81 protein-coding genes, 2 tRNA genes, 1 pseudogene and 1 riboswitch (1 of these 85 cut by a window edge) are annotated in these 92,892 nt (G+C 69.3%); of the genes and pseudogenes, 39 read left to right on the top strand and 45 right to left on the bottom strand.

What is annotated here, in order from left to right:
* Positions 1-416: 416 nt before the first annotated feature.
* The 6 genes from Psi02_RS28930 to Psi02_RS28905 all read right to left on the bottom strand — a co-directional run bounded on the left by Psi02_RS28930 (position 417) and on the right by Psi02_RS28905 (position 8,630).
* Positions 417-2,996 (bottom strand): valine--tRNA ligase, encoded by a 2,580-nt coding sequence (locus Psi02_RS28930; protein WP_203979000.1) that lies wholly within the window; start codon positions 2,994-2,996, stop codon positions 417-419.
* 74 nt (positions 2,997-3,070) lie between these two features.
* A complete protein-coding gene (gene clpX, locus Psi02_RS28925) occupies positions 3,071-4,354 on the bottom strand; it encodes an ATP-dependent Clp protease ATP-binding subunit ClpX (protein ID WP_203957527.1) in 1,284 nt (427 codons plus the stop codon).
* 194 nt (positions 4,355-4,548) lie between these two features.
* Complete coding sequence (locus tag Psi02_RS28920) at positions 4,549-5,211, bottom strand: ATP-dependent Clp protease proteolytic subunit (protein WP_203957526.1); 663 nt, start codon at positions 5,209-5,211, stop codon at positions 4,549-4,551.
* Complete coding sequence (locus tag Psi02_RS28915) at positions 5,208-5,852, bottom strand: ClpP family protease (protein ID WP_275409636.1); 645 nt, start codon at positions 5,850-5,852, stop codon at positions 5,208-5,210. The genes Psi02_RS28920 and Psi02_RS28915 overlap by 4 nt, the downstream gene beginning before the upstream one ends.
* Before the next feature lie 336 nt (positions 5,853-6,188).
* Positions 6,189-7,565, bottom strand: a complete 1,377-nt coding sequence (tig, locus tag Psi02_RS28910; protein ID WP_203978999.1) for a trigger factor — start codon at positions 7,563-7,565, stop codon at positions 6,189-6,191.
* Positions 7,566-7,763: 198 nt separating this feature from the next.
* Positions 7,764-8,630, bottom strand: a complete 867-nt coding sequence (locus tag Psi02_RS28905) for a Sco1979 family transcriptional regulator (RefSeq protein WP_203978998.1) — start codon at positions 8,628-8,630, stop codon at positions 7,764-7,766.
* 271 nt (positions 8,631-8,901) lie between these two features.
* On the opposite strand from Psi02_RS28905, the gene Psi02_RS28900 reads away from it, so the two are divergent.
* Together Psi02_RS28900 and Psi02_RS28895 are read left to right on the top strand one after the other, a co-directional pair.
* A complete protein-coding gene (locus Psi02_RS28900; RefSeq protein WP_203978997.1) occupies positions 8,902-9,381 on the top strand; it encodes an ATP-binding protein in 480 nt (159 codons plus the stop codon).
* A gap of 192 nt (positions 9,382-9,573) precedes the next feature.
* Positions 9,574-10,791, top strand: coding sequence for a threonine synthase (locus Psi02_RS28895; RefSeq protein ID WP_203978996.1), 1,218 nt, complete (start codon positions 9,574-9,576; stop codon positions 10,789-10,791).
* Positions 10,792-10,915: 124 nt separating this feature from the next.
* On the opposite strand, the gene Psi02_RS40835 is transcribed toward Psi02_RS28895, so the two are convergent.
* From Psi02_RS40835 to Psi02_RS28890, 3 genes and pseudogenes are all read right to left on the bottom strand, one after another.
* Positions 10,916-11,041 carry a hypothetical protein gene (locus Psi02_RS40835; protein WP_275415287.1) on the bottom strand — a complete coding sequence of 42 codons (126 nt, stop codon included), beginning with the start codon at positions 11,039-11,041 and terminating at the stop codon, positions 10,916-10,918.
* A gap of 235 nt (positions 11,042-11,276) precedes the next feature.
* A pseudogene (locus tag Psi02_RS41165) lies at positions 11,277-11,393 on the bottom strand (DUF6924 domain-containing protein); the annotation flags it as partial.
* A gap of 86 nt (positions 11,394-11,479) precedes the next feature.
* Entirely contained in the window at positions 11,480-11,914 is a 435-nt protein-coding gene (locus Psi02_RS28890; RefSeq protein WP_203978995.1) for a hypothetical protein, read from the bottom strand.
* 381 nt (positions 11,915-12,295) lie between these two features.
* Here Psi02_RS28890 and Psi02_RS28885 point away from each other — a divergent pair, with 381 nt between their 5' ends.
* Both Psi02_RS28885 and Psi02_RS28880 read left to right on the top strand, forming a co-directional pair.
* On the top strand, positions 12,296-12,781 hold the full coding sequence (locus tag Psi02_RS28885; RefSeq protein WP_203978994.1) for a nuclear transport factor 2 family protein: 486 nt from the start codon (positions 12,296-12,298) through the stop codon (positions 12,779-12,781).
* Between the two features lie 110 nt (positions 12,782-12,891).
* The gene (locus tag Psi02_RS28880) at positions 12,892-13,218 is read left to right on the top strand and encodes a tyrosine-type recombinase/integrase (RefSeq protein ID WP_203978993.1); all 327 of its coding nucleotides are present in this window, start codon (positions 12,892-12,894) and stop codon (positions 13,216-13,218) included.
* A 65-nt stretch (positions 13,219-13,283) separates the two neighbouring features.
* Here the strand turns inward: Psi02_RS28880 and Psi02_RS28875 are convergent.
* Positions 13,284-13,354, bottom strand: a tRNA-Gly gene (locus Psi02_RS28875).
* Between the two features lie 89 nt (positions 13,355-13,443).
* Between Psi02_RS28875 and Psi02_RS28870 the strand changes: the two genes are divergently transcribed.
* Positions 13,444-13,517: transfer RNA gene (locus Psi02_RS28870), tRNA-Pro, on the top strand.
* 153 nt (positions 13,518-13,670) lie between these two features.
* Here Psi02_RS28870 and Psi02_RS28865 read toward each other — a convergent pair.
* Complete coding sequence (locus Psi02_RS28865; protein WP_203978992.1) at positions 13,671-14,567, bottom strand: helix-turn-helix domain-containing GNAT family N-acetyltransferase; 897 nt, start codon at positions 14,565-14,567, stop codon at positions 13,671-13,673.
* Positions 14,568-14,733: 166 nt separating this feature from the next.
* Here Psi02_RS28865 and Psi02_RS28860 point away from each other — a divergent pair, with 166 nt between their 5' ends.
* On the top strand, positions 14,734-15,081 hold the full coding sequence (locus Psi02_RS28860) for a VOC family protein (protein ID WP_203978991.1): 348 nt from the start codon (positions 14,734-14,736) through the stop codon (positions 15,079-15,081).
* A gap of 92 nt (positions 15,082-15,173) precedes the next feature.
* Here the strand turns inward: Psi02_RS28860 and Psi02_RS28855 are convergent, their stop codons facing one another.
* A complete protein-coding gene (locus tag Psi02_RS28855; protein WP_203978990.1) occupies positions 15,174-15,866 on the bottom strand; it encodes a TetR/AcrR family transcriptional regulator in 693 nt (230 codons plus the stop codon).
* 53 nt (positions 15,867-15,919) lie between these two features.
* Here Psi02_RS28855 and Psi02_RS28850 point away from each other — a divergent pair, with 53 nt between their 5' ends.
* Positions 15,920-17,083 (top strand): FAD-dependent oxidoreductase, encoded by a 1,164-nt coding sequence (locus tag Psi02_RS28850; RefSeq protein ID WP_203978989.1) that lies wholly within the window; start codon positions 15,920-15,922, stop codon positions 17,081-17,083.
* 192 nt (positions 17,084-17,275) lie between these two features.
* Here Psi02_RS28850 and Psi02_RS28845 read toward each other — a convergent pair whose 3' ends face one another.
* Entirely contained in the window at positions 17,276-18,094 is an 819-nt protein-coding gene (locus Psi02_RS28845; RefSeq protein WP_203978988.1) for a helix-turn-helix transcriptional regulator, read from the bottom strand.
* A 194-nt stretch (positions 18,095-18,288) separates the two neighbouring features.
* Positions 18,289-18,681: a VOC family protein gene (locus Psi02_RS28840; protein WP_203978987.1), complete on the bottom strand. Its 393-nt coding sequence runs from the start codon at positions 18,679-18,681 to the stop codon at positions 18,289-18,291.
* A gap of 100 nt (positions 18,682-18,781) precedes the next feature.
* Between Psi02_RS28840 and Psi02_RS28835 the strand changes: the two genes are divergently transcribed.
* From Psi02_RS28835 to Psi02_RS28825, 3 genes are all read left to right on the top strand, one after another.
* The gene (locus Psi02_RS28835; RefSeq protein WP_203978986.1) at positions 18,782-19,279 is read left to right on the top strand and encodes a DUF2087 domain-containing protein; all 498 of its coding nucleotides are present in this window, start codon (positions 18,782-18,784) and stop codon (positions 19,277-19,279) included.
* 184 nt (positions 19,280-19,463) lie between these two features.
* Positions 19,464-21,197, top strand: a complete 1,734-nt coding sequence (locus tag Psi02_RS28830; protein WP_239095240.1) for an ATP-binding SpoIIE family protein phosphatase — start codon at positions 19,464-19,466, stop codon at positions 21,195-21,197.
* 91 nt (positions 21,198-21,288) lie between these two features.
* Positions 21,289-21,855, top strand: a complete 567-nt coding sequence (locus Psi02_RS28825; protein WP_239095239.1) for a TIGR03086 family metal-binding protein — start codon at positions 21,289-21,291, stop codon at positions 21,853-21,855.
* A gap of 18 nt (positions 21,856-21,873) precedes the next feature.
* Here Psi02_RS28825 and Psi02_RS41160 read toward each other — a convergent pair whose 3' ends face one another.
* Positions 21,874-21,951 (bottom strand): 50S ribosomal protein bL37, encoded by a 78-nt coding sequence (locus Psi02_RS41160; protein ID WP_373315687.1) that lies wholly within the window; start codon positions 21,949-21,951, stop codon positions 21,874-21,876.
* A 156-nt stretch (positions 21,952-22,107) separates the two neighbouring features.
* Here Psi02_RS41160 and Psi02_RS28820 point away from each other — a divergent pair, with 156 nt between their 5' ends.
* The 5 genes from Psi02_RS28820 to Psi02_RS28800 all read left to right on the top strand — a co-directional run bounded on the left by Psi02_RS28820 (position 22,108) and on the right by Psi02_RS28800 (position 26,855).
* A complete protein-coding gene (locus tag Psi02_RS28820; RefSeq protein WP_203978985.1) occupies positions 22,108-22,911 on the top strand; it encodes a DeoR/GlpR family DNA-binding transcription regulator in 804 nt (267 codons plus the stop codon).
* A complete protein-coding gene (galT, locus tag Psi02_RS28815) occupies positions 22,908-23,969 on the top strand; it encodes a galactose-1-phosphate uridylyltransferase (protein WP_203978984.1) in 1,062 nt (353 codons plus the stop codon). Before Psi02_RS28820 ends, galT begins: the two co-directional genes overlap by 4 nt.
* Positions 23,970-24,040: 71 nt before the next feature.
* Positions 24,041-24,178, top strand: a riboswitch (cyclic di-AMP (ydaO/yuaA leader).
* Positions 24,179-24,227: 49 nt separating this feature from the next.
* A complete protein-coding gene (locus tag Psi02_RS28810; protein ID WP_239095238.1) occupies positions 24,228-25,124 on the top strand; it encodes a coiled-coil domain-containing protein in 897 nt (298 codons plus the stop codon).
* A gap of 213 nt (positions 25,125-25,337) precedes the next feature.
* The gene (locus Psi02_RS28805; protein WP_203978983.1) at positions 25,338-26,276 is read left to right on the top strand and encodes a rhomboid family intramembrane serine protease; all 939 of its coding nucleotides are present in this window, start codon (positions 25,338-25,340) and stop codon (positions 26,274-26,276) included.
* A gap of 69 nt (positions 26,277-26,345) precedes the next feature.
* Positions 26,346-26,855, top strand: a complete 510-nt coding sequence (locus tag Psi02_RS28800) for a DinB family protein (protein ID WP_203978982.1) — start codon at positions 26,346-26,348, stop codon at positions 26,853-26,855.
* Between the two features lie 37 nt (positions 26,856-26,892).
* Here Psi02_RS28800 and Psi02_RS28795 read toward each other — a convergent pair whose 3' ends face one another.
* Positions 26,893-28,197, bottom strand: coding sequence for a M50 family metallopeptidase (locus Psi02_RS28795; protein WP_203978981.1), 1,305 nt, complete (start codon positions 28,195-28,197; stop codon positions 26,893-26,895).
* Between the two features lie 190 nt (positions 28,198-28,387).
* Here Psi02_RS28795 and Psi02_RS28790 point away from each other — a divergent pair, with 190 nt between their 5' ends.
* Positions 28,388-28,993, top strand: a complete 606-nt coding sequence (locus Psi02_RS28790) for a response regulator transcription factor (protein WP_203978980.1) — start codon at positions 28,388-28,390, stop codon at positions 28,991-28,993.
* 7 nt (positions 28,994-29,000) lie between these two features.
* Here Psi02_RS28790 and lanKC read toward each other — a convergent pair whose 3' ends face one another.
* Both lanKC and Psi02_RS28780 read right to left on the bottom strand, forming a co-directional pair.
* Positions 29,001-31,589 (bottom strand): class III lanthionine synthetase LanKC, encoded by a 2,589-nt coding sequence (gene lanKC / locus Psi02_RS28785; RefSeq protein ID WP_203978979.1) that lies wholly within the window; start codon positions 31,587-31,589, stop codon positions 29,001-29,003.
* Positions 31,590-31,645: 56 nt separating this feature from the next.
* The gene (locus Psi02_RS28780) at positions 31,646-32,758 is read right to left on the bottom strand and encodes a PP2C family protein-serine/threonine phosphatase (RefSeq protein WP_203978978.1); all 1,113 of its coding nucleotides are present in this window, start codon (positions 32,756-32,758) and stop codon (positions 31,646-31,648) included.
* Between the two features lie 117 nt (positions 32,759-32,875).
* Here Psi02_RS28780 and Psi02_RS28775 point away from each other — a divergent pair, with 117 nt between their 5' ends.
* The gene (locus Psi02_RS28775) at positions 32,876-34,102 is read left to right on the top strand and encodes a GNAT family N-acetyltransferase (RefSeq protein WP_203978977.1); all 1,227 of its coding nucleotides are present in this window, start codon (positions 32,876-32,878) and stop codon (positions 34,100-34,102) included.
* 9 nt (positions 34,103-34,111) lie between these two features.
* Positions 34,112-34,318, top strand: a complete 207-nt coding sequence (locus Psi02_RS28770; RefSeq protein ID WP_203978976.1) for a hypothetical protein — start codon at positions 34,112-34,114, stop codon at positions 34,316-34,318.
* Here the strand turns inward: Psi02_RS28770 and Psi02_RS28765 are convergent.
* A complete protein-coding gene (locus Psi02_RS28765; RefSeq protein WP_203978975.1) occupies positions 34,315-34,782 on the bottom strand; it encodes a ribose-5-phosphate isomerase in 468 nt (155 codons plus the stop codon). The genes Psi02_RS28770 and Psi02_RS28765 overlap by 4 nt on opposite strands.
* 131 nt (positions 34,783-34,913) lie before the next feature.
* Here Psi02_RS28765 and def point away from each other — a divergent pair, with 131 nt between their 5' ends.
* Positions 34,914-35,402 (top strand): peptide deformylase, encoded by a 489-nt coding sequence (def, locus tag Psi02_RS28760; protein WP_203957496.1) that lies wholly within the window; start codon positions 34,914-34,916, stop codon positions 35,400-35,402.
* 10 nt (positions 35,403-35,412) lie between these two features.
* Here the strand turns inward: def and Psi02_RS28755 are convergent, their stop codons facing one another.
* Positions 35,413-36,819, bottom strand: coding sequence for an aldehyde dehydrogenase family protein (locus Psi02_RS28755; RefSeq protein WP_203978974.1), 1,407 nt, complete (start codon positions 36,817-36,819; stop codon positions 35,413-35,415).
* A 126-nt stretch (positions 36,820-36,945) separates the two neighbouring features.
* A complete protein-coding gene (locus tag Psi02_RS28750) occupies positions 36,946-37,560 on the bottom strand; it encodes a DsbA family oxidoreductase (protein ID WP_203978973.1) in 615 nt (204 codons plus the stop codon).
* Between the two features lie 179 nt (positions 37,561-37,739).
* Between Psi02_RS28750 and pepN the strand changes: the two genes are divergently transcribed.
* From pepN to Psi02_RS28730, 4 genes are all read left to right on the top strand, one after another.
* A complete protein-coding gene (gene pepN / locus Psi02_RS28745; protein WP_203978972.1) occupies positions 37,740-40,304 on the top strand; it encodes an aminopeptidase N in 2,565 nt (854 codons plus the stop codon).
* 160 nt (positions 40,305-40,464) lie between these two features.
* Positions 40,465-41,016: a LemA family protein gene (locus Psi02_RS28740; protein WP_203978971.1), complete on the top strand. Its 552-nt coding sequence runs from the start codon at positions 40,465-40,467 to the stop codon at positions 41,014-41,016.
* 2 nt (positions 41,017-41,018) lie between these two features.
* Positions 41,019-42,875, top strand: a complete 1,857-nt coding sequence (locus tag Psi02_RS28735) for a DUF2207 family protein (protein ID WP_203978970.1) — start codon at positions 41,019-41,021, stop codon at positions 42,873-42,875.
* A gap of 10 nt (positions 42,876-42,885) precedes the next feature.
* On the top strand, positions 42,886-43,854 hold the full coding sequence (locus Psi02_RS28730; protein ID WP_203978969.1) for a hypothetical protein: 969 nt from the start codon (positions 42,886-42,888) through the stop codon (positions 43,852-43,854).
* Positions 43,855-43,867: 13 nt separating this feature from the next.
* Here the strand turns inward: Psi02_RS28730 and Psi02_RS28725 are convergent, their stop codons facing one another.
* A complete protein-coding gene (locus Psi02_RS28725; RefSeq protein WP_203978968.1) occupies positions 43,868-45,295 on the bottom strand; it encodes an amidase in 1,428 nt (475 codons plus the stop codon).
* A 323-nt stretch (positions 45,296-45,618) separates the two neighbouring features.
* On the opposite strand from Psi02_RS28725, the gene Psi02_RS28720 reads away from it, so the two are divergent.
* The 3 genes from Psi02_RS28720 to Psi02_RS28710 all read left to right on the top strand — a co-directional run bounded on the left by Psi02_RS28720 (position 45,619) and on the right by Psi02_RS28710 (position 48,709).
* The gene (locus Psi02_RS28720) at positions 45,619-46,257 is read left to right on the top strand and encodes a nuclease-related domain-containing protein (RefSeq protein WP_239095237.1); all 639 of its coding nucleotides are present in this window, start codon (positions 45,619-45,621) and stop codon (positions 46,255-46,257) included.
* Between the two features lie 74 nt (positions 46,258-46,331).
* Positions 46,332-48,170 (top strand): dihydroxy-acid dehydratase, encoded by a 1,839-nt coding sequence (gene ilvD / locus Psi02_RS28715; RefSeq protein WP_203978966.1) that lies wholly within the window; start codon positions 46,332-46,334, stop codon positions 48,168-48,170.
* 56 nt (positions 48,171-48,226) lie between these two features.
* On the top strand, positions 48,227-48,709 hold the full coding sequence (locus Psi02_RS28710) for a helix-turn-helix transcriptional regulator (protein WP_203978965.1): 483 nt from the start codon (positions 48,227-48,229) through the stop codon (positions 48,707-48,709).
* Between the two features lie 43 nt (positions 48,710-48,752).
* On the opposite strand, the gene Psi02_RS28705 is transcribed toward Psi02_RS28710, so the two are convergent.
* Genes Psi02_RS28705 through Psi02_RS28695 form a run of 3 tightly spaced genes read right to left on the bottom strand, consistent with a single transcriptional unit; the run spans position 48,753 to position 50,324 of the window.
* Complete coding sequence (locus Psi02_RS28705; protein ID WP_203957485.1) at positions 48,753-48,962, bottom strand: FmdB family zinc ribbon protein; 210 nt, start codon at positions 48,960-48,962, stop codon at positions 48,753-48,755.
* Between the two features lie 26 nt (positions 48,963-48,988).
* Complete coding sequence (locus Psi02_RS28700) at positions 48,989-49,804, bottom strand: GNAT family N-acetyltransferase (RefSeq protein ID WP_203978964.1); 816 nt, start codon at positions 49,802-49,804, stop codon at positions 48,989-48,991.
* A gap of 10 nt (positions 49,805-49,814) precedes the next feature.
* Positions 49,815-50,324 (bottom strand): HNH endonuclease, encoded by a 510-nt coding sequence (locus Psi02_RS28695; protein ID WP_203978963.1) that lies wholly within the window; start codon positions 50,322-50,324, stop codon positions 49,815-49,817.
* 376 nt (positions 50,325-50,700) lie between these two features.
* Between Psi02_RS28695 and Psi02_RS28690 the strand changes: the two genes are divergently transcribed.
* Positions 50,701-52,773: a prolyl oligopeptidase family serine peptidase gene (locus Psi02_RS28690; RefSeq protein ID WP_203978962.1), complete on the top strand. Its 2,073-nt coding sequence runs from the start codon at positions 50,701-50,703 to the stop codon at positions 52,771-52,773.
* Here the strand turns inward: Psi02_RS28690 and purU are convergent.
* From purU to Psi02_RS28670, 4 genes are all read right to left on the bottom strand, one after another.
* The gene (gene purU, locus Psi02_RS28685; protein WP_203978961.1) at positions 52,757-53,605 is read right to left on the bottom strand and encodes a formyltetrahydrofolate deformylase; all 849 of its coding nucleotides are present in this window, start codon (positions 53,603-53,605) and stop codon (positions 52,757-52,759) included. The two genes, Psi02_RS28690 and purU, sit on opposite strands and share 17 nt — an antisense overlap.
* 92 nt (positions 53,606-53,697) lie before the next feature.
* A complete protein-coding gene (locus Psi02_RS28680) occupies positions 53,698-55,704 on the bottom strand; it encodes a tetratricopeptide repeat protein (protein ID WP_239095236.1) in 2,007 nt (668 codons plus the stop codon).
* A gap of 151 nt (positions 55,705-55,855) precedes the next feature.
* Complete coding sequence (locus Psi02_RS28675) at positions 55,856-56,359, bottom strand: GNAT family N-acetyltransferase (protein ID WP_203978960.1); 504 nt, start codon at positions 56,357-56,359, stop codon at positions 55,856-55,858.
* Between the two features lie 22 nt (positions 56,360-56,381).
* Positions 56,382-57,971, bottom strand: coding sequence for an NsdA family TPR-like regulatory protein (locus tag Psi02_RS28670; protein ID WP_203978959.1), 1,590 nt, complete (start codon positions 57,969-57,971; stop codon positions 56,382-56,384).
* A gap of 339 nt (positions 57,972-58,310) precedes the next feature.
* Here Psi02_RS28670 and Psi02_RS28665 point away from each other — a divergent pair, with 339 nt between their 5' ends.
* The 4 genes from Psi02_RS28665 (at position 58,311) to Psi02_RS28650 (ending at position 62,067) form a co-directional block, all read left to right on the top strand.
* Positions 58,311-58,571: a hypothetical protein gene (locus tag Psi02_RS28665; protein WP_203978958.1), complete on the top strand. Its 261-nt coding sequence runs from the start codon at positions 58,311-58,313 to the stop codon at positions 58,569-58,571.
* Positions 58,572-59,047: 476 nt separating this feature from the next.
* The gene (locus Psi02_RS28660) at positions 59,048-60,064 is read left to right on the top strand and encodes a mechanosensitive ion channel family protein (RefSeq protein WP_239095235.1); all 1,017 of its coding nucleotides are present in this window, start codon (positions 59,048-59,050) and stop codon (positions 60,062-60,064) included.
* Positions 60,065-60,099: 35 nt separating this feature from the next.
* Complete coding sequence (locus tag Psi02_RS28655; protein ID WP_203978957.1) at positions 60,100-60,483, top strand: globin; 384 nt, start codon at positions 60,100-60,102, stop codon at positions 60,481-60,483.
* A gap of 30 nt (positions 60,484-60,513) precedes the next feature.
* The gene (locus Psi02_RS28650; protein ID WP_203978956.1) at positions 60,514-62,067 is read left to right on the top strand and encodes a glycoside hydrolase family 13 protein; all 1,554 of its coding nucleotides are present in this window, start codon (positions 60,514-60,516) and stop codon (positions 62,065-62,067) included.
* 110 nt (positions 62,068-62,177) lie between these two features.
* On the opposite strand, the gene ettA is transcribed toward Psi02_RS28650, so the two are convergent.
* The 3 genes from ettA to Psi02_RS28635 form a co-directional block, all read right to left on the bottom strand.
* Positions 62,178-63,842 carry an energy-dependent translational throttle protein EttA gene (gene ettA / locus Psi02_RS28645; protein WP_203957474.1) on the bottom strand — a complete coding sequence of 555 codons (1,665 nt, stop codon included), beginning with the start codon at positions 63,840-63,842 and terminating at the stop codon, positions 62,178-62,180.
* A 10-nt stretch (positions 63,843-63,852) separates the two neighbouring features.
* Positions 63,853-65,154 carry a GGDEF domain-containing protein gene (locus tag Psi02_RS28640; protein WP_203978955.1) on the bottom strand — a complete coding sequence of 434 codons (1,302 nt, stop codon included), beginning with the start codon at positions 65,152-65,154 and terminating at the stop codon, positions 63,853-63,855.
* A gap of 352 nt (positions 65,155-65,506) precedes the next feature.
* Entirely contained in the window at positions 65,507-66,118 is a 612-nt protein-coding gene (locus Psi02_RS28635; RefSeq protein ID WP_203978954.1) for a single-stranded DNA-binding protein, read from the bottom strand.
* Between the two features lie 201 nt (positions 66,119-66,319).
* On the opposite strand from Psi02_RS28635, the gene Psi02_RS28630 reads away from it, so the two are divergent.
* Together Psi02_RS28630 and Psi02_RS28625 are read left to right on the top strand one after the other, a co-directional pair.
* A complete protein-coding gene (locus Psi02_RS28630; protein ID WP_203978953.1) occupies positions 66,320-66,901 on the top strand; it encodes an RNA polymerase sigma factor in 582 nt (193 codons plus the stop codon).
* 1 nt (position 66,902) lies between these two features.
* Complete coding sequence (locus tag Psi02_RS28625; RefSeq protein ID WP_203978952.1) at positions 66,903-67,973, top strand: LCP family protein; 1,071 nt, start codon at positions 66,903-66,905, stop codon at positions 67,971-67,973.
* A gap of 386 nt (positions 67,974-68,359) precedes the next feature.
* Here Psi02_RS28625 and Psi02_RS28620 read toward each other — a convergent pair whose 3' ends face one another.
* The 6 genes from Psi02_RS28620 to Psi02_RS28595 all read right to left on the bottom strand — a co-directional run bounded on the left by Psi02_RS28620 (position 68,360) and on the right by Psi02_RS28595 (position 76,944).
* Positions 68,360-69,991 (bottom strand): P-loop NTPase family protein, encoded by a 1,632-nt coding sequence (locus Psi02_RS28620; RefSeq protein WP_203978951.1) that lies wholly within the window; start codon positions 69,989-69,991, stop codon positions 68,360-68,362.
* A gap of 37 nt (positions 69,992-70,028) precedes the next feature.
* Entirely contained in the window at positions 70,029-72,287 is a 2,259-nt protein-coding gene (locus Psi02_RS28615) for a dynamin family protein (RefSeq protein ID WP_239095234.1), read from the bottom strand.
* Positions 72,284-73,516, bottom strand: coding sequence for a uroporphyrinogen-III C-methyltransferase (cobA, locus tag Psi02_RS28610; RefSeq protein ID WP_203978950.1), 1,233 nt, complete (start codon positions 73,514-73,516; stop codon positions 72,284-72,286). The genes Psi02_RS28615 and cobA overlap by 4 nt, the downstream gene beginning before the upstream one ends.
* 125 nt (positions 73,517-73,641) lie before the next feature.
* A complete protein-coding gene (gene cobT / locus Psi02_RS28605; RefSeq protein WP_203978949.1) occupies positions 73,642-74,727 on the bottom strand; it encodes a nicotinate-nucleotide--dimethylbenzimidazole phosphoribosyltransferase in 1,086 nt (361 codons plus the stop codon).
* Positions 74,728-74,737: 10 nt separating this feature from the next.
* Complete coding sequence (locus Psi02_RS28600; RefSeq protein ID WP_203978948.1) at positions 74,738-75,742, bottom strand: sirohydrochlorin chelatase; 1,005 nt, start codon at positions 75,740-75,742, stop codon at positions 74,738-74,740.
* 125 nt (positions 75,743-75,867) lie between these two features.
* The gene (locus Psi02_RS28595) at positions 75,868-76,944 is read right to left on the bottom strand and encodes a GNAT family N-acetyltransferase (protein ID WP_203978947.1); all 1,077 of its coding nucleotides are present in this window, start codon (positions 76,942-76,944) and stop codon (positions 75,868-75,870) included.
* Positions 76,945-77,088: 144 nt separating this feature from the next.
* Here Psi02_RS28595 and Psi02_RS28590 point away from each other — a divergent pair, with 144 nt between their 5' ends.
* Positions 77,089-77,502: a DUF2795 domain-containing protein gene (locus Psi02_RS28590; protein WP_203978946.1), complete on the top strand. Its 414-nt coding sequence runs from the start codon at positions 77,089-77,091 to the stop codon at positions 77,500-77,502.
* Between the two features lie 9 nt (positions 77,503-77,511).
* Here Psi02_RS28590 and Psi02_RS28585 read toward each other — a convergent pair whose 3' ends face one another.
* From Psi02_RS28585 to Psi02_RS28575, 3 genes are read right to left on the bottom strand one after another with little or no spacing between them, the layout of a single operon-like run.
* Positions 77,512-78,138 (bottom strand): LutC/YkgG family protein, encoded by a 627-nt coding sequence (locus Psi02_RS28585; protein WP_203978945.1) that lies wholly within the window; start codon positions 78,136-78,138, stop codon positions 77,512-77,514.
* Positions 78,135-79,577 (bottom strand): lactate utilization protein B, encoded by a 1,443-nt coding sequence (locus Psi02_RS28580; protein ID WP_373317696.1) that lies wholly within the window; start codon positions 79,575-79,577, stop codon positions 78,135-78,137. Before Psi02_RS28580 ends, Psi02_RS28585 begins: the two co-directional genes overlap by 4 nt.
* Positions 79,574-80,326 carry a (Fe-S)-binding protein gene (locus tag Psi02_RS28575; protein WP_203978944.1) on the bottom strand — a complete coding sequence of 251 codons (753 nt, stop codon included), beginning with the start codon at positions 80,324-80,326 and terminating at the stop codon, positions 79,574-79,576. Before Psi02_RS28575 ends, Psi02_RS28580 begins: the two co-directional genes overlap by 4 nt.
* 88 nt (positions 80,327-80,414) lie before the next feature.
* Between Psi02_RS28575 and Psi02_RS28570 the strand changes: the two genes are divergently transcribed.
* Genes Psi02_RS28570 through Psi02_RS28560 form a run of 3 tightly spaced genes read left to right on the top strand, consistent with a single transcriptional unit; the run spans position 80,415 to position 82,674 of the window.
* Positions 80,415-81,128 (top strand): FadR/GntR family transcriptional regulator, encoded by a 714-nt coding sequence (locus Psi02_RS28570; RefSeq protein WP_239095233.1) that lies wholly within the window; start codon positions 80,415-80,417, stop codon positions 81,126-81,128.
* 19 nt (positions 81,129-81,147) lie between these two features.
* Positions 81,148-82,161: an LLM class F420-dependent oxidoreductase gene (locus Psi02_RS28565; protein WP_203978942.1), complete on the top strand. Its 1,014-nt coding sequence runs from the start codon at positions 81,148-81,150 to the stop codon at positions 82,159-82,161.
* Positions 82,162-82,221: 60 nt separating this feature from the next.
* Positions 82,222-82,674 carry a DUF5990 family protein gene (locus tag Psi02_RS28560; RefSeq protein ID WP_203978941.1) on the top strand — a complete coding sequence of 151 codons (453 nt, stop codon included), beginning with the start codon at positions 82,222-82,224 and terminating at the stop codon, positions 82,672-82,674.
* A gap of 10 nt (positions 82,675-82,684) precedes the next feature.
* Here Psi02_RS28560 and Psi02_RS28555 read toward each other — a convergent pair whose 3' ends face one another.
* The 4 genes from Psi02_RS28555 to Psi02_RS28540 all read right to left on the bottom strand — a co-directional run bounded on the left by Psi02_RS28555 (position 82,685) and on the right by Psi02_RS28540 (position 90,787).
* Positions 82,685-84,895, bottom strand: a complete 2,211-nt coding sequence (locus tag Psi02_RS28555) for an acyltransferase family protein (RefSeq protein ID WP_203978940.1) — start codon at positions 84,893-84,895, stop codon at positions 82,685-82,687.
* Between the two features lie 1,097 nt (positions 84,896-85,992).
* Complete coding sequence (locus Psi02_RS28550) at positions 85,993-89,490, bottom strand: DNA polymerase III subunit alpha (RefSeq protein ID WP_203978939.1); 3,498 nt, start codon at positions 89,488-89,490, stop codon at positions 85,993-85,995.
* A 37-nt stretch (positions 89,491-89,527) separates the two neighbouring features.
* Entirely contained in the window at positions 89,528-89,794 is a 267-nt protein-coding gene (locus Psi02_RS28545) for a DUF6504 family protein (RefSeq protein ID WP_203885581.1), read from the bottom strand.
* Positions 89,795-90,049: 255 nt separating this feature from the next.
* Positions 90,050-90,787 carry a GntR family transcriptional regulator gene (locus tag Psi02_RS28540; protein ID WP_203978938.1) on the bottom strand — a complete coding sequence of 246 codons (738 nt, stop codon included), beginning with the start codon at positions 90,785-90,787 and terminating at the stop codon, positions 90,050-90,052.
* Between the two features lie 137 nt (positions 90,788-90,924).
* Here Psi02_RS28540 and Psi02_RS28535 point away from each other — a divergent pair, with 137 nt between their 5' ends.
* A complete protein-coding gene (locus tag Psi02_RS28535) occupies positions 90,925-92,055 on the top strand; it encodes an ABC transporter substrate-binding protein (RefSeq protein ID WP_203978937.1) in 1,131 nt (376 codons plus the stop codon).
* Positions 92,055-92,892: the 5' portion of an ABC transporter permease gene (locus Psi02_RS28530; RefSeq protein ID WP_203978936.1), read on the top strand. It continues 44 nt past the right edge of the window; 838 of the gene's 882 nt are visible here — the first part of the coding sequence; it begins with the start codon at positions 92,055-92,057; the stop codon falls past the right edge of the window. The genes Psi02_RS28535 and Psi02_RS28530 overlap by 1 nt, the downstream gene beginning before the upstream one ends.

The following is a 92,892-nucleotide window of genomic DNA, read 5'->3' as shown; positions in this document are numbered from 1 at the left end:
GAATCCAACGACCCGCCGCTTGCTTTTTGTGTCCGGCGCCGTTATTCGCGGCTCCGTTATGTCAGTAATTCTCCCGGACTACTTAATCCGTGTCAAATTGTCCCTTTCGGAACCACTTGACCCGAACCCCGTAATCCAACAGGAATTCCGACCACCCCGTCTCCGGGGCAACCCCTCCAGCCTACCCGATATCCGAATTGCCATCGAACGCTCGACGACATCCCGAAACCGGGTTGAATGAGAGGAGTTAGCGGGAAGCCTAGCGTGCGATTCTCTGAGAAGAGGTGAGGCGCGCCGTGTTTTCCGCGTACATGAAGATTAGCACCCCCGCAGGGGTGCTGATGACAACTTCCGCAACTTACGGAACCTTCCCCGCCCTGTGTCGCCCAAACCTCAGGCGTTCGGGCGGGGATCGCCTAGGCCGGCAACGCAGCCAGGTGGGCCTCAAGACGCGCGATGTCCTCTTCCGCCTGCGCGGCACGGCCTCGGACCTTGGCGACGACGTCGTCGGGCGCCTTCGCCATGAACTGCTCGTTGCCCAGTTTCCCGGTGACCTGCGCATGCTCCTTGCGAGCCGCGGCCAGGTCCTTCTCCAGCCTCTTCCGCTCGGCCGCGACGTCGATGGCTCCCGCCGTGTCGATCTCCACGGCCACGGCGCCCACCGTGAGGCGAGCCGTCGGGGCGAAGGTCTCCGAGGCGGCATCGAGCTTCAGCAGCGTCCTGATCGCCCCTTCGTGCCCGGCGAGAGCCGTACCCGCGAGGGACAATCGTGCGGCGACCCGCTGGCCCGGCTTGAGGCCCTGATCGGACCGGAACCGGCGGACCTCTGTCACCAAGTCCTGCAGGGAGGCCAGCTCCCGCTCGGCACCCGGGTCGATCAGGTCCGGCGACACGACCGGCCATGGGGCCACCGCGAGAGACTCTCCCCCCGTGAGAGCACGCCACAGCTCCTCGGTCACGAATGGCACGAGCGGATGCAACAGGCGCAGCACGGAATCGAAGACGTGCCCGAGAACCCGTTTGGTGTTCTCGGCGACCTCACCGCCCTGGGCGATCTGAACCTTGGCGAGCTCGACGTACCAGTCGCAGACCTCGTCCCACGCGAAGTGGTAGAGCGAGTCGGAGATCTTCGCGAACTCGAAGTCCTCGTAAGCGGCGTCCACGGACATGACGACCGACTGCAGCCGGGACAGGATCCACCGGTCGGCGGCCGTCAGCTCTGAGGGCAGCCCCTCGGAGACTGCGCCGTTCATGAGCGCGAAGCGCGTGGCGTTCCAGATCTTGTTGCAGAAGTTGCGCGAGCCGCCCGCCCAGTCCTCGCTGATCGCCACGTCGGAACCGGGGTTGGCGCCGCGGAGCAGCGTGAACCGTGTCGCGTCGGCGCCGTACCGGGCGATCCAGTCCAGCGGGTCGACGACGTTGCCGAACGACTTGGACATCTTCTTGCCGAACTGGTCGCGGACCATGCCGTGCAGCGCCACCGTACGGAACGGCGGTTCCCCGTCCATCGCGTACAGACCGAACATCATCATCCGGGCGACCCAGAAGAAGAGGATGTCGTACCCCGTGACCAGGACGCTCGTCGGGTAGAAGCGCGCCAGTTCCGGAGTCGCCTCCGGCCAGCCGAGCGTCGAGAAGGGCCACAGGCCGGAGGAGAACCAGGTGTCCAGGACATCCGGGTCCTGCTCCCAGCCCACGGGTGGCTCCTCGTCGGGGCCGACGCACACGATCTCGCCGTCCGGGCCGTACCAGACCGGGATCCGGTGGCCCCACCACAGCTGCCGCGAGATGCACCAGTCGTGCATGTCGTCGACCCAGTCGAAGTAGCGCTTGGCCAGCTCCGGCGGGTGGATGCGGGTACGTCCGTCACGGACGGCGTCGCCGGCCGCCTTGGCGAGCGGTGAGACGTTGACGAACCACTGCAGCGACAGCCTCGGCTCCACCACGGTCTTGCACCGGGAGCAGTGGCCGACGGAGTGCGTGTAGGGCCGCTTCTCGGCGACGATCCGGCCCTGCTGCCGCAGCGCCGCCACGACGGCGGGCCGCGCCTCGAACCGGTCGAGGCCCAGGAACGGGCCGTGCGCCGTGATCACGCCACGCTCGTCCATGACCGCGAGGGACTGCAGCGAATGCCGGCGCCCGATCTCGAAGTCGTTCGGGTCGTGAGCGGGCGTCACCTTCACCGCGCCGGTGCCGAAGGACGGGTCGACGTGCTCGTCGGCCACGATCGGGATCCGCCGCCCGGTGAGCGGGACCTCCACGAACTGGCCGACCAGGTGGGCGTACCGCTCGTCGGCGGGGTGGACCGCCACGGCCGTGTCGCCGAGCATGGTCTCCGCCCGGGTGGTGGCCACGACGATCTCCACGTCGCCCTCGCCGTACCGGATCGAGACGAGCTCGCCGTCGTCCTCGCTGTGCTCCACCTCGATGTCGGACAGCGCGGTCAGGCATCGCGGGCACCAGTTGATGATCCGCTCGGCACGATAGATCAAGCCGTCGTCGAAGAGGCGCTTGAAGATCGTTTGAACGGCCCGGGAGAGCCCCTCGTCCATCGTGAACCGCTCACGCGACCAGTCCACACCGTCGCCGAGCTTCGTCATCTGGCCGAGGATCCGCCCGCCCGACTCTTCCTTCCACTGCCAGACGCGCTCGACGAACGCCTCTCGCCCGAAGTCGTGGCGGGACAGGCCTTCCTTGGCGATCTCCCGCTCCACGACGTTCTGCGTCGCGATGCCGGCGTGGTCCATGCCGGGGAGCCACAACGTCTCCAGGCCCCGCATGCGGGCCCTGCGGGTCAGCGCGTCCTGGATGGAGTGGTCGAGTGCGTGCCCGACGTGCAAGGACCCCGTCACGTTCGGCGGAGGCAGCACGATGCTGTACGGCTCACGCCCGCTGCCCGGGTCAGGGGTGAAGTAGCCCTCCGATACCCAGCGCTCGTAATTGCGGGTCTCGACATCGGCGGGCGCGTACTGGGTAGGCAGCTCAGGCGTCGTCATGATGGCCAATTCTAGGGACGTCGGCACGCCTCATGTGCCGACCGATCGGGTGAAGCGCCAGAGGCCGCCTGGTGTCAGGCCGACTTCTCGCGCGGTGTGCGCTGCTGCTTGACCTGGAGTTGGTCTCGCGGTACCAGAGTCGGGTTGACGTGCTCGAGCACGGCCTCCCGGGTGATCACGACTCGGGCCACGTCTTGCCGCGAAGGTACCTCGTACATCACCGAGAGGAGGACCTCCTCCAGGATGGCGCGAAGGCCGCGCGCACCGGTGCCGCGGAGGATGGCCTGGTCGGCGATCGCCTCCAGCGCGTCGTCGGTGAACTCCAGCTCGACGTTGTCCAGCTCGAACAGCCGCCGGTACTGCTTCACGAGCGCGTTGCGCGGCTCGGTCAGGATCTGGATCAGCGCTTCCCTGTCGAGGTTGTGCACCGACGTGATCACGGGAAGCCGGCCGACGAACTCCGGGATCATGCCGAACTTCAGCAGGTCCTCGGGCATGACGTCCGAGAAGATGTCCGAGGTGTCGGCCTCTTCCTTGGAGTGGATGATGGCGTTGAAGCCGATCCCCTTCTTGCCGATCCGCGACTCGATGATCTTCTCGAGGCCCGCGAACGCACCACCGCAGATGAACAGCACGTTGGTGGTGTCGATCTGGATGAACTCCTGGTGCGGGTGCTTGCGGCCGCCCTGCGGGGGCACACTCGCCGTCGTCCCCTCGAGGATCTTCAGCAGGGCCTGCTGGACACCCTCACCGGAGACGTCCCGGGTGATCGACGGGTTCTCGCTCTTGCGAGCGATCTTGTCGACCTCGTCGATGTAGATGATCCCGGTCTCGGCCTTCTTGACGTCGTAGTCGGCGGCCTGGATCAGCTTGAGCAGGATGTTCTCGACGTCCTCGCCGACGTATCCCGCCTCGGTGAGAGCCGTGGCGTCGGCGATGGCGAACGGCACGTTCAGCATCTTCGCCAAGGTCTGCGCCAGGAGGGTCTTGCCGGAGCCGGTGGGGCCGAGGAGGAGGATGTTGGACTTCGCCAACTCCAGACCGTCGTCGCGGCCGCGCTCACCGGACTGCACGCGCTTGTAGTGGTTGTACACCGCCACCGAGAGCGCCTTCTTCGCCTGGTCCTGACCGATGACGTAGGCGTCGAGGAACTCGTAGATCTCACGGGGCTTGGGAAGGTTGTCCCACTTGAGCTCGGAGGACTCGGAGAGCTCCTCCTCGATGATCTCGTTGCAGAGATCGATGCACTCATCGCAGATATAGACGCCTGGTCCGGCGATGAGCTTCTTGACCTGCTTCTGGCTCTTGCCACAGAACGAGCACTTCAGCAGGTCTCCCCCGTCGCCGATGCGTGCCACCCCAGATACTCCTTTGCGTGGGACCGCCCTGCCGCCGCGGTCGCTTCCGTCCGCGCCTCGATTCGTGCTCCGGCGCGAAAACGTCATGCCGCTCAGGTTTCGACGTTACCGTCTTCTGAGCCCTCAGTGAGCCCCCTAGCGGTGAGTCGCACCGGAAGGTGCCGAATTGGGCACCATCCGGTGCGGCAACCTTCTCAGGAAGCGATCGCCGCTGCGCGCTTCTTACGCGACGGGATGATGTCGTCCACCAGCCCGTACGCCTTCGCCTCGTCGGCGCTGAGAATCTTGTCTCGCTCGATGTCCCTGCGGACCTCCTCGGGCGCCTTGCCCGAGTGCTTGGCCACGATCTCCTCGAGCAGGGATCGCATACGCAGGATCTCACGTGCCTGGATCTCGATGTCGCTTCCCTGGCCGCCGCCCTCGGTCGAGGGCTGGTGGATCAGGACGCGTGCGTTCGGCAGCGCGAACCGCTTGCCCGGGGTTCCGCCGGCCAGCAGGACCGCGGCGGCGGAGGCCGCCTGGCCGAGGCAGACCGTCTGGATCTCCGGACGGACGAACTGCATCGTGTCGTAGATCGCCGTCATCGCGGTGAACGACCCGCCGGGCGAGTTGATGTAGATGTTGATGTCGCGATCGGGGTCGAGCGACTCCAGCGTCAGCAACTGCGCCATGACGTCGTTGGCGGAGGCGTCGTCGATCTGCACGCCGAGGAAGATGATGCGATCCTCGAACAGCTTGTTGTACGGATTCATCTCCTTCACGCCGTACGAGGTGCGCTCGACGAAGGAAGGGAGGACGTAGCGGCCGTTGATGTCTCCCGGCCGGATCAGCTCACTCACTTGGGAAGCTCCACTCATGAGACGGCGCCCTCAGAGGGCACCTGCCGGGCGCTGCGCACGACCTGATCGATGAAGCCGTAGTCCTTGGCCTCCTCGGCCGTGAACCAGCGGTCACGATCGGAGTCGCGCTCGATCTGGTCGAGCGGCTGGCCCGTGTGGAACGCGATGCGCTCCGCAAGGGTCTTCTTCACGTAAAGCATCTGCTCGGCCTGGATCGCGATGTCCGCCGCGGTACCACCGATACCGCCCGACGGCTGGTGCATCATGATCCGCGCGTTCGGCAGCGCGTAGCGCTTGCCCGGAGCACCGGCGCAGAGCAGGAACTGCCCCATCGACGCGGCCAGGCCCATCGCGACCGTGCACACGTCGTTCGGTACGTACTCCATCATGTCGTAAATCGCCATGCCGGACGTCACGGAGCCGCCCGGGGAGTTGATGTAGAGCCAGATGTCCCGGTTGGGGTCATCGGCGGCCAGAAGGAGCAACTCGGCACAGAGGCGGTTGGCCACCTCATCGGAGACCTGGGTACCGAGGACCACGATGCGCTCTCGCAGCAACCGCTGGTAGAGCTGGTCCTCAAGGCGGAACGAGCCGTCCTCACGGCCACGCGCCTCGAAGCCGGAGGTGGCGTGCGGGAAGAAGGTCGGCGGGCTGGTCACAGCGTCACCTTCCGATGCGTCGTAATCGATTGGCTTTGCTTGTGACCTTAACGCGCGCCGCAGACAGCTCATGCCTCCTCGCCCGACTGTTCGCTGACGGCGCATGCTCACGGCGCGGATCACCATGTCACCGCTCCGTCCGCGACGGCCCCGGGATCGGGCGGAACCGGGGCATCGGTGACGCCCCTCCCGTCGCTCGTGCGGCGGCGTCGGCGACGCCCGCACCCTCGAGGAATTTGCGCGGATTTTCCCCCGGCAAGGGAAAACCCCCGGCACACCGAAGTGCGCCGGGGGTCGTGCCCGTTCTCGGACGGGACGCCGTGGAAGGCCTGACGATCAGGCTTCCGCCGGCTCCTCCTGCTCGGTGGCCTGGTCGGCGGCCTGCTCCGCGTCCAGCTCGGCGTAGATGGCCTTGAGGTCGACCGCGTTGCCCTCGCCGTCGGTCACCTTGGCGGCGTCCCCGACCACGGTCTTGGCCTTGTCCCTGACGATCTCCATCATGGCCAGCGTGAGCTGGTCGTTGTCGGCCAGGTGCTGGGCCAGCGTGTTCGGCGCGACGCCGAGCTGCATGGCGCGGCGCACGACGAAGTCGGTGAGCTCCTGCTCGTTGACGTTGATGTCCTCGGCCTTGACGATCTTGTCAAGGACGAAGCCGGTCTTCAGCGCCTTCGCGGACGTCTCCTCGAACTCCGCGAACTGGTCGTCCTCGGTGGTCTGGTAGAGCCGGAAGTACGCCTCGCGGCTGAGACCGCTGTCGGAGATCTGGTGCTCGAGGTTGTGCTTGCGAGCGTCGATCTCCGCCTTGAGCGCGCTGTCGGGCAGCGGAATGTCGATCTGTCCGAGCAACGCCTCCAGGGCCTTGTCCCGGGTCTGCACGACCTGCTCGATGAGCTTGTTGCGGCGGGCCTGCTCGCGGATGCTGTCCTTCAGCTCGTCCAGCGTGTCGAACTCGCTGGCCAGCTGGGCGAACTCGTCGTCGAGCTCGGGCAGGACCTTCTCCTTGACCGACTTGACGTTGATGATCACGTCGGCCTCCTCGCCGGCGTTCTCACCGCCGACCAGGGTGGTGCGGAAGGTCTTCTCCTCGTCGGCGGACATGCCGTCGAGGGCGTCGTCGAGGCCCTGGAGCACAGAGCCGGCGCCGACCTCGTAGGAGACGTCAGCGGCCTGCTGCTCCTCGAGGTTGTTGCCGTCGATCTCGGCGCGCAGATCCATCACGACGTAGTCGCCGCTGGTCGCCGCCCGCTCCACGCCGGTCAGCGTGGCGAAACGCTGGCGCAGCGCGTCGATCTGGGTGTCGATGTCCTCGTCGGTCACCTCGACGGCGTCGACCACGACCTCGAGGCCGTCGTAGTCGGGTACGTCGAAGGTCGGGCGGACGTCGACTTCGGCCGTGAATTCGACCTGCTCGCCGTCCTCGATCTTGGTGACCTCGATCTCGGGCTGGCTCACCGGGAAGACGTCGCTTTCATCGACGGCTTGGCCGTACAGCTTGGGCAGGGCGTCGTTCAGGGTCTCCTCGAGAACCACCGCGCGGCCGAAGCGCTGCTCGATGATCCGGGCCGGCACCTTGCCGGGGCGGAATCCGGGCACGCGGACCTGCTGCGCGACCTTCTTGTAGGCGGCCTGCAGGCTCGGCTCGAGCTCCTTGAACGGCACCTCGACGGTGAGCCTGACCCGGGTAGGGCTGAGCTCCTCGACAGCGGTCTTCACGGGGTGGTCTCCTTGATCCAGCATCTGGTGATCGCGGGCGCGTCGTGCACGGCAACCGCGGCACTTAACGCGCGCCGCGCCCACGTGAGCGGCACAGGAAGCACCGTCGCCATCGCGCACGCCTTGGGCATGCTGCAGTGTGGCGGCTGTCCAGCGCCAAGGGCAGTCTAGAACAGACAGGTGCCCGGCAGCGACTGATCAGAGATCCGTCATGATCTGCCGGAGCAGGTCCACCGTCTCCATGGGCGTCGTGCTGACCGCGCACAAGCGCTCCATGACCTCGCTGTAGCGGTCTACCTCATCGCGTTTGTCGAGATAGAGCGCGCTCGCGAGTTGCTCCACATAGACGATGTCGGGGAGCTCCGGGTCGCCGAACCTCAGAATGCTGAAGGCGCCGCCCTCGGCGGCGTGGCCTCCGTAGCTGAACGGCATGACCTGGATCGTGATGTTGGGCTGGTTCATCAGGTCGATGAGGTGCTGGATCTGACCGCGCATGACCTCGACGCCACCGATCGGCCGGCGAAGGGCCGCCTCGTCGATCACCGCCCAGAACCGGGGGCTGCTGTCCCCGTCGAGGACGCGCTGGCGCTCCAGCCGCAGGTCGACCCGCCGTGAGATCTCCTCCGGCGCCGCGCCCACGGCGCCGGCCGTGATGACCGCCCGCGCGTATTCCTTGGTCTGGAGCAGGCCTGGGACGAACTGGACCTCATACGTGCGGATGCGCTGGGCCGCCTCCTCCAGGCCGACGTAGGCCTGGAACCAGGAGGGCAGCAGGTCGCTGAAGCGGTGCCACCAGCCGGGCTCGTTGGCCTTCTCCACGAGGTCCATGACGACCGTCCGCGTCTCCTCGTCCTCCACTCCGTAGAGGCTGAGGAGGTCCGACACATCACGACCCTTGAAACCGACCCTGCCGAGTTCCATCCGGCTGATCTTGGACTCGGAGCAGCGGATCGTCTGACCCGCCTCGTCACGCGTGATGCCCTTGTTCTCCCGGAGCCGGCGAAGTTGTGACCCCAAGAGGATGCGGAGCGCCGTCGGCCCTGATCCAGGCTGGATCTGTATCACGGCGCCTCCCTCTCGACTCGGCCCTCTGTGCCCAAAGGGAATCCCGCACGACACCCCCAGCCCACACAGTGTCACCACTTCTGGCCACGATGACAAGGTCTGATCTCCGTGTCCTATTTACTCGCCAGTACCTCCGCGCGCACGTGCACGCGCCAGCTGCACGTGCATTTGGGTCTTGCAGCGAGGCTTGCCGGTGATCCATGATGACTTGGTGCATATTGGGCCAAACATGCACCATCCTCGGAACTGACCAGCGGGAGGTACGGGCAGCATGTCGGAAACGCCCGAATCTGCCGGCCAGTTAACCCGCGAAGTGGGCTTCGGTCGGTTCGTACAGTCCGCAGAGGACTCCGAGACCACCACCTGTCTTCTCCGGCCCCAGGCCGACTCCGTCAAGACCGCTCGCGATGTCACGCGGTCGACCCTCAGGCAATGGGGTTTCGCGGAATTGAGCGACGACGCCGCTCTGGTCGTCTCCGAGCTCGTGACCAACGCCGTTCGTTACTCTCTGTATCCGGCGGGCCGGTCGGGCGATCATCCGATAACCCTGATGCTGGTGCGCATCTCCCCACACGTGCTGCTGGCCGTGTCGGACCCGAGCGACGAGGTCCCCTGCCCCAAAGAGCCCGACTACATCTCGGAGAACGGCCGCGGCCTCTACATCGTCGAGACCTACAGCCAGGCATGGGGCTGGGACGCTCTCGACCACGGCGGCAAGGCCGTCTGGGCGCTCTTCCGCGCCGCTGACTGAACCCGCCCCCATTCCCGGCCACGCGGCGATCCGCTGGACGTGCAGCCGGCTCATCCTCGCCCCGCATGTGACGACGCACGGTCCGGGCGGCCCAAATATCGACGGTTATGTCACAGTATCGACGAATATGCAGTCGAATGTGCCAGCCAGTCGTGCGAACGTCGGCACCCAGAAGTGCAGTAGGGAGCGCATGTGAGTTTCAGCCAGCTGTCCCATCTGGAGTGTGGCCGGTGCGGAGCCCATCACGACAGTGAGCGTCCGCAGAACCTGTGCACCACATGCGGGTCGCCGTTGCTCGCCCGCTACGACCTGGCGGCGGTTCGTGCGGCGGTGGACCCCGGGGAGCTCGCGGGGCGTTCCCCCGACCTCTGGCGCTACCACGAGCTGCTGCCGGTCAGGAACAGGCGGGCGGTGACCACCCTCGGCGAAGGGATGACGCCGTTGCTGCCGATGAGTCGGTACGGCGAGCGGATCGGCCTGCCGCGGCTGCTGATGAAGGACGAGGGGCTGATCCCCACCGGGTCGTTCAAAGCACGCGGCGCGGCTGTCGGAGTGTCCCGCGCGGCCGAGTTGGGGATCGAGCGCCTGGCCATGCCGACCAACGGCAACGCCGGCGCCGCCTGGGCGCTCTACGGCGCCCGGGCCGGGCTGGCGACCACGATCGTCATGCCCGTGGACGCCCCGGAGATCACCCGGCGAGAGTGCACGGCCTCGGGGGCGGACCTGCATCTGGTCGACGGACTGATCAGCGATGCCGGGCGGATCGTCGGCGAGTTGGTCGCCGCCTCAGACGGCCGGGTCTTCGACTCCTCGACGCTCAAGGAGCCGTACCGCATCGAGGGCAAGAAGACCATGGGCATCGAGATCGTCGAGCAGCTCGGCTGGCGGATGCCCGACGTGATCCTCTACCCGACCGGCGGCGGCGTGGGTCTGATCGGCATCCACAAGGCCCTGAACGAGCTGCGGGAGCTGGGCTGGATCTCTGGTCCGCCGCCACGGCTGGTCGCCGTACAGGCAGAGGGGTGCGCGCCGATCGTCCGCGCGTTCGAGCGCGGGGAGCGGGAGAGCCGGTACTGGGATGGAGCCCACACCGTGGCGTTCGGCATCAACGTGCCCAAGCCCCTCGGCGACTTCCTCATTCTGGAAGCGCTCGAGGAGACGTCGGGGACCGCGGTGACAGTCACCGACGGCGAGTTGCTGGCCGAACTACGCCAGGTCGCGGCGTTGGAGGGGGCCTTCGTCTGTCCCGAGGGGGCGGCGGCATTCGCGGCGGCCCGCAAGTTGCGCGCGTCGGGCTGGATCGAAGCGGACGAACAGGTCGTCGTGCTGAACACGGGCGCCGGCCTGAAGTATCCGGGGACGGTCCAGGTGGAAGCGCCGGTCCTGCCGGTGGACGGGCACCTCATCTGACGATCCTGATCATCTTCGCGGCAGGGCGCCCGAGTGGCACTTCGGGGCGGGACATGGCGATCCAGTTATGCGACGAGGGATGCCGGGGCGGAGCCCATGTGAATACGCGCTTTGCCCATGCGAATTACTCGGCGAACGCTATGAAGACGAACAGAACACCCGGCGGGACCAGGACGACCAGAGCCACGATCCTGACGAAGCGCGGGAGTCGCGTCTGCCAGATCTTCCGCGCCGCCATCAACAACCCCATGCCAACCGTAAACGGCCACGAGATGACAGCCTCGATGGCCTCGGCGACAGGATGCGGCCGGGCGGTTCGCGGCACCGGTGGACGCGACAAATCAACGCGGTCGTATCGGTGAAGGGGGTCCACAACATCAGCGTATGTCTCTATGAATAGCCCCCGGCTTCGATAGAGGCCTTTGAAATATCAGCATCTCGTGGGACTGAACGGCTACGTGGGCCACGGCCGACGAACCGACCAGTCAAAAGCCGCGGAGGACATCGTCGCCGTCCACCGAGTCGGCGAACTCGAAGAAGTCCATATCGCTGATCGAGAGGTTGTTCTCGATTCTCCAGAAACTCGGTGGCGGCCATCGGGACGTCGATCGCGGCGATGCGGACCCGACGGCCCGCTAGAGCGGTTCGGCGGCCGGACCCTGGCCCGACTGCTCGATCGTGGATCGCATCATTCCTGGGGCAGGGCCGGGTCGTCTCTGGGACGCGGGTCGGGGCCGACCAGCAGCGAGGATGCGACGGGGAAGTCGTCGCCGGGGGCTGAGGATGGGCGAAGCGTCACAGTGAACCCGGCGACCCAGAGGATCTCGGTCATCGCGCGTTTCATGATCTCTTCGGTCCGGTCGGCCCAGGCGGAGGATGGGCGATCTTGCGGATCGCGATCCGCGACGGAGGCGGAGTGGATCGCGTCGAAAAGATCGCCGTGGTACCTCCAGGTCACGCGCACGGACGTTTCGCCCTCCGGGTGCAGGCCGAATCCGCCGAGATCACGTGCGGGACCGCGGTCCATCTGGTCACGGTCGGGGTGGGGGGACAGGCCTGCCAGGACAAGCGCCTCACGGATGTTGATCATCAGGGCTTCCTGCCCCCGGGGAAGATCGGTCATGGCTCGTACCGTAGAAGCCGCAGTACCGGGGTGACCAGCCCCGGCGTGGCCGTTGGTTTCGCCGGCGCACGTGCTCGACACGAAAGACCTTCAAGAACCACTGGAGATGACGAAGGCCAGGCGCCCCGTACGGACTGACCTGGCCTTTTACAAGTGGAGCGGACGACGGGAATCGAACCCGCGTAGCCAGTTTGGAAGATTTCGGTACGCGATCGTCCAGCCCGCTGCGACGCCGGTCACGCGCCCAATCGTTTCGCTCATGGCTTTCCGTGGCTTTCCATGGCTTGCCGTGAGTCACCGTGCTGACGGGCACGCGACGGGCACGGGCAATAAGCGCCGGGGCGGGTAGCTGTCGAAGTGGAAATCGATAAGGTGAGGTCCATGGATTCCCGAGCCGATCCGGACGGCGGCGATGGTCACAGTAGCCCGCGTGACGTGTTTCTCCGCCTGGTGAATGGGGTCTGCGAAGGGCCGTACGAAAATTTGGCCGACCTCTATGCCGAACAGACCCATGTCACCCACCCGTTTCACCCGCTCAACCCGCCGCCGCTGCTGAGCCGTAGCGAACTGCACGAGCACTTCACCGCACCGCCGCCGTTTGCCCGGACGCTGAACCGTAAGCCGGTCAACATCGTCATCCACGACACCGCTGATCCGGAGGTGATCGTCGCCGAGTTCGCTTACCAGGGGCACGTGGACGAGACAGGAGAGGCGTTCACCGTGCCCTGTGTCTTCGTTCTCCGTATTCGCGACGGGCTCATCGTCGAGTCTCGCGATTACATCGATCACATTGCCAGCGCGCGGGCATGGGGCCAGCTCGAAAACCTCCTGACCGCGCTGCGCCCATCGAGCGACGGCGACCGCTGAAAGGCGGTTGCTGGTGGTCGCGGGATCGCGCGCCTGGTCTCCGGCCGAACCAGACGCCGGCCGAGGTCGTGCCTCGCTCGGCGCAGCCGTTCACCGCAACCTTGGTCTACGTGTTCATCGGTCCGAAGGGCGCTCTCCTGCGGCGCTCGGGCTTCCGACGGATCTGGAACAAGGTCCGTGAGGACGTGGGGCTTCCCTCGCTCCACCTTCATGATCTCCGGCATGTGGGCAACACCCTCGCGGCAGCAAACGCAGCAAGCCTCAAGGAGCTGATGACCCGGATGGGACATGCCTCCACACGGGCGGCGCTGATCTATCAGCACGAGGCCCAGGACCGAGATAGGGCCATCGCTCAGGCGCTCGGGAAAGCCTTCAAGGTTGCGCGGGACGGGCACAAAGACGAGGCACCGGGCACGCAACGGGCACGGAAGATTTAAAAGAATCTGCGAAGATCACAAAGGCCAGGCTTCCCGTACGGGATGACCTGGCCTTTTGCACTGAGAGCGGACGACGGGAATCGAACCCGCGTAGCCAGTTTGGAAGACTGGGGCTCTACCATTGAGCTACGTCCGCGCGCGCCGGTCTTCATCTGGTTTAGACTTCATCCGGTCGTCAGGGCGTAAGCGTACCGGAGTATCCGAGCGCACGCGTAACCGACGAGACGGGGCGTGGCGCAGCTTGGTAGCGCGCTTGCTTTGGGAGCAAGAAGTCGCAGGTTCAAATCCTGTCGCCCCGACTCTCTGATCAGTAGGAAGGCCATCCCCAAGATCGGGGGTGGCCTTCTGCGTGACTATGGTTCCGGGTCTTCCCCTGAAGATGCGGTCCATGACCATCACTCCCCTTGCAGGACCGGCCGGATCCGCTTCCGGCCACCCCGCCAGGCGCGCCGTCACGGTGCGAGGTGCTTCTCGAACCAGTGGTGGGCGTAGTGCTCGGTGTTGTACGGCTCGATCTCGCGGTAGCCGGCCGAGCGGTACATCGCGATCGCCTCGGTGAGGTTGCCATTGGTGTCCAGCCGGATGGCGGCCCAGCCACGCTCGGCGGCATATCGTTCCAACTCGTTCAGCATCCGCCGCCCGATCCCGAGCCCGCGGACGGAGTCCGCCACCCAGACGCGCTTGATCTCGGCGGGTGCGTCGCGGTGGAGCTTTACCGCGCCGCAGCCGACGGGCTCGGCGTTGAGAGTGGCGAGCAGGAACACGCCGGCGGGTGGGACGAGTTCCTCGTCGTGGACCGGGTTGCTCAGTGCCGGGTCGAACCCGTCGTCGAAGCGTCGCGCGATGTCCCGGGCGTAGGCCCGCACGCACGCCCGGGCCCGCGGGTCGCCCGGGGGGCACGGCTCGATGACCACCATCGACGCGATGAGCAGCCGCTCGACCTCGGCCATCGCCGCGACGAGCCGTTCGCGGCGTTGCTCGGAGAGCGGCTCGAGGATCGACCAGGCGAGCTCGTCGGAACGCTTGTCGAGTTCGGTCCACTCGGCCCGGCCCGCGTCGGTGAGCACGGCGGCCCGTACTCGCGCGTCGCCACCGACCTGGTCGGCCGGCCCGACGGTGACGAGCCCGTCACTTTCGAGGGTGCGCAGGAGCCGGCTCAGGTACCCCGAGTCCAGCCCGAGCCGGGCCCGTAGCGCGGCGACCTCGGCGCCGCCGGGGCCGATTTCCCACAGCAGACGTGCCTGCGCGAGGGGTCTTCCGCGGGCCATGTACTCGTCGTCGAGCGCCCCGATCCGCTGAGTGACCGTCCGGTTGAACCGCCGCGCTGCGGCGATGAGGTCCGAGTTCATATGCCTGACTTTAGTCAGGCATATGACACTGCCGCAAACGTGCTCCCATGGCGCCGAGCGGGTGTCGTTCCCCACGTGGAGGACATCCGACTCTGCCGAGATGAGGATGTTCGAAACGGGTGACAACTCGGGGCCACGCGGCGCATCGAGGCCATAAACTCCTGCCATGGGTGTCAAGCGGATCAAGCCGAACATCCAATCCGACCGCTTTGACGAGAGTCGGGTTTTCTACAGGGACGTGGTCGGGCTGGAGGAGCATGGCGGCCTCGACTGGATCTTGTTCTTCGGGACAGACCGTCGTGAGGTGCAGCTCAGTGTCATGAGCCTGGACATCAAGGCCGGAGTCCACCCCGACGTCTCCATCGAGGTCGACGACGTCAACGCGGTTTTCGGCCGAGCTGTCGAGGCCGGGGCAGAGATCGTCTACCCGCTCACGGACGAGGACTGGGGCCTTCGGCGATTCTTCGTCCGAGACCCGAACGGCACGGTCATCAACGTGACCCAGCACGGGTGACATCACAACGGAGGCTCTGAACCAGTCGAGCAGGTAGGTGCGCGGTCTGGCGGCGTCATGGTGCCACAGATGTCACCTGGAAATCCTGAGCGTCACGCCGGCGGCCGGGCGAGTTTGGCGGCCACGGCGTCGAGGACCCAGTCCAGGCCGGTCGCGAAGGACGCCTCGGCGTCCACCTCCGTGCCGTCGTGCACTGCCTTGGCCAGCGCCGGGAAGCGGCCCGTGGCCAGCATCCTCCTCACATGCGGGCCGGAGGCGCGCTGCCAGTCGCGCTTGGACAGGCCCGTGGCGCGCTCGGCCCGCAGGTTCGCGATCTCGCGCCTGATCGCGCCAGTGAAATAGGCGCTGACAGTCTCCACGGCACGCATGACGGTGTCGAGGTCGGCGAGGCCGTCGAGGGCGGCCAGCTTGGCCTCGGTCACGGCGAGGCCGTTCGGGCCCAGGGTCGGGCGGCCACCGAGCAGGTCGGCCAGCCATTCGTGACGGAGAGCTGCCTGCCTGGTGCGCTGGGCGAGGATGCGCAGCACCTCCCGCCAGTCGCCGAGCTGCTCCTCGGGGAGGATCTCGGCGTGGACCTCGTCCACCATGAGGTCGAACAGCTCCTCCTTGGTGGAGATGTATCCGTACAGCCGCATCGGGCCGGCGTCCAGCCGGGCGGCGACCTTGCGCAAGGACACCGCCTCCAGTCCGCCCTCGTCGGCCAGCGCGATGGCGGCGGCGACGATTCGCTCCCGGTCGAGCGGCACGGGGCGAGTCGGCGGCTCCGGCCGGTCCCACACAGTCATGGTTACATCGTACTGTTGCAATACGTTGTAATGATTAAATACAGTGTATCGCCATGAGCCACCGTATCGCGGTTGTCGGGGGCGGCCCCGCCGGCCTGACCTTCGCCCGCGTCCTGCACCGCCATGGTCACCCCGTCACCGTCCTCGAACGCGATCCCGCCCCCGACGCCCGTCCCCCGGGCGGCACGCTGGACCTGCACGAAGGGATGGGCCAGCTCGCACTGGAGAAGGCGGGGCTACTGGCGGAGTTCCAAGGGCTGTCCCGTCCCGAGGGGCAGGCCATGCGCATCCTGGACACGAACGGGACCGTCCTTCGCGACTGGAAACCCCGTCCGGGTGAACGGGCCAATCCCGAGATCGACCGCGGGCAACTCCGCGACCTGCTGCTCGGCCCCCTCGACGTCCAATGGGGGCGGCGCGTGACGGAGGTATTGCCGCAGACCCATGCAGGCGTGCTGGTCCGTTTCGCGGACGGGCGACGGGAGACGTTCGACCTCGTGATCGGCGCGGACGGCGCCTGGTCCAGAGTCCGCCCGGCGATCTCGTCCGCGACGCCGCACTACACCGGCGTCACCGGGGTCGAGACCTCCCTGGACGACGTCGACACCCGCCACCCCGACCTCGCCCGGTTGATCGGCGACGGTTCCATGGCTGTGTACGGCGTGAACCGCGCCCTCGTCGCCCAGCGCAACAGCGGCGGCCACGTCAAGGTGTACGCCCAGTTCCGCGCACCGCTGGACTGGCACACGAATCCGGACCGGCATATGGGCCTGGACACAGGCATGGACGCGGCCCTGGACCTGGCCGACGTCGAAGCCGTGCGATCAAGCCTGCTGGCTCTGTTCGACGGCTGGGCCGCTCCCGTCCTCGACCTCCTCCGCCACGGCACCGCTTTCGTCCACCGCCCCCTCTACGTCCTGCCCGTCTCCCACACCTGGGCCCACGTCCCCGGGGTGACGCTCCTGGGCGACGCCGCCCACCTGATGCCCCCATTGGGGGTGGGCGCGAACCTCGCGATGCTGGAAGGCGCCGAACTCGCCGAATCCGTCGCCGCCGCCCCCGGCCCCGGCGATCTGGACGAGGCCGTCCGTGCCTTCGAGGAACAGATGTGGGCACGGGCCGGCAGGTGGGCGGAGATCACGACGGCCGGTCTGGCACGCCTCGTGAGCCCGGACCCCACCGAAGCCCTCGCCCTCTTCGACGAAGTTCAATCCTGACTGCCAAGCGCGAGAGCACCAGCAGCTCGGCCCTCTGGTTCGAGCCTGCGCCTGTGACCGAAGGCAGGCTCACCCAGCACGAGCGCCGGCAGATCGCGGTGGGCCGGCCGACTGGTTCGGCCGAACCAGTCGAGAGTCGTGGAGTTCCGGAGGATGCGCCGGTCCCGTCTGCCGCTGGGGACGCTAAAAACGCTAGGGATGGGTACGGCGCAGCTCGGCCAGAGCGCGCTCGGACGGGGTGCCGGGCTCGGCCTCGAATATGAGGATCTGCTGCGTAGGGGCACTCTCGATGGTGAACATATGGGTATTGAAGGCGAGGTCGCCGACGTCGCGGTGGCGAAAGCGGACCGACGTGGCGGTCACGGCCCGTACGTCGTGACGAGCCCACATCCGGCGAAAATCGTCACTTGCGAGCGAGAGCTCCTCGATCAGCTCGACCATGGCCGGGTCCTGGAGGTCTGATCCCGCCGCGGCGCGCAGATGCGCCACCTTGACCCAGGACTGCTGTTCCCAATCCAGGTAGAACGCGCGTGCAGCAGGGTTGAGGAAGGCCAGGCGGACCAGATTGCCGGCGTGTTCCAACCCCTCGTAGATGGCGTTCGCCAGCGGATTCCTGGCCAGCACGTCGAGCCGGCCGTTCACCACGAGCGCCGAGACGTGGTCGCAGCCCTCCACGAACCGCAGCACGCTCGGGTTGACGGCGTCGACCCGGCCGGTGGGCCTCCGCTTGTGCGGTCGGCCACGCGCGAGCTCGTACAGATGCTCGGTGGCGTCGGCGTCGAGTCGGAGGGCCCGTGCCAGCGCTTGGAGTACTTGATCGGATGGCTTGTGTTCCCTGCCCTGTTCCAGTCGGGTGTAGTAGTCGACGCTGACTCCGGCCAGTATCGCCACCTCGTCGCGGCGTAACCCCGGCGTACGGCGGCGGCCGACTCGAGGCAGCCCGACCTGGTCAGGGGTCGTGACCGAACGCCGAGCCCGGAGGAACTCGCCGAGAAGATTCCCGTCGAACATATTGACAAGCTACAGAGAATCTTGTCAGGAGCCAGGGTGGGATACACCTATCAAATGATTGCGCTTTTCCAGCCGACCGGCCCGGTCGGCTGGAAAAGCACTCCCACCCGCATCATCACAGGGCCTGTCGGAGCTCCCGGGACGACGGAGACGGCACGGCAGGCGACTCGACGTCTCCAGACCGCTGACGAGAGTCAGCCGTCCAGGACGTGGGTGCGGGTGAGGAACTCGATGGCGTGCCCGTCGGGGTCGTCGACGTACACGCCTCTCCCCTGGTCCCGGTGGTTGATCTGGCCTGGGCCGTGGTGCGCGGGTTCGGCCCAGTGGGGCAGGCCCCGCTCGACGATCCGGCCGAAGATCTCGTCGAACTCGTCCTCCGAGACGAGAAGGGCGAGGTGCTGCATGATGATCCGGTCTCCGGCGACGAGCGAGTCGGCGTAGTCCACCGTCACCCCGTTGGCGAGCGGGACCGCGGCGAACGGCCCGAACGCCCTGGGTTCCGTGGCGCCGATCAGTTCCGTCAGGAACCGCGCGGAGGCGAAACGGTCTCTGCTGTGGACGATCGTGTGGTCGAGTTGCGCTGGCACGGGGACCTCCTGTGGTCCGAACTGGCCTTTCATCCGACTGTACAAAGGGCCTCGCCGACTCCGGGCAGCGCGGTCGCGCGGGAGAAAGTACGGTGGACCCGTGATCGAAAGAGACATCTCGCGCGTGCTCGGTCTCCTCGGGCAGGACGACACATTGCGGGTCTTCGCCGGTCTCGTGTTACGACCCGAGGATCCGCCCGGCAAGGTGACCGGGCTCGCTCCCGAGGTGGCCGAGCGGGCGCTGACACGGCTGGCCCGCGGCGGCCTCGCCGTACAGGATGAAGACGGCTGGCGAGCCGACCCGGAGGTGTTCCGGAACCTGCTCCGTGCGACGCCCAAGGAACCCGCGAGCCTGCTCGACACGTTCCTCGTCGATGGACGGCTGACCTCGCTCCCGACGAAGCGCGCGAAGAGACTGATCGTGCTGGACTACGTGGCGCGCGTCTTCGAGCCTGGTATCCGCTACTCGGAGAAAGAGGTCGACGTCGCGCTCCGCGCGTTCCACGACGATTACGCCGCCCTGCGGCGCTACCTGGTCGACGAGGCGTTCCTCAGCCGCGAGAACAACGTCTACTGGCGCAGCGGCGGCACCGTCTGAGGCCTGCGGCAGGCATGTGGCGGCGATCCCCCACCGCAATATCGGGCATATTGCCCATTAGTCATGAATCTAGGAAATCGCCGCATATCCGAGTCAATCTCCTGCCGACTTCGGAGATTGCTGAAATGTGATGTATCACCTCCATACGATTTGGGACACCCACCGTTTCCCGCCGGAGTAGCGATTGAACCGGAACTGCGTCATCAAGGCCCCCGCCCAGGACACCCGGGCCGAGTGGCGCCGCAGCAGCGCCGCGTCCGCGCACGAACGGCTCGCCTTCCTCAACGAGGCCAGCCGCCGGATCGGCAGCACGCTCGATCTCGCGGAGACGAGCCGCGAGCTCATGGACGTGGCCGTCCCGCGCTTCGCCGACACGGCGGCCATCATGGTGCAGGAACGGCTCATGATCGACGGCGAACTGCCCTCCCGGCCGATCGACGGGACCACGCTCTTCCGCCGGATCGCGCTCGGGGTGGCCAGCGACAACCCGGAGGCGTGGCTGCGCGCCTTCCCGATCGACGAGATCACGTCGTATCCCCCGGCGCTCCCCCACGCCCAGTGCATGGCGACCGGGCAGCCCCTGATGTATCCCGTCCTCGACAAGGACAGCGCCCGGCTGATCGGCGCCGGCATCGAACGAGAGGAGTCGGTCGCCGGCCTTCTCACCGAATCCTCGTTCCTCGCCGTCCCGCTGAAGGCCCGCGGCAGGGTGCTCGGGTGCGTGGTGTTCAGCCGCAGGCCGGGCAGCCGCCCCTTCGAGGAGCAGGACGTCTCAGTGGCGGAGGAGCTCGCGGCGCGGACGGCCGTGTGCGTCGACAACGCGCGGCTGTACACCCGGGAGCGGCGTACGGCGCTGACCCTGCAGAGCAGCCTGCTGCCCGCCGACCTCCCCCAGCCGCTCGGCATGGAGATCGCCTCGCGCTACCTGCCGGCCAGCGACCTGATGGGAGTGGGCGGCGACTGGTACGACGTGATCCCGCTGCCGGGCTGCCGTTCCGCGCTGGTCGTGGGCGACGTCATGGGGCACGGCACCCGGGCGGCGGCCACCATGGGCCAGCTCCGCACGGCCGCCCGGACGCTGGCGAGCCTCGACCTTCCGCCGGACGAGGTGCTCTTCCGGCTCAACCTGATGAGCCAGGACCTCGACCCCACGCAGATCGCCACCTGCGTCTACGCCGTCTACGACCCGGTCACGCGGAACTGCGCCTTCTCCCGGGCCGGCCACGTCCCGCCCGTGCTCATCCACCCCGACAGGTCGACCGAGATCATCGAGCTGCCCTCTGGGCTCCCTCTCGGCATCGGGAGCGATCCCCTGGAGATGCGCGAGCTCGTCCTGCCCGCCGGCAGCGTCCTCGCCCTCTACACCGACGGCCTGGTGGAGAGCAGGGATCGTGACATCGACGCCGGGATCATGGCCCTGCGCCGCCTCCTGGCGGGACCGGTCGAGGATCTCGAGGACATGTGCGACCTGACGATCAGCAGCCAGCGTCCCGGCCACGAGCGCGACGACATCGCCCTGCTGCTGGCCCGGGTGCGCGAGCTCGACCCCGACGAGGTGGCGACCTGCCCGCTGCCGGCCGACCCCCGGTTCGTGGCGCACGCCCGCCGATTCGTCCGGGCCACGTTGTCGTCCTGGCATCTGAGCGGTCTGATCGACAGCAGCGAGCTCATCGTCAGCGAACTGGTCACCAACGCGCTCAAACACGGCTGGCCGCCGATCGAGCTGCGTCTGCTGCGCGGCAGGACGCTGGTGTGCGAGGTCGCCGACGGCTCCCCGACGAGCCCCGCCCCGCGTGCGTCCACCCCCGATGACGACACGGGCCGGGGGCTTCAGCTCGTCAAGCGGTTCGCCTACCGCTGGGGCACACGCCCCACGCAGTACGGAAAGATCGTCTGGGTGGAGCAGCGCATCCACTGATCTGATGCTTCGTCCATATAAGACCGTGTACGACCTGATCGTCCAGAAGAGTTACGGTCGAAGGAGAGCTCCTGGGCGAGGAGGGGACATCATGATCGACATCCGGGACGCGTACCGCCGGGCGTTGGACGGCTTCGGGAACCGGCTCCAACTCGTCGAGGACGACCAGTGGGAGCTGTCGACCCCCTGCGTGGACTGGGATGTCCGGGCGCTGGTCAACCACATGGTCAACGAGAATCTCTGGGCGCCCGACCTCCTCGCCGGCCGTACGATCCCCGAAGTGAGCGACACCTACGAACGTGACGTCCTCGGCGACGACGCGATCAAGGCGTTCGAGGTGTCGGCGCAGGGCGCCGTCCAAGCGGTGTACGTCGAGGGCGCCCTGACCGCGGTGACCCATCTGTCCTTTGGTGACGTGCCCGGTGAGGAGTACATCACCGAACTGTTCGCGGACGCGTTGATCCACACCTGGGATCTGTCCCGTGCCATCGGCGCGCAGGAGCGGCTCGATCCCGAACTGGTCGCCACCTGCTCCGAATGGTTCGCCCAGGCGAAGGAGGGTTACCGCCAGACGGGAGTCATCGGGGACCACCGGGACGTGCCGGAAGAAGCGGATCCGCAGACCAGACTGCTGGCCGCGTGGGGCAGAACAGGCTGAACCGGCACGACCAGGTGCTCAACGCCCCGTGGGGCGCTTACCGTGGTTGGCCTTCTTCTTCTTGCGTGCCTTGGACTTGCGCTGCCGCTTTCCCATGACGCGTCGCCTTCCTGTCGGGACGGCTTCCGCCCTCCACCATCCTCCGTGCACGCGTGCCGGACAAGCACGTGATTCCCCTCGTCTCCCCATGACTCAACATGCGTGCCGTGGATATATGGCACAATTTGTTGGAATCTGTTGATTGGAGAGGTGATGCTGGCCCAGCAGCGGCAACAGACCATCCTGGAGAGGATCCGCAGGACGGGCGGCGTGCGCGTCGCGGAGCTGGTGCAGGATCTCGGCGTCTCCGACATGACGATCCGGCGCGACCTCGAGGTGCTCGCGGATCGCGGGCTCATCGAGAAGGTCCACGGCGGGGCCACGGCGACCGGCACGGGATCCACCGAGGAGCCCGGTTTCGCGGCCAAGTCCGTACGGCAGCGCTCCGAGAAGGAGGCCATCGCCCGGCGGGCGGCGCAGTTCGTCCGGCCCGGCAGCGCGGTGGCGCTCTCCGCCGGGACCACCACCTGGACCCTCGCCCACCACCTGGTCGACGTGCCCGATCTGACCGTCATCACCAATTCCGTCCAGATCGCCGACGTCTTCCACCGGGCGGCCCGAGGCGACCAGACCATAGTGCTGACCGGCGGCGTCCGCACTCCCTCCGACGCTCTGGTCGGCCCGGTGGCCGTCGCGGCCATCCGGTCCCTGAACGTCGACACACTCATGCTCGGCGTCCATGGGATGGGCGCCAGGGCGGGGTTCACCACCCCCAACCTGCTCGAAGCGGAGACCGACCGGGCGCTGGTCGACGCCGCGCACCAGCTCATCGTGCTGGCCGACCACACCAAGTGGGGCACCGTCGGCATCAGCACGATCGCCGAGCTCTCCCGCGCCCATGTGGTGATCAGCGACACCGGTCTGCCGGAGGACGCCATGGAGCAGCTGTCGGAACACGCCGGCGAGCTGGTCCTGGTGGACGCGGCGGCCCACGACGATTTGGGAGCAGTTCTGTGAAGCGCACCATCAGCCATCTCGCGGACGGCCGGGAGCTGATCTACTTCGATCGGCGGGACGACGCCGACCGCAGCGCGATCGACCCGCGTGATCTTCCCCCTCGGCCCTTCGCGTCCGAGCTGCGCTACGACCCGCTGATGGACGAGTGGGTCGCGATCGCGCGGCACCGGCAGACCCGGACCCACCTGCCCTCGGCCGACGAGTGCCCGTTGTGCCCGGCCAAGCCGTGGTCGGAGATCCCCTCCCCCTACGACGTGGCGGTCTTCGAGAACCGCTTCCCCTCGTTCAGCTTCGACCTCGGCGAATACGAGCAGGTGGGCGGGCTCAGCCAGGTACGGCCAGGCGTCGGACGCTGCGAGGTGGTGTGCTTCACCTCCGACCACAACGCGTCCTTCGGCTCGCTGAGCGACGAGCAGGTCGAGCTGGTCATGGAGGCGTGGGCGGACCGCACGGCCGAGCTGTCCTCGCTTCCGGGGGTCGAGCAGGTCTTCTGCTTCGAGAACCGGGGTCCCGAGATCGGCATCACGCTCCCGCATCCTCACGGCCAGATCTACGCCTACCCGTACGTGACGCCCCGGACGAAGCAGATGCTCGGCGCCGCCGCCCGGCACACGGGAGGGAACCTGTTCGCCGACGTGCTGAGCGCCGAGCGGACCGGTCCCCGGGTGGTCGCGGCCAACGAGCACTGGACGGCCTTCGTTCCCGCCGCCGCGCGGTACCCCTTCGAGGTCCACGTCTATCCGCACCGGCAGGTTCCGGACATCCCCGCGCTGACCTCCGAGGAGCGCTCGGCGTTCGCACCGCTCTACACCAGCGTGCTGCGCCGCCTGGACGGCCTGTTCGGCGTGGCCATGCCGTACATCTCGGCCTGGCACCAGGCGCCGGTCTCCTTCGGGCGCGACCTGGCCTACCTGCATCTTCAGCTGTTCAGCATCCGGCGGGCCCCGAACAAGCTGAAGTTCCTCGCGGGCTCGGAGTCGGCGATGGGCGGCTTCGTCAACGACATCCTCCCGGAGGAAGCGGCTCGGATGCTGCGCAATGTGCAGATAACAAGTTGATCTCTGATTTGTTCCAACTTTAGCTAGCAAAGACGCTTTCTTTACCACTACTATCCATCGCACCGGCTGAACCAGCCGGTGCGCCTAATCCCGGGCGCCTCGCCCGGGAACCGGGGACCCAACTCGCAACTGGGGTGAAGGCACTCGCGTGCCCGGGCAGCTCCAGCCCGAACCCGTCAGCTAACCCGGTCGGCAGATGGAGAGGAGTGGGCGCTGCCCCGCGTATTTCCCCTGGTCTCCGGGGTCCTCGTATCCGGCGTGCTCGTGTTCGCCACGTCGACCGCGAGCCAGGCCGCACCCAAACCCAGTGAGGGTCAGCTCAAGAAGCAGCTGTCCACACTGGAGAAGCAGGTCAACGACCTGATCGCCGACTACAACGCCACCCGGGTCGAGCTGGCCGAGGCCAAGAAGGCCGAGAAGAGCGCACGTGACCGGCTCGCGGGCACTCAGGGCGACTTCCAGGCCGCGCAAAGAGAGGTCGGGCAGCTCGCCGGGGTCCGCTACCAGACCAGCGGTGCGATCATGGTTCCCGACCCCTCAGGCTCCGCGGTACTGGCTCAGCTGCAGGCGGAGCAGGTCGCCGTGATCAACCGGTTCTCGCAGATCGAGGCGGACCGCCGGCAGGCCTCCGACGCCGCCGAGGCGTTGACGGAGCGGCTCACCGCGCAGTCCGCCAAGGTGACCGAACAGCGCAAGGACGCCCAGAAACTCATCGGCCAGATCAAGGACAAGCTCGACGAGCTGATCCCCCTCGCCCCCGGCAGGCTCGCCAACGGCTCCTGGGCTCCGGAACTGCCCAGCGGCGCCGACAACATCACTCCCCGGATGCGGTTGATGAAGAGCGAGGTCGAAAAGAACTTCGACCTGCGCTACACCGTCGGCTGCTACCGCAACGAGAGCAGCGGCGAGCACCCGCTCGGCCGCGCGTGCGACTTCATGATGAGCTCGGGCGGCTCGATGCCGAGCGCCGACATGAAGGCCCTCGGCGACGACCTCGCCGCGTGGGCCATCAAGAACGGCCCCAAGCTGGGCGTCATGTACGTGATCTGGCAGCAGCGCATCTACAACCTCGGCAGCCCCGGCTGGCGGAGCATGGCCGACCGCGGCGGGATCACCGCCAACCACTACGACCACGTTCACATCTCGATGCACTGAGCTTGATTCAGTGAGCTCGATGCGACCACAGACCATCTGTCCCACCCCCACGATCACGCGGGTGTGCGAGCCAAGCCCCCGCGGCCCGCACACCCGCGTGATCACCCCCTTGTTCACGTCTTGTGATCTTCCGTAGCCCCTTTCCCCGGCTCCGGCCCGATACCCTCGCTGCGCCCGCCACGCCCCCCGGCCCCGCATGAGGTGAGAACGCACATGGAAGATCAGGTTTCGGCGCCCGCGCAGGCCGAGGCCCCCACCTGTTACCGGCATCCCAAGAAGGAGACCTACCTCCGGTGCACCAGGTGTGACCGCTACATCTGCCCCGACTGCATGCGGGACGCGGCGGTGGGCCACCAGTGCGTCGAGTGCGTCCGCGAGGGCAACAAGTCCGTACGGCAGGCACGCACGGTGTTCGGCGGCAAGGTGTCCGCGGTGCCCGCCGTGACCTACGCCCTGATCACGGTCAACGTGCTGGCCTACATCGCGGAGCTGGCTTTCCCCGGGATCGTCGACCGGTTCGGCAACCTGGGCATCGGCCTTCTGGGCCCGGACGGCCGGCAATACCTCTACCAGCAGGAGTTCGCCCGCCTGTACGGGGACGGCTCCGGTCTCCAGCCCGTCGGCGTCGCCTTCGGGGAGTGGTACCGCCTCATCACCTCGACCTTCCTGCACCTGCAGCCGACCCAGGGACCGCTCGCGATCCTGCATGTCGTCTTCAACATGTACTGGCTCTGGACCCTGGGCCGGGTGGTCGAGGAGGTGCTCGGCAGGCTGCGATTCATCGCCCTCTACCTGGTGTCCGGGCTGGGCGGGTCGGCGCTCGCGTACCTGATCTCGCCGGACCAGGCCGCGGTCGGCGCCTCCGGTGCGGTCTTCGGGCTCGCCGTCGCCTACTTCGTCTTCAGCAGGCGGCTCAACCATGATCCGGCCGGTGCGACCCGGCTCATCGTGACGTTCCTCATCTGGATGGTCATCTCCGCGGGATTCTCCTCCTGGGAGGGGCATCTGGGCGGCCTGCTCGCGGGCGGCGCGGTCGCGCTCTGCCTGGCCCACCTGCCGCGCAACCGGCATCTCGCCGGCGTCGGCGCCGTGCTCGCCCTGCTGGTCGTCCTGGTGGTGCTGAAGACCTCGCAGCTCACCGGCGTCGTGTGACGGCTGCCCGCCCGCTCACCGGCGGGAAAACGACATGACACCGCCGCGCCGTCCCGGCAGGATCCAGGCATGACGGAAAAGCGAATCGATCCACCCCCGGTCGCGAACGAGCGGGAGATGCTGATCTCCTGGCTCAACTGGCACCGCGAGACCCTCGCGGTGAAGTGCGACGGCCTGACCGAGGAACAGTTGCGCCTGCGCCCGGTGCCCCCGTCGACGTTGTCGCTGCTCGGCCTGGTCCGCCACATGGCCGACGTCGAGCGCACCTGGTTCCGCAGGCGGCTGAACGGCGAGGACGTCGAGCCCATCCACTTCAGCCTCGAGGACCCCGACGGGGAATTCGACAACGTCGACACCGCGTCCGCCGACGAGGCGTTCGCCGCCTGGAGGGCCGAGGTGGACGCCGCACGGGCGGTCACCGCCGCCCACCCCGACCTCGACACGCTCGCCAGGCGTCAGGCGCGCGGTGTCACCGTCTCCCATCGCTGGATCCTCGTCCACATGATCGAGGAGTACGCACGGCACAACGGCCACGCGGACCTCATCCGTGAGCAGATCGACGGGGTCACCGGAGAGTGACCCCGCCCAGCGGCGACGCGACGGGCTGACGCGTGGGTCAGCCCGAGATGCGAATCGGGTTGACCAGGTCGGCGTAGATGAGCAGGCCGCCCATGACGAGCAGCACCGCCGCCATCGCGTAGGTCAGCGGCAGGGCCTTGGCCACGTCGACGTATCCGGGGATGGGCCGCCGCCGTACCCGGGCGATCCCCCGCTTGAGGCCCTCCCACAACCCGCCGAGGATGTGCCCTCCGTCGAGCGGCAGCAGCGGGATGAGGTTGAACATCCCGACGGCGAGGTTGAGCCCCGCGAGCAGGTTGACGAAGATAATGATCTTGTTTTCCGCGGACAGGTCCGATGTGGCGATCTCCCCGCCGATGCGGCCGGCCCCCACGATGCCGATCGGCCCGTTGGGGTCGCGCTTCTCACCGGAGAAGGCCGCCTGCCAGACGCCCACCATCTTCTTCGGGATGTTGACCATCGCCGCCGCCGTGGTCTCGGTGAAGTCCCACATCCGGCCGAGCACATAGCCGGGACCGGGCCTCTCGAGGACGCTGACGGGCGCCACACCGAGGAAGCCCACATTCTTCTGGATCTTCGAGGGCTCGTCGGGCACCGGCATGTCCTGCGCGATGAGGTTCACGCCGACCGTCAGCGTCTTGCCGGCCCGGTCGATGCCCAGCGTGGTCGCCCCGGCGCCGAGGTCGCGGATCCGGCGCGTGGTCTCGTCCCAGGACTTCACCGCGACTCCCCCGACCGACACGATGCGGTCACCGGGGCGCAGCCCCGCCTGGGCCGCGGGGGTGGCCGGATCGCCCGGCCGGCAGTCCCGCTTGTCCACTTCCGTCGTCGGCATCACGCACCTCGACACCGTCGCCACGACGGGCTGGGGCATCTGCACGCCGAAACCGATGAACACGACCGCGAACAGCAGGAAGGCGAGAACGAAGTTCATCGCCGGGCCGCCGAACATGATGATCGTCTTCTGCCACCACGGCTTGCGGTAGAAGACCCGGTCCTCGTCACCGGGGCGGATCTCCTCCGACGCCACGGCCCGCGCGTTCTCGATGAGGCCCTGCCACGGACCGGTCGAGATGCTGCGCAGCTTGGTCGGATCGTCGTTCGGGCGCGGCGGCAACATGCCGACCATCCGGATGTAGCCCCCGATGGGAAGCCACTTCACGCCGTACTCGGTCTCCCCGCGCCTGCGCGACCACATCGTCGGCCCGAAACCGACCATGTACTGGGTGACCCGCACCTTGAAGATCTTGGCGGGCACGAGATGACCGATCTCATGCAGCCCGATCGAGAGCAGCAAACCGACGAAGACGATCACGAACCCGGCCAACGAGAGCAGGATCATCAGCGCGTCCCCTCAAGTCGGAGATAGTGCCCTGCCAGACATCGCACCATTCGAGGGTAGCCCACGACATCGCCTCCCGAGCCGAGCCCGCGACGGTTCGGGTTGCGGGAGGCTGACCGGAACGGGACACTTCGTTGACAGTATGCATCCACTCGATCACCCTGTGAGAGACCGCGCAGAGGGGAGCGTCTTGATCCGGATCCTGGTTGCCGAACACCTTCCATTGGTACGGCGAGGCCTGGTGGCATCGCTCGACGGCGAAAGTGATCTCGAGGTGGTGGCGGACGTCGGCTCGGCCGAGGACATCGTCCCGACGGCCCTCGACCTCCAGCCCGACGCCGCGGTCATCGATGTCGACCTGCCCGGGGTCGACGGGCTCAGCGCGGCCGCCCGGCTGGGTGAGAAGGTGCCCCGCTGCCGGGTCATGATCCTGTCGGGCCAGCCCAATCCCGGACACGTGAAACGGGCCTTCGCGGCGGGCGTCCTCGGTTACATGAGCATTCAGGTGGCGCCGGAACAGCTCGCCCACGGGATCCGCCGGATCAACTCGGGACACCGCGTGGTCGATCCCGACCTCGCGGTCGCCGCGATCGAGGCGGCGGACAATCCGCTGACCCCTCGCGAGCTCCACGTCCTGCGTCTTGCCGCGGGCGGTGCCCGGTCGAAGGAGATGGCCGACCAGCTCGGCCTGTCGGTCGGCACGGTCCGCAACCACCTGTCGCGGATCATCTGCAAGACCGGGGCCCGCAACCGCGTCGACGCCGTCCGGATCGCCGCCGACGCGGGCTGGTTGTAGCCGGGGTTCACCCGCGATCGGCTCGCGACGTCTCCACCGCGGCGGCGTCCTGCCTGCTCGCCGGCATCGCGCCGCTCAGGAAGGGCAGGCCGACGGGTTCACCGTGGAGCGCGCCGCCGACCGCGAGCAACACCCCCGCCGTTCCTGTGGCCAGGTCCATGGACAGGCGCAGCAGTCGTTCACCGGGGAAGGCCAGGTGCCCCTGGTACGTCATCGAGTGCCATGACAGCGCGGCGAGCTGGCGGCCGGCCTCGGGGTCCTCGAGCCCCCAGCCGCCCGCGCGTTCCCTGCACAGGTAGGCGAGGGCTCCGGCCCGCCCGGTGAACAGCCCCGGCTGGCGGTGGAAGAGCGACCGCGCCGCGCGGTCGAGCCGCTGCCGCGCGGCCGAGAGCCCGGGGTCGGCTCGGTAGCGCAGGAGCTCGCCCAGCACCCAGGAGATGCCCACGCTGCCCCGGTCGAGGCCGGCCAGGACCCGCCTGCCCTCGGTCACCCGTAGCGACCCGTCGGCCTGGACGGCGCAGCGGCCCAGGTCGAGCCGGAGCGCGGCCTCGGCCTGGTCGAGCCACTGCACGTCGCCCGTCTTCTCATACAGCCGGAGGAACAGCAACGCCGGCCCTGATGCCCCGTACATCAGGCCGGTGCCGCCGGGGGCCTGCCCGGGGAGACGCTCGGCCAGCGTGCTCGCCGTGCCGAGCGCCTTGTCCAGCTCGCCGAGGTAGATCTGGTTGAGTCCGATGCCGGCGAGCCCGCCGTACAGGTCGGTCGCCTGCACCGGCGGGCGGTCGCGCCCGGCGGCCTCGAGGACCTCCAGCGCGGCCTGGTGATGGCCGAGGTTCGCCAGGGTGTGCGCCACCCCGTGCATGCCGTCGTAGAAGCCGGGCCTGCCGCCGCGCGCGCCGTTCAGCGCCCGGCTCAGCAGCCACTCCTCGTGATCGGGATAGCGGCCGGCGCCCGTCACGTGCAGGGCGTACAGCACGCCCGCCGCGCCGTGGGCGAATCCGAGGCCGCCGGACTCGAACTGGGCGATGTCGCCGGGGAAGAGCCGATCGGTGCGCTCCGGCGTGGCGGACGCCAGGATCGCCCGCGCCATCGACGACCGCATCTGGCGCCAGCCGTCCAGCGACGGAGCGAGCCTTGTCTCGCCGCCGCTCACGATGCGGACCGCGGGCCGCAGGAACCCCTCCTTGAGGGGGAAACTCCGGCGGATCGCCTCGGCCAGCTCGGCGGCCTTCCCCCGGTCGAGGAGGAACAGCTCGGTGAGCGGGAGGAAGAGGGCGAAGCGCAGACAGGCCAGGGCGAACCGGTCGACGTCAAAGCCGACGGTTCCCAGCGGGGCCCCGAAACCGGAGCCCGCGAAACCGGTTCCGGTCGCCTCGAGCACCGGCTGGGCCGCCTCGAGGCCGACCACCGTGACGCCGCCGTCCGGCCGGACGATGAACGACGACATGTCGAGGTCGCGCAGGACGAGCCCGTTCATGTGGAGCTTCATGACGGCGTCCTCGACCGTGGCGCAGATCTCCGTGGCCCACTCCACGTAGCCCTCGAGGTCGGCCTCCCCCGCGCCGCCGAGCGGGTGACGGGAGGCGAACACCTCGCTCAACGGCTCCCCGGTGACCCGGTTCGTCGCCAGATAGTGACGTGATCCCTGCGTGAAGTACGCCCTGAGCTCGGGGGCCACGCCGAGGCCGGCGAGCCGTTCGAGCACCTGCCGCTCGTGGGACAGACGGGCGACGGCGTCGGTGCCGGCCTCGTCCAGACCCGCGTCGGGGTGCGCCTCCTTGAGCACCACCCGCTCGCCCGTGCGAGCGTCGGTCGCGAGGTAGACCGCGCCGCCGTTGGTCCGGCGCAGCACGCTTTCCACGCGGTACGGCACGTCGGCGGCCGGATCGTCATGACCGGCCATGTACGGAAGAAGGAACGCGGGCGGCGTCACGTGGGACGGCAAGGTGAAGCTCGGCTCAGAGCGGTCCGCGGCCCCTGCCCCGTCCTGCGGCGAGAGGCCCGCGCCACCCTCCTCCCCGTCGTATCGCACGTAGACGGGGCCCTTGCCGTACCTCAGCCCGCCGGGGACGGCGGGACCACGATGACCGCCGAGAATGCCGTCGAGCTCGGCCAGCGCCGTCTCCAGCTCCGCCTCACCGGCCGGATGGACGGTGATGAACGTCCCGCTCGATCCGCGGTCGGCGTGCTCGGCGTTGTTCAGATGCAGGATCGGCCGTGTCCGGACGAAGCCGAAGGCGAGCTCCCGTTCGAGGCAGTGCTCCCCCACCTTCGCCAGGACCTCGGGCGCCTCCTCGATGCGTGCCGAAATGAGGATCTTCCAGCCCTGGCCGGGCGGCGTCGCGGTCAGGGGCCGGTAGGCCACCGCACCGGGTTTGCGCGTCCGCGCCCATCCACCCGGCACCGTGCGATGGGCCAGCTCGAAGCCGGGGTCGTCGGGACCGGCGAGCGGCGAGTCGTAGAAGGTCGGATCGGCGAGACAGTAAAGCTCGTAGTGCTTCTCCACGATCCGCCCCATTTCAGGCCGTTCGGCGCCGGCCGTACCGAGACACAGGGCCGCGAGCGCGGCCGATGACCTGGCACACGATACGCGCATGGGAGATTACATGGAGTGATGATTGTCGCCCTGTCGCGGCCTCTCCGGCCCGGCGCTCAGGGACGCCAGATGAGGACCAGGGCGCAGTCGTCGTTGTGCCCGGACGTCATCGACTGGACGAGCTGGCGGGCGCGGTCACGGAACCCCGAGGGCAGGAGCCGCTCGGCCTCCCCCAGCAGCCGGTCGAGCCCGGCGTCGATGTCGCGCCCCGGCTGCTCGATGAGCCCGTCGGTGAAGAGCATGAGCGCGTCGCCCTTGCGGAGCACCCCACTGTCGGGCTCGCAGTGCAGATCGGGAACCACTCCGAGGACGACGCCCTTGGCCGTCGAGACCCGCCACGTGCCGGTGCCCGCGTCGAACTTCACCACGGGCGGATGACCGGCAGAGGTGATCTTGTACTCGCCGGTCGACAGGTCGAGGGTCAGGTGAACCGCGGTGACGAACCCCTCGTCACCGAGTTGCCGGTGGAGATAGGTGTTGCAGGCGGCCAGGAAGTCCCGGACCGACCCGAGCAGGCCGCCGAACGTCCCGGACAACATGAGCGCCCGCGTCCCCGCGTCCACGCCCTTGCCGGAGACGTCCACGACCGCGATCTCGACGTGGTCCCCCTCGCGCATGGACACCACGAAGTCGCCGCCGAAGGACGAGCCGCCCGCCTGCTTGAGGACCACCTTGCTGCCCCATTCCTTGGGGAGCGGCGGCAGTTCGCTCTGCCGCTTCAGCCGGTCGCGCAACTCCAGGAGCATCGCGTCGCCGCGGAGGCCCTGCACACCGAGCTTGCCGCGGGTGCGGGCCATCAGCCACGCGAGCACGGCCGTGAAGCCCATCGTTATCAGCAGGCCCGCACCGACGCTCTCGATCCCCCTGATCGCACCCGTGTACGACAGGGAGAGCGCGACGGCGCACAGCAATACGGCCAGGCTGCGCAACCGCAGCTGGAGGCCGCCCATGAGGGTGACCAGGATGAGCAGCGAGGGCGAGAACCAGTAGGCGGAGACCTCCGCGTCGAGGATCCCGATGAGCAGGGAGACGACGACCAGCGCGATCAGCAGGCTGCGGTCGTTGGACGAGAGTTTCCGCACAGAACGGACAAGCGGCACCAACAGCGGTACGCGTCCCAGGAACGCGCGCAGCCGTGGAGGAATCAGCGGCGCCGGACGGGAACTCATGATGAGCTCGACTGTATCCGCCCAACCCGCATGAAGGCACCCACTTGACCAAGACCTTGATCATCAAGCACGTATATTGGGTGGCTGTCGATCACAGGGCGCTCCTAGTGTGAATGGGTGACTGTCCAGGTTCGCCCCATTACCGAGTCCGAATGGCCGGCGTTCGCCGCCATCGACTACGAAGCGTTCAACTCCTCGTATCCGCCGGCGGCGGCCGACCGCTGGCGGGAAGTGGCCGAGATCGACCGATCGCTGGCCGCCTTCGACGGCGATCTCATGGTCGGCTGCGCCGCCGCGATCACCTTCACGATGACGGTCCCCGGAGGGCCGATCCCGGTGGCCGGAGTCACCGCCGTCGGAGTGCTGGCCTCCCATCGCCGCCGCGGCGTGCTCTCCGCCCTGATGACCCGTCAGCTTCACGACCTGCACGACAACGGCGAGGCCGTCGCCGCGCTCTACGCGTCGGAGGCCGCGATCTACGGCCGGTTCGGGTACGGCAGGGCGGCGGACGCCATCTTCGTGCGCATCCCGAAGCGCGGGTCGGAGTTCGTCAAGAGCGCCCCCGCCGACCCGGCGCTGCGCCTCCGCGTGGCCAAGCCCGCGGACGAGCTTCCCCAGCTCCGGAAGGTCTTCGAGTCCGTGTGGACTCAACGTCCCGGCATGTACGCGAGGTCGGACGCGCGGTGGCGCGTCGAGGTCCTGCCCGACGAGGATCACGACCGCGGCGGCGCCGGCCCGCTCCGCTGCGTGATCGCGGAGGACGACGACGGGCCCCGGGGTTACGCCCTCTTCCGGGTGAAGTCCGGCCACACCGACCACGACGTGCCTGACGGCGAAGTCCGGCTGAAGGAATTGTTCGCCTCGGACCCCGCGGCGTACGCCATGCTCTGGCGCAGCGTCCTGGATCGGGACCTGTGCTCCAGGGTCTTCGCCTGGAGCCGGCCCGTGGACGACCCGATCATCCATCTGCTCGCCGAGCCCCGCAATCTCAACGCGGGCTGGCTGGACGAGCTGTGGGTCCGCATCGTGGACGTCGACCGCGCCCTCGCCTCCCGGTCCTACGCGGCGCCCGCCGACCTGGTCATCGAGGTCGAGGACGACGTCTGCCCCTGGAACGCCGGCCGGTGGCGGCTCACCACCGCCAAGGCGTCGTGCGAGCGGACCGACGACCCCGCCGACCTGACCCTGCCCGTGACCGTGCTCGGCGCGGCCTACCTCGGCGGACGGCCGCTCACCGCACTCGCGGGAGCGGGGATCGTCCGGGAACACCGCGAAGGCGCGCTGCGTGAGCTGTCCACCGCGATGTCCTGGGACCCGAAGCCGTGGACGGGTCTCGTCTTCTAGGCTCGGAGCATGGCACTGCAAAGCTTGCAGATCACGGCGATGACGGCGATGCGGGCACGGGACGTGTCACGCCCGACGGAGGAGCAGCAGGACGCCGCCGACCGGCAGCCCCTCCGCGACGAGACGCCCCGGCGGGAGACTCGCCGGGGCAGGGAGACGAACGGCGCGACCGTTCCCGGGCCGGGGAACGGCCCGAACCGGCGGGACACTCCCTAGGGCAGAGGCGGCAGCACGCCTGTCGCCTCGAACCGGGCGAGTTCCTCGATCCGGCGGGAGTGCCGCTCCTGTCCCGAGAACGGCGTCGCGAGGAACAGCTCCACGAACCGCACGGCGTCCTCGAGCGGGTGCATCCGCGCGCCCACGCTGATCACGTTGGCGTCGTTGTGCTCCCGGCTGAGCCGCGCGGTGTCGTCGCTCCAGACGAGGGCCGACCGGATGCCGGGCACCTTGTTGGCGGCGATCTGCTCGCCGTTGCCCGAACCGCCGATCACGATGCCCAGGCTGCCGGGCTCGTCGGCGACCCCGCGCGCGGTGCGCAGGATGAAGGGCGGGTAGTCGTCCTCCGCGTCGTAGACGGAGGGCCCGCAGTCCTCCACCTCGTGGCCCCGCTCCTTGAGCCAGGCGACCAGGTGGTTCTTGAGTTCGAAGCCGGCATGATCGGAGCCGATGTAGACACGCACAGGCCAAGTTTCGCAGGTTCGTCCGGGCGACACGACCGGGGGCTGCATTACAGTAAGAGACGTGACCCTATCTGGGTCCTTACATGTACCCGCGCGGACGAGGACGGGGCCGCGGAGCAGGCAGGAGCGTCATGCACGAGATCCGTTACGTCGGCGACCCGGTCCTGCGCACGCCCGCGGAACCGGTGACGGATTTCGACCGCGAACTGCGGCGCCTGATCGACGAGATGTTCTCGGTGATGTACGCGGCCGACGGCGTGGGCCTGGCCGGCCCCCAGGTCGGCGTCGCCAGGCGGCTGTTCGTCTACGACATCAGCAACCGCAAGGGCCACGTGATCAACCCGGAGCTGACCATCGACGACCCCGAAGAGGTCGTCGAGGAGGAGGGCTGCCTGTCGGTCCCCGGCAAGCAGACCGGTAAGCCGCTCTACGCGCCGACCGGCCGGGCCGCGGGGGCGACGATCCGCGGCCTCGACAGACTCGGCCGCCCGGTCGAGGTCAAGGCCCGCGGGATGCTGGCGCGCTGTTTCCAGCACGAGTTCGACCACCTCGAGGGCACCCTCTACGTCGACAGGCTGGCCAAGGACGAGCGCAGGAAGATCCTCCTGCAGGCCCCCTAGGCCCCGGCGGTCACAGGTGGAGGGCCTTGACCTCCAGGTACTCCTCCAGGCCGAACTGCCCGAGTTCCCTGCCGACGCCTGACTGCTTGTAGCCGCCGAAGGGCGCCAGCGGGTTGAAGCGGCCGCCGTTGACGTGCACCTGGCCCGTCCGCAGCCGCCGCGCCACCGACATGGCCTTGTCCTCGGTGCCCGCCCACACCGCGCCCGCCAGGCCGTACGGCGTGCCGTTGGCGATCGTGACGGCCTCGTCCTCCGTGGCGAACGGCACGACGGCCAGGACCGGCCCGAAGATCTCCTCCTGCTCGATCGACATGCCGGGCGAGACGCCGGCGAAGATCGTCGGCTCGACGAAGTAGCCCCGGTCGAGAGGGTTGTCCGTGCCGCCGAGCACGAGACGGGCGCCCTCCTCCTGGCCCAGGTTGATGTAGCGGATCACCCGGTCGCGCTGGGCGGCGGACACGACCGGCCCGAGACGCGTGCCCTCGGCGAGGGGATCACCCGTCGTGTACCCGCGGGCGATGTCCACGGCGAGCCGGACCGCGTCGTCGTACTGGTCCCAGTGGACGAGCATGCGACTCCACGCGGAACACGTCTGCCCGGAGTTGATGAAGGCGTTGGCGACGCCCGCCTTGACGGCGGTCTCCATGTCGGCGTCGGGCAGGATCACGTTCGCCGACTTCCCGCCGAGTTCGAGGGCGACCCGTTTGACCGTCTGGGCCGCGAGCGCGGCCACGCGCCTGCCCGCGCGGGTCGAACCGGTGAACGAGACCATGTCGATGCCGGGATGGGAGGCGATCGCCTCGCCGACCACCGGCCCGTACCCGCTCACCATGTTGAAGACGCCCGGCGGCAGGCCGACCTCGTGGAAGATGTCGGCCAGCGCGTAGGCGGCGAGGGGGGCCACCTCACTCGGCTTGAGCACCACCGTGCAGCCGGCGGCGAGCGCCGGGGCGACCTTGCAGATCACCTGGTGGAGCGGGTAGTTCCATGGCGTGATCGCACCGACCACGCCCACGGGTTCCCTGACGACCTGGGAGTTTCCCACCCGGCCCGCGTCGAAGTCGTAGCTCTCGGCGAGGTCGCCGTAGGAGGCGAGCACTCCGGCGGGCATCAGCGTCTGCACCTTCAACGCGAAGCCGAGCGGCGAGCCCATGTCCGCGGCGATCGTCGCGGCGACGTCCTTGGCCCGTTCCTCGAGCAGGCCCGCGGCGGCGGCCAGGAACTTGGCGCGCTCGGCGGGAGCCGTACCGGACCAGGAGGGGAAGGCCGCGCGGGCCGCGGTCACCGCCGTGTCGACGTCTCCCGGCCATCCGGCGGGGACCGTCTCGATGACCTCTTCCGTCGCCGGATTGACGACGTCGACGCCCTCGCCGGAGGCCGAAGGAATCCAGGCTCCATTCACGTAAAGGTGACGCATGAACCTCATCCTTGCGCGGCGGCTGTCATATCGCGACGGTTCGGGCCACGCATGCCGGAAAAGACGTTCACCGGAGGCGCGGACCCCTCGAGCCAAGTGTTACTCCACAAGGTCCACTTCCGCCAGTCAGGAGAAGACGGGCTTTCTTGTCCGGGAACGCTTCAGCTCGAAGAAGCCGTCGGTGCCGGAGACGAGGAGGACGCCGTCCCACAGCCGGGCGGCCGCCTCGCCGCGCGGGATGGGCGAGACCACGGGGCCGAAGAACGCGGCTCCCTCCACGGCGATCACCGGAGTGCCGACCTCCTGGCCGACCAGCCCGATGCCCTCCGCGTGGGAGGCGCGGATCGCCTCGTCGTACTCGTCGCTGTCCAGGGCGCCGGCGAGGTCGCGTTCGAGCCCGGCGGCGGCGAGCGCCTCCTCGATCGTCTCGCGGTCGCGTGTCCTGCCCTCGTCGTGGAAGCGGGTGCCGAGTTCGGTGTAGAGATCGCCGAGGACCTGGTCACCGTGTTTCCGCGCGGCCGCCGCGATCACGCGGACCGGGCCGAGGGTCTTCTTGGAGCGCTCGCGGTATTCCGCGGAGACGTCCTTGTCCTCGTCCTCGTTGAGGACGGCCAGGCTCATGATGTGCCAGTGCACCTCGACGGGGCGGACCTTCTCCACCTCGAGGATCCACCGTGAAGTGATCCACGCCCAGGGGCACGAGGGGTCGAACCAGAAATCGGCGCGCGTTCGATCGGACATTGTGCCACCCTCTCCACCAGAATGTCCTTCCATTATCGTCAACCGGGCTTCGGCTTCCTGATATTCCAGGTAGGGGACATCTTGAATCCCGGGTTGTCAGCGAGGCATGGCAGGATTCAGGCAACCCTCTCGCGACGGGGCGTAGGGGATCGGGGCGATGTGGTTCACAAGGAGCAGGTGTGGCAGGCAATCTGACGCGTGAAGAGGCTCGGGAGCGAGCCCGGTTGCTGACGGTCCAGTCGTATGAGGTCGAGCTCGACCTCACCGAGGGGGAGGACCGGTTCGAGAGCATCACGACCGTCCACTTCACCTCCAGCCGGCCGGGAGCCGACACCTTCATCGACCTGCACGGGGCGCACGTCCGCAAGGTCGTGCTGAACGGCGCGGACCTCGACCCGGCGACCTACGACGCGGACAAGGGACGGATCCCGCTGCCCGGCCTCGCCGAGCACAACGAGCTGCGCATCGACGCCGACGCGTCCTACATGCGCACCGGTGAGGGTCTCCACCGTTTCGTCGACCCGGTCGACCAGCAGGTCTACCTGCACAGCCAGTTCGAGACGGCCGACGCCCACCGGATGTACGCCTGCTTCGACCAGCCGGACCTCAAGGCCACCTTCGAGCTGACCGTCCTCGCGCCGGCCGCCTGGGAGGTCGTCTCCAACGCCGCCCCCGACTCGGTGTCGGGGCTCGACGAGCACCACGGCCGGCACGGCACCCTCCAGGCCGCGCGGCGGTGGCACTTCCCGCCCACGCCGGTGATGTCGACCTACATCACCGCCCTGATCGCGGGGCCGTACGCCGTGGTGCGCGACGAGCACGACGGCATCCCGCTCGGCGTCTACGTGCGGCGCTCCCTCGCCCAGCACCTCGACGCGGACAACATCTTCGAGATCACCAAGCAGGGTTTCGACTTCTTCCACCGGGTCTTCGGGCTGCGCTACCCGTTCGGGAAGTACGACCAGCTCTTCGTGCCGGAGTTCAACGCCGGCGCGATGGAGAACGCCGGCGCCGTGACGTTCCTCGAGGACTACGTCTTCCGCTCGCGGGTGACCGACGCCGTCGTGGAGCGCCGCGCGGAGACGATCCTGCACGAGATGGCGCACATGTGGTTCGGTGACCTGGTCACCATGCGCTGGTGGGACGACCTGTGGCTGAACGAGTCGTTCGCCACCTACATGTCGGTGCTCTGCCAGGCCGAGGCCACGCGCTGGGGCCAGGGCGCGTGGACCACGTTCGCCAACGTCGAGAAGTCGTGGGCGTACCGGCAGGACCAGCTGCCCTCCACCCACCCGATCGCGGCGGACATACCCGACATGCAGGCCGTCGAGGTCAACTTCGACGGCATCACGTACGCCAAGGGCGCCTCCGTCCTCAAGCAGCTCGTCGCCTACGTGGGCCTGGAGAACTTCCTCGCCGGCGTCCGCGACTACTTCAACGAGCACGCCTGGGGCAACACCACCCTGCAGGACCTGCTCTCCGCTCTGGAGCGCACGTCGGGCCGCGACCTGTCGTCCTGGTCGAAGGAATGGCTGGAGACCTCCTGGGTCAACACGCTGCGCCCGTCTTTCACCACCGACGACGAGGGCCGCTTCCTGACCTTCGACGTGCTCCAGGAGGCGCCGCAGGAGCACCCGACGCTCCGCTCGCACCGGGTCGCGATCGGCCTCTACTCGCTGGACGGCGGCGTCCTGACCCGCACCCGCCGGGTCGAGCTCGACATCGTCGGCGCCCGCACGGCCGTCACCGAGCTGGTCGGCGAGGCACAGCCCGACCTCGTGCTCGTCAACGACGACGACCTCACCTACGCCAAGGTCCGGCTCGACCCGCGGTCGCTGTCGACCCTGGTGAACGGCGGCATCGCCGCGTTCCAGGAGTCCCTGCCCCGCGCGCTGTGCTGGTCGGCGGCCTGGGACATGACTCGCGACGCCGAGATGGCCACCCGTGACTACGTCGCGCTCGTGGTCTCGGGCATCGACTCCGTGCGTGACATCACCGTCGTGCAGGCCGTGCTCCGGCAGGCGCGCCTCGCGATCCAGCAGTACGGCGACCCGGCATGGCGGGCCACCGGCCTCGCCCAGCTCGCCACCGCGCTGCGGAACCTGATCGGCGCGGCGGAGCCGGGGTCGGACCACCAGCTCGCCTACGTCAACGCCTTCACCGGGGTCGCGACGTCGGCGGACGACCTGGCCTTCGTGCGCGGCATCCTCGACGGCACCGGCGTGCCCGAGGGGCTGGCCGTCGACACCGACCTGCGCTGGACGCTGACCCACGCGCTGACCTCCGGCGGAGTGCTCGGCACGGCCGACATCGACGCCGAACTGGCGCGGGACGCCACGGCCACCGGCGAGCGCTCCGCCGCGCTCAGCAAGGCCGCCATCCCCACCCCCGAGGCCAAGGCCGAGACATGGGCCGCCATCACCGGGGGCCGGCTGAGCGGCGCGGTGCTCCGCTCGACGATCCTCGGCTTCATGGACCCCCACCACGTCGAGCTGCTCGAGCCGTACGGCGACAAGTACCTGGACGAGGTCGAGCGGATCTGGGCCGAGTGGACCTTCGACTCCGCGCAGAACTTCGTCGTCGGGTGCTACCCGGCCCTGCTGATCAGCGCCGACACGGTGGCGAAGACCCAGGACCACATCGCCGGCGCGCAGCCTCCGAACGCGTTGCGCCGGCTGCTGCTGGAGGGCGCCGACGGCGTCGGCCGGGCTCTGCGGGCCAGGGAGAGGGACGCCGCCGAATAGCGCACTCCACTCACCCAGGAAGTCCCCGAAGGCCACGGTTTCGCACCGTGGCCTTCGGCGTGAAAGCCTCGCGCAAGCCGGATGCAAGCTCCACACGATGACATAGCGATCGTTTACAGCACAGAACTTCCCGGTCTACCGTCCCTCCAGGAGGCCTCCCATGATCCCCTTGATCGTCGTCATCGCCATCGTGGCCGTGCTGGCCGTGATGATCGTCTCCCATTACAACCGCCTCGTACGCACCCGTAACGCCGTGGACAACGCCTGGGCGCAGATCGATGTGCAGCTCAAGCGCCGCTACGACCTGATCCCCAACCTGGTCGAGACCGTGAAGGGCTACGCCGCCCATGAGCGGCAGACCATCGAGGCCGTGACCGCCGCCCGGTCGGCGGCCATCAACGCGCAGGGCCCCACCGATCGGGCCGTGGCCGAGAACGCGCTCTCCGGGGCCCTCAAGAGCCTTTTCGCCGTCGCGGAGGCCTACCCCGACCTCAAGGCCAGCCACAACTTCGCGGAGCTCCAGGATGAGCTGGCGACCACGGAGAACCGGATCGCCTACTCGCGCCAGTACTACAACGACGCCGTCCTGACCTACAACAACGCGATCCAGACCGTTCCCGCCAACATCGTCGCGGGCATGACGGGCTTCTCCGAGAGGGTCTACTTCCAGGTCCCCGGCGAGGAGCTCGGCTCGGTCCAGGTGCGGTTCTAGCCATGATCATGTGGATCGCCGCAGCCCTGGCCGTCGGCCTGTGGCTGCTGGTTCTGCTCGCCCTCGCCATGGCGACGCGGACCCCTGAGGTCAAGGCCGGGCCGGCCACCGGAGCGCTGAGCGAGGAGTCCCCCGCCATCGTCGACCTGGTCACCGGAGACTGGCGGCTGACCAGTGAGGCCGCTTCGGCCACCGTGCTCGACCTCGCCGCGAAGGGCGCGCTCGCCATCGAGGAGATCGGCCCGGAGCTCTCGCTCGTACGGCTCCGCCGCGACCCCGGCGACCTCAACGCCTACGAGAGGCTCGTCTACGAACACGTCCGCTCGCTCGCCGTGGACGGCGTCGTCGCGACCGGCGCCCTCGCCGAGGGCTCACGCGACATCTCCCGCTGGTGGAAGAGCTTCCGCAAGAAGGTGATCGTCGAAGCCCGCGCGCAGGGCCTGTCCCGTCCCCGCTGGAGCAGGGCGCAGGCCGCGTTCCTCACCACGACGGCGGTCGCCGTCGCCGTGCTGGTCGGGATCACGGCGGAGGTCTCCCACGCCGCGGCGAACGCCTCCGACGAGGAGGGCAGTCCCGGCGTCGCAGCGGGGTTCTTCTGCTTCCTCCTGCTCGCCGGCCTGATGAGCAAGCTCAACGGCGAGCGCGGCACCAAGCGCGGCGCCGAGATCGCGGGCCGGTGGCTCGGCGTGCGGGATCACCTCTCCGCCACCGGGCGCTTCGGCGAGCAGCCCGCCGCGTCCGTGACGATCTGGGGCCGGCACCTAGCCTACGCCGCGGCTCTCGGCCTCGCGCCCCGCGCCGTGACGAGCCTGCCTATCACCACTCCCGCCGACGACAGCCGGGCCTGGTCCGACTACGGCGGCATGTGGCACCCCGTCCACGTGCGCTACCGCTCACGCAGGTTCTGGGGCCGCAAACCGCTGGCGATCATCGGTTACGGCCTGCTCGCGGGGATGATGATCGGGGTCTGGGTGTTCATCCTGCTGGGCGTCGCCACGGCTTACGGGTTCTGGCCGGACGCGCTCCTCGCGCCCACGCCGATGCTGGTCGCCGGGACCATCGCCGCGATCCCGATCATCTACGCGATCATCGACTACTCCGGGAACACCGTCATCCAGGGGCAGATCGTCCGGCTGCGGAAGTTCGGGGAGTCGAGCGGCGACAGCCCCTCGAACCCCCAGTACTTCTGCGCCATCGACGAGGGCCACGCGCGGGAGGTGCTCGCCTACGGTCTCCCCTCGGAGCTGTACGGGCCTCTCAACGAGGGTGACCTCGTGAGAGTCGTCGCCGGCAAGAAGCTGGGCTGGATCAGGAAGGTCGAGGTCCTCGAACCCGCCCGGCCCCGCGACACCGCCTACAACGACACCGGAGAGCACAAGGTCAACGCGCCCGAGCACCTCGGCGAGGTCAAGATCTTCGAACGGCCGGCCCGGCCCGACGCGCCCGCCCGCGAAGGCGACGTGCGCCCGGCCGATCTCGTGACGCCCGCCGATCTCAAGAACGCGCTGGGCATCGACGTCGGCTCAGCCGGGCCGTACAGCGGCACGCCGCTCGCCCCCGCCTGGTTCCACGTCAACTCGTGCCGGTACACGACGGGCTCGGGTTGGACGGTCGACGTGCACGCCGCGGCCGGCAAGCGCTCCCGCTACCTGATGGTCCTCGGGCATATGCTGACCCGCGTCGAGGGCAAGCCGGTCCAGGGGGTGGGCAGGCAGGCGATGCTCTACCCCGGCGTCGTGTCGGCCACGACGGACCAGGGCACCTTCGCCATCAACGTGTCGACGCCCGACGGGCCGCCGCCGCCCGATCCGCTGATCGCCCTGGCCCGCGCGGCGGTCACCCGGCTCGGCCCGTCCTGATAGGCCGCCGGTGGACTCGGCGCGGGACCTGCTGATCGCCCTGGCACGGCGGTACTCCTTCGGCGACGTCGGGGCCCTCGCCCCGGCGGTGCTGAAGGACCGCGAAACGGCGGCCATGGTGAGCTCGGTCTGCGAGTTCGGCCGGCTGCTGCTGACCCTCGACGCCGAGGACTTCGCCGCCGACGTCGACGCGCAGGCCGTCCCGGCCGATCTGCGCCGGCGCGCGAGCGACTGTCACCTGCCGCAGACGCCGAGGGAGCAGCCGCGCGGGGCGCTGGAGTCGATGCGCCCGGCGTACGCGCTGCTCCTCGAGGTGATCGGGATCCGCTGGGCCCGCCGCGAGCTCAGCTCCATGATCGCGGCCGTCCACATCGCCAGCGAGTACCTGCCGCTGCTGGCCATCGAGCCCGCGCTCGGTCACGCGGGCGACCCGGCCCGATGGCCGGAGGCGTTGACCGGACCGGGGAGCCGGTTCGGGACGATCGGCGACCGGATGTGCCAGCACACCAGGGCCGAGCAGTCGGCGGCCGAGCGGACGCTACGCGTCGCGGCCGAGCCGGGAACCGGCTGGCGGGCGTATCTCGACCGGCAGCACAGCCAGGTCGCCGGCGCCCTCGCCACCTGCGCGGCCCGGTGCAGGAACCCGTGCACCGCGCTGTCCTGGGTCCCCGACCTCGACGACCTGACCCTCCGCTGCCGGGTGGCGCTCGCCTTCGCGCAGAGCCCGCTCGTACGGCTGCGCCACGCCGCGCCCGTCGGTCACGGGTTCGGCGTCCCCTCGGCCGAGGAGGTCCTCGACGCGTGGGGGCGCAGCCGTACGGCCCTGGACAAGAATCCCGTCGGGCATCAGGCGACGAGCGACGACGGCTTCCCGCTGCCCGGGCTGCCCAGCCTCATGTCGGCCGTCGCCGCCTCCCCCGTGGTCCCGGGCAGCCTGCTGGCCGACGTGTCGTCCCACCTCGTGAGCCTGCTCGGGTGACGGCGGCCTCTCGTCACCAGACCGGCGGCCGCCGGTCACCCCAGAAGCCGCCCACGGACGCCTCGACCTGGGCGGACAGCGAGATGAGCGTGCCCTCGTCGCCGAAACGCCCCCCGAGCATGACGCCGACGGGCAGTCCGTCCGGCGTCCAGTAGAGCGGGAGGTTGACGGCCGGCTGGCCGCTGACGTTGTACATCGCGGCGAAGGGGGCGAAGCCCTTCATCCGCTCGAAGGTCTCCTCCGGGGAGTCGACGTCCTCGAACCAGCCCACCGGCACGGGCAGCCGGGTGACCGTGGGAGTCAGCACGGCGTCGTACTGATCGGTGACCAGCGACGCGAACCTGGTGGCCAGTTGCAGCGCCGACTGCGCCTGGAGGAAGGCGGGCGCGGGGACGGCCTGACCGCGCTCGCGCAGCCACGCGGTGAGCGGGCGCAGCTTCGGTTCCATCTCCTTGGAGACGGGGTGCATGCAGGCGAAGCTGAACCACAACTTCTCGAACTCCGGGACCATGTCCTCCCCGAACGGCGGCGCGATCTCCTCGACGTCGTGGCCGAGCGACTCGAGGACGGCCGACGCGCTCTCGTAGGCCGCGAGCACGTCGGGGTCGACCTGCGCGCCGGGAACCGCGGGAGTGGCGTAGCGCGCGATCCGCAGCCGGCCGGGTTCCCTGCCCACGTAGGCGGAGAACGATCCCAGCGCCGGCGGCGGCGCCCAGTAGAGGTCCCCGGGGTTGTTGTGCGCCATCACGTCGAGCAGGGCCGCGGCGTCGGCGACGTTCCTGGTGATCGGCCCGTTGGTCGACAGCCCCGCGAGGTCGGGGACGATCGGCGCGTACGAGATCCGGCCCCTCGTCGGCTTGATGCCGTACAGGCCGCAGAGTGACGCGGGGATCCGGATCGAGCCGGCGCCGTCGCTGCCCTGAGCCGCGGGGGCGAGTCCGGCCGCGACGGCGGCCGCCGCTCCCCCGCTCGACCCGCCCGCGGATCTGGACAGGTCCCAGGGCGTGCGCGCCGGCTCGCTCACGTAGGTCTCGGTGTAGCACGGCAACCCGAACTCCGGCGTGCTGGTCTTGCCCAGCATGATCGTGCCCGCGTCCCTGAGACGCTCGACCACGCTGTCGTCCACCGGCGCGACGAACCCCTCGTAGGTCGCCGAGCCGAAGTGGATCGGCACGTCCTTCACGAAGTTGAGGTCCTTGATGGGCACCGGGACCCCGAGCAGGGGCGGCAGGTCGCCGGCCTCCTCGCCCACGATCCGTGCCTCCTGTTCACGCGCCTGCTCGAGTGCCCGATCGGCGGTGAGGGTGACGAATGCGCCTACGGCGCGGTCGAGCCGTCCGGCACGTTCCAGGTAGTGCTCGGTGATCTCCACCGGGGACAGTTCCCGCGTTCGTACGGCTGCCGCCTGCTCGAGGGCGGTAAGATCATGAATGTGCGCCACGCTACTGAACGGTAGGCCGAAGAGGCCAAGATATCTAGAGAAGATACCCGGCTTGGACGACGGCGAATCAGCTCAAGCAGGCCACAAAAGTATGAACCATCCAACACTAGGCACCTGCCGACACCTCAACTACCGTGAGTGATGTGGATACCGGTCTAGCGCCAGAAGACGGTCACGATACGTCACCCATCTGGGTCAGTGACCACACGTCGGAGCGAGCACCGACAGCACCTGACGCTCCAGCGTCTACCTATGCGCCTGTCGAGCGTGCGTCCGTCAAGAGCCTGCTCCAGCATCCCCGTTACCGCCATCTGCGTCTACGTGTGCTGATCGCGCTGGGCGTCGGCGTCGTCACGGGCGTTCTGCTGGCGAGCTGGCGGATCGGCGTCACCTTCGCGATCCTCGCGGCGGTGGCCGACACGGTCTACCGGGCGCGGACGGTCTCCTCGATCCCCGCGTGGCGACGTGCCTCCGCAGCGGAGCGGCGCACGGAGGGCCAGCTCAAGAAGCTGGAGCGGAGCGGCTACCGGACCCTGCACGCGCGCGCGATCCCCGGGAGCGAGGCCCAGATCGACCACCTGGTCGTCGGCCCCACCGGCGTGTACGCGGTGGACTCCGAGAAGTGGGACCGGAGGCTTCCGGTCCGGGTGCAGTCGCATCGCAAGCTCTTCCACGGGCCGTTCAACCGCAAGCCCAGGCTCGACGAGGCCCGGTGGGAGGCCTCGCAGGCCAGCGACCTGATCAGCAAGGCCCTCGGCCGCGAGGTCACGGTCGTCCCCTCGCTCGCGATCTACGGCCCGGCGATCCCGTGGCGGATCCTCAACATCCGCGAGGTGGACGTCTTCTCCGGCAGCATGGTCCGCAAGTGGATCACCAAGCGGGAGAGGTCGCTCACGACCGCGGAGGTCGAGTCGATCTACCGGGCGGCCGACCGGGTCCTTCCTCCGCGATATCCCGAGTAGTGGACCGGGGTCTCAGCAGTCGGGCGAGCGCCGTACCATTTGAAGACTCATAGTCTTCTGATGGGAGTCAGGCCATGCCCGCCCTCAGGTCTCGTACGGTCACACACGGCAGGAACATGGCCGGTGCCCGGGCGCTGCTCCGGGCGACGGGTGTAGCGGGCGCCGACTTCGGCAAACCGATCATCGCGGTGGCCAACAGCTTCACCCAGTTCGTCCCCGGCCACGTGCACCTGCGCGAGGTGGGCGACGTGGTGGCCGCGGCGGTCCGCGAGGCCGGCGCGATCCCCCGCGAGTTCAACACGATCGCGGTCGACGACGGCATCGCGATGGGCCACGGCGGCATGCTCTACTCGCTGCCGTCCCGCGAGCTGATCGCGGACGCGGTCGAGTACATGGTCAACGCGCACTGCGCGGACGCGCTGATCTGCATCTCCAACTGCGACAAGATCACGCCCGGCATGCTGCTGGCCGCCTTCCGGCTGAACATCCCGACGGTCTTCGTCTCCGGCGGCCCCATGGAGGCCGGCAAGACGCCCGGCCGCAAGCTCGACCTGATCGACCCGATGATCGCCGCGGCAGACGACAGCGTCTCCGACGCCGACCTCCTGGAGATGGAGGAGAACGCCTGCCCGACCTGCGGGTCCTGCAGCGGGATGTTCACCGCCAACTCGATGAACTGCCTCACCGAGGCGATCGGACTGGCCCTGCCGGGAAACGGGACCGTCCTGGCCACCCACACCGCCCGAAAGGCGCTCTTCGAAGAGGCCGGCCGCACGGTGGTCGAGATCACCAAGCGCTACTACGAGCAGGACGACGAGTCGGTCCTGCCGAAGAACATCGCCACCCGCGACGCCTTCGAGAACGCCATGGCCCTCGACGTCGCGATGGGCGGCTCGACCAACACGATCCTCCACCTGCTCGCGGCCGCCAGGGAGGCGGGGGTCGACTTCGGGCTCAAGGAGATCAACGAGGTCTCGCTGCGCGTGCCGTGCCTGTGCAAGGTCGCGCCGGCCACCGCGAAGTACCACGTCGAGGACGTGCACCGCGCGGGCGGCATCCCCGCGATCCTGGGCGAGCTCGACCGGGCGGGGCTCCTGCAGCGCGGCGTCCACAGCATCCACTCCGCCTCTCTCGGCGACCACCTCTCGCAGTGGGACCCCAAGTCCCCGACGGTCACCGACGAGGCGATGGAGTTGTGGCACGCGGCTCCGGGGAACGTCCGGACCGTGAAGGCCTACTCGCAGAGCGCCCGGTGGGACTCGCTCGACCTCGACCGGGCCGACGGCTGCATCCGCGACTCGGAGCACGCCTACACCCGTGACGGCGGCCTGGCCGTGCTGTACGGCAACATCGCCCCCGACGGCTGCATCGTGAAGACGGCCGGGGTCGACGAGTCGGTCTGGCGGTTCTCCGGCCCCGCGGTCGTGTTCGAGTCCCAGGAGGACGCGGTCGACGGCATCCTCGGCGGCAAGGTCAAGGCCGGTGACGTGGTCGTCATCCGCTACGAGGGCCCCAAGGGCGGCCCCGGCATGCAGGAGATGCTCTACCCGACGAGCTTCCTCAAGGGCAAGGGCCTGGGCAAGGCATGTGCCCTGGTCACCGACGGCCGGTTCTCCGGCGGGACGTCCGGCCTGTCCATCGGCCACGCCTCACCCGAGGCGGCCGAAGGCGGCCTGATCGCCCTGGTGGAGGACGGCGACACCGTCGAGATCGACATCCCGGGCCGTTCCATCGAGCTGAAGGTGGCCGACGACGAGCTCGCCGGCCGGCGGGAGCGGCTGCTCGCCGACCTCGGCGGCTTCCGCCCGCGCGACCGGCACCGTCCGGTCTCCGTGGCCCTGCAGGCGTACGCGGCCATGACGACCTCGGCCTCCACCGGGGCGTCCCGCGACCTCACGCAGCTGTCCCGGTAGCCGGATTACGATAATTCGTTCGGAAAAATGTCGGTGGTGCAGGTTATCGTCAAGGTATGGCCAACGTCACAAGGCACCCGGCACCGCTGACGACCGCTGAACTCGCCGCTCTGGCCCTGTCCCTCGCTCATCTGGGGGCAGGGCCACAGTCCGTGACCGCCCGTCGCGGGCTCCGTCACGCGTTCGAGCACCTCGACCTGGACGACGACGTCATCGCCACCACCCTGTCGACCCTCACCACGCCGCTGCCCCCCGACGTCGCCCGGCGCGCCAGGGCCGTGGCGAACGCCATCAGCGCACGGCTGGTGATCCGCCTGCAGTACCTCGATGCCGGCGGCCGGCTCACCGTCCGCGACGTCGAGCCGGTGACCTGCCTGGTCCACCGCGATTACTGGTATCTGGTGGGCTGGTGCCGGATGCGCCGGGGAATCCGGGCCTTCCGGTTCGACCGGATCGTCTCGGTCGAACCGACGGACGTGCCGGCCCGGCCGCATCTGGCCGAGCGCTACCTGCCCTTCCAGCGCCGCGCCGCGGCCTGAGCCCGCGCAGGGCCGGCCGCAGCAACCGCCGCCGGACGCGGGGCTAGCCGCAGCAACCGCCGCCGCAACAACCTCCGCCGGACGCGGGGCGAGGCGCGGCGGCGGCCTTGCCCGTGACCGCGACCGTGGACAGCAGCTTCACGGTGTCGTCGTGTCCCGACGGGCAGGCCGCCGGGGCGTTGGACTCGGCCATGGGCCGGTTGAGCTCGAACGTCGATCCGCAGGCGCGGCAGCGGTAGTCGTAACGCGGCATGCCCTCAGGGTACGGCTCGCCCGCTTCTAGCCGAAACGGATCGAGGCGTAGTCCTCGACCGGCCGGTAGCCGAGGCTCTGGTAGATCGAGTTCGAGGTGGGGTTGTCCAGGTCGGTGAACAGCAGGACCTCGGCGGCGCCGTCATCGAGGGCCTTGTGCGTGACCGCATGCGTCACCGCCGAGCCGTACCCCCGTCGTCGCAGCTCAGGCGGTGTGTAGACGGGCCCGACCCGGGACATCCCCGCGATGGGTGAGGACACCGCGGCGAGCGCGACCGGCCGGTCTCCGTCCTCCCACCAGATCAGCTCCTCACGGTTGATCCGGGCCGAGACCACCGGCGTGGGGTCGGCCTCGACATCCACCTCGGCCTCGTTCTGGAAGGCGACGAACCACCGCGTGGCCTCCGGGAGGTCGGACGCGACAGCCGTACGGGGCTTGCCCGGGACGGTGCAGGGCGCGAGGGAGCCGAGCCGGTAGAGACGCTCGGAACGGCGTCCCGCCTCGGGCCGCCACCACTCCCGGGCGAAGGCCTCCACCAGGACGAGCGGTCCGCTGACCCCGGGAATCGCCCGGTCGAGCTCGATGAGACCAGCAGCCAGCGACGGCAGGCTTCCAAGCGGGACGCCACCGAGGAGCAGGGGGTAGGGCGGGGTGTGGCTCACCGCTCCGGCGACGGAATCGTCGTCGGACAGCCAGCCCATCAGCGGGTCCTCCGCGAACTGGCCGCTCCGCAACCCGCGCAGGACGGTCAGCGGGACCGTGTTGCGCACCGGGTCACGGAGCAGCCATGGCTCCGCCGCCGCCGCGTACTCCTCTGCGTCGGCGGTGAACGTCCAGTTCATCCGGCCATCGTCATGCCGCGGACTCCGTCAGGTAGGGCGCCCACTGGGGGTCTCCATCGAACTGCGCGCCGATGAGCCGCCAGTGGACGCCGTGTGGCACCACCGGGGCGACGCGAAGCGTCCACCCCAGGTCCTCCAGCAGTCTGTCGGCCTTGCTGTGATTGCACGGCATGCAGGAAGCGACGCAGTTCTCCCAGGTGTGGGGGCCTCCCTTGGATCGAGGAATGACATGGTCGATGGTCTCGGCCCGCTGCCCGCAGTAGGCGCAGCGGAAATCGTCACGGCGCATCAGCGCGGCGCGCGTGAGCGGGATCCTGGACCGGTAGGGGATTCGAACATATCGGCGTAGCCGGATCACCGAGGGCACGTCGAGCGTGCGGGTGGCCGAGCGAAGCACCGCGCCTCGCCCGTCACGATGCACGACCTCCGCTTTCTCCCTCAGCACCAGGATGACTGCCCGGTGCAGGGCGAGCGTGGTGAGCGGCTCGTAGGTGGCATTGAGAAGTAGGACTTGGCGCATCAGCCGGCCTCCACAGCTATCTCAGAAGTCGGCGTGGAACAGCCTGGAGTGACCGTCACACACGTCGGCACCGGATAGCCGGGGACTCCAGTCACCGGCACGGCTGTGCGCCCTGGTTGTGGGCCCGTCGGTTGGGACCCGGATGCATCCGTCACAAGGACCTCCGCCGGACGGTCCAGCGGATGGTCACCACGGCCCGCCCTTCACCAAAGTGTGGCCTTAAGAGCGGCCACTCCGCCACCCCATAACCTGGCCGGGAGTCGACGATTGGGACGCCTGATGCCCGTTATGCCCAGACTGACGTCCCTTTACTCCCGTCTTGGCCGAGTGAGGACGTGTGTACGCTCCCAGCCGCCAACTGCTTTAAAGTGCGAGCATGACCCGACAGCCCCATCCGCTCGCGCACCGTGACGAGATCGTCGACGACCTGCACGGGACTCCGGTCCCGGATCCGTACCGGTGGCTGGAGGACCCGGACGACCCGGCGACCAAGGAATGGCTGGACGCGCAGGACGCGCTGTTCAGGAGCACCGACCTTCCCGGCCGCGACCATCTGCGCGACCGCGTCGCCGCGTTGCTGAAGTCGGGTTCGATCGGGACGCCCGTGTGGCGCGGTGATCGCCGCTTCTTCACCCGCCGGACTCCCGATCAGGAACATCCGGTCCTCTACGTCGGCGACGCCCGGGGCGAGCGGGTGCTGCTCGACCCCACCGTCCTCGACCCGGCCGGCCTCACCACGCTGGACGCCTACCAGCCGGACAAGGAGGGCGACCGGCTGGCCTACCAGATCTCGGTGGGCGGCGACGAGGAGTCGATGCTCTATGTGATCGACGTCGCCGACGGGACGGTCATCGAGGGCCCGATCGACCGGTGCCGCTACTCCCCCATCGCCTGGCTTCCCGGAGGCGAGGCGTTCTACTACGTCCGCAGGCTGGCCCCCTCCGCCGTTCCCGAAGGCGAGGAGCAGTTCCACCGCCGCGTCTACCTCCACAAGGTCGGGCAGTCGCCCGACGACGACGTGATGATCTTCGGTGACGGCCTGGAGAAGACCAACTACTACGGTGCCTCGGTCTCCCGTGACGGCCGGTGGCTGTCGATCTCCGCGTCACGCGGCACGGCTCCGCGCAACGACCTGTGGGTGGCCGACCTGGAGGCGTCGCCGGCCGAGGCCCCGGAACTGGTCACCGTCCAGCAGGATGTGGACGCCCAGACCGGGCTGCTGTTCGGCAGGGACGGCAGGCTCTACGTCTTCACCGACCTCGACGCCCCGCGCGGCAGGATCTGCGTCACCTCACCGGAGACGCCCACCCGCGAGCACTGGCGGGATCTGGTCCCCGAGGACGACGAGGCCGTGCTGTCCGACTTCGCCATCCTCGACGAGGCGGCCGAGCCCGTCATGCTCGTCGGCTGGACCAGGCACGCGATCTCCGAGATCTCCATCCACGCCCTGGAGAGCGGCGACCGGGTCGGACAGGTCCCGGTGCCCGGGCTGGGCTCCATCGGCGGAATCGTCGAGCGCCCCGAAGGCGGCCACGAGGCCTGGTTCAGCTACACGGACAACGTCACCCCCACGGCCGTCCACCGGTTCGACGTGCTGACCGGCGAGACCACCCTCTGGGAGGCTCCGCCCGGCGCCGTCGAGGTGCCGCAGGTGCGCACGGAGCAGGTCGTCTACCGCTCCAAGGACGGCACCGAGGTCCACATGCTCGTCGTCTCCCGTGAGGGCTCGGGGCCCCGGCCCACCATCCTGTACGGCTACGGCGGCTTCGGCATCTCGATGACCCCCGGGTTCTCCGCGTCGACGCTGGCCTGGGTCGAGGCCGGCGGCGTCTACGCCATCGCGCAGCTTCGCGGCGGCGGCGAGGAGGGCGAGCGCTGGCATCGCGCGGGCATGCTCGGCAACAAGCAGAACGTCTTCGACGATCTCCACGCGGCGGCCGAGCATCTGATCGAGACGGGCGTGACCAGCTCCGACCGGCTCGCGATCTCCGGCGGCTCCAACGGGGGCCTCCTCGTGGGCGCGGCCCTGACCCAGCGGCCCGACCTGTACGCGGCGGTGGTGTGCTCCGCCCCGCTGCTCGACATGATCCGCTACGAGAAGTTCGGCCTCGGCGCGACCTGGAACGTCGAGTACGGCTCGGCCGACGTCCCCGAGGAGTTCGGCTGGTTGTGGGGCTACTCGCCCTACCACCGCATCCGCGAGGGCGTGTCCTACCCGGCCACGTTGTTCACCGTCTTCGGCTCGGACACGCGGGTGCACCCGCTGCACGCCTGGAAGACGGCGGCGGCCCTCCAGCACGCCCAGGCCGGGGACCGCCCGATCCTCCTGCGCAACGAGACCGAGGTCGGCCACGGCGCCCGTGCCGTGAGCAAGTCCGTGGAGCTCGCGGCCGACCAGCTCGCCTTCCTGGCCCGTCACACGGGCCTGGAGGTCAGCGCGGGAAGATGACCGTCTTGTGGCCGTCGAGCAGCACGCGGTGCTCCGCGTGCCAGCCGACGGCCCGGGCCAGGGCCCGGCTCTCGACGTCACGGCCCAGCGCGACCAGGTCGTCCGGGGAATGCGTGTGGTTCACCCGGGCGACCTCCTGCTCGATGATCGGCCCCTCGTCGAGGTCCGTGGTCACGTAGTGCGCGGTCGCGCCGATCAGCTTGACCCCGCGCGAGTGCGCCTGGTGGTACGGCTTGGCGCCCTTGAACGACGGCAGGAACGAGTGGTGGATGTTGATCATCCGCCCGGCGAGCTTCGCGCACACGTCGTCGGACAGCACCTGCATGTAGCGGGCGAGCACGACCACGTCGGCCTGGTAGTGGTCGACCAGGGTGAGGATCTCGGCCTCCTGCTTCGCCCGGGTGTCGGGCGTGACCGGGAGGTGGTGGTAGTCGACTCCGTACGACTGGGTCAGCGGCCGCAGGTCGGGGTGGTTGGAGGCCACACCGACGATGTCGACGGCCAGCAGGCCGGAGCGCACCCGGTAAAGAAGATCGTTGAGGCAGTGGTCGAACTTGCTGACCAGCACGAGCGCCCGCGTCTTCACGGCTCGGTCGAACAGCTGAAGCTCCATACCGAACTCCGGAATGAGCACGGCGAAAGCCGTACGGAGCTCGTCGAGCCCCAGCCCGCTGACGAACTGCACGCGCATGAAGAAGCGGTGCGCGATCGGGTCGCCGAACTGCTGGCTCTCGGTGATATTGCAGTCATGCCCCGCCAGGATCCCGGAGACGGCGGCGACCACTCCGGGACGGTCCGGGCAGGACAGGGTCAGCACATACTCAGCACTCATACATTGGTCCTCGGCGAGGGGTGCGTTACGACTCGACCCAGCCTAGGGGTACCGCCTGCGACGGCCGGGGGCGACCTTGGTCCGACACCCGATCAGCCGGCCGCGTGCCGTTCGAGCGCCTCCCGGATGTCGGGGTCGTCCGGCGCGAGATCACGGGCCCGGCGCAGGTCGAGCCCGGCCTCCTGCGCACGTCCCAGGGCGTCCAGGGCGGTGGCCCGGTTGAAGTAGAGCGCGGAATCGTCCCCCAGCTCGATCGCCCGGGTGAGATCGTCGACGGCGCCGGCCGCGTCCCCGCTCTCGTAACGCAGGATGGCCCGGTTGGCCCAGGCCGACGCCAGGCCGGGATCGGCCTCCACCGCCACGTCGAACGCCTTCCTGGCATCCGCGAACCGGCCGGCCGCCGTCTCCAGCTGGCCGAGGACGCCGTGCAGGTGGGCATTCCCGGGGTCGAGGGCCAGTCCCGCCGCCACGTCCCCGCGAGCCGCGTCGTGCTCGCCCAGCATCTCCAGGATCCCGGCGCGGTTCACGTACGCGTTGAGGTAGCCCGGGTCCAGCTCCAGCACGTGATCGAGGTCGGCCCTTGCCGCTTCCAGGTCGCCGGCCGCCAGGCGCAGCTCGGCCCGGTTGTAGTACGCCTCGGGCAGCGGCGGGCTCACCCGCATCGCGGTCTCGTAGTCGGCCAGCGCGTCGTCCGGGCGGCCGAGCTCCAGTAGCAGGTTGCCCCGGTCGAGGTAGTGGTCGGGGAAGCAGGGATCGATGGCGATGGCCCGGTCGAGATCGCGCAGCGCGTCCTTGGCCCGGCCGGTCCGCGCGAGCAACTGCGCGCGATTGGCGAACAGGACCATGCGATGTACCGGGTGCGCGCCCTCGGGCAGGTCGCGCTCCGCGAGGTCGATCGCCGACTCCACGAGATGGAGAGCGGACGCGACCCGGCCCTGCCGGAGCTCGATCAGCGCACGGCCGTTCTGGTCGAACCCGAGCTTGAAGGCCCGTTCACGCCGGTCGGGCAGCAGTGTGGAGATCGCCACAGCCTCGTTGATCCAGCCGGTGGCCCGGCCCAGATCCCGCTTCTCCGGGTCGGGATGGCGGGCGTCCAGCATGGCCGTGCCGTACGCGGAGGCCGCGTGGACGACCGGGTCCATGCTCTCGCGCCGCGCCTGCTCGTAGAGGTCCAGGGCCCGCTCACGGCGGCCCAGTCCGCCCAGCGCGGTCGCCGTGCGCTGCGTGAACCGCCACCAGAGATCGGAGCCGCTCTCGGCGAGGCGCAGGCCACGCGGGCCCAGTTCGGCCACGGCGTCCAGGAACCCCTCGGTGATGCAGTGGTCCACGGCCTTCCACAAGGCCCGCACCGCGGCCTCGGGGTCGCTGCCGTGCTCCAGGTGGTACGGCACGGCCCCCAGCGCGAACTCGCCGGTCAGCTCGGCGGCCCGCCGATCATGCAGGTTCGCCCGTTCGTCCGGGGAGAGGGCGAGATACGCCTGATAGGCCGGGGAGTCGTCGGAGGTGCCGTCCGAGATCACGTAGTCCTCGGGTGAGCCGCCGGCGTCGCCCTCCTGGGCGGCGGCGTCGACGACGACCGGTTCGCCCGACCCGCTGAACGGCCGCTCCGGGGAGCCCACCACGAGGGTGAGCCGCCCCACCCGACGCGCCAGCACGGTCAGCAGTTCGCGGTCGGTGGGATCCGCCTGATGGAGGTTGTCCACGACCAGTGCGCGCGGGCCGGGCAGGCAGTCGCGGATGAACTCGGCGAGCCCGTTGGCGATGCGCAACGTCCGGCGCGGGGCCGGCACGAGGATCCGCTCGTTCTCCGGCAGGCGGGCCTCGATGGGCTCCCGCCGTGGGGGCACCAGGTGCCGCAGATCCGGCGCGGCGGCGCGGATCTCGATGTCGTGTCGTGCCACCAGGTCAGGGGAACGCTCCAATGCGACCGGCACAAGCTCGCGCAAAATGACGCTGCCGATCGAGTACGGACCGCGCAGCCGTCGATGCCCGTTGATCACAGGCGTCAGGAGGGCGGGCAACTCCAGGGAGCGGAGCGCCGACACGCGATCGCGGGAGAGGTTCCCCCGAACCCAGATGTGGCGAAGGTTCTCCTTCACCCCTTGTGGATGACGCTCGATGTTCCTGTGAGCTTCATCGTGCCGGGCTTGCGGACAATGATCTTCTTCATTATGCCTCTTTCCCCGTTTAACGGATAAGGCACAAGTATTGGTACAAATCAGCGATCCGCCAAGGCCTCAAAGGCATTCTCTATCGGCTGAAAAGTCGCGAAACCTCGGCATTCAGTCGCTTTTCGCCATAAAGCACCACGGTGTCGCCTCGGACCTCCCTGCGGAGCTCACGCCAACCCGACTTGCGGTAGAGCTCCAGAGCTGCGACCTGTTGCAGAGTGGTGTCACCGCGCAGCAGTGTGTAGCCGAGCCGGCCGGCCCGCTGCTCCAGCGCCTCCATGATCTGGGCGCCGTAGCCCCGGCGCTGGTACTCCGGATGCACCCGGAGCCTGCACATCTCCGCCGTCTGGTCGTCGACCCGGCGCAGGCCCCCCATCGCGACGATTCCCGAACCGGCCACCTCGCCGATGAGGAAGTCGCCGCGATCCGCCAGGTAGACCTCACTGATCCTCGGGAAGTCGTCGTCGTAGTAGACGCCGTCGCCCGGCAGGAGACCCACCTGGGCCAGGCCGATCTGATGCAGCGTCCAGACCGCATCGAGATCGGACCAGCGGTACTGCCGGATCTTCAGGACCGCCACCATGTCGTGCCCTTCACAAGTCCCGTCACAGGACGTCGACGCCGGGTGCCGGCGAGTTGGACTCCCCGGGCATGAGACTCTCACGGAAGGCCCGCAGTTGTGGCAGGTCGCCGTACTTGGCCTGGATGACCTTGATCAGCTCGGCGGCCGGTCGCATGGCCAGTTGGGGGATGTCGTCGGGAGCGAAGGCCTCGACGGCCTGCCTGGCCATGTGCAGCGCCTCGTCGACGTCACCCTCGATGAAGCGGCACATCGCGCGGTCGAACCGGATGAGCGACTGGTCGAGGAGATCCTCGCCCGAATACTTGCCGAGCGCCTGTTCCAGGACCACGTCGGCCTCCAGCGTCTGGCCCAGCTTCACCAGGACGTCGCCCTGGTAGAAGTAGAGCTGGCGCTCGGTGTATCCGAAGGCCGCGTCCTCCTGATCGTCCGTGCTCATCTGGGAGAAAGCCTGTCTGGCCCGGTGCAGCGCCCGCTTCGCCTGCTCCACCACGTCCTGCCGGGACCCGTTGGCACCCGCCAGCATCGCCAGGGCCCTGGCCTCGACGACGGGTGCCATCGTCCTGGCCGCACAGGGAGTGTGCCCCGCCATGTCGCGGCTCTTCTTCGCCAGCGACAGCGCCTCGCGCGGGTCGCCGTAGTAGAGCGGCACCAGTGCCTCACGAGCGGTGACCCAGGCGCGGAGCGCGCGGTCACCGGTCTCGTCGGCGGCGGTGCGCCCGGTGCGGAAGAACGAGCGGGCCAGGCGGTGGTCGCCGAGGTCGATCATGATCATGCCGCACAGCCCGGAGAGCTGGGCGGCCATCCGGCACAGCCGTTCCTGCACGTCGACGGGCTGGCGGCGCTCCATGGCCTTGCGGACCGTGGAGAACTCCAGCAGGACGTCGCAGAGGAGCCGTAGGGGCGGAGTGTTCATATATTGCCGGCCGAAGCCGGTGGTGGACTGCTCCCACTGGTCGAGCATCGCCGGGGAAACGGTGGCCGACACCATGGTGTCGTCCATCTTCCGCCGGACGTTGTCCACCGCGCCGAGCAACTGGCTGTCCATGCCGACGCCGGCAGTGACACCAGCACTGCCGGCGAGAAGCTTCAACAGCGTCCTGCGTAGCACGTTTTCGTCCTCCTCGCCCCCGTCGGTGGGAGGGCAGCCGCCGTCCGGAGAGACCAGCAGTTGACGCAGCCCGGGGGAAGTGTCGGGTCGGTCTTCTTTCGACTCCCCACCACCGGGACCGCCGGGCGCCAGGTGGGCATGACCGCAGATGCAGGGACCTTCGAATCCCAAGGCGGCCGGCTCGACCCGGTAGACCGAACACAGGTAGTGAAGATACTCGGGGCCAGGCCTCTTCATGCCCGACTCGTACGCGGACAGAAGAGTCTCACCGATGCCGGGCACGGGCTTGCCGTCCCTCTCGAACAGGGCTCGCACCTGTTCGATCACATCGGCGAGGGCGATGCCGTTCGAGAGACGATGCGACTTGATCTTCGTGGTGCCGAACTGCGGTCCGCACACCTCGTGGATCTCGTCGGCGATCAGAGCCAGGCCACGCCCGGCCGCCAGGCCACGAGCCCGGACCTGACGGGCGATCTCCGTCTCCCTGTGCTGCCTGCCGGACATTCCGGCCCCTCTCTCGTGACCGGCCGCGCTCGCCGCTCACGTGTCCCGACCGGTCCTCATCTGTTAACGGAGTGTGACACGGATGTCGCGCTCCGCCTACCTAATAATGATGGCCCAAGCGTTATCTGGCCAAGCCCCAGGACTGAACGTGCTGACTAAGGATCGTCCTCCGGTAGGGGGTTTCTTTCAACCCACTTGGGGTTTCCTCCACCACAGGGCCCTCTTGCACTCGTTGACCCATTCAGTTCGGTGAGTCATGGTGGGCGCACCAGGCCGAAGATGCAGGATTGCAAACCGCGCAATTCGGGTCGAAGCCGAAATCAAGGAGGAGGACGCGAGGTGGCCGAGGACGATGTGCGACGACTGGAGCGACTGGTCTCTGAGCTCGGTGCCCGGGGGCTGAGCGCACGTGTCGTGCGCGCACCCTCGGGACGCGCCTACGTGCGTGTCATCAACCCGAACGCGACCAGCCTCACCGAGAACGTGGTCTGCCAGGCCGCCGACTACTGGTGGTCTTGGGGGGAGCGGATGCATCAGGCCGACGATCCCGCCGGTGCGGCCACCAAGGTCGCCCGCGTGCTCGCCGCGGTGAGCGAGTAGGCGAAGGCGGTGGACCGGATGACGCTCAGCCACGCCGGCCGCCGCCCCCCACCGCGGCTACGTGGGGCCGGCGGGGTGCCCGGTGCGGAACGTTCCCAACGGAGCGTTGTGGCACCCCGCCGGTTCCGCGTCACCCGCTCAGGCACATGTACGGCAGGCGCCGCCCCGACCCGAAGGGCGGCGCGCATGACCGGCCGTACACATCGGACTGCCGTCCGGCACGACCGACGAGGTCGAACTGGAGGGCTATCGGGGGGATCCCCCTCTCGGAGAACGGCCAGGGACATGCTTCCGGGTGCGTGTCCCAGCCCTGCCTCACGTCACTGGAGCGTTCCCGGTCCGCCCTCCGCGGCCCCGGATCGATGGACGCTTCCGTCTTCCCCGGCGATGTGACGGTGGCCGGTTCGGTCGGCGGCATGGGTTAGGTTTTCCCTGCCTGCTGCTGTCACCGAACCGATCCGAGGGGGATCCACCTATTGTTCCCGCTGACGTCCATCACGCCCAGCCTCCGGCTGTCCGTCTCGGACCCCAGCAACATGACGGCGACGTTGATGAAGAACTGTGAGCAGAGCAACGGAGTCCTCTGCTCGCTCCTCAACGCGATCGTCCCGGCGAAGGGCTATCCCCCGTGGGTGCCCCTTGCGGCCGGTGCCGCGGACGTCATCCTCGCGCTGGGGCTGATCCTCGTCATCGCGCTCATCGTGCGGAGCGTGTCGCACCGGCTGATCACCCGGGTCACCCTCCGGGCGAGCGAGGGCGTGCTGCCGGAGCGGCTCAGGAACAAGACCCTCATCGCCGCCGACGCCACGTCGGCGATCCTCACCGAGCGGCGCAGGCAGCGGGCCGAGACGATGGGCTCGGTGTTGCGGAGCCTCGCCTCGGTGGTCATCCTCGGCACCGCCGCCCTGATGATCATGGCGCGGCTCGGAGTGGAGCTCGCTCCACTGCTGACCAGCGTCGGCATCATCGGCGTCGCCGTCGGCTTCGGCGCCCAGGAACTGGTCAAGGACTTCATCGCCGGCATGTTCATGCTGCTGGAGGATCAATACGGTGTGGGCGACGTGATCGACACCGGGGTGGCCACCGGCACGGTCGAGGCGGTGACGCTGCGGATCACCCGCCTCCGGGACGCGGACGGCACGGTCTGGTACATCCGCAACGGCACGATCACGCGGGTGGGCAACGAGTCCCAGGGCTGGTCGCGGGCCCTCATCGACATTCCGGTTCCTTACGAGGCGGACGTCTCGGCGGTCCGCGAGTTACTCAAGGGCATCGCCGCGGAGGTCTGGGCCGACCCCGACATCCGCGACACCATGATCGTCGAAGAGCCGCAGGTCTACGGGCTCGAGCAGATCTCAGGGACGACCATCATCTTCCGGCTCAGCGTCAAGACCGTGCCCGCCACGCGTCTCGAGGTCGCACGCGAGCTCCGCCTGCGCATCAAGCGGGCCTTCGACGAGAGGGGCCTGGCGTTCGCCAGCCCCGCCGCGTGAACTGACCGGGCCTCCACCTGACCTAGGCTTGAACCGTGACAAGCGAGCAGACCGACTCCTTCTTCGAGGCCGTCGGTGGCGAGGAGACCTTCCAGCGACTGGTCCACAGGTTCTATGAGGGCGTGGTCGAAGATCCCTTGCTGCGGCCCCTCTATCCCGAGGACGACCTCGACGGAGCCGAGGAGCGCCTGCGCATGTTCCTCGTCCAGTACTGGGGCGGCCCCAACGACTACAGCCAGCAGCGCGGCCATCCCCGGCTGCGCATGCGGCACGCGCCGTTCGTGATCGGCGAGCCCCAGCGGGACGCGTGGCTCAAGCACATGGGCGACGCCGTGCAGACGCTGGACCTGCCGCCGGAGCAGGAGAAGCGGTTGTGGGACTACCTCGTCTACGCCGCCCACAGCATGATCAACGCATAACTCAGGGAAACGACGGGCAGCGATTCACCCATGGAAGACTCCCCCTGGTGGCGCGACGCCGTCGTCTACGAGATCTATGTCCGCAGTTTCGCCGACGCCTCCGGTGACGGCGTGGGTGATCTGGCCGGAATCCGGAGCCGCCTGCCGTACCTGGCGGCACTGGGTGTCGACGCGATCTGGCTGACGCCCTTCTACCCCTCCCCCATGGCCGACGGCGGCTACGACGTCGCCGACTACCGCGACGTCGACCCGCTCTTCGGGTCGCTCGCCGACTTCGACGCCCTCGTGGCGGACGCCCATGCCCACGGCCTGCGGCTGATGGTGGACATCGTCCCCAACCACAGTTCCTCCGCGCACCCGTGGTTCCAGAAGGCCCTGGCGGCTCCCCGGGGCTCCGAGGAGCGCGACCGCTACATGTTCCGCGACGTGACGCCGTCGACCGAGGACGGCGCCCGCCAGGAGCCCAACAATTGGGTCTCGGTGTTCGGGGGGCCCGCCTGGACGCAGGTGGCCGACGGGCAGTGGTATCTCCACTTGTTCGCACCGGAGCAGCCCGACTTCAACTGGCGCAATCCCGAGGTCCGCCAGGAGTTCCTCGACGTCCTGCGCTTCTGGCTGGATCGCGGGATCGACGGATTCCGGATCGACGTGGCGATGGGCCTCATCAAAGCGCCCGGCCTGCCCGACACCGACCCCGGGTTCGGCGCGAAGTCCCCGATCTGGAGCCGGCCGGAGGTCCACGACATCTACCGCGACTGGCGGCGGGTGCTCGATTCCTATCCCGGCGTGCGAGCGGCCGTCGGCGAGGTCTGGACCGACTCGGCCGAGGACCTCGCCCTCTACGTGCGGCCGGACGAGCTCCACCAGAGCTTCAACTTCGCCTGGCTCGAGGCGCCGTGGTCGGCGACGGCGTTCCGCAAGGTCATCGACGAGACCCTGCATGCCGTTCCCGCGCCCACCTGGGTGTTGTCCAACCATGACGTCGTCCGGCACACCACTCGGTACGGCGAGGGCGCGCCCGACCCGTCCATCGGCCTCGCCCGTGGTCACGCCGCTCTGCTGGCGATGCTCGCCCTCCCCGGGTCGGCATATCTCTACCAGGGGGAGGAATTGGGCTTACCCGAGGTGAAGAACCTTCCCCCGGAAGCCCGCCAGGACCCCATCTTCTTCCGCTCCAAGGGCGAGGTTCTCGGCCGGGACGGCTGCCGCGTCCCGATTCCGTGGGCGGGTACGGCCCCGCCGTACGGATTCGGGACCGGAGGTTCCTGGCTCCCCCAACCGGCGGAGTGGGCCGGGCTCACCGCCGAGCGGCAGTCCGCCGACCCGTCCTCGACGCTGGCGTTCTACCGGAGGGCCCTGGCCGCCCGCCGTACCCTCCGGGGGACCCTGCCGGATGCGATGGCCTGGCTGGAAGCGCCGGGCGACGCCCTGTTCTTCTCCCGTGGCCGGCTGGTCTGTGCGATCAACTGCGGGACCGATCCCGTACGGCTCCCGCCGCACGAACAGGTACTGATCTCCAGTGGCCTCATCGACGGGCAGGACCTCCCGCCGGACACGGCGGCCTGGCTCCTCACCGCGGGATGACCGCCGACGGTCGACGACCGGTGCCGCTCCAGGACCGATGATGGTCACGGCCGGGACGATTGACGTCCCGGCCGTGGACCCACGGGTTCATCCGCGGGTGGCTCGCTGCCCTAGTCGCGGGTCAGCTTGCGGTAGGTCACCCGGTGCGGACGCGCGGCGTCGGCGCCCAGCCGCTCGATCTTGTTCTTCTCGTAGTCGGCGAAGTTGCCCTCGAACCAGAACCAGTTCGAGCCCTCTTCCCACGCCAGGATGTGGGTGGCGATGCGGTCGAGGAACCACCGGTCGTGCGAAGTGATCACCGCGCAGCCCGGGAACTCGAGCAGCGCGTTCTCCAGGCTGGAGAGCGTCTCGGTGTCGAGGTCGTTGGTGGGCTCGTCGAGCAGCAGGACGTTGCCGCCCTGCTTGAGGGTCAGCGCGAGGCTGAGCCGGTTGCGCTCGCCTCCGGACAGGACCCCCGAGGGCTTCTGCTGGTCGGGGCCCTTGAAGCCGAATGCGGCCACGTAGGCCCGCGACGGCATCTCCACGTTGCCGACCTTGATGTGGTCGAGCCCGTCGGAGACGACCTCCCAGACGTTCTTCTTCGCGTCCATGCCCTCGCGGCTCTGGTCGGCGTAGGAGATCTTCACGGTCTCGCCCACCGTGATCCCTCCGGCGTCCGGCGTCTCCGCACCCATGATCATGCGGAACAGCGTGGTCTTACCGACGCCGTTCGGTCCGATCACACCCACGATGCCGTTGCGGGGCAGGTCGAAGGAGAGCCCGTCCATGAGCAGCCGGTCGTCGAAGCCCTTGGTGAGCTTCTCGGCCCGGATGACGGTCGTGCCCAGACGCGGGCCCGGCGGGATCTGGATCTCTTCGAAGTCGAGCTTGCGGTACTTGTCCGCCTCGGCCGCCATCTCCTCGTAGCGCTGGAGACGGGCGCGGCTCTTCGTCTGGCGGGCCCGGGCGTTGGAGCGGACCCACTCCAGCTCCTCCTCCAGGCGCTTCTTGCGCTTGGCGTCCTTTTGACCCTCGATCCTCAGCCGGGCGGCCTTGGCCTCGAGGTAGGTGGAGTAGTTGCCCTCGTAGGGGAAACACCGTCCGCGGTCGAGCTCCAGGATCCAGTTCGCGACGTTGTCCAGGAAGTAGCGGTCGTGGGTGACGGCCAGGACGGTCCCGGGATACTTCTCCAGGTGCTGCTCGAGCCACTGGACGCTCTCGGCGTCGAGATGGTTGGTGGGCTCGTCGAGCAGCAGCAGGTCGGGCTGCTCGAGCAGTAACTTGCACAGGGCGACCCGGCGGCGCTCGCCACCGGAGAGCTGGGTGACGTCGGCGTCCGGCGGCGGGCAGCGCAGCGCGTCCATCGCCTGCTCGAGCTGGCTCTCCAGATCCCACGCGTTCCGGTGGTCCAGCGCGTCCTGCAGCTTGCCCATCTCGTCGAGGAGCTCGTCGCTGTAGTCGGTGGCCATCTGCTCGGCGATCTCGTTGAACCTGTCGAGCATCGCCTTCGTCTCGGCGACGCCTTCCTCGACGTTGCCCAGCACGGTCTTCGCCTCGTTGAGCGGCGGCTCCTGCTGCAACATGCCCACCGTGAAACCGGGCATCAGCCGGGCATCGCCGTTGGACGGCTGCTCCAGGCCCGCCATCATCTTCAGGAGCGTGGACTTGCCCGTGCCGTTCGGGCCCAGAACACCGATCTTGGCTCCCGGCAGGAACGACAGCGTGACGTCGTCAAGGACCACCTTGTCGCCGTGCGCCTTGCGCACGCGCTGCAACGTGTAGATGTACTCCGGCATGCCCCTAAGACTAGGGGATCGCGCCGGTGGTGCCGTCCGCTCCACGTTGGCGCGGGGGAATCGGGGTCGCCGGAAGGCAGATCCGGTCCCGGCCCAGCGCCTTGGCCCGGTAGAGGGCCAGGTCGGCGGCCGCGAGCAGCTCGATCAGGTCCGCGCCGTGCGTGTTCATGATGGCGACGCCGGCCGAGACGGTGACCGACACCATCACATGGTCGGCGGCCACGGCCATCCGGCCCACCCGGGTGCGGAGGCGTTCGGCGATCCTGCGGGCCTCGGTGAGGTCGGCGCGCGGGAGCAGGACCACGAACTCCTCCCCGCCGAACCGGCCCACCACGTCGTACTCACGCAACTGGCTCCGCAGGGTGGCGGCGACCTCGATCAGCACCTGGTCGCCGACCAAGTGCCCGTGAGTGTCGTTCACCCGCTTGAAGTGGTCGATGTCGACGATGATCAAGGCGAGCGTCTCGCCGGTCCGCTGAGCCCGGACGATCTCCGTGTCCGCCTCGAGCTGCCAGGCCGCCGCGTTGAGCAGCCCGGTCTTCGGGTCGGTGCGGGCGGCCGCCTGGAGCTGGGCGTGCAGCAGGCTGCGCTGCAGGAGCACGACCGGCGGGAGCACGAGAAGCAGCAGCCCCAGATTGAGCCCGCAGACCACGGCGACCAGCACTCCAAGGCACAGCTCCACCGCGTCGAGCAGGAGCCGCTCCCGATCCCACAGGACCGCGCTCCAGCGGCTCTTCGGATCGGCGGTGTGCGCGGCGACGGCGATCAGTGCCGTGTTGAGGATGGTGAACAGGACCGCGCAGGCGATGGCGACCGCGATGGGCCCGGCACCGCCGCCGCTCAGCAGGGCCGGATCACCGATCCATCCGTGGAAGGCCGCGGACGCCGCGCAGGCCGCGAGGCCGATCGCCGCCGCGCTGAACACCCGCCGGTAGAGAACCGTCGCCCGCACCCGGGCCTGGAGCAGGAACTGCAGGGGTATCGGGGCGAGCAGGGCGTAGAGCGGGGGCAGCAGGAGCGCCGCAGGAAGCCACCAGGCCGACAACAGGTCCCGGGAGACTCCGGCGGGCATGCCCAGCCGGCGTGTCGCCTCGATGCAGACGACGCCGCAGAACGTCAGCGCCGCGAACGTGAGGAGATCATGGCCGCGCAGATCGGTCCGTACCGCGATGACGCAGATGGCGACCAGGTCGAGGGCGATGATCCCGCACAGATAGGTCTTGAGTGGGCGCGGCAGGGCGAGCAGGGGCCACCGGCCTCGCGAGAGGATCGCTTCTCGCGGCTTGGCCGAGGTATGACTGGGCCCCGTCATCCCGCCCCCCAACGCAACCAAAACGGCGTCTCACGATGTGTAACACAATAGTTGCGGAGTGTGCGGCGCGCGACGGGAACCGCTACCTTGGCACGGTGGCTATCTGCATCTGATGGCCTAGGGGTAGGTCTGTGGCGATTTGGCCGGAGACCTATCCGGTGGAAATCCGCTTCATTCGGAGCGGGCTGTTGGGAAAGGAGCAGCCATGGTGCGGGGTGTGACCTGGACCTGAGTTGGTGCTCTTGCAGCGACGCGGTAGTCGCCATCGGCCGATCCCCGGAAACTCCCCAGTAATGGGCACCGGCCGCGCACGGCCGATGCCCCTCCACACTGTCGGATGACCGACGCGCCGCTACGCCGCCCGGGTGCCCGTGAGCCAGGAATCAGCGGCCCCGTCGTCCCCCTCCTGTTCATGGTTCTCCACGGCCTCGCCGATCTCAGGGCGCTCAGCGCTGTCCGCTTCCCCTTCCGCCCCTCCGCCCTCCAGGGCCCTCAACCCCTCCTGCAGGTGCCCTCTCGACGCCGCGGGCGTGGCGAGCTCCCATTCCCTGGTGGCGTCCTCCATGCCCTGCCGGTCGTCGCCGGCGACGACACCGGAATAGGTGCGGACCGGCTTCTCGAACGTGGCGATGCCCCACTTCAGGTCATGACCGACGGAGACGGCCTCGATCTCGGCCCAGAACCGGTGTTCCCCCTCGCGCTCGAACTGCTTGATCCGCAGCCTGCCGTACACGACGACAGGCTGGCCCTTGGCGACCGACTGATGGACGTTGTCGGCCAGGCCCCGATAGCAGCGGACCGTGTAATAGGTGGTGTCCCTGGTCTGCCAGGTGTTGGTCTGCTGGTCGAGGACCCGCCTGTTGACGGCCATCCGCATCGAGGTGACGCGGGCGCCGTCCTTGAACTGGTACTGCCGTGGGTCGTCGGTGACGTTCCCGCTCAACGTGACGTAGATGTCGCTCATGACGCGCCTTCCAGGGTCCGGGCACTCGCCGGACTCCGATGACACAGTGGCCCGCCGCCCACGGGCCCTAGGCTTCCGAACGGCGTTCTGGGGATTGCCGGCGGCCTGTGGACGGGCGTGAACCCGAACGGGCCGCAGTGGCAAGACATCGGTGCCCCCCGTAACCCACGAAAGGCCGCGTTTCATGCAACGGTGCCCGCGATGACTGTTCCAACCGCAGCCCTACCACGGGACTCCGACCTGATAGCCGACTCGCGGACCGAGCCAGAGGCCTTCGCGGTCCTGTTCGACCGCTATTCCGGCATGCTCTATCGCTACGTGTCCCGGCGCATGGGTCCGGAGATCGCCGAGGACCTCGTCGGCGAGACGTTCCTCGTGGCCTTCGCCGGCAGGTCTGGCTATGACCTGTCGTACGCCGACGCCCGGCCGTGGCTGTTCGGCATCATCACGAACCTCGTCTCCCGGCATCGCCGTACGGAGGCCGCGCACTACCGGGCTCTGCAACGCAGCCCGATCGAGGACGTCGCCGACAGCGACGACGACCGGGTGGCCGCCGGGGTCACCGCACGGGCGGCGCGACCGCTGCTCGCCCGCGCCCTGGCCGGGCTCCCCGCCAGGGATCGCAACGTCCTGTTACTGGTCGCCTGGAGCGACCTGTCGTACGAGGAGGTCGCCCAGGCGCTGGGCGTGCCGATAGGCACCGTGCGGTCCCGGCTCAACCGGGCCAGGCGCAAGGTCCGCGCCGTGCTCGGTGACAGCAACCCGATGCGCGAGGAGAACTGACATGGACGATCTGACGATGCTCCGCGACCTCGGGCACACCCTGGAGCACGAGCCCCCTCCGTCACTCGTACGCCAGCGGCAGCGACTTCTCGAAGGCGCCCGCCCGCACCGCCGTCTCCCCCGCCTCATGCGCGGCTGGGCGTTGGTCGGGCTCGCGGCCGTGGTCACGGTCGCCGCCATCGTCGTGCCGACGATGATCGTCCACCCCCGATCGGCGAAGACACCCGTGACCGACCCGGCCGCCCGGCCGGTCGAGGAGCTCAACCTGCTGGTCCTGGGCGTCGACCGGCGACGGCCCCAAGCTTTCGGAAAGCCCGGCCCGGACAGCGCCAGGACCGACACGATGATGCTCGCGCATCTGCCTGCCGACCGTAAGAAGATCACAGTCGTCGCCCTCCCCCGTGACCTCATGGTTCAGATCCCGTCGTGCAAGGGCCTGAAAGGTGAGAGCATTCCGACCCACCTGGGCCTCATCAACTCGGCGTTCGCGGAAGGCGGCTCCTCCTGCACGGAGACGACCGTCGAGTCGATCACGGGTATCCGGATCGATCAAGTGGTGGAGATCGAGTTCGATGGGCTCAAGCGAATGGTGGACGCCCTGGGCGGAGTCGAGATCACGCTGCCAAAGGCCGTCAAGGACAAGGCCGCGGGCCTCGATCTCCCTGCGGGGAAGCATGTCGTGCAAGGCGATCAGGCGCTGGCCTACGTGCGAACCCGCCACAGTCTGGGCGACGGGTCGGACCTGAGCCGGATCGAACGGCAGCAGCAGTTCCTGAGCTCGATGTTCAAGAAGGCCACGTCGGAGCTGACCGACCCGGCCCGCCTCTACGCCTTTCTCCGCGAAACCAGCAAAGCGATCAAGGCGACCCCCGCGCTCGACCTGCAGGAGATGGCGGGCATCGCCCAGAGCCTGGCCGGGGTCACATCACAGGACTTCCGTTTCGTCACCGTTCCGTGGCGTCCTTGGCAGCCCGACCCCAACCGGGTCGACTTGAAGCAACCGGCAGCCGACAAGCTCTTCACCAGCTTGGGCGGCACGCCACCGAAGAAGGCCCGCAAGAAGGCCCGGTGAACGAGGCCGGAGCGCCCATACGGCTCGCGCCGTCTGACGGCTGACTCACGCGGCCGTACGACGGTGCCGGCCGTACGACGGGCGCCGGGTGGAAGGCCCGCATTCGGACAGGGGCGGATGCGGGCCCTGCGCCATCGTGATCGAGCGGTCCATGCATGATCACGACCGATGTCACCACAGGTCAACTTGCAATCACCCGAATTGATGCATGATCACGAATAACGTTTACGCAGGTCAACGACCGCGTCTCCGAATCTGTGCATGATCACGCCCGGTGTTATCGCAGGTCGAAGCGCATATCGCCGAACCTGTGCGTGATCACGGCTCACGTATGAGCAGGTCGGGGGGCACATTCCCGAACCTGTGCATGATCACGGGCAAGTGGGTCAGCGTTTGGCTTCGGTGATCGCGGCGAAGTAGTCGTTGTAGCGCTGCAGTTCACGCTCGACCGGTTGGATCACCGTCTCCTGCGCGACCGTCGTCACCCGGCGGCGCATGTCACGCTCTAGGCGGTCGCGCTCGTTGCTCGCGCCCAGGATGACGAAGTTCCGGCTCGCCACGGCCGACAGGATGCCCAGGCCGAGGACGCTGACCAGCATCAGCCCCACCCAGGGCAGGGCTCCGAGGTCACCGAGAACGTTCAGGGGAGGCTTGCCGACCTTGAACACGCCGTACGCGAGGATCGAGCCGATCCAGGCCAGCCCCACCACGAAGAGCGCGACCAGCACGTACTGCCAGATCTTCAACAGCCACCACCAGCCGGGCACCCGGTCGAGCGGCGGCGCGACCTCGGACAACTCGTCGGACAGCGCCTTGGGCAACTGCGCCGACCGTCCCCGTGCCGCCTGACGGACACCGTTCTGCCAGACCTCCGGCATCCCGGCGGTGAGACCGTCGGCGAGGGCCTGGACGGCGTTGTCCACCTCGGCGGGCTGGGCGCTGACCGCGCTGCCCACGAGGCTGCGGATGTCGTCCTTCACGGCACCGAGCTTGAGGCTGCTCAGCGGGTCGCGCCGGAACTTCGCGGCCCACCGCGCGTACGGCCAGCCGACCCAGTCGACCGAGCGGACGCCGTAGACGTTCTCCATCGCCTCGCCGAGGGCTGAGACACCCACCGCGTCGCACAGGGCGTCGGTGAGGCCGGCCTTGCGGGCGCCGTCGACCGTGGGGTCGACGTGCAGCAGGTCGGGCACGTTCTTCGCCAGGCGCGCCATGAGCCGGTCGAGGTCGGCCTCCAGTCGCTGATAGGCCGCCCGCCGGGTGGACACCGACTCGGCGAGCACGGCCTTGAGCCCGTCGATGCCCTTGCCCGTGAGAGCGGACGTGGCGACGACCTGCGGGTCGGTCACCCCCTCGCGCTTGAGCAGGTCCTCGAGGTCGGCGACGCACTCGGCCTGCTCCTCGTGACTCAACCGGTCGGACTGGTTGAGCACGAAGACCGTCACGGCGTCGTGCCCGGCGAGGTCGGTCACGTAGCGCCGGTGCACGGACGCGTCGGCGTACTTCTGGGGGTCGAGCACCCACACGACGAGGTCGGCGACCTGGATCAGCCGGTTGGCCTCCGGGTCGGTGAGCGCCCGAATCGAGTCGTGGTCGGGCAGGTCGAGCAGGATGAGCCCGTGGAGCTGGCTTTCGCCCTTGTCGAGCGCGCTCGCCCGGGCGAACCGGTGCCGCCACTGGATCTGCAGCCAGTCGAGCAGGGGCCCCGCGCCTTCCAGGCCCCACACGCAGGCGTGGGTGCGGGCGGTGGTCGGCCTGCGCACCCCGATGGGTGACAGCTCCAGCCCGGAGATCGAGTTGAACAGGGACGACTTTCCGCTGCCCGTCCCTCCGGCGAGGGCCACCACGGTGTGGTCAGGGGAGAGTTTGAGGCGGTCACCCGCCCGCAGGAGCAGCTGGGCGGCCTCGGTGATCAGCGCGGGGTCGATCCTGCCCTGGCCGAGCTCGACGATCCTGGCGAGGGCGGCGAGCCGAGTGCCCAGCCCGTGCCGCGTCTCGGCGGTGCTGACAGTGCTCATCGATCTCCCACCGTGGTGCCGGGGAACGTCGCCGGAGTCATCGTGCGACCTCGAGGTTGTACGTGGCCTGGTAGAGCCGGGTGGCGGCGGCCTCGTCGGGGATCCCGGCGCTGTCGAGCTCGTCGACGTAGCGCAGGGTCTCCTCGTCGAAGAGCAGACCGATCCGCGCGCGGAGATCGCTGCGGGCCTTGGCGCTGATGCTGCGCAGGGACTCCGCGCCGAGCAGACCGCGCAGCAGCCGCTGGGGCAGGGCGCTGTTGCCGGCGCCCACCGAGACGTCGGTGGTGCCGTAGCCGAGCAGCCCGACGGTGAAGATCAGGGACAGGGACTCGACGTCGAAGGAGACCAGCCTGGCCACGGACCGCTTGGTGACGCCCTCGGTCCTGATCAGCTCGGTCACGTGGTCCTGCCACGCCGTGATGGTCCGCGCGGTCCTCCGCACGACCTCGTCGGAGGGACGGCCGAGCCCGGGGGTGGCGGCGAGCCGGTCCCCGGCGCCGGCGCGCTGGCGCCACCGGACGACGACCTCCTCCGCCGCGCGCTGCGCCGCCGAGGTGATCACCGACTCGAGGCCGGTGCGCAGGGCGGACTTCAGAGCGCGGAGCCGTTCCGGGCCCTTGTGCTGGGCCTTTCCGCCGCGCCGCAACTGGAGGGTGCGCATGAGATCGCCGGAGCCGGCGAAGTCCTGCCAGCGGGCGAGCACCTCGCCTCTGAGCAGCGAGCCGTTCCTGGTCGCCTCGTCGATCTCCGCGAGTGCCGCCATGTAGGCCGAGTCGACGTCGGAGCGCAGGTCCGCACGGAGCGCCACCTGCGTCTCCAGATGCCTGGCCAGGGCGGGCAGGCGGGTTCTGAAGCTGTCGAACACGCCGTTCAGCGTCGCCTGCACGGCCTCGGCGCGAGCCTCGTCGTCGACCGACAACTCCGCCATCCACAGGCGGAGGTCGGTGACCTCCTCGTCGGCCAGCCGTCCCTCGCGTACGGCCGTCTCGTTGATGACGAACCTCTCGACGTCGGCCAGGCCGTACTCGTCGAGCATTCGGCCGAAGTGCTTGACGATGACGTCGCGGGACTTCATCGGGACCCGGGACAGGACGATGACCAGGCGCGCTCCACGTTCCTTAGCGCGACGCAGGAGTCCCCAGGACGGCGCGTCGGCGTACCGGGCGGCGGTGGTGACGAACACCCACAGGTCGGCCGCGTCGAGCATGCGGTGAGCGATGTCCTGGTGTTCCTCGACGACGGAGTCGATGTCCGGTGTGTCGAGGAGTGCCACCCCCTGCGGCAGCCGGGGGGTCGGCACGAGCACGACGGAATCCGGTCCCGTGTCCTCGCTCAGCTTGTCGACCCTGGTCAGGCCGCCGAGCAGGTCGCCCTTGGCGAACCACTCGTAGTCGTCGGGGTGGCAGGCGAGCACGGGGGTTCCGGTGGTCGGGCGCCGCACGCCCGTCTTCGTCACGTTCTGCGCGGCCAGCGTGTTGACCAGGGTGGACTTGCCCGCTCCGGTGGAACCGGCCACGACGATCAGTGCGGGGGCCGTGCTCATGTGGACACGCGGGATGACGTAGTCGTCGATCTGGGCCAGCACGGCGTTCTGGGTCTTGCGCGCCTCGTCGGAGCCGGGCACGTCGAGGCCGAAGTGGAGGCCCTTCACGGCCACGCGAAGCTGGGCGAGTGCGGCGGTCAGCGCAGCGGACACCGGCTCGGGCAGCGGCATCTCCCGCACGGGTCCGCCGTTGGGGGACGAGGTCCCTTCAGGGGACCCATCGCCGTCGGGCTCCCCCGACGGCTCGGAGACCTCCTCGTCGGCGGGCTCGCCCGGAGGATCCGTCCCGCCGGAGGTCTCGCCCGAGGCATCGGGCCCGTCTAAGAAAGAGGCTTCGGGCCCGTCCGGCGAGGAGGCTTCAGGAGCGTCCGGCGAGGAGGCTTCAGGAGCGTCCGGCGAGGAGGCTTCGGGCGCGTCCGGCGAGGAGGCTTCGGGCGCGTCCGGGGAGCCGGCGCTTCCGGCGGAATCCGCACCGCCGTCCCGCTCGTCGCCGGAGGCGCCGCCCGCGTCGGACTGCACCGCGCCGAACTCCACCGCGCCGGACTCCGCCAGGCCGGGCCCCCCGGCGTCCGGCCCTTCGTCGTCCGGCCCTTCGTCCGGCTCGGGTCCGCCAGGATCCTCATCACGGATCGAGCGGAACGTGATGGTCTGTTCCCCCGGCCTCTCGGGCTGCCCTTCGATGACCGGCTCCACGGTCTCGCCGGACTGCTCGACGGCCTCGGGGTCGGGCGTGTTCTTGGCAGCCGATTTCACGGGACCCGCTCCGCTCGCACCATCTCGATCTCCTGGCCGACTCTGACGACCTCGCCGACGATCACGATCGCAGGCGGCCGTATCCCCGCCGCGGTCACTCGTTCCGCCACCGTGGAGAGCGTGGCGATGACAGCTCGCTGGGTGGGAAGAGTACCGTCCTGTACCACCATTACGGGAGTTTCCGGCGAACGTCCGTCTCGAATCAGCGTTCGGGCGAGCTGCCCGATGCGCTCAACTCCCATCAGCAGCACCAAAGTCCCCTGCGACCTCGCCAGTCCGGGCCAGTCGACGGTGGATCGGGGGTCGTCCGGAGCCACGTGCACGGAGATCACGTGGAACTCCTGGCTGACCCCTCTGTGCGTGACGGGGACGCCTGCGGACGCGGGAACGGCGACGGCGCTCGTGATGCCCGGGACCACGGTCACGGGGATGCCCGCCTTCGCGCACGCGATCATCTCCTCGCCGCCGCGGCCGAAGACGAAGGAGTCGCCACCCTTCAGCCGGACCACGAACTTGCCCTTGCGGGCATGCTCGATGAGCAGCTCGTTGATCTTATCTTGGGCGAGTGCGCGGCCGTAAGGGATCTTCGCGGCGTCGATGAGCTCGACATCGGCGGGCAGTTCGTCGAGCAGGGCCCGCGGTGCGAGGCGGTCGGCGACGACGACGTCGGCCTGGGCCAGCAACTGGCGGCCCCTGACGGTGATCAGGCCCGGATCGCCGGGACCTCCGCCGACGAGCGCGACGCCGACGGGCTTGGTGCGGTGGCGGCGGGCGTCGACGGTGCCGTCGCGCAGGGCGCCGACGACGGCGTCGCGGATCCCCGCGGCCCGGCGGGGGTCGCCCCCGGCGGTGATGGCGACGCTCACCTCGTCCACCCGGCCGCTGGCCGGAGTCCAGGCGGCGGAGGCGTCCTTGTCGTCGGCCCGCACACACCAGATGCGCTTGGCGTCGGCCTCCGCGGCGATCGCCGTGTTGACCTCGCGGTGATTCGTACAGGCGTGCACCAGCCAGGCGCCGTCGCAATCGCCGACCTGGTACGGCCGCCGCTCCCACGTCACCCGGCCGTCGGCGATGAGGTCGTCGAGCGCCGGGGTGACACTCGGCGAGACCAGGGTGACCGACGCTCCGGCGTCGAGCAGCGTGGGAACCCGTCGCTGGGCGACGTGTCCGCCCCCGACGACGAGCACCCGCCGCCCGTCGAGGCGGAGGCCGAGCAGGTAGGGCGCCATGACCCCAGTCTCCCTAATGCGTCAAGCGTGATCTGTTAAGAGGCAAACCTACCCGTTGACCTGTGACGGCACTCACCGGATGAGACTTATCGGTAGTCCATCAGGTCATGGGTGGATTCCGGGAGTCAACGCTCCTTGTCCGCCACCCCTGCGGAGTCGAACGTGGCCACGTCGTGCATGACCCGCACCGCGGCGCTGACAAGCGGATGCGCGAGCAGCCCGCCCGTGCCCTCCCCGAGACGGAGCTCGAGGTCGACCAGGGGGCGGAGCCCGAGGTAGGAGAGCGCCACCGAGTGGCCGGGCTCGGCCGAGCGGTGGCCGGCGACGCAGTAGCCCGCCGCCTCGGGGGCGAGCGCCGTCGCGACGAGGGCGGCCGCTCCCGCGATCACGCCGTCGAGGATGACGGGCACCCGGGCCGCCGCCGCGCCGAGGATCAGCCCGGCGATCCCCGCGTGCTCGAACCCGCCGACGGCCGCGAGCGCCTGGAGGACGGCGTCCTGCCCCTGCGGTACGGCTCCCGCCTCCGCGTAGCCGTTGGCCGTGAGCGCACGGCGGACCACATCGATCTTGTGCTGGTACATGGCGTCGTCCACGCCGGTGCCGCGCCCTGTGGCGGACGCCGGGTCACGGCCGGTGAACACGCTGATCAGTGCGGCCGAGGCGGTGGTGTTGGCGATTCCCATGTCACCGGTGATCAGGCAGCGGTTGCCTGCCGCGACGAGATCCCCCGCGGTCTCGATGCCGGCGGCGAGCGCCTGGAGGGCCTGCTCGCGTGTCATCGCGGGGCCCTGGGACAGGTCCGCCGTGCCGTACGCGACCTTGCGGGACGACACTCCGGGCATCGAGGGCAGATCCGCGGCCACCCCGACGTCGACCACCGTCACCGATGCGCCGACCTGCGCGGCGAACGCGTTGGCGACGGCGCCTCCCGCGGCGAAGTTGGCCACCATCTGGGCGGTGACCTCCTGCGGCCAGGGGCTGACCCCCTGGGCGTGGACCCCGTGGTCGGCGGCGAAGATCGCCAGCGCGGCGGGCACGGGGAGCGGCGGGGGGCAGGACGCGGCGACTCCGGCGAGCCGTACCGCGACGTCCTCGAGGGCGCCGAGGGAGCCCCGCGGCTTCGTGAGACGGTCCTGATGAGTTCGTGCCTCAGCCATCGCGACCGGGTCGACCGGCCAGATGGCGGCGACTGTCGCGTCGAGCAGGGTCATGCTCACTCCTTCAGACGGCGCTGGGGATCCCCGTCCCGGCATCGAGCCCCGGCTCGATCTCCGCGTCGAACTCCGCCTCGAGTTCGGCGCCGATCTCCGCGTCGAGGCCGGGCTCGCGGTCGGCGCCTGCTTCCGCGTCGGGGGACACGACGAGCCTGGCGCGCACGGGCGATTCGATCGTGAGCATGTCATGGTAGCGGCGCGACGCCGGCCAATCACCCGCGCCGGCGAGGGCCTCCTCGTAACGGTCGATCACGACGTCGGCGAGGCCTTCGCAGTCGCCGATGACCTCGGCGCAGCGGATGTCGATACCCTCGTGGTTGGCGCCGTAGGCAAGGGCCTGCGCCCAGATGCGCTCCAGCACAGCCCCGGCGAACAGGATGTACGGCAGGACGATCACCCGCTTGGCGCCGAGCCTGCGGCAGCGCTCCAGACCGCCGGGGACCCCGGGACGGGAGTGCGAGACGTAGGCCGTCTCGACCGTGAGCAGGTCGGGCGCGTGCGTCTCCCAGAAGAGCCGGGATACCCGGTGGACCTCGGCGTTCACCTCGGGATCGGCGGAGCCGTGGCCGACCAGCACCACGGCGGTCTCCGCCGGGCCGATGAACTCGGGCACCTCGTCGGTCACCAGCCTGGGCATCTCCGCGCGGGCGTCCGCGAGCCGCTCCGCGAGGATGCCGAGCACGCGGGGGTCGGCGCCCAGTGGCCGGCCGAGGTCGTATTCGAGCGTCGGGTGCCGCTCCTGTTCGAGCGCCATCGTGCCGGGGACGTCGCCGAGGGCGTGACGGTCGCCGGTGAGGCTCAGGGGCACCGCGATCACGTGGTGGTGCCCACGTGCCACGAGAGAGGAGACGGATTCACTCAGCGGAGGGCGGGCGTTGGTGATGAAACCGCCGCTCACCTCCGCGGGCAGTGCGTCGAGGCGGCAGCGGAGGCGGTGCACGACTCTGCCGAACTCGGCCACGCCGGTCTCATCGTGGGTACCGTGACCGATGAGCAACAGCGGCGGTTTCATTTACTGATCTCCCATGCCTTGACCTGCGGAGACGTGATCCGGCTCGTGAGGATAACCCTCCGGGCCCAATCATGGGCGCCTCTTGACCGATAGGCCCAGGTGGCGAGGAAATTTTTTACCTTTTCTCACTTAATTTCCCCTTTAAGGACACTGAACAGTACGGCATCGGCCCGCCCGCCATGCACGGGAAGCGCCTTGCGCAGGATGCCCTCCTCGATGAAACCGGCCCTTCTGGCGACCGCCTGACTGGCGTGGTTACCCGTCGCGACCAGCAGGTGAACGCGGTGGAACCCCGCGTCGAGCAGGTGCGCGGTGACGATCCTGGTCGCCTCCGCCGCGTATCCCTGCCGCCGGGCCCAGGGCGAGATCCAGTACCCGACCTCGACGTCGCCCCGCTCATGGTCCTCGCGCTGGATGCCGATGGCGCCGGCCAGGCGCCCGCCCTCCCGCGGCTCGATGGCGAAATTGCCGCCGATGGCCGCGCCTGCGGGGTGCGCGACACGGGTGCACCAGTCGAGCGCGCGCTCGAGCGTGAAGCCCTCCGCCCACGGCATCCAGCGGCCGATCTCGGCGTCGTCCCGCACCGCGGCCAGCAGGTCGAAGGCGTCGCGCTTGACGAAAGGCCGCAGGATCAGCCGGTCGCTCTCCAGACGGCGCTCCACGCTGGTGTCGCCGCGGAGCATGCCGAAGACCACCAGGTCGTGCGGGCCGTCGTCCTCGAACCCCGCACCGCGCAGCAGCCCCTCGCGGGTGAAGCCGGCCTTCTCCGCCACCCGGATGGACGCGACGTTGTCGGCGTTGGCCCGCAACTCGATCCGGCGCAGGGCGTCCGGACGGAGCAGGCGGCCGGTCAGACCCCTGACGGCCTCGGTCGCGTAGCCCCGGCCGCGGTACGCCGGATGCACGCCGTACCCCACCTCCGACGTGGCGGCGCCCCACTGGGTCTTGAACAGGCTGATCGCACCGACGAGGGCCCCTGAGGTCTCCATGGCGAGGTGGATCCCCTGACCGGAGCGCCACAGCTCATGGACGCCCTGGGACAACCACTGCGGTATCCCCGCCGGATGCCCGGGGGCGCCGGGCGGCAGCGCGGTGGAGTACGCCCCCTCGTTGATGACCGTCCGGACCATGACGGCGTCCTGGGGTCCGAACGGCCGCAGGACCAGTCGTTCGGTGTTGATCGTCAGCTGCTCGTCGAACACAGCGCCACTCCAGGGGGATGCCGATTCCTCGTCTGTTTCTTCGCCCACCAGGGCCTGCGCACGTTCCGGGCAGGCCGTCGCCGATGTTTGGGGCGGCCCGGCCGGGTACGAGGCACCTCATGACCCTATTCGGGAGGTGAGGTCATGAGTATCCAACGTGGCAGCGCCGAGCACGGCCCTCGTCTCGAGGATGAGCGGAAACACGAGACCGGGGGCCTCGTGCGCGGCGCCGGGACGACCCACGCCGAGGAATGGAGGGAACCCGAGCCCGCACAACTGCCGGAGGACGACCTGACACCCCGCACGACGCCCCCCGGCCACGAGCCCGGCACCCCGATCGGCATCACGCCCGCTGACGTGGAACGCCGCAGCAACCTCGCGAAATGGCTCAGCGACGCCCGCTACCCGGCGGCCGCGCACGACCTCCTCACCCACGCCGAGGCCAAGAACGCCCCCGACGCCGTGCTGCGGGCCGTACGCGACCTGCCCGACCTCAGGTACCAGAACGTCGGCCAGGTCGCCGAGGCGCTCGGGCTGGGGGTGCAACGCCACTGGTGAAGGCGGCCGTCAGGTGGCGGCCGGGGTCACGATGACCACCTCGAGGATCCGGGGGCCGTGGACGCCCTCGACCCGGTTGAGCTCGATGTCACTGGTGGCGGACGGGCCGCTGATCCAGGTCAGGGGGCGCGCCGGGTCGAGGCGGGCGACGGCGTCGGGGACGTTCGCCACGATCTGGTCCTGCCGTACGACGCACAGGTGGAAGTCCGGCAGGAGCGTCAGCGCCCGCCGGCCCTGACCCGCCCCGGCGTCCAGCACGATCGTCCCCGTCTCCGCTATCGCGACGGCGCACGTCGTCAGGATCCCGTCGGCCGTGTCGAGGTCGGACGCGCTCAGCCTCGGCTCGTCGCCGATCCGTTCGAAGCCCTGGGCCGGCAGCCAGGGCTCCGGGAACCCCTCTGGCACGACGAGCCGCCGGGCGCGGCGCTCGGCCAGCGACGCGGCGACGAGTTCCGCGACCCCGGCCTCCTCCACGACGTGGACGGCGGCCTTGTAGTGGCGCACACGCTCCGCCAGCAGGTCCACCAGCCCCTCGGAGGCGGGAGCGGCACCGCGGTAGGACCGGGGGATCTCGACGTCGGGGACGCCCTCGACCGCGGCGCGGACGCGCGCGAGGATCACATCGCGGGCGCTCATCGTGAGCCTCCGTCCGTACGGTTCCACCAGTCGCGGAACGACTCCTTCGGGATGTCGGGGAGGTCGCGGGTGTCGGTCCACCCGCCGAGCGGCCCCGGCAGCCGCTTCGGGACGAGGCGGCGCATCCGGCCGCCCATCCGCTGGGCCCGGGCCAGTCGCCCCGACCGGTTGAGGACCCACCCGGCGGCGGCCATGCCCGCGCGTTCCGCCACCGGGTGACGGCTCCGGCCGCGCAGCTCGACCAGGACCGACGGGATGTCGATGGCGACCGGGCACACCTCGTAGCACGCGCCGCAGAGCGAGCTGGCGTACGGCAGCGACCGGTCGAGCTCGGACTCCATCCCGCGAAGCTGCGGCGTGAGGATCGCACCGATCGGCCCCGGATATACCGATCCGTACGCGTGACCGCCTGAGCGTTCGTAGACGGGGCAGACGTTGAGGCAGGCCGAGCAGCGAATGCAGCGCAGCGCCTGGCGGCCGAGGTCGTCGGCGAGCACGCGGGTGCGGCCGTTGTCGAGCAGGACGAGGTGGAACTCCTGGCCTTCGGTCGCGCCGGTCCACATCGAGGTGTACGGATTCATCCGCTCGCCGGTCGAGCTTCTGGGCAGCAGTTGGAGGAACACCTCGAGATCGCGCCAGGTCGGCAGCAGCTTCTCGATGCCCACCACGCTGATCAGCGTCTCCGGGAGGGTCAGGCACATCCGGCCGTTGCCCTCGGACTCCAGCACGACCAGCGTCCCGGTCTCCGCGACCATGAAGTTGGCCCCGGAGATGGCCACCTTGGTGGCCAGGAAGCGTTCCCGCAGGTGCAGGCGGGCGGCCTCGGCCAGGGCCGCGGGGTCGTCGGTGAGCTTCTCCGGCGCGGGACGGCCCCACTCGGACATGTGCCGGACGAAGATCTCGCGGATCTCCGACCGGTTCCGGTGGATGGCCGGGACCAGGATGTGGGAGGGCCAGTCGTCCCCGAGCTGGACGATCAGCTCGGCCAGGTCCGTCTCGTACGCGGTGATGCCCTCGTCGTGCAGGGCCTCGTTGAGCCCGATCTCCTGAGTGGCCATCGACTTGACCTTGACCACCTGCGTCTCGCCCGTGGCCTTGACGAGGTCGGTGACGATCCTGTTGGCCTCGGCGGCGTCACGGGCCCAGTGCACGTGGCCGCCGGCCTTCGTGACGGCCTCCTCGAGCTGGACGAGGTAGGTGTCGAGATTGCGGAGGGTGTGGTCCTTGATCGCCTTGCCGGCCTGGCGCAGGTCCGGCCAGTCGGGCAGCTCCCCCACGACGCTCGCCCGCCTGCCGCGGATCGTCCCGGTCGCCTTGCGCAGGTTGAACCTGAGCTGGGAGTTCCGCACGGCTTTCGCGGCGTTCTCGGGGAAGCCCTCCTTGCCGGAGTAGCCCATCATGGAGACGGTTCCCGGCATGCCGAGGAAGGTGCGGCTCATCGCGAGTCCCCCCGTTCGTGGGTGTCGCCCGGTGCGGTGGACGCCAGGATCTCGGCGAGATGCATGACCCGCACGCCCGCCTTCTGACGGGTGAGCGTTCCGCCGATGTGCATCAGGCAGGAGTTGTCGGCCGCGCAGAGCACCTCGGCGCCCGTGTCCAGCACGTTGCGGACCTTGTCGCCGCACATGGCCGCCGATATATCCGGATTTTTCACAGCAAAGGTGCCGCCGAAGCCGCAACACTCCTCAGCACCCGGCAACGGGACGAGCTCCAGGCCCTTGACCTGCTCGAGCAGCCTTCTCGGCCGGTCACCCAGGTGGAGCCCCCGGAGCGAGTGGCAGGTCGGATGGTATGTGACCCGGTGGGGGAAGTAGGCGCCGACATCGGTGACCCCGAGCACGTCGATCAGGAACTCCGACAGGTCGTACACCCGCGGGACCGTCGCGGCCACCGCCTCAGCGAAGGCGCCGCCGTCCGCCAGTTTGGGGTACTGCTCCCGCACCATCGCGCCGCACGACCCCGAGGGGACGACGACGGCGTCGTAGCCGCGGAACACGTCCACGAAGTGGTGCGCCAGCCGTGCGCCCTCCTCGCGGTAGCCGGTGTTGAGGTGCATCTGCCCGCAACAGGTCTGCGCCTCCGGGAAGTCGACGTCGACGCCGAGCCTCCGGAGCAGGGTCACGACCGCCTTCCCGGTGCCCGGAAAAAGCGTGTCGTTGACACAGGTGATGAACAGGGCGACCCGCACATGCCCTCCCGCGTGTATGGTCAGACCAAATATGGTCAGACCATACATCCATCATCACATCCGTACCACGCGAGACCGAGGAGGCCCCGTGAGCGAGTCCGGCGGGCAGGCGCAGAACCCCGCTCGCGTGCGCGCCTTCGAGGGAGTCCTCGCGCGGATCGAGGAGCGGATCGCGGCCGACGGCCTCACCGTGGGCGACCGACTGCCGGGTGAACGCCAACTCGCCGAGCAACTGGGGGTGAGCCGGTCGTCCGTCCGCGAGGCCCTCCGCGTGCTGGAGAGTCTGGGTGTGGTGTCGTCGCAGGTGGGACGTGGCCCGGACGCGGGAGCCGTACTGACCTCGCGGCCCGGCAGCGCGCTCACCGGCCTGCTGCGCCTGCACCTCGGCCTGGCCACGCTGTCGATGCGCGAGGTGGTCGACACCCGGCTGATGATCGAGCAGTGGTCCGCCGAGCACGCGGCCCGTTCGCGGACGGGGCTGGAGTCCATGGCGCAAGCCCTCGCGGCCATGGACGCGGCGCGGAGCCCGGAGGAGTTCGTGGAGCACGACATCGCCTTCCACGCCGCCATCGCCGAGGCCTCGGGCAACCGGCTCACGTCGGCGATCATGCAGGCGCTGCGCGGGGCCGTCCAGCGCTTCGCCATCGACGCCGTCGTACGGCTGGGCGACACCGGGGATCTCCAGGCCGACCATCGCCGGATCTACGGCGCGATCAGGGACGGCGACGCCGCGACGGCGATGGAGGCGATAACCGTGCATCTGGAGCGCGCATATCCGCCTTCGGCTGGCCGACTCGGCTAGAACGTGTTCTACTTGTGGCGTGGCGGACGATCTCAGACTGGGACTGAACCTCGGATACTGGCAGCGGAACGCGGACGACGCGACCGAGCTGGTCCAGACGGCCGAACGGCTCGGCTACGAGTCGGTGTGGACGGCCGAGGCCTACGGAAGCGACGCCTTCACCCCCCTCGCCTGGTACGGCGCGCGCACCAGCAGGATCAAGCTCGGCACCAGCGTCGCCCAGTTGTCCGCGCGGCCTCCCGTCACCACCGCGATGACCGCGATGACGCTCGACCACCTCACCGGCGGGCGACTGCTGCTCGGCGTGGGCGCGTCAGGGCCCCAGGTGGTCGAGGGCTGGTACGGCCAGCCGTTCCCCCGGCCTCTCGCGAGAACCCGTGAGTACGTCGAGATCATGCGGAAGGTCTGGCGGCGGGAGGAGCCCGTCACCGCTCCGGGACCGCACTATCCCCTGCCGCTGCCCGGCGGCCTGGGCAAGCCGCTCAAGCTGATCACTCATCCCCTCCGGGACGACATCCCCGTCTACCTCGGCGCGGAGGGCCCGAAGAACGTCGCGCTCGCCACCGAGGTCGCCCAGGGCTGGCTCCCGCTCTTCGTCTTCCCCGAGAAGATCGAGGCGATGTACGGCGAGGCGCTCGCCGGCGCGGCACCCGCCTTCGACATCGCGGCCATGGTGAACGTCATCGTGACCGACGACGTGCGCGCCGCCATCGACGGGGTGAAGATGATGCTCACCCTCTACATCGGCGGCATGGGCGCCAAGGCGCGCAACTTCCACGCCGACATCGTGGGCCGGATGGGGTACGCCGAAGCCGCGGAGCGGATCCAGGCGCTCTATCTGGCGGGGCGCAGGGACGAGGCGTTCGCCGCGATCCCCGACGAACTCGCCGACGGCATCTCCCTGGTCGGTCCCATCGGCCGCATCCGCGAACGGCTCGAACTGTGGCGCAAGAGCCCGGTGACGAACCTGCTGGTCATGGGCCCGCGCGACGAGCCCACGCTGAGGGACATCCGGGACCTGGTGCTCGGTTAGCAGACGGTCGGTTAAGGCGGTCGGTTAGCGGGCGGTCGTCCCGAGGCGGATGATTGCGGCGTGTGGATCCACATCGAAGCGTCGGACCTGCCCGGCCGCACGTGCCCGCCCGGTGACGGCTTCCCCGGCTACTCCGGCATCCATGTCGGCGTCCAGCGGCGGGACCGCCGCGACGAACCGCTCGACCTCCATCCCGGTGACGCGACCTCGGCGGCCTGGACGCTGGAGTGCACAGTTGCCCCCACGCCGGGCGGCGTCGACCTCAGGGGTCCCCACATCCAGGGCCGTCCCGGCGGCCGGTTCATCTACCTGTCCTGGGGCACGGTCGACGACGCGGGCGTCTTCAGCATGTTCCGCCGGGCGAAGCTGATGCTCGACGCCGTCGACGCGGAGACCGTCGACGCCGCGGTCCGCTCAGGACGGCTCCTCGGGCGCCTCCGGCTCACCGACGGCAAGGGCGAGCCGCTCTGCGCCGCCGTACGGCCTCCGCGCATCGAATGGACCGCCGGCTGAGGCGGGCGCCTCAGCTCGCTCCCGGCTGATACGTGGCGGGAAGTTTCGCCTTCGACAGGGCCGCGGCAAGCTGCGCGGTCAGCGACTTGACGTACGTCGCCGTGATGTGCGACCCCTGGCGGTAGACGAGCACGTTGCCGATCACGGGCGCGCACCGCTCGGCGGGACAGATGGCGTCGAACAGGTCGACGATCCGCACGTTCGGCTGGCCCTTGACGGCCAGATGCTGGGTGGGCGCCGCACTCCCGGCATATCGCGCGCGGTCGAACGCGCAGGCCGACAACTTCTCGGGGTTCTTCTCCACACACTCGTAGACGTTGATGCCGGGGGGCGCGTTGTCGGCCACCACCACGACCTTCGTCCCCAGCGACGTGAGCTCGGACCAGGCGCCACGCAGACCGGCGGTCATGGCCTTCTGGGTCTCCTTGCCGCCGGCGTCGAGCGCGTTGCCCTGTCCCTGCGAGGTGATCACGAAGTCCGGCGGGTCCGACTTCAGCCGCCGGCGCACCTCATCGGTCCAGTCGCGGCACGACTGGTACGGCTTGCCGTCGTATCGGGTCGTCGCCAGGGAGAAGGCGCACGCGGACTTGAAGTACGTGACCACATGCCAGCCGTTCTGTTCGGCGATCGGCTGCAACGCCGGCATCCACTGGACCATCTTGGAGTCGCCGACCACGGCCACGTCGACCTGTCCGCCCCGGTCTCCGTATTCGCAGGTGGCCACCTCGGTCTTGTTCGTGACCTGCTGACATCCGTCGGCGTACGCCGCCGGGACGTCGGCCGCCGCCTCGGCGGGAGTCGGTGTCATCCACGCGACGTGGTCCACCACGGCTCCGGCCGGGGCGTCACGCGGCTTGTCACCGAGGACCGCCGCGCCCTGCGCGACGGCACCGGCCGGCGCCTGCGAGGCCGTGACGCCCAGCAGCAGGACCAGGCCGGCGGCCACGCCCACGAGGGTGAAGTTGACGCCCATGCTGAGAGCGAGCCGCGACGAGCGTGCGATGGCCGCGGAGTGCCGGAGGGGGTTCTCCACGGCGCGGGCGGTCAGCCAGGCCGGGATGATCGAGACGCCTGCCACGATCAGGCCGCGCGTCGTCGACAGCCCGCCCAGGTATGCGGTCGCCGCCACGAGCAGCGGCCAGTGCCACAGGTAGAGCGAGTACGACAGGCCGCCGATCCAGCGGAGGGGCCGCAGAGCGAGGAGCGACGCCGGCCCTCCTCTGGTCACCGAGAATCCGGCCGCGATGACCGCCGCGGCTCCGATCGTCGGCAAGGCGGCGGCGTAGCCGGGCCATGGCGTCTCGGTGGTGATGAGCAACCCGGCCGCGGCGATCGCGGTCAGACCGCCCCAGCCGACGCCGATCGCCAGGCCGCGTGGCAGCCGGGTGAACGCCCCCGCGGCGAGGGCCACCGCCGCGCCGATGCCCAGTTCCCACATGCGGGTGGTCGTCTCGAAGTACGCGCGGGCCGGGACGTTCGCCGTCTCGCTCAGCGACCAGGCGAACGACGGGATGATCACCAGGGCGAGCCCCACCCAGAGCGTCGGCTTCCTCCCCCTGCGCATCATCTTCGCGACCACGATGGCGGCGAGGATCAGCAGCGGCCACACCAGGTAGAACTGCTCCTCCACCGCCAGCGACCAGAAGTGCTGCACCGGAGAAGGCTGGGAGTCCTCGGCCAGATAGTCCACCGACCGGTCGGCGAAACGCCAGTTCACCACGTAGAGAGCCGAGCCGACGATGTCCCCGCCGATCTCGTTCCACCGCGTCGACGGAATGAAGAAGCGTGCCAGCACCGCGGTCACCAGCAGGACGATGCCCGCGGCCGGCAACAGCCGCTTCGCCCGCCGGGCGTAGAACCGGACGAGTGAGATCGTCCCGGTCCTGCCCATCTCCGACACGAGCTGAGTGGTGATCAGGAATCCCGAGATGACGAAGAAGACGTCGACGCCGACGAATCCACCGGGAAGGAAGGAGACTCCCGCGTGGTAGAGCAGCACCAGCCCGACGGCGACCGCGCGGAGCCCTTCGATGTCGCCGCGGAAACGGCTCGAAGGTCTCTCGTCCGCTCCGGAGGGCGCACCCTCGGGAGCGGTCATCGATGCCGCGGCACGGCCGGAGGGCCCCTCCAGCAGCAGATGCCCTGGCGAAGCGGGTTCCGAGTCCCCGCCTGCTCCGGGGATGCGGCTCGGCGAGGTCTCCCGGCTGCTCAGTGTGATCACCCATCTGCAGTGAAATTGTCAGACATCGCGTAGTCGGCCCGTTTTGGCTAGATACATACGCGCTTGTGGCTAGGCGGCAGCATAGTGGCCGCTCTGGGCGTCCAGTGGGGACATCGTCCCGTGGACGCCGTGGGCACGAGCCGACGGTGACGGGTCCGGACAGCGCGTCGGCCGGCGAGTGTCCCCTCCGGCGCCCGGCCGGACGACTTCACCTGATTAAGAGGATCACTGACGGGATAGGAGTGAGACAAGTTCCGCGCACGCCGGGGGGAGAATCACATGTGGTCGACCTCGTCACCCGTGAGCCGTGCGGCCTCCGGCGTGTATGCCTGGCTCACGCTCCAGGTCGTCGCGATGGCCGCGCTGGTGGTCTTCGAAGAGGCCCGTGGGCACCGGCTGGCCCAGCAGATCGCCGGATTCGGCGGAAACCCCGACGCGCCCGGAGCACGTCAGGTGGCGGGCGCGGTGACGGTGTTCGCGATCCTGATGATGGCGCTGACCATCGCGACCATCGCGGCGGGAGCGGCCTATCTGACCTGGCTGCGTCGCGCCCTGCCCGGCGCCTCCCGGCTGGGGATCGTCGCGGCCTGGTTCGTGCCCGTGGTCAACCTGGTGGCCCCGCTCGTCCTGGCCGACCGCGCCTGGCGCGACGCCGGCGAGAGCGGAGCCTCCCGCGACGGAGGGGGCCGCACCGGGATCACCTGGAGCGACGCCGGTCGGCGGCCCGCCGGGGCCGGCCAGGACGGCCGCGCCCGCTGGCTCCTCCTTGGGGCCTGCTGGTGGGCGAGCTGGCTGGTGGCGCTGTTCCTGGTGTTCGTACGGCCAGGGCACGCCGGGCTGACCGGCGCGGGCCTGCCCCAGTTGGGCGCCACGATCGTCGCCGCCATTCTCTGCGCGGCCACCGTCCGGGAGATCACCGTTCTCGGGGAGACCAGGCGCTCGCCGATGGCTCGTGACCACCAGTTCCCTGAGCTCCGGGAGCGGCGGCTCCAGGCCCGTCCGCCGGCGCATCACTCGAGCTACGTCTTCTCGTCGAGCTCCGGCCCGAACTCCGGCCCGAGTTCCGGCCCGAACGCGGAGCCCGCCGTCCGAGACCGTCACCGCCCGGGCGCCGGGCCGGAGCTGCCCGAGCTGGCATGCCAGAGCCGGCGCTGGGGCTCCGCCGGATGGCCGCGGATCCGTCCTTCCCGCGCCCCGGGAGTCGGCCCGATATCGGAGTAGGGCGAGAGCCGGAAGCCGTTGCCGTACTCGATGGGCCGCCCGCCCACACCCGTGCCGGAAGAAGGCGGCTCGTTCAGCACGGCGCGGACGGCGCCGATGCCCTCGGCCCGCCACAGCCGGTCGAGGTCGTGCAGGTTCCAGCAGTGGACGGCCCGCAGCGAGACGGCCCTCCCACCGGTGCGCCTGACCACACCCCGGGCCAGCAGGAGCCACGACCCGAACACCGTGGCCGCGGTGTGCGCCTGCACCGACTCGAAGAACGTCAGGTCGATCGGGCCGGTCGAGTCGTCGAGTGTCGCGAAGATGACCCGCTGACCCGAGCGCACGGCCGGGGTCTGGGTGGCCACCTTCACCCCCGCGACCAGGATCTCCGCCCCGTTGCGCCGCTTCAGCAGGTCCTTCGACCTGGTCACGCCGATGGCGTCGAGAAGCTCGTCGTGGAAGCCGATCACGTGACGGCTGACGTCCATGCCGAGGATCGACAGCTCCGCCTCGACCGCCTCGGCCTCGGTCATCTCCGGCAACTCCCCCGGCGTGACCTGCTCGGTGAATCCCATCGGAAGCTGCACGGCCGCTCCGGACGCGCTCACGCCCGTCGAGGACGCCCGGTCCAGGGCGCCCACCTGGGCGATCAGGTCGCGCCGCGTCAGCTCGCCGGGACGCCATCGGGGCTCGCCCGGCCGCAGGCCGTACAGCGCGTCGAGGCCGCCGACCTCGACGATCCGCTCGGCCGTCGGACGCGAGGGGCGGGCCCGTTCCCAGAAGTCGGCCATCGAGGTGTACGGCCGGCCCGCGACCATCCGGTCGACCTCCGCGTCGCTCGCCCCCTTGACCGCGGAGAACGGCACACGCAGGCCGTACCCGCGCCCGATCTCACCGATCCTGAGCTCGCCCGGCCGGCCGGGCGCGACGGGACCCGTCCGCTCCACGAGCCATTCCCGGCCCGAGCGGTTGATGTCCAGCGGAAGGATGTCGACCCCGCACTGGCGGGCCTCGTCGAGGATCACGCGGTTGGGGTACATGCCGGGCTCGTGAGTGAGCACTCCGGCGAAGAAGGCGGCCGCGTGGTGCCGCTTGAGCCAGGCCGACTGGTAGGTGGGCAGCGCGAACGCCGCCGCGTGCGCCTTGCAGAACCCGAACCCGCCGAACGCGTCGAGCACCTTCCACGCCTTGTCGACCGCGGCGGCGTCGAAGCCTTTCTTCCGGGCGAGCGGCACGAACCACGACCGGACGACCTCCCGGCCCGCCGGGGTCCCGAGGGTGCGGCGCATCTTCTCCGCGAACGACAGGTCCTCCCCCGTCATCACATGGATGATCTTCAGGACCTGTTCGTGGAAGACGACCACCCCGTTGGTCTCCCGGAGCGCATCCCTCAGCCTCTCGTGCGGGTAGTACGGCTCGCGGTAGCCGTGCCTGGCCTCCAGGTAGGGGGTGACCATGTCGGAGTTGACCGGCCCCGGCCGGAACAGCGAGATGTCCACGATCAGGTCGTGCATGGTCCGGGGCTCGAGCTTGGCCACCAGCTCCCGCTGGCCCGGCGACTCGATCTGGAAACAGCCGAGCGTGCGGCCGATGCGGATCATGTCGTAGGTGGGCTGGTCGTCATGGGGGACGGCGTCCAGGTCGATCTTCCGGCCGTCGACCCTCTCGATCTCCCGCAGCGAGTAGGCCAGCGACGACTGCATGCGCACGCCGAGCACGTCGAGCTTGAGCAGGCCGGCCTCCTCGACGTCGTCCTTGTCGAACTGCGACATCGGGAAGTCGAGCAGGCTGCGCTCCACGGGCGTCCGGTCGCGGAGGGTGGAGTTGCCGATCAGCACCCCGCACGGGTGGAGCGCGATGTGCCGGGGCAGCCCGTCGAGCCTCTCCGCCAGCCGGAACATGTTCTGCAGCGACCGGTCGTTCAGCCCGCTGTCGCGCAACTCGGGCAGGTCGGACAGGGCTGCGCGGATCTGCTTGGCCCTGACGTGCGGGAACGCCTTGGCGATGACGTCGATCTCATGCGGCGGCAGGCCCATGGCCGCTCCCACGTCGCGGAGCGCGCTGCGGGCGCGGTAGGTCTCCATCATGGAGACGCAGGCCACGCGCGTCTCGCCGTACCGGCCGAGGATGGCCCGGTAGCAGTCGAGGCGGCGGGCGGACTCCACGTCGACGTCGATGTCGGGCAGGCCGCGGCGCCCCTCGGAGAGGAAACGCTCCATCAGCAGGCCGTGCTCGAGGGGGTTCACCTCGCCGATGCCGATGAGATGGTTGACCAGGCTGCCCGCGCCGGAGCCCCGGATCGCGCAGCGGATGCCCATCGAACGGATCATGTCCGTGATGCCAGCCACTGAGATGAAATATCCGGACAAGCGCTTCTTCTCGATGATGTCCAGCTCGGCGGCGAGACGGTCCCTGGCGTCGCGCGAGCGGGCCATGCCGCGGTCGATCAGCCCGTCCTCGCACCGGTGCCGCAACAGCGGGACCGGATCCTCGCCGATCTCCGGCAGGTGCAGCCGGGGGTCGTCCTCGTCCAGGAGCGGGACGATCTCGACGGGGTCCAGCCGGCAGTCGTCCGCGACGCGGCGTGTCTGCTCCAGCAGACGGGCCGCCCGGTCGGAGTCTCCCCCGCAGATCTTGAAGGCGACGCGGGCCATCTCGCCGCCGTCCTTCAGGTAGGCGTGCGCGGTGGGGTTCTCGACGTGCCGCGTGTGCAGGGGCACGAGCTTGCGTGCCGCGTCGAGCACGTTGCCGACCTGGTGCCCGGCGGCGTCGAGGTAACGCACCGCGTTGGTGAGCACGGCGGGCACGCCCATCGAGCCGGCCAACGCGAGCATGCGGGTGGCGACGTTCGCGTCGTGGTAGCCGAACAGGTCGGACAGCTCGACGACCAGGCCGGGCACCACGGAGCGCCAGGCGGCCAGCAGGGACCTGGCCTGGTCGTCCCGCCGCTCCGCGACCGCGCGGCCGACGCCGGAACGCGGGCCGAGCAGCACCACCAGCCGGGGGTCCCCGTCGGGACCCGTCGCGTGCTCGGCCACCATCCCCGGCGTCACGTACGGCTCGCCCCGCTCCCCCACGTGGTGGGCCGCGGTGACCAGACGGCACAGGGCGGCCCAGCCGCCGGAGCGGGCGAGCACGACGATCCGCGCCGGGTCGTCCCCCGGCCGGGCCGGTCGCGTCTCGGTCGCGAGGTCGACGCCGACGATCGGGGCGATGCCGTCGGCATGGCACGCCTGGATGTGCTTGACCGCGCCGTAGAGACCGTCGCGGTCGGTCAGCGCGAGGGCGTCCATGCCCTGCTCGGCCGCTCTCCGGACGAGGGCGCCGGGGAAGGCCGTGCCGTACCGGAGCGAGTAGGCCGAGGCCACGTGCAGATGGGTGAAGGAGGTCATCAGAGCCCCCCTGATCGGAAACCCCGGATCGTTCCCATCAGTCCCAGGCCCTCAGGAGGAGCCAGCCGCCGCTCGCGGTGTCGAAGCGCAGTTCGTAGGTGCCGACGTCCCTGCCCGCGGCGGCCTCGAGCCGCCAGAACCGCCGCTCTCCGGGGTCGGCGTCGTTGGTCTTCCACCATTCGCGCGCGACCACCCAGTGGTCCTGCACCTGCCGTACGGCGTAGAGCCGGTCCCGCCAGACGAACTGAGCAGGTTGACCGTCCCGGACCCACACCTCGATCGGATCACCGTAGAGTCTGCTCAAGACGTCTTCTCCCTGTGGCTCCACTGCCACCCGGGGGAAGACGGGCGGATCAATCGGACAGAATGCCCGCTACTTCGAACATACGTTCCCAGGAGATCGAACGCAAGTCGCCACATCGACGGCGCGCGTCCCGAAGGACGCCGTTCACTCGAAAAGCCGGAGCCCGCCCGGCACGCCCGTTCCAGTGCCGTTCACAGGACACCGTCGCGCGGTTCCGGGTTCGGCCTGCCGCGGATCTTCCGGCCCGGCGGCGCGTCAATCTCCGGCCCTGCGGACCAGGGAGTTCGCGGTCGTGGAGTTCCGGATGCTGAAGGTGACGCTGCCCGCCCGATAACGGTCGTCGGAGCACTCGACCGGGCGCCCCTCCTGGCTCGTGGTCGTGCGCCGCTGGCGCAGCAGGGGGCTGCCGCGGCGGACGCCGAGCAGCCGCGCGTCCTCGGCCCCCGCGGCGACGGCGTCGATCAGGTGCTCGCCGTAGGCGAAGACGAGGCCGACCGCCTCGTAGAGCTCCTGGGTGACGGACTCGCAGGCCGGGTCGAGCTTCTCCACGGCCGGGGCGATCCAGTTCGCGTAAACGGTCCGCTCCACCAGGACGGGCTCACCGTCGAGACGGCGAAGCCGGACCACGACGAGAACCTCCTCGCCCGGCGTGATCGCGAGCCGTACCGCCTCAGACGGGGTGGACGGACGGCGGTGGGAGTCCAGCACGAGACCGCCGGCCTGGTGGCCGACCGAGCGCGCCCACTGGGCGAAGCTGTGCAACTCGGCGAAGCTCTGGCTGCGCTCGCTGCCGAGCACGATCCGCCGCGCACCCTGACGGGTGCCGACGAGCCCTTCCGCGACCAGTACGGCGACGGCCTGGCGGACCGTTCCGCGTGCCGCGTTGAAACGGGAGGCCAGCTCAGCCTCCGTGGGGAGCTGAGTCCCGATCGGATGGTCGCCCCGGATGATCGCGTCCCGCAGTTCTCCCGCGATGTGTTCATAACGCGCCATCGTTCCGGTACCTCTCCGTTCACATTATTGACATCAATGTGCGACTTACTGGTCTCGCTTGTTTGTACAAGTTGCTTTAGGTTCGATCCACATATCTCAGTGGGAGGCACCCGTTGTCCACTCGTATCGCCGGCGTTATGGCCGCGCTAACCGTAGCCACCCTGACAGCCGCCGCATGCGGCTCCGCACCGAAGTCGGACACGACGACCACTTCCGGTGGCACCGGCCCCAGCGCCGCCACGGCGACCTCCGCCGCGGACCTCGGCGGACTCGACAAGCTGGTTGAGGCCGCGAAGAAGGAAGGCCAGCTCAACGTCATCACCCTTCCGCCGGACTGGGCGAACTACGGTGAGATCATCCAGGCCTTCACGACCAAGTACGGTATCAAGGTCAACAGCGACAACCCCGACGGCTCCAGCCAGGACGAGATCAACGCCGTCAAGACCCTCAAGGGCCAGGACCGCGCCCCCGACGTTCTCGACCTCGGCCCCGCCTTCGCCCTGAGCGGCGCGCAGGAAGGCCTGTTCGCCAACTACAAGGTGCAGAGCTGGGACAAGATCCCCGACGGCCAGAAGGACACCAACGGCGCCTGGTTCTACGACTACGGCGGCTACGTCTCCATCGGCTGCGACGCCAAGAAGGTCACCACCTGCCCGGCGACCTTCGCCGACCTGCTGAAGCCCGAGTACAAGGGCAAGGTCGCCATGAACGGCGACCCGACCAAGTCGGGTTCGGCCTTCGCCGGCGTCTACGCCGCCTCGCTGGCCAACCAGGGTTCCTTCGACGACATCCAGCCCGGCCTCGACTTCTTCAAGAAGCTCAAGCAGTCCGGCAACTACAACCCCGTCGAGTCCACCCCTGCCACGGTCGAAAAGGGCGAGACGCCGATCAGCATCGACTGGGACTACCTCAACGCGAGCTACTCCAAGGAGTTCGCCGGCAAGGGCGTCGACTGGAAGATCACCATCCCGACCGACGGCAAGTACGCCAGCTACTACGCCCAGGCGATCAACAAGTCGGCTCCCCACCCCGCGGCCGCCCGCCTGTGGGAGGAGTTCCTCTACAGCGCCGAGGGCCAGAACCTGTGGCTGAAGGGCTACGCCCGCCCGGTGCTGCTGCCCGCGATGCAGGCCGACGGCAGCGCCGACGCCACCCTGGTGGCCCAGCTTCCCCAGGTCGACGGCACCCCGACCTTCCCCACGCCTGAGCAGGTCGACAAGGCCAAGGCGGCCCTGGCGAGCGGCTGGGGCGCGGCGGTCTCCGGCTGATGACGGTCCAGTCCCCCGTCCATACCGCTCCCGCCGCCGCCGGCGGCGGGAGCCGCCCGAAGAAGTCGAAGAGCTGGCTCGCGACCGTGCCGCTGCTGGCCTTCGTCGTCCTCGTCTTCGGCGTACCCCTCGTGATCATCCTTGGCGGGACGTTCAGCCGGGAGGGCACGCTCAGCGCCGCGAACGTCACCGACTCGCTGCAGGGCGCCTACCTCACCGCCCTGCTCGGAAGCGTGAAGCTTTCGGCGCTCGTCGCGGTCGTCGGCGCGCTGCTGGGCACGTTCCTCGCCCAGGCCGTGGTCACCTCGCGGTTCCGGCTGCTGCGCGAGGCGGTGCTCACGGCATCGGGAGTGCTGTCCAACTTCGGCGGCATCCCCCTCGCCTTCGCCTGGATCGCCACCCTCGGCAACTCCGGCGTGGTCACCTCCGCCCTCGGCCTCGACTCGGCCGGGTGGAGCCTGTACAACTTCTGGGGCCTCGCCCTGGTCTATCTGTACTTCTCCATCCCGCTGATGGTCGTCGTGGTCGTGCCGGCACTGGACGGCCTGCGCCCGCAGTGGCGTGAGGCGGCCCAGAACAACGGCGCGAACACCTGGCAGTACTGGCGGCACGTCGGGATCCCGGTGCTGACGCCGACGCTGCTCGGCGGGGTCGTCCTGCTGTTCGGCGGCGCCTTCGCGGCCTACGCGACGGCGGCGGCGATGGTCGGAGGGACCGTCCCCCTGGTCACCCTCCAGATCGCCAACGCGCTGTCCGGCAACGTCCTCATCGGCCACGAGAACGTCGCGCTGGCCCTCAGCCTGGACATGATCGTCGTCGCGGGGCTCGTCATGGCGG

The organism is Planotetraspora silvatica, assembly GCF_016863315.1.
GTDB lineage: Bacteria > Actinomycetota > Actinomycetes > Streptosporangiales > Streptosporangiaceae > Planotetraspora > Planotetraspora silvatica.
This window is presented reverse-complemented; position numbering and strand designations above follow the sequence as displayed.

Excerpts from the sequence above, each read along its gene's own strand:
- Psi02_RS28930 (WP_203979000.1), bottom strand. The coding sequence starts at position 2,996 with ATGACGACGCCTGAGCTGCCTACCCAGTACGCGCCCGCCGATGTCGAG.
- Psi02_RS28920 (WP_203957526.1), bottom strand. The coding sequence starts at position 5,211 with ATGAGTGGAGCTTCCCAAGTGAGTGAGCTGATCCGGCCGGGAGACATC.
- Psi02_RS28900 (WP_203978997.1), top strand. The coding sequence starts at position 8,902 with ATGTCGGAAACGCCCGAATCTGCCGGCCAGTTAACCCGCGAAGTGGGC.
- Psi02_RS40835 (WP_275415287.1), bottom strand. The coding sequence starts at position 11,041 with ATGGGGTTGTTGATGGCGGCGCGGAAGATCTGGCAGACGCGACTCCCG.
- Psi02_RS28890 (WP_203978995.1), bottom strand. The coding sequence starts at position 11,914 with ATGACCGATCTTCCCCGGGGGCAGGAAGCCCTGATGATCAACATCCGT.
- Psi02_RS28885 (WP_203978994.1), top strand. The coding sequence starts at position 12,296 with ATGGATTCCCGAGCCGATCCGGACGGCGGCGATGGTCACAGTAGCCCG.
- Psi02_RS28865 (WP_203978992.1), bottom strand. The coding sequence starts at position 14,567 with ATGAACTCGGACCTCATCGCCGCAGCGCGGCGGTTCAACCGGACGGTC.
- Psi02_RS28860 (WP_203978991.1), top strand. The coding sequence starts at position 14,734 with ATGGGTGTCAAGCGGATCAAGCCGAACATCCAATCCGACCGCTTTGAC.
- Psi02_RS28855 (WP_203978990.1), bottom strand. The coding sequence starts at position 15,866 with ATGACTGTGTGGGACCGGCCGGAGCCGCCGACTCGCCCCGTGCCGCTC.
- Psi02_RS28850 (WP_203978989.1), top strand. The coding sequence starts at position 15,920 with ATGAGCCACCGTATCGCGGTTGTCGGGGGCGGCCCCGCCGGCCTGACC.
- Psi02_RS28845 (WP_203978988.1), bottom strand. The coding sequence starts at position 18,094 with ATGTTCGACGGGAATCTTCTCGGCGAGTTCCTCCGGGCTCGGCGTTCG.
- Psi02_RS28825 (WP_239095239.1), top strand. The coding sequence starts at position 21,289 with ATGATCGACATCCGGGACGCGTACCGCCGGGCGTTGGACGGCTTCGGG.
- Psi02_RS41160 (WP_373315687.1), bottom strand. The coding sequence starts at position 21,951 with ATGGGAAAGCGGCAGCGCAAGTCCAAGGCACGCAAGAAGAAGAAGGCC.
- Psi02_RS28820 (WP_203978985.1), top strand. The coding sequence starts at position 22,108 with ATGCTGGCCCAGCAGCGGCAACAGACCATCCTGGAGAGGATCCGCAGG.
- Psi02_RS28805 (WP_203978983.1), top strand. The coding sequence starts at position 25,338 with ATGGAAGATCAGGTTTCGGCGCCCGCGCAGGCCGAGGCCCCCACCTGT.
- Psi02_RS28800 (WP_203978982.1), top strand. The coding sequence starts at position 26,346 with ATGACGGAAAAGCGAATCGATCCACCCCCGGTCGCGAACGAGCGGGAG.
- Psi02_RS28795 (WP_203978981.1), bottom strand. The coding sequence starts at position 28,197 with ATGATCCTGCTCTCGTTGGCCGGGTTCGTGATCGTCTTCGTCGGTTTG.
- lanKC (WP_203978979.1), bottom strand. The coding sequence starts at position 31,589 with ATGCGCGTATCGTGTGCCAGGTCATCGGCCGCGCTCGCGGCCCTGTGT.
- Psi02_RS28780 (WP_203978978.1), bottom strand. The coding sequence starts at position 32,758 with ATGAGTTCCCGTCCGGCGCCGCTGATTCCTCCACGGCTGCGCGCGTTC.
- Psi02_RS28770 (WP_203978976.1), top strand. The coding sequence starts at position 34,112 with ATGGCACTGCAAAGCTTGCAGATCACGGCGATGACGGCGATGCGGGCA.
- def (WP_203957496.1), top strand. The coding sequence starts at position 34,914 with ATGCACGAGATCCGTTACGTCGGCGACCCGGTCCTGCGCACGCCCGCG.
- Psi02_RS28755 (WP_203978974.1), bottom strand. The coding sequence starts at position 36,819 with ATGCGTCACCTTTACGTGAATGGAGCCTGGATTCCTTCGGCCTCCGGC.
- Psi02_RS28750 (WP_203978973.1), bottom strand. The coding sequence starts at position 37,560 with ATGTCCGATCGAACGCGCGCCGATTTCTGGTTCGACCCCTCGTGCCCC.
- Psi02_RS28740 (WP_203978971.1), top strand. The coding sequence starts at position 40,465 with ATGATCCCCTTGATCGTCGTCATCGCCATCGTGGCCGTGCTGGCCGTG.
- Psi02_RS28735 (WP_203978970.1), top strand. The coding sequence starts at position 41,019 with ATGATCATGTGGATCGCCGCAGCCCTGGCCGTCGGCCTGTGGCTGCTG.
- ilvD (WP_203978966.1), top strand. The coding sequence starts at position 46,332 with ATGCCCGCCCTCAGGTCTCGTACGGTCACACACGGCAGGAACATGGCC.
- Psi02_RS28710 (WP_203978965.1), top strand. The coding sequence starts at position 48,227 with ATGGCCAACGTCACAAGGCACCCGGCACCGCTGACGACCGCTGAACTC.
- Psi02_RS28705 (WP_203957485.1), bottom strand. The coding sequence starts at position 48,962 with ATGCCGCGTTACGACTACCGCTGCCGCGCCTGCGGATCGACGTTCGAG.
- Psi02_RS28700 (WP_203978964.1), bottom strand. The coding sequence starts at position 49,804 with ATGAACTGGACGTTCACCGCCGACGCAGAGGAGTACGCGGCGGCGGCG.
- Psi02_RS28695 (WP_203978963.1), bottom strand. The coding sequence starts at position 50,324 with ATGCGCCAAGTCCTACTTCTCAATGCCACCTACGAGCCGCTCACCACG.
- Psi02_RS28690 (WP_203978962.1), top strand. The coding sequence starts at position 50,701 with ATGACCCGACAGCCCCATCCGCTCGCGCACCGTGACGAGATCGTCGAC.
- purU (WP_203978961.1), bottom strand. The coding sequence starts at position 53,605 with ATGAGTGCTGAGTATGTGCTGACCCTGTCCTGCCCGGACCGTCCCGGA.
- Psi02_RS28675 (WP_203978960.1), bottom strand. The coding sequence starts at position 56,359 with ATGGTGGCGGTCCTGAAGATCCGGCAGTACCGCTGGTCCGATCTCGAT.
- Psi02_RS28670 (WP_203978959.1), bottom strand. The coding sequence starts at position 57,971 with ATGTCCGGCAGGCAGCACAGGGAGACGGAGATCGCCCGTCAGGTCCGG.
- Psi02_RS28650 (WP_203978956.1), top strand. The coding sequence starts at position 60,514 with ATGGAAGACTCCCCCTGGTGGCGCGACGCCGTCGTCTACGAGATCTAT.
- ettA (WP_203957474.1), bottom strand. The coding sequence starts at position 63,842 with ATGCCGGAGTACATCTACACGTTGCAGCGCGTGCGCAAGGCGCACGGC.
- Psi02_RS28640 (WP_203978955.1), bottom strand. The coding sequence starts at position 65,154 with ATGACGGGGCCCAGTCATACCTCGGCCAAGCCGCGAGAAGCGATCCTC.
- Psi02_RS28635 (WP_203978954.1), bottom strand. The coding sequence starts at position 66,118 with ATGAGCGACATCTACGTCACGTTGAGCGGGAACGTCACCGACGACCCA.
- Psi02_RS28630 (WP_203978953.1), top strand. The coding sequence starts at position 66,320 with ATGACTGTTCCAACCGCAGCCCTACCACGGGACTCCGACCTGATAGCC.
- Psi02_RS28625 (WP_203978952.1), top strand. The coding sequence starts at position 66,903 with ATGGACGATCTGACGATGCTCCGCGACCTCGGGCACACCCTGGAGCAC.
- Psi02_RS28620 (WP_203978951.1), bottom strand. The coding sequence starts at position 69,991 with ATGAGCACTGTCAGCACCGCCGAGACGCGGCACGGGCTGGGCACTCGG.
- cobA (WP_203978950.1), bottom strand. The coding sequence starts at position 73,516 with ATGGCGCCCTACCTGCTCGGCCTCCGCCTCGACGGGCGGCGGGTGCTC.
- cobT (WP_203978949.1), bottom strand. The coding sequence starts at position 74,727 with ATGACCCTGCTCGACGCGACAGTCGCCGCCATCTGGCCGGTCGACCCG.
- Psi02_RS28600 (WP_203978948.1), bottom strand. The coding sequence starts at position 75,742 with ATGAAACCGCCGCTGTTGCTCATCGGTCACGGTACCCACGATGAGACC.
- Psi02_RS28590 (WP_203978946.1), top strand. The coding sequence starts at position 77,089 with ATGAGTATCCAACGTGGCAGCGCCGAGCACGGCCCTCGTCTCGAGGAT.
- Psi02_RS28585 (WP_203978945.1), bottom strand. The coding sequence starts at position 78,138 with ATGAGCGCCCGCGATGTGATCCTCGCGCGCGTCCGCGCCGCGGTCGAG.
- Psi02_RS28580 (WP_373317696.1), bottom strand. The coding sequence starts at position 79,577 with ATGAGCCGCACCTTCCTCGGCATGCCGGGAACCGTCTCCATGATGGGC.
- Psi02_RS28550 (WP_203978939.1), bottom strand. The coding sequence starts at position 89,490 with ATGACCTCCTTCACCCATCTGCACGTGGCCTCGGCCTACTCGCTCCGG.
- Psi02_RS28540 (WP_203978938.1), bottom strand. The coding sequence starts at position 90,787 with ATGGCGCGTTATGAACACATCGCGGGAGAACTGCGGGACGCGATCATC.
- Psi02_RS28535 (WP_203978937.1), top strand. The coding sequence starts at position 90,925 with ATGGCCGCGCTAACCGTAGCCACCCTGACAGCCGCCGCATGCGGCTCC.